This window comes from Bacteroidota bacterium, assembly GCA_016213405.1.
Taxonomy (GTDB): Bacteria; Bacteroidota; Bacteroidia; order Palsa-948; family Palsa-948; genus Palsa-948.
The window spans coordinates 1-115,343 of the sequence record JACRAM010000088.1 but is presented as its reverse complement, the minus strand read 5'-3'; the positions used below and the strand labels follow the sequence as shown (position 1 = coordinate 115,343).

Genomic DNA, 115,343 nt, shown 5'->3' with positions numbered 1-115,343 from the left:
ATAGCAATCTGTGTAATCTTGTCTTTTTTCGGAAATCTGTGTAATCTCAGTATAAACTATTTCAATTGCCCATAACAAACCCAAACAAACCAGAATACCTTAAGTGCGCGGCTGCCCTTTTGCTCGCGCTGGCAATTTTGTTCATTGATTTTCAATTGCCCCTTGGCATTGCCATTGGTATGTTCTATGCGTTACCATTGCTTGCTACTTTATGGATTCGCCACCGCCCATGCCCATTGGTTTTTTCTATCCTGTTCACCTTATTTATTCTCATTGGATTTATTAAACCGCTTGCTGAAAATGTTAATTGGAATGTCGCCATTGTAAACCGCGCGTTCTCCGTTCTTATTGTCTGGCTCTGCCTGTTTTTTATTTCTAAAACAAAAGAACACACGGCACAACTAAAGAAAAGCAGCAAAGAAGCAACCGATTATAAATTTTCGCTCGATGAAACAGCCATAGTAGCCATAACCGATGTTAAAGGAATCATCCAACAGGTAAATGATAACTTCTGTAAAATATCAAAGTATACCCGAGAAGAATTAATTGGGCAGGACCACCGCATTATTAATTCAGGGCATCATCCAAAAGAATTTTTTAAAGAGTTGTATGCCACCATTGCAAACGGAAAAATATGGAGAGGCGATGTGAAAAATAAAGCAAAAGACGGAAGCTACTACTGGATAGATACCTCCATCGTTCCTTTCCTCAGCGAACAAGGCAAACCCTATCAGTATGTGGTTATCCGCACCGATATTACCGATAGAAAAAATGCCGAAGAACAAATAAAAAAGATGAATGCCGAACTGGAACAAAAAGTGATTGAACGCACAGAAAAACTAACACAGTCAGAAAAACAGATACGGAACTTCGCAGCGCATCTTAACAAAGTGCTGGAAGATGAACGGGCGCACATTGCACGTGAAATGCATGACGATATAGGTCAGCAGTTGACGGGAATAAAAATGGGCATTTCATCATTTAAAAAACTGAGCAACGCAGATAATGGCATAGAAGCAAAAATAAACGGAATGATGAAGGATGCCGACAACACCATACAATCCCTGCGGAAAATTGCCACACAGCTCCGCCCCGGAATTTTAGATACGCTCGGACTGATTCCTTCCATTGAATGGCTTGCCGGTGAGTTTGAAAAAAAGACGGGTATTAAATGCAAGGTCACCAGTAGCAGCGACATCGGCAGTAGTTTGACTGCAATTGTTCCTGCCACTGCTACTGCCACTGCTTTTTTCCGCATCTGCCAGGAATCGCTCAACAATATTTCAAAGCACGCCAAAGCGAGTGAAGTAGTTATCAATGTAAATCATGACAAAGATTCATTGATGTTGAAAGTATCCGACAACGGGAAAGGAATCTCAAGCGAGAAATTAGAAAATCCATTTTCCATGGGATTACTCGGCATGCGCGAGCGCGCAAATATTATAGATGCTGATTTCGAAATCATGAGCAAAAAAGATTTCGGCACAACAGTGCAATTGAAAACAAAACTAAAATAACCCCAACCCGCCAAATGGCGCGTTCAAACTCTCCCTTCGGGTGTAAGGGGGCTTCTTAACAAAGGCGGTGCGGTAACTGAGGACTAAAAGCAATTTCATATCTTTGTATAAATTAGGATGAAAGTACGAGAAGCCATACGCTTGATTGAAAAGGATGGTTGGTTTTTGGTTAGACAGAAAGGAAGTCATATGCAGTTTAAACATTCTGTCAAGAAGGGATTAGTTACTATAGCATGTCATCGTATGTCGGATGATATTGCGCGTGGTACGCTTGCCAGCATAGTACGACAAGCCCAAATAGATAAATCGGATATAAAATGAAAAAATATTTAATTGTAATAGAGACAACAAAAAGCGGCTTCAGCGCATACTCTCCTGATATACTTGGTTGTGCAGCAACGGGTAAAACAAAAAAAGAAGTTGAAAAAAATATGTATGAAGCTATTCAATTTCATCTCGAAGGATTGTCAGCAGAAGGATTGCACCTGCCTGAAAACAAGACCGAAAGCGAAATGCTTGTATTTGCTGTAGCAGAACCAAAAGCACATTACGGAAAAGGTAAATAAATACCGCAACCAACTTTACAAAGGCGGTGCAGTGGCGGAGGAATAGTTTATTTTCTTCCAAATATTCCCAAAGTTTTTTCCAACCTTGCCTGTTTCAAAGCAGGACAAGCGAAAATAAAAATAGAACCTGCCAAAATAATTGCAGAAACGCGCTATGAAAAAGATTATTCTGTCAAAATAATTTCCAACCTTGCTCGTTTTAATTATGGAACAGGCAAGACCAAAATAAATTTGACGATTCCTTATGCAAAACTCACATGGTTGGAAAAAAATCTCAGCATTTGTCTTTTATTTCGAGGCAATCCCGCTTTGAAAATTCCGTACTATTAATTCAAAGTTGGGATGACTATAATGCTTCGGGCGAATTAGCAAGTAAAGATGAGTTAGTACGCTTTTGCGCAGATGTAAACACAAAAAATAATAGCGTAACCACTGCAAAAATTCCTTTAGACAACGCCCGCTCAGAGCGGAAAGCGCTTTGCTTTTTCAATAACAAGCTGAACAATGCCCAATGTTTTGAAAAATTGCTCACACAAATTGCAAATTATATCGCATCTGAAACGGGGAATAAGAGTGTATATTATAAAAGAGCGCATGACATGCTGAAAAAGCTCAAGCCTCACTTTTACAAACCCAAACAAAAAAAGAATAAACGAAAGATAAAACACAAGCACGAACGGAGTTTTAATGCTGTAACAGGTTTTGCAGATAATACGCTTGCATTAATTGAAGAATTGATCGAAAACGGTTTTTACCGGAACCCTTCCGATGCAGCTATTTCCCTTGATGGAATACAAAACCTCTCATACAACCTGCACGCGCTGAATAAGAAAATTATTTTATACGATACCCGCTATAAAATGGCAGTGGTAGAGCGAAAGGATTGTTACAAATCAATGAGAGAACGGATACGCATGATAAAAAAATATCTCGCCAGTTTTCCGGAAGGGAAAGTATCAAATCATTTTATTGAGTTTGTGAGAGCGGTGAAAGGATAGAAGAAAAAAACTCAGTTATCCGTAATTATTAATTTCTCTGTCGTAAAAGATTTATCACCCTCAGTTAAGCGAATAAAGTACAACCCGCTTGCCTGCCCCTTCGGGAGTAAATTGTCGCGGTGCAAAGTAATTGTTTGCCCATTAATATTTTTCAATTGTTTTACTTGCTGCCCGAAACAATTGTAAACGGTGAGAGTTGCGTTCTTTAAAAGATTATTTGAATGTAAAGTTGTTTGGGTGGAGAAGGGGTTGGGGTATATAGTGAAACTATCTCCTTTATTATTTTCAGAAATATTTGTTAGGGTAATAGCATAACAGGTAGAAGTATCCGTGCAATTGTTTTGGGTAACTGAGGCAGCATAATTTCCGTTTACTGTTGCTGAATAAGTCTGATTGGTTGCGCCAGAAATTACAGCAAAATTATTGTTACAGTCAAGCCACTGATAAGTTGCTCCTGTGGCGTTTGCTGTAAGCGAATTAATGGAAACAGATACGGATGTGTCCACCGTGTTTATCGTAAGGTTCAGTGTCATCACACTGTCGCAGCCCATAGCATTGAGAATGGTATCGGTAAAAGTTCCCGAAATGGTATAGGTATTACTTTGCCAAGTGTAACTGAAGCAGGCGGTTTGATTCAAGGTTGAACTTGAAGTGGGTTTTACAGTAAGCGTTGTAATAATTACACTGTCGCAGCCGTTAATTGTTTGCAGTGTATCGTAATAAGTTCCTGAGGCAGTTTGGTAATTTCCGCCTGTCCAAATGCTGTCACCGCTGCAAATTGCCAAAGCAACCGGAGTGTTGTATTTTGAATGTAAGGCAAGCGTTGTTATTAATACGCTGTCGGCACCGCACGTGGTGGAAAGCGTATCGTAATAAGTTCCTGCCGTTGTTTGATAATTTCCCTGCAGGAAAATACTATCCCCGCTGCAAATTGCTGCCGCTGACTGAACAGTGTATGATGGATTTACGGAGAGCGCGGTTTGAAGCACACTTGTGCACCCGGCCGGAGAAATAATAGTATCATAATATATTCCTGCTGCGGATTGATACGCGCCCTGCAGGAAAACACTGTCTCCGCTGCAAATTCCAATCTGTTGGTTAGTGATAATCATCTGGTCAATTCCTCCGGTCACTGTTTTAAGAATGGTTCCGTTATCGCCTGCCGTATAGCCGGTATTAGTATCTGTAAAATAAATTGAGTTTAAAATATAATTTGTGCCCGCTGCCTGCGCAGTCCAGTTGGCGCCTCCATCTATAGTTTTCAGAATTATGCCTCCTCCGCTGGCTGCATAGCCGATATTCGGAGCGGGAAAAAAAATTGAATTAATTGAACCTGATATTCCGCTCGTCTGCGGAACCCAGTTGGCGCCTCCATCAACGGTTTTAAGAATGGTTCCGTTGCTGCCTGCTGCATAACCGGTATCGGTACTTGTGAAAAAAAGAGAATACAAATATACTGTTGTGCCGCTCGTCTGCGCAGTCCAGTTGGTGCCGCCATTTACGGTTTTATAAATTGTGCCACCTGAGCCCGATGTCCAGCCGGTATCCTTTGATGTGAAAAACACCGACCTTAACAACGGTGTTCCGGGCGGCTGCTGTGCCACCCAGTTTGCTCCGCCATCAACGGTTTTTATAATTCTTTCACCGCTGCTGCTGGTGCCGCCCACTGCATAGCCGGTGTTTGCATCTGCGAAATAAATTGAATATATCGGGTTATTTCCCGGAGGCATTTGCTGCGAAACCCAGTTTAATCCGCCATCAACAGTTTTGTAAATGAATAAGCTGCTTGCCGCATATCCTGTATCGGCCGATGTAAAAAAAACATCCTCTATGGTGCCGGACATTGAAACATTTAATTTCGTCCAGACTGCACCGCTATTCACAGTTTTAAGAACTGTGTTGGATGCACCGGCAGCGTAGCCTAAACTGCTGTTTACAAAAAACACAGCGTTCAGGTTAGAAGAAGTTCCGCTCGAAATAAAAGCCCAGTTTGTGCCGGCATCGGTGGTCTTAAGAATTAAACCCACAGCAAATTCTCCTGCGGCATAGACAGTGTCAGTGCCTGTAACACAAATTGAGTTTAATGCTAAACTTCCGGTAATTGTTTGAATGTTCCAGTTTAATCCGCCATCTGTGGTTTTAAGAATTCTTCCTGCGCTTTGTCCGCCAGCCGCATAGCCGATGCTGGAATTTATGAATGCAGCCGAATATAACGATTGAGTGGTTCCGCTTGTTTGCGCAGCCCAGTTTGTTCCGCCATTAACGGTTTTAAGAATTGTTCCGCTGCCTCCTGCTGCGTAACCTGTATCGGAAACTGGGAAATTAACTGAATATAAAGTGACGGTTACTCCGCTTGTTTGCGCAATCCAGTTTGTGCCGGCATTAATTGTTTTAAGAATGGTTCCGTTTGTGCCCGTTACATAACCCGTATCAGCAGCCGTGAAAAAAACGGAGCGCAATGTCTGAGTAGTTCCGCTGGTTTGCGCAGCCCAGTTTGTTCCGCCATTTACTGTTTTACGAATGGTTCCGTTTGCGCCCGCTACATAACCCGTATTGGCATCGGTAAAAAAAACGGAACGCAGATTCTGAGTTGTTCCGCTCCCTTGAATTGTCCAGTCAATTCCTCCGTTAATGGTTTTCAAAATTTTTCCGTTATCGCCAGCGGCATAGCCGATGCTGGTGTTTATAAAATAAACTGCATATAAATCATTTGTGACTCCGCTGGTCTGCACAATCCAGTTTGCGCCTCCGTCAAATGTTTTAATTATTGTTCCCCAGTTGCCGGCTGCAAAGCCGGTATCGGATGCGGGGAAATAAACAGCATTCAAATGATTTCCCTGTGGCAGCGGATTTTGCCAATTCCAGGGAGGAGGGCACTGAGCGGAAAGGGAAGAAGAAAAAAAAAAGAGGAAAAAAGAAAACGGAAGGAGTAAAAGTTTTTTCATTGTGTTGTAGTGTTATCGTAAAGATACAAAGTAACTGTCTATCGTTGCATTGTCTTTTGTGGTTGTCAGTCGGTGATTATTAACTTCTCGGTTGCGACCTCACCCCAGCCAGCCCCCTCCTGACCTCCCCCATTAGGGGAGGAAAACGGAGTGGGGGTTGTTAAGCGAATAAAGTACAACCCGCTTGGAAGATTGTCGCGGTGCAAAGTAATTGCCTGCCCATTAATATTTTTCAGTTGTTTTACTTGCTGCCCGAAAGAATTATAAACCGTGAGGGTTGCGTTCTTTAAAGTTTTATCTAATTGCAAAGTTGTTTGGGTGGAGAAGGGGTTGGGGTAAAGAGAAACTGTCTGCTGATAATTGTTTTCATTTATTCCTACTGTCGTGCAAAGAGTAGTTTCAGTTCCTCCGCTTCCTGTTTGTGTGACAGGATTTCCTGTTATGCCCCCAAATGAAACAAGAGTTGCAGGGGTTGTTGTAATTGATGCAGGAGATGTTACTACATCGGCTGGATTACTCTCATTACATCCGCTGTTTCCATTTCCATCGGTCTTGATTAAATAAACATCATTATTGCCTGCACCGAAACTTGGAGTATATCCTGCAATAACGAATCCTCCATCTGAAGTTTGCTCAACCGAATATCCAACGTCAGCATTCGTTCCTCCATAAGTTTTCTGAAAAGTTGTCTGCCCGTGTGCAACTGTCAAGGTCAGAAAAATTGTTGAGATAAGAAAAAGTTTTTTCATTGTCTTTTGTATTTACTTCTTCGCTTCCGTTGGAGCGCTCAAATGGAGGGATTATAATTTCCCAATTGCAGTCAGCAAAGATTTATGCCCTTCAATAAGTTGTTTAATTTTTTTCAGGTGCTGGTAAAATTCTTCCTGCGAAGGCAATTGAGCGTTGCCAATTTTCTTTAGTGCTGTGCAAACTTGCTGATACAGTTCAGCGTCTTTTAAATTCTCTGATTTGTCCATTTTGAATCCAGTTTTTTATTTCTTCATCCGAATAATAATTTTCGCGGATGCCTGTCATTATTTTTGCGTACTCGGGTTCGTCTTTAATATTAAATATGGCGTTATTCAAAGTTAAGAAATGTTTTGCAGCAATAAATGCAGTTCTTCTGTTTCCGCTTGCAAATGCGTGTTGTTTGATGATTTCTTTCAATAGAAATGCAGTTTTATCATAAATGTCTCCTTTTAATTTCTTACAACCTTCAACTATTGCTTTTAATTTATAATAACTCAATAGTTCGCTCTTATCCGCTTTCTTGATTTTGATTAAACTCAGAGCGACTACATTCAATTCAATAATATCCTGCTCTGAAAGATATTTTATTTTCATCAGGTAAAGGTACGCAGTTTTTTTTCGTGCCTTGATAGTATTTTACTTCTTCGCCTCCGTTGGAGCACTCACAGCAATTTCTTCCACTGCTTTCACTAATCTGTCCAAATCTTTTGGAGTAGTGTAAACGTTAGGCGTTACGCGCACACCGTGCACGTTTTCCCAGTTAATGGTGATGCAGTGTATTTTGTATTTGTCAAGGAGCTTCTGTTCAATCTCTTCCGGCTTCCATCCTTCAATGCTGAAAAGCGCAATGGCGCAGGAATGTTTCGGGTTGGTTGAAGTATGAATCTTCACTTTCGGGTTCTTCACCACTTTTTCTGTCCAGTAGTTTTTCAAGAAGCGGATGCGCTCTTCCTTGCGTTTGCTTCCAATCACATTATGAAAATCCACCGCAGCTCCAATCGCCATCTCACTGGCAAACGAGCGCGTGCCTATCGTTTCAAACTTTCGGATGTCATCATCCGCAACGGAACTTGCCAGCAAAGGCCATACATCTTTTATTTTTTCCTTCCTTATATAATACATCCCGCTTCCGAAAGGAGCGCAAAGGAATTTATGCAAACTGGTTCCCATGTAGTCGCAATTTGTATCAGGCACTTTGAAATCAAATAAACCAAATGAATGCGCTGCATCAAGTATTACATCTATTTCCTGCCCCTTCGGGGCTTTTTTCTTCGCTTCATCAGCAATCAGTTGAGCAGGCATAAGATTTCCGTTCCAGTTTATCATGTGCGTGATGTGAACCACTTTCGTTTTATCCGTGAACGCATTGGTATACTGCTTTGTAATTGCCACGTCATCGTCATTAGGAAGTTCAAGATTGATCTGAATATATTTTATTCCTTCTCGTTTTTGCCGCTGCTTCCATGCATTGATCATGTTCGGATAATCCTGTAACGTTCCAACCACTTCATCTCCTGCTTTCAGGTTCAATCCGAAGATGGTGGTGTTCAATGCTTCTGTTGAGTTTCTGTTAATGGCGATTTCTTCAGGAGAACATCCGGCAAGGTCGGCAAGCTTCGCGCGAAGCGCTTCTCTTCCCTGATCCAGAATCCTCCACATATAATAGGAAGGACCTTCATTCGCCATCTGATAATATTTTATGTGCGCGTCCTGCACGCATTTCGGCTGCGGACTCACGCCACCGTTGTTGAGATAAAGCAGTTGAGAAGAAACGGTGAACTGTTCTTTTATCCATCCCCAGAAATCTTCGTCAGATGACATGGCATCGGGAGGTAGAAGCAGATTTTTTTCCGCGCGCTTCTGAAACTCTTTCGCGAAAAGAGGGTTGGTCATTTCCAGGAACGGAATAGCTCCCGTAAACCAAATGGCTTGTTTGAGAAAACTTCTTCGTGAATTCATCTTAGTGTGTATTTACTACGAAGATAATAATGAAAACCAAATGTCATTTTAACCCCGATTCATCGGGAGAGAAATCTCCACATGATGTGCAGATTTATAATAAGGAGATTCCTCACCCGAAGCGGGTTCGGAATGACAGCAGTAAATTTTATTTGTTTTCCCTTGGAGAATACGGCTTTTGAATTTTCTTCCTGTTTCTGAAATAGGAAACACCGAAGAAAAGTCCGAGCATAAGAAGGAAAGGAATAAAGTAAGAACGGGATAAACCTTCCTTGCTGATGAAAGCGAAGGCTCTGTCCCATCGGAATTTTTTCGCTCCTGAAACAAAGGGGTCAAGCGACATCCAGATGAAAACGCCTTTGCCTACGATGTGGTCATCCGGCACATAACCCCAGTAGCGCGAGTCAAGTGAGTTGTGGCGGTTGTCTCCCATCATCCAGTAATAATCCTGTTTGAAGGTGTAAGAAGTTGCTTCTGCTCCGTTGATGAAAATTTTTCCATCTTTCACAGCAACATCGTTGTTTTCGTAGACATCTATTGCACGCAAGTAGAGCGGGAGAGAATCTACGGTAAGTTTCACAGTCATTCCTTTTTTCGGAATCACAATCGGTCCGTAATTGTCCCGGTTCCATTGAAACTTTTGCGAGTGAGGAAAAACATCATCGGGCATTCCGGCAATCTGCGGCATATATTCGCCAGCGCCAAATTGCTGCGGAGAAATTTCTTTTATGTTGGAGAATGTTTTTAGTTTTTCCAGATTGGATTGCGTAAGCGGGTAGGCAGTCTGATAGCCTTCTTTAGAAACCTGCGTGGCTTCATACAGATCAAGTTCTTCGAGCCGCTTGGGATTAATCTGGCTTTCAAGTTTTAAATCATAATTAAATTGAGCTGTGGGAGAGAAGTAAGCAGGCTTTCCGTTGATGTAAAGCGTGCGGCCAATAATTTTGAGTGTATCACCCGCAACAGCCACGCAACGCTTAATGTAATTATCTTCTTTGTCAACAGGGCGGTAAACTATTTCGCTGTTGCGCCAGATATTTTCTCTGCCGAACATTCTGCAAAGCCCATAATAACTTGTGTTGGTATTCATCATCGCAACCGTATCTCCTTCGGGGAAATTAAAAACCACTACATCGTTGCGTTGAACGTTTCCAAATCCCGGCAAGCGGTAATAAGGAAGTTGAGCACTTTCTACATACGATTTCTTCCCCATAAAACTGCTGTGAACGAACGGAATGGAAAGAGGTGTCATTGGGATTCTGGGACCATAACTTAATTTGCTGACGAACAGATAATCTCCGTTCAGCAAAGTTCTTTCCATGGAGGAGGAAGGAATGGTGAATGCTTCGATCAAAAAAGTTCGGATGATGGTTGCGGCAATCACCGCAAAGACAATGGCATCAGCCCATTCACGAATGGTTCCTCTGGATATTTTATCTTTATCAGAATATCCAACTATTTTTTCTTTACTGAAGCCGAGATAAGGAAGATAGATGAATGGAAAAAGCCATGCGCCCAGGTGGTGCACGAAAGTTCTCTTGCCGAAATGGTTTGCTAAATCAGCGCGCATGAGCAGGAGGGCAATCATGTTTATGAACGGAATCACAAGGAAAACAATCCACCATTTTGGCTTATTGATAATTTTCAGCCAGATAGTATAATTATAAAATGGCACAATCCCCTGCCATCCTTTGTATCCGGCTTTTTCAAATATTTTGTAAAGCCCTGCGAAAGGAAGTACGACTCCAAAGATGAAAAGTATGAGAAGAAGATTCATGCTGTTTTGTATAAAGCCAAAGATGATTAAATATTTTCTTTGATAAAGTTAAAAAGTGTTAAAGTTTCATCATATCGTTCATTCCGAAAACCCCATTCTTTCCTTTCACGAATTCAGCAGCCATTACTGCGCCTAAAGCAAATCCTTTTCTATTATGAGCCGTGTGCCTGATTTCAATATCGTCAATCGTTGAAAAGTATTTTACGATGTGCGTCCCGGGCACTTCTCCTTCTCGTTTAGAAATTATTTCAAGCTCTTCAGCATTGTTTGTTTTTGTGTTTATCCATTTACTTTTTCTACTCAGATTGTCAGTGATTTGATTCGCGAGAGACAGGGCAGTGCCGCTTGGTGCATCCAGTTTATGAATGTGGTGAATTTCTTCCACGGAAACATTATAATCCGAATAGTTGTTCATCATTTTTGCCAGCTGTTCGTTTACTTTGAAAAATATATTCACACCAATGCTGAAGTTGGAAGCATAAAACAAACAACCGTTTTTTTGGTTGCAGGTTTTTTTCACTTCATCTGCCTTATCGTACCAGCCTGTCGTACCTACCACTATGGGAATTCCTGCTTCAAAACATTTATTCATGTTAGATATGGCAGTATGTGGAGTAGAGAACTCAATGGCAGCATCGCATTTTTGTAAATCTTCCTTTGTAATGGAATTAATATTATTGACATCAATCTTCAATGCGATTTCATGACCGAGATGAAGAGCAATCTGCTCGATCTCTTTTCCCATTTTTCCGTAGCCGAATAATGCAATTCTCATAGTGTGCGAATATACGAATTGACCGCCAAGAGAAATGTCAAAAAGTTAATGCGAGCGTTAATCCTGCAGCAGGTTTTTTATTTGCAGATAAATTTAAGCATGGAAGGACGGTCATAGAAAGATTATCGCTGACATCAAAGGTGGTCAGTTGTGCATCCACATACGCATCAACAATATTCACTGTGTAAAATAAGGCGGTAAGAATAATATTCAGATCGCGGTATCTGCGATAAACATTTGAAAGCGTTTGAAGGTCAGTAGTTGTATAATTAGGATACAAGTCAATAGTGCCGGAAGCGGTATCTGTTTTATTAATGTATGCCTGTTTGTACCCTTTGTACAGTTTGTTGTTGAAGTCAAACAAATAAATGGTGGTTCCCATAGTAGCATATACAATCGGGATTTTCCAGTATTTTTTATTGTATGCCTGCCCAAGCCCCGGAACACAGGTGGAAAATATCATTGCCATTCTCGGAGAATGAGGATGAATTCTGTCAGCCCCTCCTGGCCTCCCCGAAGGGGAGGAAGTTTGCGCATAGGAATTGGTAAGAGAAAAAAGGTGAAAGAAAAAATATGAAATAAAAAACCTTGGCATATTATTTCCCCTTCCCTTTGGGAAGGAAGGGATGGGCTTTATAAATCAAGAAGGCGGGAAATCTTTTTTAGTTCTGCATCAGACTTGAAATGAATGACAATTTTTCCATCTCCTGCAGGTTGTTTTTCTATGGAAACATTTGTTTTGAAAAAGTCAGAAAGATCTTCCTTCAATTTCTGTTCTTCAAAAGAAAGAATCCCAGCTGTTTTCTTTTGACTTTTGACTTTTGACTTTTGATTTGGTTTCTTTCCCGAATAATTTCTTGCGTATTCCTCAATTCTTCTCACGGATAATTCATTCTTCAGAATATCATTTAAGATTTTTGTTTGAAGCTGAGCGTCATTCACGGAAAGAAGCGCGCGTGCATGCCCCATCGTTATTTTTTTGTCACGCAGTGCTGCCTGAATCGGTTCAGGGAGTTTCAGCAAACGAAGAAAATTTGTAACGGTGGAGCGGTCTTGTCCCACTTTGTTGCTTAATTGTTCCTGAGTAAGATTACATTCTTCAATTAAACGTTTATATCCGAGGGCAACTTCAATCGCGTTTAAGTCTTCACGCTGCAGGTTTTCAACAAGCGCCATCTCAAGCATGGTATTATCATTTGCAATTCGGATAAAAGCAGGAATCTGATCAAGTCCGGCCAGCTGTAAAGCGCGGAATCTTCGTTCACCAGATATGATTTGGAATTTATTAAAATCAATTTTTCGAACTGTTATAGGCTGAATCAATCCGTACTCTTTTATTGACTGAGCGAGTTCAGCGAGTGCCTGCTTCTCAAATTCGTTTCTCGGCTGAAAAGGATTTGCTTCAATCTGCGACAAGTGAATATTTGCCACCGAACCAACCACAGCAGAATTTCCGCTTGCGATTCGCGAAGCTGAGGCAAGTTCATTGCCTGAATCTTCCAACAACGCTGCGAGACCTTTTCCGAGTGATGAACGCTTGACCATGGATACGAATATACGAATGATTGCTATTTGTCATTCCGAGCAAAGCGAGGAATCTTATCAAGGAGATTTCTCCTTTCAGTCGAAATGACACATCGTTAATTATTCTTCCGACACAGTAATAATTTTTTCCGCTTCGGTGAGGCGTGTGAGTTCATTCTTCTGCAGGATTTCTCTCGCGAGGTTGAGGTAATTCACAGCGGCACTGCTGGCGGCATCGTGCATGATGATAGTTTCTCCAAAACTGGGCGCTTCAGCAGCGCGCACGTTGCGGTGAATGATGGTATCAAACACAATATTCTGGAAATGAAGTTTTACTTCTTCTACAATTTGTTTTGAAAGATTGAGGCGCGAATCGAACATCGTGAGAAGAATTCCTTCAAGAGCGAGTTCGGGATTTAATTTATTCTGAACAATTTTTATAGTGTTCAAAAGTTTGCCAAGTCCTTCAAGCGCGAAATATTCGCACTGAACGGGAACAATTACGGAATCAGCAGCGCAGAGCGAATTTACCGTTACAAGCCCGAGTGAAGGCGAACAGTCAATGATGATGAAATCGTAATCATCTTTTATTTTTTCAAGAACTTTTTTCATCATGAACTCGCGCTTGGGCTGATTGATGAGTTCAATCTCAGCGCCAACGAGGTCAATGTGTGCGGGAAGTAAATCCAAATGTGGAGTTTGTGTTTTCAGAATAATATCATATGGACTTTCATCGTCAATCATGCATTCGTAAATGCTTGTCTTGATTTTTTTTGGGTCGAAACCAACACCGGCAGTGGAATTTGCCTGAGGATCAGCATCCACAAGCAGAGTGCGGTGTTCAAGCACGGCAAACGAAGCGGCAAGGTTTATGGCTGAAGTGGTTTTCCCGACTCCGCCTTTCTGATTAGCAATTGCGATTATTTTTCCCATAGATTTTTGTTTTCAGATTGTTATTGATTTTCCGATTTCAAGCAGGTGTAAGGTTTTTCCTGCCTTTGAAAATTTTTCTTTTGCCTCGTTATGATTTATTTTTATGTAGCCGAATGTGTCGTAATGCATGCCGATGATGTTGTTGCATTTGATAAAGTCAGAAGCAATCACTGCATCGTCAATTCCCATCGTGAAATTATCTCCGAGAGGAAGACAGGCGAATTTTAATTTGTACTGTTCGCCAATTAATTTCATGTCATAGGTGAGGGCAGTGTCGCCCGAAAAATAAAATGCTCCTTCGGTAGAATCAATCACAAATCCACCGGGGTTGCCACCGCTTGCACCGTCAGGTAGTGTGCTGGAATGAACGGCATTCACATATTTTACCATTCCGAAATCAAATTTCCATCGTCCACCGTGATTCATGGGATGATAGTTAGCTACTCCCTGCTTTGAATTAAGCCAGGTAGCGATTTCAAAATTTGAAACTACTGTTGCGTTTGTTCTTTTTGCTATGGAAGAAGCATCGGCAAGATGATCTTCGTGCCCGTGAGAAATAAAAATATAATCTGCTTTGATTTTTGTCACATCAATATTTTTCGCAAGTTCATTCAGACTGATGAAAGGGTCAAACAACAAATTTTTTCCTCCGGTTTCAACACCTATGCAGGCGTGACCGAAATACGTAACTTTCATTTCCTGTGAATCTTTTTATTTAATGCGATAAATTTACAGCTAAATGAAAAGGATGGAAAGAGAAACTATAAACAAAGGTGTGTTAATTACTAACGCGGGAAAGTTATTGACAGTTGTTAAAGTTTCATCAACTCTTCGTACAATTCCTTCACTGGCAGACCCATCACGTTAAAGTAAGATCCGATAATTTTTTTAACGCCAACATATCCAATCCATTCCTGCGCGCCATAAGCGCCTGCTTTATCGTATGGTTTGTATTTGCGGATATAAAAATCAATTTCCTTTTCTGTGAGTTTTTTGAAGAAGACTTTTGTGGAAACTACAAAAGACCTCGCCCTCTGTTCCTCTCCTTTAGGAGAGGGAAGGAAAAGATAAATTCCAGTATAAACCGTATGCATTTTTCCAGAGAGAAGTTTGAGCATTTTCACCGCTTCAGCATAATTTGCGGCTTTGTTCAGTACTTTATTATTTATCCAGACAATTGTATCGGCAGTAATGAGCAAATCATTCGGCTTGAGCTCACGCTTGAATGCTTCCGCTTTTTTTTTGCAGAGGTAAAGTGCGATTTGTTTTCCTTTGAGTTTTTTAGGGAAGGATTCATCCACTTCTTTTGTCTGAATTTCGAAATCTAAACCAAGTTCTTTCAACAGAAATTGCCTGCGAGGAGATTTGGAGGCAAGAATGATGTTATATTTTTTTAATTTTTCTTTCAGCATAAATCATCGAAAAACGAAACGGTACGAAAAATACGAAAGCATAATTATTTAAGAAGAATAAATTTTAATAAAAATAGAAAACAGATTCCGGTCAGCATAACTATTTTTACCATCACGCTTGCAAAGTGAAAATGTTTTTTCTCTTTGGCTTTGAATACACGGAGCAGAATAAACAATAATGGAAGTTGAATCAAAATAAGAAAATATAAAAACGAGATTTTATCTTTTGCTTCATACTGGTGGGGCATCACGTATCCGATTCCTGCCATGAATAAAACAATGAGCGCAGAGGTAATCATCTTTGCTTTTTTTATTCCTAAAACTATCGGGATGGTTCGGCATCCGTACTCCATATCACCTTCCACATCTTCCATATCTTTTATCATTTCGCGGATGAGCGAGAGTGCAAAGGCGGCAATCCCATAACATCCGACCCAGACAAGAATAGTATAAGTTGTCGCAGTTCCGAAATCGTACTGCTGCTGCGCAAGTGTGTTGTTATAGTGAGAAATAATTTTCGGCAGTTCAAACAATGCAACCATAAACGGAGTTATTCCGGTGAAAAGTGAAACCAACAGATTGCCTTTGAGAAACTGGTATTTGAACGAAGTGGAATAATACCATAGAGCGATTACAGAAGCGCAGAACAATGTTGAACCCGCCATAAGAATATGGCAGCGCCAGGAGAGAAAAATTCCGATTGCTACTCCAAGAAAACTCATCACAGCATGCGCGCCCATCGCTACTCTGCGTTTTACACCTTTATCAATAACAAGTTGTTTAGGTTTATTTATATTGTCAATGCGCACGTCAAAATAATCATTGATGATGTAACCTCCTGCAGAAATAAAAACGGTGGCGAGAACGAGCAAGGCAAATTCCATATCGCTCATCTGCAGATACATTCCTGAAAGTCTGAGAATGGGCTCAATCAGGCAAAGGCGGATCATGTATTGCGTGAAAGCAATGATAACCAGGTTGGGCAGGCGAATTAATTTGAGAAACGCTATCACTTTTACTGCGATTGAAGAATACTTTTGCTTATGAGTTTATATAAATCTCTGAATTTTTTATTTCCTGAAAGCAATTTCAGATGTTCGTTCATGGTTTTTTTATCGTTACGTTTTGCGGGGCCTGTTTGTGAGGCATGCGGATTCTTTATTCCATTTTCTGCTGTGGAGAGAATCATCGGTCCGAATAGCTCGAACGGAAGTTTGTGCTTTTTTAGTAGAGTTTCAGCGAGATAATACATATGATTTGGAAAATTATTTGCCCACACCGCACCCAAGTGAAGAATTTTTCGCTGGTGAGAATTGAAAACATATACTTTCCGACTTAATCCATTCGCAAGTTGTTTTATTTTTTTTTCTGAAGAAGGATTGCTCCCCTCAATCACTAAAGGAACTTTTCTGAAATCAACTTTTGTTCTTGCCTTTATGGTTTGAATCTGCCACAGTACTCCGCAGTTTTTGAATTTCTTCTTCAGTACAGCAATATCCGTAGCGCCTGAAGTGTGAATGACCAAACTATTTTTCAAAGCAGGAAGTTTTTTTACGACTTCTGTGATGGCATCGTCTTTTACTGCTATGATATAAATATCTGCTGGAAATTCTGCAAATGCATCCATCGTTTTTCCGAAGCTTGTTTTCAGTTTTTTGCCCAGTATTGCTGCGTGAGAAAAATTTGGACTGTAAATGAAAACGATTTGCTGTCCACATCTTTTAAATGCTTTTCCCAGCTGAGTTGCAACATTTCCTGAACCGATTAAAAATATCTTCATTTGTATTCTGTTTCTTTATTCGACTCCTCCGGAGTCGAACGTGAATAGATTATGATTTACTATTCATATCCGACCCCTTTGGGGTCGAACTTCATTCTTTATTTCTTTTCAGACGGTGCCGGATGGCAAGAAGTGTTCCGATGATCATGATGATGCAACCCATCCACAAAACATTGATGTAAGGAAACACAATTGCTTTCATTACGATAAAATCTTTTTTACCTGATTGTTTTTCTGAAACAGAAATATCCACTTTATTTGTTTCAGGATTTATCTGCCAGAAAGCAAATTTCAAACCGAGTTCATCTATTTTTGCTTCAATGGTATTAGGAACGCTGTCGGTGATGTAATATACGGGCATGACATCAAAAGTTTTTCCGTACACATCAAGAATTTTTAGTTGAGCTCCAACAGCAATATCCGATTTTGTAATGCCGAGTTTTTCTTTATCAATTTTTGTTGTCAATCCCTCAAACACAACAATGCTTGTAGCAGTATAGAATGTATCTCCTTTTGCAATGTTATTGTTGTGAGGTTCTTTGTATTCGTCAGATGCAGTTGTTTGCTTTCCCGCGCTTTCTAAATCAGCATAGGTGATGTGTGTGTAAATATCCCGGGTAAGAAAATGCCGCGTGTCCGGTTCAGCCACATTTCCCATTCTAGGATTGATTTGAATTCTCGGGCTGAGCGTGAAGGCGCTGGAATATTTTCCACTTTCATCTTTGTTCAGATATTCCACATCATAAAATATATTTACTCCTTCTTGCCGGTTGCCCTTGTAAGTCAAAGAGTAATTTCCCATTTTTACTGTATCGTTTTTCTGGAGAAGAATATTTTCTTTATTGGAGAAATCCTTTCCGAATATTTCCACATCTCCTTTCTGGTTCACTGAAATTTTTTCGCTCCGAGAAGTAGAAATCATAGCGCCAAGAAGAATCATGCCGAAACCAACGTGTGCAATGGAAGCGCCTGCATGGTCGAACTTTCCTTTCAATATTTTTATGAAATATGTAATGTTTGCTAAGATGGCTGACAGGCAGGCAAATAAAAGTACAGCATAAAAAATAGTTCTTCCGCTTGAAAGCCAGTCGAAATGAAAACTAACCGCCAGAGCAATCACCAATGAAATCCCAAGCGGAATGGAAATATTTTTCAGAAACACTTTTGAGTCAGTTTTTTTGTACTTAAGAAATTGCACAACCGCAATCATCACTAAAACCAAAATTGCAAATGGAATCTGCCACTGGTGATAATGCTGAAATGCTTTTCCCTCGGCAGGAGGCGCCAGGTGTGTTCCGAAAATTTTATTGATGACGGGAATGGAAGTGGTAAGTGAAATCTGAAAAGCCGAAATCAAAAGTATCAGTGCTCCGATAAGCATCCAGAATTCACGCGACCAGATACTTTCTTCCTCTTTGTGTTTGGGAAGTTTTTTGAAATTAAGAACGAGAAGAACAACTGCAACGAGAACGAAGAAGAGAAGATATAAAAGTAATTGTCCGGACATTCCCAAATCGGTGAAGGCGTGAACGGAACTGTCTCCCAGAATTCCGCTGCGTGTGAGGAAAGTGGCGTATAGAACAAGAATGAAAGCAATGAGCGAAAGAAAAAAAGTTGCAAAGAGAGATTGCCCTTTGTTTTTATGAATCATCATCACGTGTCCTGCGCCCACGAGCGTGAGCCAGGGAACCAGCGATGCGTTTTCCACAGGATCCCATGCCCAGAAACCTCCGAACGAAAGTGCTTCATATGCCCATGCGCCACCCATCAAAACTCCGGTACCGAGAATCATGATTCCAAAAAATGTCCACGGTAAAGCGGTGGGCTGCCACTCATTATATTTTTTCTTCCACAAACCTGCAATTGCAAAGGCGAAAGGAACCACAGTCAATGCGAAACCGAGAAAAAGAGTCGGAGGATGAATCACCATCCAATAATTTTGCAGAAGAGGATTCAACCCTCTGCCGTCAAGTTTTTCAAGATAATTTTCATTCTGAACAAAGGGAAGGTTTTTGAAATCGGGATGCTCGCGCAGAAGTACAGAGAACGGATTGCTTCCAACTTTATAATCCAACACAAAAACACCGAGAAGCATGGAGCAGAGAAACACCTGCACGAGAGAAACAGTTGCCATCACAGGAGATTCCCATTCTTTCGAGCGTTTCATCAAAAATGTTCCGATCACAGCATTCCAGAAAATCCATAGGAGAAAACTGCCTTCCTGTCCTTCCCAGAAACATGAAGCAATATATTGCAACGGCATTTCTTTGCTGGAGTGATGCCAGATGTATTCATACTCGAAATAATGTCCGATGAGCATGATGAACAGCACGCCCACCATTCCGAAAACAGAAAGAGAATGAAAGAGAAAAGATATGCGCGCAATTTTTTTCCAGGAAAGTTCCGATGCGGAATTTGGCTCAGCGTTTGCCGCAGAAAAATAGGAGAGCGAAGCAAGAAGCGCAGCAACAAATGAAACAATTACTAAAATGTTTCCGAGTTGCCCAGCCCAAAGATGTTCTCCGATGTAATGCATTTCCCTACGAATTACGAATTAAATCGAATTACGAATATAGCGACAATGAATGAAGTGGAAGAAATAAAAGGAAGCAAGAAATTTATATTTGCTGCTTTTTTGTATCAACATACTTGGAAGGGCATTTCATCAGCACAGAGCTCGCATGAAAATCATTGCCCACGCATTTTCCAATAGCCACAATCTGTTCGGTGTGTTCAAAATCCTGCGGCTTTGCCTGATGAAGGGTAACTTTTCTTTCGGTGCTGTCGCTGTCTTTCATATAGAAGACAAATAGGTTCGGGTCTTTTTCAGGCGTGTAAACCATTTCTTTTGATTTATCTAGTTTTCCCACCACATGAAACTCTTTGCCTTCATGATCTTGAGCAACAGAAAATGTTGCATACGTGCTGGCATCTCCCAACGAAGCGAAGATGGCTCCAATGGCGACCGCTATTAAAATGATTCCTATTATATGAGAACGTTTCATAAATATTTATTTTTGTTTTAATTTCTTTTCTATATCAGAAACTTTTCTGTCAATCATTATTAAATATAATATTAATCCTAGCAGTATAGTTACGAGAACAGAAACCACTACATAAATTTTCCCTTCAGAACGAAGCCCGTCAGCCATTTCAACTTCCTGAGAAAAGCAGAAGCAAGATACAAGAGTCAAGAGCAAAGACAAGATAATTTTTTTCATAAATCTGTTTTCAGTTTAATGTTTTGAATTCTTATTCTTAAAGTCATTATCCACACACCAAGCAATGTCCAGCCGATGACAGCGGGATAAAAAACCATGCGCATAGTATTGTCTAAATCATATTTGCTGAAACCGGGATTGCCTCCGTTTCCGGGATGAAGCGAATCGCTCATGCGCGGATAAATGAGTATGAAAACAAACATCATTACATACGCAAAGATATTATACACAGCAGAAACTTTTCCGCGCTTTTGCTCATCCGTGAACGCATTGCGCAAAACGAGATAAGCAAAATACGTAAGCATGGTAATCGCTGCTCCATTCAGTTTAACATCATTCGTCCACCACGCGCCCCAGGTGAATCGCGCCCAAATGCTTCCTGTAATCAAACCAAGAATGCCAAACATAATTCCAACGTTCGTTGCTTCAGAAGCGATGATATCATGTTCCTGTTTTCCGGAAGAGAGATGGCGAATGCTGAAAACAATTGAAACCGTAAACAAAATCATCATTGAAAACCACATACACACATGAAAGAATTGATTGCGGATTGTTTCGTGCAAAATGGGCAAACGCGGAACATCCACCAGAAAGCCGGCTATGACAGTATGCAGCAAAAATAAAACGCAAATTATTTTCCACCAGTTGTTCTTCATTCGTAGTTCGTAAGTTCGTATAGATTCGTACTTCGATGATTAATCTTTCCAAAGGTAAGGAAATAATAAGTAAGCAAGTGCGATCACAATTACATCTAAAGAGAAAAGCACGCCAAAATATTTGAGGTTGTAATAAAAATCTGTTCCATCAATCGCGTTTTGAGACAGTCGAATTATTACTATAAGAATCGGCATGATGATAGGGAAGGAGAGAATCGCCATAATAGTAAAGTTGTTGTGAGCTTTGGACGCGATGGCAGACATCATGCTGAGCAAAGATGAAATTCCGATGGAGCCAAGCACGATGATTAAAAGAAAGAGCGGAAGATTTTCCACAATGTTTCCCATGAATAAAGAATAAAATCCAAAACAGATCAGCGAGAGGATTAACATTAAAATAGAATTGTAAATAATTTTTGCAAGCACAAATGCCTGCGGACTTGTGAGGGTATAATAATAAAGCATTCGCCCGCGACTTTCCTGCAGAAAGCTTTTAGCTATAGAATTAATCGAGGCAAACAAAATGATTATCCAAAACAAAGCGTTCCAAACGCTTACTTCAATCACATTTTTGAAAGAAAGATAGCAGATGAACACAGTGGCTACCACATAAAGCAAAATTCCTCCGAGCGCATAACGCTGTCTCCACTCAATGAGAAGTTCTTTCTGGATGAGAGCTGAAATTTCTCTGAACATAAGACGAAATTACGAATAAGTTTGGTTTTCAATCTGAAACTTGAAACCTGTAACCTGAAATTTTCCTATCTTCGTTCATCAAAATCATTCCTATGAAAAAAATAATTTTACTTACTGTGGCAATCATCACCGCAACCATTTCGTTTTCTCAAAATAAAAGAATCTTTTATGACTTCAAGGTAAAAGACATTGACGGCAATGATATTGATTTACATAAGTACAAAGGCAAAAAGATTTTAGTTGTGAATGTGGCATCCGAATGCGGTTATACTCCGCAGTATAAAGAATTAGAATGGCTTTATGAAAATTACAAAGACAGCAACTTTGTAATACTTGCCTTTCCCTGCAACGATTTTAACGGACAAGAGCCAGGCACTCCAACTGAAATTAAAACCTTCTGCTCAAAAAACTATGGAGTTACTTTTCCTATTATGGCAAAAATTGCCGTGAAAGGAAAAGATATTTGTCTATTATATAGCTGGCTTCAGAAAAAAGATGAGAACGGAGTTCAGGATAATGATGTGAAATGGAACTTCAATAAATTCATGATAAGTGAAAACGGAGAATGGCAGGGATATCTTCATTCCAAGATTAAACCGAATGATAAAATTATTACTGACTGGATAATGGATAGATAGAACGTGTAACCAGTTATCGGTAATCGGTTACCGGTCACTGATTACGGATTACCGATAACCTATGAAGCTCGATATCCTCGCCTTTGGTGCTCACCCCGATGATGTGGAACTTGGTTGTGCAGGCACTATTCTCAAACATATTGAAGATGGAAAAAAGATTGGAATCATTGACCTTACTCGCGGAGAATTAGGAACACGAGGCACGGCTGCAACAAGAAAGAAAGAAGCCGAAGTATCAGCAAAAATGCTTGGAGTTTCTATGAGAGAAAACCTGGCAATGGCTGATGGCTTTTTTCTGAACGATAAAAATCACCAGCTAAAAGTCATTCAGAAGATACGCCAGTATCAGCCCGATGTAGTGATTGTCAACGCACCCATTGACCGCCACCCTGACCACGGGCGTGGGGCACAATTAGTTTCTGATGCATGTTTTCTAGCTGGGCTTCCTAAGATTAAAACTTTGTTGAAGGAAAAATCGCAGAAGGCATGGAGACCAAAGGCGATATATCATTACATTCAATTCAATCCTCACAAGCCCGATTTTATTATAGATATATCTGCGCATTTTGAAAAAAAGATGGAGACTATATCTGCTTTTGCTTCGCAGTTTTATAATCCTCATTCAAAAGAACCCGAAACACTTATCTCCAGTCCTGAGTTTTTCAACCTTTTGAAGAAAAGATGCGAAGAGCACGGAAAAAAAATTGGTGTTCGGTATGGAGAGGGTTTCCTCTTCGGAACTCTGCACTGGAAGCAAGTGATTATTTGAATTATCCTATTAAACTTATTTTCCTTTTATAGTAATTTCCTTTCCGTCAATAAGAGTGGTTATCAGGTTGTTTATTTTTTGCTATACGATATTATATGCCTTTCCTTTTTGCTGTCGTAAATGTCAGCAATGGTGACAAGAATTCCTGTTTCTTCCACGCTTCCGAAATCATGATTATCCGCAGTGCCGAACGTTTTCATGTTCGGAGAAATGTTCATGTATGAATTAATAAGCGGAGGAATGTTTTCTCCGAGTTTGCGTACGCTCTGGTTGAGAATAGAGTGCGCTTCTTTGTAAGGCATGTCTTTATTGAAAAGTCTTTTAAATGCTGAAATGTCTGTATCGAAGGGCAGCGGATGAAGAGGTTCCACCAGTTTATCGGCATCAGGGAAATAATAATCCATGAAGTAAAGAATCATATCTCTCGCCTGCCGATTGAAATCCTTATACATAGTTACTTTCCCGAATAAATATTTTATTTCCGGATTATCAACATGAACGGCACCAAGCCCATCCCATAAATTATCAAGGGAAAAAAGTCCTTTTCTATTTCCCGCGCTGGGTTGATACATCGGCTGAACAAAAGAACGCCCCAGTTCAATCGTATAGGGTGCATACTCTTTCACAAATGTATCACTGAACTTAAAATAATGCGAAGTGGAAAGCTTAGGAAAACCTTTTTCGTCTTTCTCCGCATTACGGATGAGTATGAATCGGTAGCCGCCAATAATTTCTTTGTCTTCAGGATGCCATACCACCAATTGCTTATAGCAAATTTTATCGGTGTCAAAATTATCCAGGTCACATTCCAATCCTGTGCCTCCTCCTCCCGCACGGAAAGAGAGTTCGCGCAATCTTCCGATTTCCTTCAGCACATTTGGAGAATCATTATTCGCTACCACATAAATTTCGTTTGAACCGTAATTCGTATCACGCACAAATCTTTCCTTCGTCAGTTCTTTCAACAGGAGTGTTTTTTCTACAGGAGGAATTATTGGTTTCATTAATAGAATGACAAATTATATAATTAACCTTAACCCTTAGACCGTAAACTGTAAACTCTTTTTTTGCTTTCTCATCTCATAAACATGTCGTTTCACTTTCTCCGCCCATTGCACATCTGTAAATCTCTTGTCAAATGTTTCGAAGGGAATTTCCTTTCCAAATATAATGGTAATTGTTTTATTGTGTTGTTTGTACATTTCATCCACGAGGTAAAGCATTTCAATATTCACTTTAATGCCGAGAAATTTTCTCCAGAGTGAAAGATTGTAGAAGAAGTTTGAATTTCTGCCGTCAATAAAAACCGGGATTATATTCTTTTTATACTTCTTTGAGCGTGAGATAAAACTTTTTTTCCATTCCAGATCCTCTATCACCGCTTTCCCGAATATGCCATGGGGAAATTGCTTGCGCGAAACAAGCCCTGCTGGAAAAGTAAACACGGCAATATTCATAGCGAAAACCTTTTCAATTTCTGCCAGCGCCTCTGCCGATGTTCTTCCTCCTGTGTTTACTCCCGCGAAAAGATTTTTCAAATTTTCTAAGTTGAGGAGAATGTCATTTACAAAAAACTTTATGTCCTTTCTCACTGTGCCAACTTCATTAAGCAATGCCATCGCGTCTAAGCCGCCCAGCGGATGATTGGACGCTACAATGCAGCCGCCTGTTGCAGAAATATTTTCTATTCCTATCACTTTTGTTTTTACTCCGAATTCAGCAATTACCTCTTTCACAAAATCAAATCCATAGTTATTCTCATTGCGTTCAAGAAAATGATTTGCTTCATCCTGGTGAATGATTTTTTTCAGGTAAGAAAAAATAAATCCGGGAAGTAATTTATACAGTGAAGCATTCTTGCTTCGGAATACAGCATCAACATCAATCTTCTTCGGCATAATTATTTCTTCTCTGCAAATGTAAGTGTTTGTGTTTCGATTGTTTCACAAAAAATGCAATTAACATTAAATAAACATTAATTAACACATTATTAACATAAAAATCCCATTTTTTACCACCTTTATATTATTATATTTTTCATAGAAGAATTAAAAATAATTGTTTAAATTAATCAAATAAATTTGATAAAATTATCAACATAGTGGGATTTTGTGGTAAAATTATCTTTACATTTGTCGCATCAAAAAAAATCCGGAGAACTCCTAAAATCTATGACCAGTTTAATTGGTGAATTTGAAGCAACTGTTGATGCAAAGGGAAGAGTGCTGTTTCCTTCTGCTCTTAAGCGTCAGTTGCCTGCGGGAGAATCTGACAAATATGTTCTCAACCGCGGATTTGAAAAGCAAATCAATCTCTATCCTGATAATGTATGGAAGGAAGTTTCTGCCAAACTGAGCGAGCTCAATCTTTTTGAAACAGACGCAAGAACTTTTTACAGAAGATTTCACAGCGGAGCAACTCCAGTTATGCTGGACGGGCAGGGAAGGTTACTTCTTCCTCAGCGCCTGATTGCTCACGCTGGAATCAAAAAAGAAATTGTGTTCTACGCTTTCGGTGACCGGATTGAGATATGGTCGCTTGCAGAATTTAACAAAATGATTTCAGATAAATCAGTTGACATGGCTTCTCTTGCTGAGAAGGTGATGGGTAATAAGGAAAAAAAGCAATGATGCGGATGAAGGAAGGTGCCTATCACACTCCTGTTCTTTTGAATTCTTGTATTGAAGCCCTGCACATCCGACCAAACGGAATTTATGTGGACGCAACTTTTGGCGGTGGAGGACACTCGCGGGAAATTTTCAAACACTTGACGACTGGAAAACTGTTTGTGTTTGATATAGATGAAGACGCTGTGAAGAATGCGATTGATGACAAACGCTTCACGCTCATCCGAAAAAATTTTTCCGAGTTAAAAAGTTCTCTCCTCGCGCACAATGTGACTGAGATTGACGGATTGCTTGCTGACCTTGGGGTTTCCTCGCACCAGTTTGATTCTGCGGAAAGAGGATTCTCCACACGCTTTGACTCTTCTCTCGATATGAGAATGGGAAAGCAAAGCGGAACGACAGCAAGTGAAATCATCCAAACGTACTCCGAAGAAAATTTGAAAAAGATTTTCAGAGAGTACGGTGAACTGAGAAACGCAAGTCAAGTCGTGAAAAAAATTGTGACGAACCGAAACAGCATAAGAACCGTGAATGATTTGAAAAAAGCGATTGCAAACTGTGCTGACAGAGGAAAAGAAAATCAGTTCTACGCAAAAGTTTTTCAGGCACTGAGGATAGAAGTGAACGATGAACTGAGCGCGCTGAAAGAATTACTGATTCAAAGTAAAGATGTTTTGAAGACAGGCGGAAGGATAGCAGTTATCTCTTATCACTCGCTTGAAGACAGATTGGTAAAAAACTTTTTCAGGTCTGGAAACTTCGAAGGCGAATTGGAAAAAGACATCTACGGAAATGTGAATGCACCTTTTAAAACGATAAACAAAAAACCAATCGTGCCGAGTGAAAAAGAGATAGAGCAGAACAGCAGGGCAAGAAGTGCAAAACTCAGAATAGCAGAAAAAACATGATGTACACGGATGAAAAACGGATTCAGACAGATAAATCCGTTTGAATCCAAATAAATCAGTTTGAATCTGGATTTAATGTATGAATAAGTTTAAAGAACCGCAAGAAGAACCCATCCCGACAAAAGTCGGGACAAGGGCTTCGTCAAAAAAGCCCAGCAAAATCGCCCGCTCCTTCCTCAACATTTTCAGCGGTAATTTCCTTTCAAAAGACAATGTAATTCATCAACTGCCTTTCATTATTTTTTTAACTCTTATCGGTGTTGGCTACATCGCCAACGGCTACTACGCAGAGAAATCTGTGCGTGAGATAAGCCAAATTAACGCTGAGCTAAAAGAACTAAAATCGGAATACATCACTACGAAATCTGAACTCATGTTTATGAGCAACCAGAGCGAAGTGGCGCACGCGTCTGCTCCGCTCGGGCTGAAAGAATCTACGGTTCCTCCGAAAAAAATTGTTGTGCAGGTAAAATCTAATTCAGCAAACAAAAACTGATATGGCTTTAGACGTAAGAAAAGATATACTGTGGAGAATTTATTTAGTCTACTTATTTATTTTTCTGATTGCGGGATTTATCATAGCGAGAGTTATAAAAATTCAGTTCAGCGAAGGAGAATTCTGGAAACAGCGCGCGAATGAACTCACGCTTCACTACGCGAACATTGAAGCCATGCGCGGAAATATTTTCGATGTGAACGGTCAGCTCCTCGCCACTTCTCTTCCTTATTATGATGTGGCGGTGGATATGAGCGCGGACGCTATCACCGATGAAATTTTTGACGACAATCTTGATTCGCTTTCTCTCTGCCTAGCGAATTTATTTCCTGACAAAACAAAATCTTCCTACAAGCGACTCCTTGTAAGTGCGAAAAATTCTGGCGACCGATATTACATGCTTCGCGAAAATATTTCTTACAAAGAACTTCAGCAGTTAAAAACATTTCCACTTTTCAGAAAAGGAAGATTTAAAGGAGGATTGATTACAACTCAGAAAGGCAAACGCGAACTTCCTTTCCAACTCCTTGCTTCGCGCACAATCGGTTCAAACAGAGAAACTGCAAAGCCTATAGGGCTAGAAGGTTCTTACAATACTCAACTTACCGGCATAGGAGGAAAACGCCTCGTCAGAAAAATTGCGGGCGGAATTGAAATGCCCGTGAATGATGAGAACGAAGTTGAACCGCAGGACGGTTCTGATATTGTTTCCACGCTCGACATAAATATTCAGGATGTTGCGGAGAATGCGCTTTACGAACAATTGAAAAAACACCAGGCGGGCTGGGGTTGCGTGGTGCTGATGGAAGTGAAGACGGGCGAGATACGCGCGATTGCAAACCTCTCGAAGATTGACACCGCAACTTACAGTGAAAATTACAATTACGCAATCGGGCAGAGCACAGAACCCGGTTCCACTTTCAAATTGGTTTCGCTGATGGCCGGAATGGAAGACGGATATTTTGATTTGGATGACACGGTTAATACAGGAAACGGCAGATGGAAATTTCTCACACAGGAAGTAAAAGATTCTCACGAAGGAGGGCTTGGAAAAATTTCTGTGAAGCAAGTGTTTGAGCATTCATCCAATGTAGGTACTGCAAAACTTATCTATGCTAACTACGGAAAAAATCCTCAACAGTTTATTGACCGTCTTTGCAAAATGGGAATCAATCTCAATCCGGAACTGGACATAGCTGGTTCTGGAAGTCCTGATATAAAATCCACGAAAGATAAAAGGTGGTCGAAAGTTTCTCTTCCCTGGATGGCTTTCGGATACGAGTTGCGATTAACTCCACTGCAGATTCTCACTTTCTACAATGCTGTTGCAAACGATGGCGTGATGATGAAACCACGTTTCGTTCGAGAAGTGCGCAGACAAGGCAAAGCGCTAAAAGCATTTTCTCCCGAAGTAATTCATCCGCATGTTGCGTCAGCTTCCACAATTCAAAAAGCAAAAGAGATGATGGAAGGAGTTGTTCTTGAAGGAACAGCAATGAATTTGAAAAATGCCGATTATAAAATCGCAGGCAAAACCGGAACAGCGCAGATTGCAAAAGGCGGTGGCGGTTACGGAAATAAAAAAGGAAATAATAGTCAAACATATCAGGCGTCTTTCGTTGGATATTTTCCTGCAGACAATCCAAAGTATTCCTGCATTGTGGTGGTGAACGCGCCTTCCGAAGGAGTTTACTACGGCAACGCTGTGGCGGGGCCCATCTTCAAAGAAATTGCTGACAAAGTTTATTCAACGCTTCTTGACATCCACAGCGAAGTAAAAGAAAATCAAATCGCTGAGACAAAAACTCCATCCATCAAAGGCGGTTCACGAAAAGATATTCAAACGGTTATTTCCGACTTGAATCTTTCCGCGAATGCAAATACTTCCACTGCGGAATATGTGAATGTTGTGGAGAGGGATTCATCCGCGTTTGTGATTGACAACAACATCAATCTCTCGCTCACAAAAAATGTAATGCCCAATGTAACAGGAATGGGATTGAAAGACGCGCTCTATTTATTGGAAAACGCTGGACTGAAAGTGAAAATCATCGGAAGCGGTGCGATTAAAAGGCAGTCAATAAATACAGGAACAAAATTTTACAAAGGAACAGAATTGATTCTGGAATTGTCATGAAATGCAGATGTAAACTGATTACTGCGGATTCAAACGAATTTTTTCTGTCTGAATCCGAATTTATCCGTTTGAATCTTTTTTAATAATGAAAAAACTGAAAGACATATTATACAAAGCAGGACTTGTCGAAGTCGTTGGTTCAACTGATATTGATGTTGCTTCCATTTGTTTTGATTCCAGGAAAGTGGAGAAAGGAAGTTTGTTCATCGCTGTAAAAGGAATTCAGAGTGATGGACATAAATTTATTTCACAAGCAATTTCTTCCGGAGCGATTGCCATTGTATGCGAAGAAATTCCAACTCCCCTCTCCACTGGGAGAGGGGCTGTGGGTGAGGCCACATATATAAAGGTAAGCGACAGCGAGTCTGCGCTAGGAATCATTGCTTCCAACTTTTATGATAACCCTTCCGAGAAATTAAAACTGGTTGGAATCACAGGCACGAATGGAAAAACAACTATAACTTCTCTTCTATACAAACTTTTTGTTTCACTTGGATTTGGTGCAGGATTAATATCCACAGTCGAATATAAAATTACTCCTCCTCAGAAAGTCCTCCCTAAAGGGGAGGATTTAGGAGGGGCTTCATTTCCTGCAACTCATACAACTCCAGATCCAATTCAACTCAACAGGCTGATGAACCAAATGATGGCTGAAGGTTGTACGTATTGTTTTATGGAAGTGAGTTCGCACGCGGTTGTGCAGAAAAGAATTTCAGGATTAAAATTTATAGGTGGAGTTTTCACCAACATCACGCACGATCATCTTGATTATCACAAAACTTTTGAAGAATATCTGAAAGCAAAGAAGAAATTCTTTGACGGATTAGAGAATGGTGCATTCGCTCTGGTAAACAAAGACGACCAGAACGGAATGGTGATGTTGCAAAATACAAATGCAACAAAGAAAACCTATGCGCTGAAATCTTCCGCTGATTTCAAGTGCAAAATAATGGAAAGTCAGTTCGCTGGAATGCTGTTGAACATGGATGGTTCTGAAATGTGGACCAAGCTCATCGGAAACTTCAACGCCTCAAATGTTCTGGCAGTTTACGCAACAGCAATTATACTAGGACAGGAAAAATTAAAAGTACTCACTGCTCTCAGCGCACTGAGTTCTGTTGACGGAAGATTCCAGCAAATAAAATCTCACAGCGGAATTGTTGGAATAGTAGATTATGCACACACGCCTGACGCGCTTCTGAATGTTTTAAAAACAATCCGTGAAATCCGCATGAATGAAGAAAAAATCATCACCGTGGTTGGTTGCGGTGGAGACCGTGACGCATTAAAACGACCGGTGATGGCTCAGATCGCCTGTGATGAAAGCGATAAAGTAATTCTCACTTCTGATAATCCAAGAAGCGAAGACGCAGATGAAATAATTCGCCAAATGCAGAAAGGAGTTGACCGCACGCAGCAGAAAAAAGTTTTGTCAATCACCGATAGGAGAGAAGCAATAAAAACTGCGTGTTCGCTCGCTTCAGGCGGAGATATAATTCTTGTTGCTGGAAAAGGGCACGAAAAATATCAGGAGATAAAAGGAGTGAAGCACCCGTTTGACGATGTAAAAATATTAATTGAAAACTTAGAAATGTTCGCTGGATAATGCTGTACTATTTATTTGAATATCTGCACAAACATTACGACTTCCCCGGAGCGGGAGTGTTCCAGTATATTTCTTTCCGCTCAGCGATGGCAGTGATTACTTCGCTTATCATTTCTCTTCTCTTCGGAAAAAGAATCATCAATCTTCTGCATAGAAAACAAGTAGGAGAAACCATCCGCGACCTCGGATTAGTGGGAGAAAAACAAAAGCAAGGAACTCCCACGATGGGAGGACTTATCATTCTTTCCGCGATAATAATTCCAACGCTTCTCTTCGCGAAGCTTCACAATATATATGTCATCCTCATGCTCGTGGCAACAGTGTGGCTCGGTCTCATAGGATTTCTTGACGATTACATAAAAGTTTTCAAGAAAGATAAAAAAGGTCTGGCTGGAAAATTCAAAATAATCGGGCAGGTTGGTCTCGGAATAATTGTCGGGACAGTATTTTATTTCCATCCTGATATCCAAACCAAAGTAGAAATTCAAAAAGATGTTCTGGCAAAAGTTGACCAGTCGAAGGTGGAAGAAGTCACCGACACAGAGGGAAAAATCCATTACATGCTGGAAAGAAAATTGCCAAACACAACTATTCCTTTCATAAAAAATAATGAGTTCAATTATTCTTCCATCATGTCCCTGTTCGGAGAAAAAATGCGCGACTACACATGGATAATTTACATCCTCGCTGTAATCATAATTGTCACCGCAGTTTCAAACGGAGCGAACATCACCGATGGAATTGACGGACTGGCGACAGGAACTTCCGCCATCATCGGAGTAACGCTTGCCGTTTTTGCCTATGTATCCGGCAATATCATTTTCGCAAATTATCTCGACATTATGTACATCCCCCACACGGGAGAACTAGTGGTGTTCGCGAGTGCTCTCATTGGTGCATGCGTAGGTTTCCTCTGGTACAACGCATATCCCGCGCAAGTTTTTATGGGCGACACCGGAAGTCTTGCGCTCGGTGGAATCATCGCTGTGTTTGCGATCGCAGTTAGAAAGGAATTATTGATTCCCATCCTCTGCGGAATTTTTCTAATAGAGAATTTATCGGTGGTGATTCAGGTGGCGTATTTCAAATACACCAAGAAAAAATACGGAGAAGGAAGAAGGATTTTTAAAATGTCTCCGCTTCACCATCACTATCAGAAAATAGGAATGCACGAATCAAAAATTGTTTCACGCTTCTGGATCATAGGAATCATGCTCGCGATAATGACAATTGTAACACTGAAACTGAGGTAATGCCCATCCCCAACCCTTCCCAAAGGGAAGGGAGAAAGGAAAAGTAAAATGAAGAAATGGGAAAAAGAAAAGCAGCAGAACCAGTCACCCTCCCTTCGGGAGGGACGGGTTGGGCTTCGGCTGGTGGTTTTAGGAGCAGGCGAAAGCGGAACGGGGACGGCAGTGCTGGCGAAGAAAAAAGGTTTTGAAGTTTTTGTTTCGGACAAAGGAAAGATAAAAGACGAATACAAGAAAGTTCTTTCACATCATGGCATAGCGCACGAAGAAGGAAAGCACACGGCTTCCCTGATTCTGAATGCGGACGAAGTAGTAAAAAGTCCGGGCATTCCTGAAAAAGCAGAAATGATTGTGAAGTTGAGGAAGAAAAAAATTCCAATCGTCTCTGAAATTGAGTTTGCATCACGATACACAAAAGCAACTCTGATAGGAATCACGGGAACGAATGGCAAAACCACTACGACCAATCTCATTTATCACATCCTGAAAAACGCAGGATACAAAGTAGCGATGGGTGGAAATGTCGGAAAAAGTTTTGCAATGTTCGTGGCAGAAGGCAACTACGATTATTTCGTTCTGGAGTTGAGCAGTTTCCAATTAGACGGAATGTTCAAGACGAGAATCAACATTGCTATCCTCACCAACATCACTCCTGATCATCTCGATAGTTACAACTACAAGTTTCAGAACTACATCAACTCGAAGTTCCGCATAACACAGAATCAAACAAAGGAAGACGCTTTCATCTATTGCGCTGATGACGAAATAATAAAAAAAGAATTTAAAAAGAGAAAGTTCAACGCGCGCCTGTTTCCTTTCTCGATAAAAAGAAAAATAAAAACAGGAGCGCACTTAGAAAAGAATAAAATAAAAATCAATATAAACCAAACACAAACACCACTCACTATGTTCGTAGAACAACTAGCACTACAGGGAAAACACAACCAGTACAACTCAATGGCGGCAGGAATTGCCACACGCCTTGTTGATGTGCGAAAAAACGAAATCCGCGAATCGCTTTCGGATTTTCAAAACATTGAGCACCGCCTTGAATTTGTAACCAAAGTTCATGGCGTTGATTACATCAACGATTCAAAAGCAACTAATGTGAATTCCACCTGGTATGCATTAGAAAGCATGCAACATCCCACTGTGTGGATTGTTGGAGGAATTGATAAAGGAAACGATTACAAAATGCTTCAGGAATTAGTGAAGCAGAAAGTGAAAGCAATTGTTTGCCTTGGCACAGACAACAAAAAAATAATAAAAGCATTTTCTAAAATTGTGGATGTGATTGTGCAAACAAAATCAGCAGACGAAGCAGTTCGCATGTCTGCAAAACTTTCAACTAAGGGCGACACTGTGTTGCTTTCTCCCTGCTGCTCAAGTTTTGATTTGTTTGACAACTACGAGGACAGAGGAAGAAAATTCAAGCAGGCGGTAAAGTCGTTGTAATAAATAAAATGTCATTTCGACAGAAAGGAGAAATCTCTCAATGGGATTCCTCGCTTTGCTCGGAATGACAAATAAATAATAAAGAAAGGGTATGAAAAACTTTCTAAAAAAAATACACGGAGATAAAACAATCTGGGCGGTTGTGGTGTTTCTGTCCATTTTGTCTATCCTCACTGTTTACAGTTCTATTGCAACGCTCGCATACAAATACAAGGCGGGCGACACGGCACCGTATCTTCTCAAGCACACGGGAATAATTTTGTTCGGACTGGTGCTGATGTATTTAACGCACAAACTCAGAAGTGGATTTTATTCGCGCGTTGCAGTTATTGTCATGATACTTGCAGTTCCGCTTTTAGCAATAACACTTTTTTCAGGTTCAAGTATAAACGAAGCAAGCCGATGGCTGAGAATTCCTGTGATTGATTTAACATTTCAGACATCTGACTTCGCAAAGATTGCGCTCATCATGTATGTGGCGCGAACGCTTGCCGTCAAGCAAAATGAAATCAAGGATTTTAAAAGTGCTTTTCTGCCGATAATAATTCCTGTGGTATTTGTTTGTGTTTTGATTATGCCTGCAAATTTTTCCACTTCGGCAATGCTTTTTACAACTTGCCTGATACTGATGTTTATCGGAAGAATTAATTTTAAATATATTTTATCAATTATCGGTATTGGAATTGTGGCTGTTGCTTTGCTCGGAGTATTGATATGGAATTTCCCAGACGCAATTCACCGCGGTCCGACATGGAAAGCGCGGATTGAAAATTTCATAGATGGAAAATCAGAAGTAAATTATCAGGTAGAACAATCCAAGATTGCAATTGCTACAGGTGGAATTTTTGGAAAAGGTCCTGGCAAAAGCACACAGAGGAATTTTTTGCCTCACCCCTATTCGGATTTTATTTTCGCAATCATCATTGAGGAATACGGATTGTGGATGGCGGTCTTTGTGATTTTCCTTTACCTTATATTATTGTATCGGGCTATTCGGATTGCCACTAAGTGCCAGAAAATTTTTCCCAGCATGCTTGCTGTCGGATGTGCATTCATTTTGGTTTTTCAGGCGATGATAAATATGGCGGTGGCGGTGAACTTAGTGCCTGTTACAGGACAACCGCTTCCGCTTGTGAGCATGGGTGGAACTTCCATCTGGTTTGCAAGCATTGCGATTGGAATGATTTTGAGCGCGAGCAGAGAACTTGAAAAAGAAAAGAAGACAGATGACACCCCGGCCCTAAAGGGAGAAATGCAAAGTGTGCCATTTGGGATATAAGATAAAATATGTCCTCTCCCTTTAGGGAAGGGGCAAAGCATATGAAAGTAATTATCAGCGGAGGCGGAACAGGCGGACATATTTTTCCTGCCATTGCTATTGCCAGCGCGCTGAAGAAAATTGATGAGAAGACGGAAATACTTTTTGTGGGAGCCAAAGGAAGAATGGAAATGGAAAAAGTTCCTTCTGCTGGATATAAAATAGAAGGGCTGTGGATAAGCGGATTGCAAAGGAGACTGACGATTGATAATTTGTCGTTTCCTTTTAAAGTGATATCAAGTTTGATGAAGTCAAAGAAAATAATCAAAAGTTTTAGGCCCGATGTGGCAGTCGGCACGGGAGGTTTTGCAAGCGGTCCACTGTTGAGAACTGCTTCGGGAATGAATATTCCTTGTCTGATTCAGGAGCAGAATTCATTTCCAGGAATCACAAATAAACTTCTTGGCAAAAGAGTGAATAAGATCTGTGTGGCTTACGAAGGAATGGAAAAATACTTCCCGAAAGAAAAAATTATTGTCACTGGAAATCCTGTAAGGCAAGATATTCTTTCACTGGAAGGAAAGAGAGAAAAAGCATTTAAAGATTTTTCGCTGAACCCAAATAAAAAAACTGTTCTTTTTCTTGGAGGAAGTTTAGGCGCACGCACCATTAATCAAAGCGTTGCCTCTTGCATGGATTTACTTATAAAAAATAACATTCAGATAATCTGGCAAACTGGTCAGTCATATATACAATATGCAACCGAAGTTACTTCTCAACTGCCGCGCGAAGATAACGGAGTTCGGGTCTATGGATTTCTTTCGCGAATGGATTTGGCGTATGCCTGTGCTGATATTGTCGTCTCGCGCGCAGGAGCAATTTCTCTTTCGGAACTTGCCATAGTAAAAAAGCCATGCATTCTGGTTCCTTCGCCAAATGTGGCAGAAGACCATCAGACAAAAAACGCAATGGCACTCGTAAAAAAAGATTCTGCAATTCTCGTGAAAGATTCAGAGTCGAGAGAAAAGCTTGGACAAGAAATAATTTCTTTGATGAACGACACCCAACGACAAACTAAACTGAGCCAGAATATTTTCAGACTTGCTTTTCCGAATTCGGCAGAAGTGATAGCAAAAGAAGTAATGAAACTTACAAGTAAACAATAGACAGTAGACAAGAAAGACAAAATGAAATACAAATTCGTAACATTCGTAAAGATTAGTAATTAGTAACCGATGAATTTTGACAACATAAAATATGTTTACTTCCTCGGAATCGGAGGCATTGGCATGAGTGCACTTGCTCGTTACTTCAACGCTATGGGAAAATCTGTGAGCGGTTATGATAAAACAAAAACTGCACTAACGGACGAACTTATTTCAGAAGGAATAAATATTCATTTTGAAGATAATGTTGAACTTATTCAGCCAGAAGCCAGAAGCCAGAAGCCAGAAACTCTTGTTGTATTGACACCCGCAGTTCCCAAAGAACATTCTGAATTAAAATATTTCCAGAAGAACGGCTATATAATAAAGAAGAGGGCAGAGACGTTGGGTGCGATTACTGAGCAAGCTTTCACTATCGCTGTAGCAGGTACGCACGGCAAAACAACCACTTCATCGCTCATCGCGCATATTCTGAAATCTTCCGAAGTGGATTGCACCGCATTTCTCGGTGGCATCACTCAGAACTACGGAACCAATCTTCTACTCAGCGAAAAACTGAAAAAGAAAAAATCTAAAATAAAACCTATCATAGTGGTTGAAGCGGATGAGTATGACCGTTCATTCCTCACGCTTCATCCGGATATTGCTGTCATCACTTCTGTTGACGCTGACCATCTGGATATTTACGGAGACAAAAAACAAATGGAAGAAACTTATGCGCAGTTTTCTTCCCAGGTTAAAGATGGTGGATTGCTTGTGATTAAAAAAGGTGTTGACAAAGTTCTCCTTGTGGAGAAAAATGAAAACAAAATAACGTATTCCCTTCAGCATTCATCAGATTATTACGCGAGAAAGATTGCGATAAAGAAAGGCGATTACATTTTTGATGTAGTGACTCCCGAGCAGACAATACGCGGAGTTGTTCTCGGAATTCCAGGAAAACATAATGTTGAGAATGCAGTGGCTTCTGTTGCTGTGGCTCAGAGGATGAATGTTTATTCTGGCAATATCAAGAATGCGCTGGCATCTTTCAAAGGAGTGAAGCGTAGGTTTGAATACCATATCAAAACAAGCAATCTGGTTTACATTGATGATTACGCACATCATCCCGAAGAATTGCGCGCCTGCATTTCGGCAGTGAAGGAAATGTATCCGCAGAAAAAAATCACGGGAGTATTTCAGCCTCATCTTTTTACACGCACAAGAGATTTTGCGAATGAGTTTGCAAGAAGTTTAGAATTGCTGGACGAATTAATTCTGCTTGATATTTATCCAGCCCGTGAAAAACCAATTGAAGGCGTGACTTCCGAAATGCTTTTGAGTAAAGTGAGAACAAAAAATAAGAAACTTGTTTCTAAAAAAGAATTGGTTAAAGAAATAAAAGAAAGAAAGGTTGAAGTGCTGATTACGCTTGGTGCGGGAGATATTGATACACTCGTTGAGCCGATTGCAAAAGAACTTTTGTCAAGAATAAAAAATAATTAAACAATGGAATTGTTTAAGAAGATATTGCGCATCACATTCTGGGTTCTGCTTATTGCCGGATTAGGAACTGTTTTCGCGTTTGTACAAAAGCAGGAAAACGAACTCTTGTGCAGCAAAGTCAATATCACCATTGAACGAGACCCGTTGAAAGAAAATTTTTTCGTGGATGAAGATGACATTCGTAAACTCATTGCCCAGCGATTCGGACAGGTGGAAAATACTCCGTTGAAAAATGTAGATGTGAATTATCTTGAGCGCTTATGCTACACTAATCCATGGGTTGCGCGGGCAGATGTTTATCTTACGATTAATGGAGTAGTGGACATTCAGATTGAACAGCGCCAGCCGATTTTGAGAATCATAAATCAGAAAGGTGAAAGTTATTATATGGATTCTAATGGGAGATTAATGCTCTGGTCTCCTGATTTTACTCCGAGGTTGCTGGTAGTGACTGGCAACATAAAAGAAAGTTATGATGAGTGGAGTCATACGAGCATGGACGAACTAATTAACAACGATACGCTGAAAACTCACACCCTGCTGGATGATTTTTACGCGATGGCTAAGTTTATCTTGGCGGATGAATTCTGGTCAGCGCATGTTGAACAGATTTATTTAAATAATCATGGCGAGATTGAGCTGGTACCTAAGGTGGGCGATCACAAAATTATTTTTGGAGATTCAGGAGATATGGAAGAAAAATTCTGGAAACTCAAAACTTTCTACAAGGAAGGGCTGAATTATACCGGATGGGAGGATTATGATACGCTGAATCTGAAATTCAATAATCAAGTGGTGTGTTCAAAGAAAAAATTTATACCAATAGTAAAACAAAAAACTAATAATACTTCAATACATTAATCATGGCTAAAGAAACTTTCGCTGCATCTCGTAAGGACCCCGATCTCATAGTAGGATTGGATATCGGCACCACAAAAATTGCCGTTCTGGTTGGGGTAAAAAATGAATTCGGAAAAATTGAAATCCTTGGAGTGGGAAGAGCTCCGTCTCTTGGTGTAAGGCGAGGTGTGGTGGCGAATATTGAACAAACGGTGTCTGCGATTCGATCAGCGGTGGAGGAAGCGGAAAAAAAATCAAACGTTGAAATTAAATTTGTTCATGTGGGAATTGCCGGGCAGCACATAAAAAGTCTGAAACACAGCGGTTCGCGAATCCGCGAGAATGTTGACATTCCGATTACGCAGAAAGATGTTGACTCGCTGATTGACAGCATGTACAAGCTGGTGATGTTGCCGGGAGAAGAAATCATTCATGTGCTTCCGCAGGAATACACCATTGACAGCGAAACAGGAATAAAAAATCCGATTGGTCATGAAGGAGTTCGGCTGGAGGCAAACTTCCATATCATCACGGGACAAATGGCTGCGGCAAAAAATATCAAGAAGTGCGTGGAGAAAGCCGGATTGCAGGTGGTGGATCTGGTTCTTGAGCCCATTGCTTCTGCCGCGGCTGTGCTGAGCGAAGAAGAAAAAGAAGCGGGCGTTGCGCTGGTGGACATTGGTGGCGGAACAACTGACATCGCTATTTTTTACGACAAAGTAATACGTCATACAGCAGTGATTCCTTTCGGAGGAAATGTGATAACGGAAGATATAAAGGAGGGATGTTCCATTCTCGCCAAGCATGCGGAAGAAATGAAAATAAAATTCGGTTCCGCGCTGGCGAAAGAGAATCAGGACAATGAAATAATTGTGATACCCGGATTGAAAGGAAGAACGCCAAAAGAAATTTCTACAAAAAACCTTGCGAACATCATTGAAGCAAGGATGAAAGAAATTCTTGACCTCGTTGCGTTTGAAATAAAAAATTCAGGCTACGAGAAAAAACTCATTGCTGGAATTGTAGTAACAGGCGGAGGAGCGCAACTCAAGCACATGAAGCAACTGGTGGAATACTATATCGGAATGGATACGCGCATTGGCTACCCGAACGAGCATCTTTCAAAAAGCGTGGAGGATGTAACCAGTCCGCTCTTCTCAACAGGCGTTGGGCTGGTGCTGCAGGGCTTTGATGAACTGGAAGTGGAAAAAACAAGAAATACAACTTCAAGCACCGGAGCAGAAAAACTCATCACGCACTCCAAAAAAATGCGCGGTAACTTTTTTGACGCGCTCTTCTCAAAAACAAAAAAGCTTTTTGATGAAGGTGATGAAGAATTTAAAGAGTAAGAGATACTAGAACAGCAGGCTCCCGTCAATATAGAAAGGTCTTTCCCATTGGAAAGGCTTTTTTATTTTAACCAATCTCGAAAATCAACCCTTCAGTAATTCACAATTGATAGTGAATAAGTCCAAAGAGGTTAGTTGTTTCCAAAGTCATCTCAACGTAATTTAGCCGAAACAAAAAAATTAAGGATTAAGGAATTACGATTTAGGAATTAAATTCCAAATCCTTAATCCCAAATCCTTAATCCTAAATCTATAATTATGCAGTTTGACTTACCGAAAGAAAAATCTTCCATCATAAAAGTGATTGGAGTTGGAGGCGGAGGCAGCAACGCTGTCAACCACATGTACAAACAGGGAATCAAAGACGTTGATTTCATTGTGTGCAATACCGACAGGCAGGTGCTTGACTCAAGCCCCGTGCCGCTGAAAATACAATTAGGAGCAGCGCTCACCGAAGGGCTTGGTGCGGGCTCGCTCCCCGAAATGGGAATGAAAGCAGCTTTAGAAAATGAGCAAGAACTGAGAAACGCGCTTGCAAAAACAAAAATGCTTTTCATCACTGCAGGAATGGGCGGTGGAACCGGTACAGGAGCGGCTCCTGTGATTGCAAAAATCGCGCGTGAAATGGGAATCCTTACCGTATCTATCTGCACGCTTCCTTTTTCATGGGAAGGCAAGCTGAGAAAGAAACAAGCCGAAGAAGGTTTGGCTGAACTGAAAAAATATTCTGACTCGGTGCTTGTCATATTAAATGACAAGATACGCGAGATATATCATAACCTGAAAGTGGGTGAGGCATTTGCTCATGCGGATAATGTGTTGACTTCCGCGGCAAAATGTATTGCCGAACTCATCAACGTGGCGCTCACCATCAATGTTGATTTCAACGATGTGCGCAGGGTGATGGAGAACAGCGGTGTTGCCATCATGGGTTCTGCCATGGCGAACGGAGAAGGACGCGCCCTCAAAGCGGTTACGCAGGCGCTCAACTCTCCTTTATTAAATGACAATGACATTCGCGGTGCACGGTATGTTTTGGTGAGCATCACTTGCGGTGCAGGAAAAGATGAACTCACCATGGACGAACTGGCTGAGATTACTGACTATGTTCAGGAAGCGGCAGGGCAAACTGCAGAAATGATTAAAGGATACGGCACGAATGATACACTCGGAGAAAAAGTAAGCGTGACAATTATTGCGAGCGGTTTCGAAAGAAAAAATACTGACCTTGGTTTAACTCCGCAGCAGCCCGAAGTGAAAATGATTCATCTGAACGAAGTGAAACCTGTTTTGGAAAAGAAAGAAGAAACAAAAGTGGAAGTTTCCAAAATGACAGAACCGATGCTGAAGTCAGAAGTGATAGAGGATAAAAAAGAAGAGCCTGTTTCGAAAAAAGAAGTTGCTCAAACACTAGCTGAAGTAAAGAAGGAAGAAATATTAATTGAGCTTAAGAAAGTAGAGGAGAAGCCCGTAGAGTTGAAACGCATTGAAGTGAAGTTTGAGCCGGTGGTCTCTGAAGTGAAAGAGGAAGTTCCTCAGATTATTGCTGAAACCACTCCGCCTGTGGTTGAAACGGAAGAAGTGCCGGTTGTTAGTAGTCAGTTGCCAGTGGATGAAACAACGAACAACGAACAACTAACATGTGACAAAATAATAGCAGAAGAAAAAATTGAAGAGGAACCTTTTGTTGTGCCCTTCCTTCTTGTAAAAGAGAACGAACAGAAAAGTATTGAGTTTGACTTGACGGAAGAAAAGCCAGTTGTTAGTGGTCAGTTGCCAGTGGCTGAAACAACTAACAACGAACAACTGCCAACTGACAAAAAAGAAGAACCTAAAGTGGAGGTTCCACCGGTGAATATGGATGTGAAGCGCTCGTTTATTTCTTTGCCCGGCATGTCAGACAATGATACTAACTCAGGTGAATCAAAAGTGACGAAGATAGGGGATGTGCATCTTAATTCTGTTCCACCGATTTCTGACGCAGAAGCAAAACAAAAAGCGCAGGAAAAAATTCAAAAACTCCGCGAACTGAGCTTTAAAGTAAAAACTCCCGGTGGATTAGCAGAACTGGAAAATGAACCCGCTTACAAGCGCAAGAACGTGGTGCTGAACGATACGCCACATTCTTCCGAATCAGAAATATCGCGCCTCACACTGGGAACAGAAAATCCATCAAATGGCGCAACAAACAAAACCCCCAGCCTGCGCCCTGATAATTCTTTTCTGCACGATAAGCCGGATTGAAAAAAAATCGGCAGTAAGCAGTAAACAGTAGGCAATAGCAGCCAAAATGTAATTCTGTCGGGAGGTTTCAGTCGGTGATTACTAATTTGTCCACGATGGTTTTGTGGGTATCCATCCCTTCGGGATTTTCTTCTGTTCTGAATAGTTATCCGTTAATAGACATCTTTCATAATTCAAATAAGAAAAAAATATCTGCCACTAAATCACTAAAACACGAAAGAAATACTAAAAATTCTTTTGTGAAATTTTGTGTCTTTGTGTTTTTGTGGCATAAAATGAATTATGAAAGAAATCCAATACATTTTTTACCGCAGAGAACGCGGAGATTTTTGTCCCTCTTTTATCGGGATAAACTCCGAGCCGCAGAGTTTGCGTAAGTTCTGAATTATAAAACCAACTGCGTTGACTGAATTTTTTTTCCGAAGAAGATACTGGCTGACTTGTCAAAAGCTTCTGCAGCATCGGTAGTGTAAAATTCCCGTTTCCCGTTTCGGGAAATAGCTGTTTCAATTTCAGGATGGCGAAGCAGATAATCAGATAAACTATCGGCAACAATTTCTCCCTGCGAGAGGATGGTTACACCGGATGGTACATATCTTTTTATTTTTTCAAGGAGAAGAGGATAATGCGTGCATCCGAGAATGATGGTGTCAATGGCTCCGCTTTGCATGAACAGCGCGTCAATATCTTTACGGATGAAATAATCCACGCTATCAGCATATAGTTCATTGTTCTCCACCAGCGGAACCCACATAGGGCATGCCTGCTGAAATACGTTCACGTCAGGAAAAAACTTTTCTATTTCAATTTTATAGGAGTTGGAAGCCACCGTGCCGGTTGTTCCGAAAACTCCCACGTGTTTTGTCTTTGTGTATTTGCCAACCACTTCGGTGGTGGGGCGGATGACACCCAGCACCCGTTTGCCTGCCCCGATTCCATCGGGGGCAGGAGACATCTTTGGCAGATCCAGTTGCTGAATGTTGCGCAATGCTTTTGCCGATGCGGTGTTGCAGGCGAGAAGTATCGGGTTGCAGTTCATTGTAAATAATTTCTGAACACACTCCAGAGTGTAGTGATAAACAGTTTCAAAAGAGCGCGTGCCATAAGGAGAGCGTGCGCTGTCGCCTAAATAAATGTAATCATACTGCGGAAGTTTTTTCACAATCTCTTTCATCACGGTGAGCCCGCCAAGACCTGAATCGAAAATGCCGATGGGTGAAGAAAGCCCCACCTCTTTCCTCCCCGAAGGGGAGGAGGATTTGATTAGAGATAAATTTTCTGATTTTTTTTCTTTCATACCATTCTCCCTCTCCTTCGGAGAGGGTCGGGGAGAGGCTTTTAAAACCTGATTCCGAAAATTGTAATGTCATCCACCTGTTCTTTTTCTTGCATCCAGTCAGTAATGGTGTCGTCAAGTTTTTTCTTTTGCTCTTGCAGGGGCAGCGTGTTGAGTCCAACAAGCATTTCCTTGAAAGGTCCATAGAAGAATTTCTTTTTGTTCGGTCCGCCCGGCTGGTCGGGATAACCGTCAGAGAAAAGATAAATGGAATCGCCTTGCTGTGTTTCTATTTTATGATTGGTGAAAAGCCCTTCTTCTGAGGTGTGTTCCGAATGTCCGATGGGAATACGGTCTGCTTTGTATTCTTCCAGTTTGTTATTCCTCACCAGATAGAGCGCGTTGTAAGAGCCGGCATACTCCATGGCTCTTTCTTTTTTGTCAATGCACACCATGGCAATTGCCAGTCCGTCTTTCACCGATGAGCCGTTACTGCCGCCTGAAAAAGTTTCCTGCATCATCCTGCGCAGTTCATTGAGGATGTCGGATGGTTTGAAGAGCCCCATTTCTTTTACGGTGTGGTTCAAAAGATTGTATCCGATGAGTGACATGAACGCGCCCGGAACTCCGTGCCCTGTGCAGTCGGCTGCCGCAATCCATATTTTGTTTCCGCGCTCGTAGCTCCAGTAAAAATCTCCGCTCACTATGTCTTTCGGCTTGAAGAGCAGGAACCATTCAAAAGGAAATTTGCTCATCTCCTGCTCGGAAATAAAAACGGCATCCTGAATCCGTTTGGCGTAATCAATGCTGTCAGTGATTTTCACATTTTTCTTTTCGAGTTCCACATTCTGCTTGCTGATGGTTATTGTTCTTTCCTCCACTTTCTTTTCAAGGATTATATTTTCCTTTTTGAGTTTCTTTTCTCTCCATTTTACAAACAGAATGATAATCAGCAATCCGGCAATGCCGGAACTCACCCAGAACCAGGTTGTTTTCCAGAACGGGGGAGTGATGCTGAATTGAAATGTAACGGGTTCGGTATTCCAAACTCCATCGTTGTTGCACGACCATACGTTGAATGTGTAACTGCCGGGATTAAGTGAAGGGTAGGTGACGTGATTTTCTTTTACTATAGGAGATTTTTCTTTGTCCAATCCTTCCAGCTGGTAGCGGTATTTAACGCGCTTCGGATTGGTGAGCGATGTTCCGATGAAATCAAAAGTGAAATGGTTCTGGCTCCATCCAAAAACATGGTCGGCAGGAATATCGGCTTCCTGAAAAAACAATCTTGGATTCTTAATCGTTGTTATCGGCTCTACCTCGTTGTTCTTTTCATTATTAGAATTGTATTTCACCAATCCGATAATAGAACCAAACCACAATGCGCCTTCTTTATCTTTGCAAACAGCGTTGGGATTAATTTCTACGCCCAGAAAACCGTCTTCTTTTTCATAGTGCTTGAAGGTTTCATCTTTCAGGTTGAAGCGGTCAACGCCAAGCCCTGTTCCAATCCATAAATTATTTTTATTGTCAGTGGTGAGAAGGAATGGCGTGTTGGAACTTAATCCTTCTTTTGTAGTGTATGCTTTAAAAGTATTTCCATCGTATTTATAAATCCCCAGATCAAAAGTTCCGAACCAGATATTTTTGTTTGCGTCTTCGGTGATGCAGAGCGTGAACTTGCTGGGGTATCCTTCTTTGTCAGTGAAAGTTTTAAAGACCTCACCTCCAACCCCTCCCCCGGAAGAGAGGGGAGCAGAGCCATCATACATGGTAAGAGAGCCGGCAAGTGTTCCGAACCACATTCTGTCTTTCGTGTCGCGGAAGATGGTATAGATTTGTTCGCTTCCTATTCCGTCTTTTGTTGTGAACTGCTGAAACTTTTCTGTGGCGATGTCAAATTTTAAAAGTCCGCCTTTGTTGGTTCCTATCCAGATGTTTCCGTCTTTATCTCCGCAGATGGAATAAATTTCATTCACGGGCAGTCCGCTTTTTTCTACGGTGTAGTTGTCAATCTTTTTTGAAGAAGGGTTGTAACGCGAAAGTCCTTTTCCGAAATCAGTATACCAGATATTTCCTTTCACATCTTCATAGAGCGCGCTGGTGTTCAGAATTTCTCCTTCTTTTCCTGTAAGTTTGTTGAAGTGCATTCCTGTTGCATCTTTTTCTCCCTTCCCTTCGGGAAGGGCAGGGGATGGGCTTTGAATCAATCCGCCTTCTGTTCCAATCCAGAAGTTTCCTTTTTTATCCTGAATAACTGACCATACCAAACTATTATCCAATCCTTCATTGCTTCCGTAAATTTCAAACTGCTCGTCAAAATACTGGTTGAGGTTGAGGTAAGTTCCTATCCATATATTTTTTTCTCTGTCCTGAATGATGGAGAGAACGCGGTCATTGCTCAATCCTTGTTTGGATGAAATGGTCTGGAACACCGGCCCTTTGTACCCGTTCACTTCGAGTTGAGGAAGATATTTTGAAACACCGCCTCCGTAAGTGCCGAGAAAAATAGTTCCGTTGGCATCTTCAAAAATAATTCGCACATTTTCATTTGACAATCCGTTTGAAGCATTGTAAACTTTCATTTGTTTATCTGAACCGATTCTGAAAACTCCTTTATCGGTTGAACCAATCCAGATGTTTCCTTTGCTGTCATTAAACAGTGAGTGGATGGAGTTAGAAGGAAGAGTTTCTTCGTAAGCGGAAAGTTTTCCTGATTTGCTTTGAGTGATTCCTGTGGATGTGCCAATCCAGATGGTTCCGTCTTTGTCTTCCATCAATGCGTTCACAATATCCCCGGCAAGTCCGTCTTTGGCTGTAATGTTGGTGAAATTCCCGTTTTCGGATTTAATAATGCCTTGTCCATCTGTTCCGATCCAAACCCTTCCGCTTTTATCCTGCATAATGCAGTTAATGGTTTTCTTGCTTTCAATTTTACCGGGAGTAATTTCTTCAAAATGTTTTTTCGCTGCATCGTATTTTGAAATTCCGCCCGACCAGTGTCCGAACCAGATGTTGCCGTCTTTATCAAGGCAGGAAGAAGTAACTCTGTTTTCAGCAAGACCGTCTTTCTTATTGAAGTTTTCGAAACTGAGTCCGTTGTATTTGCTCACACCGCTCATGGTTCCCACCCATATGCTACCGTTCTTGTCCTGAAGCATGGTGTAAATGCTGGACTGAGGCAATCCTTCTTCTATTCCGAATTGATTGAGGTTGAGAGTCTGAGCAAAGAGCCCATCCCCAACCCTTCCCCAAGGGAAGGGAGAAAGTAAGAGAGTTAAAAGAAAAAAAGATAATACTTTACGTTTCATTTTAACTGAACTATGAATAATACTTTTTATCATTTGACATTTATTTTCCCTCTCCCCTTGGGGGAGAGAAGGAGAGGGGCTACTGTTTCTTCATCTTTTTATCGTTCTCATCCACCATATCCAGCAAACTGGTGAGCGTATTATTTGTTTCATATTTGGCTGAAAGGTTTTTTGCTTTTTCCTTATTCGTTTTTTCCTGCTGGGCTTTCAACGTTTTTTTGGCAATGTTTATTGAGTAAGCGCCTGTTCCGTCAAAAGCGTTCTGGTCAACATCTTCAGGCGAAACGGGTTTTACAAACTTTTGGATTTCTATTTTTGTATTTGAAGCAAGGCGCGCCAAGCTGTCCAAACTGTCCTGCATGCGCTTTTTCTTCATCTCTTGTTTCATTGCTTCAAGGTTTTGCTGCAGAATCCTGTCGGCTTCCTCTCTTGATTTCTGGTCGGCAATGCGTTTGGCTTCTTCATCGCCCTTGAGCTTGGCATCAGCATCTGCTTTTATTTTTGCGTCTTCATCGGCTTTCTTTTTAGCGGCATCCTCATCTTCTTTTTTCTTTTTGGCAGCCAGTTCGCGCAGATAATTTTCATCTTTCATTTTATCTTCATCCTTCTGAACAATTTTTGCATACACCTGGTCAAAACCGAAAATATGCTGTGTGTTATCCCATTTTATTTTTCCCGAAGGGCGTTCGAGCACAATATCTTTCACTGTGGTTTCTATCATCACGATGGAAAGATCGAAATCGTAGCGTACAAATGGATTTAAATTGAATTCAAGAGGCGGAATGTAAGTGTTTATGCTAATGGTCTTGGGCACGGTGCCTATCTGCGAAATATTCAGAACGTATTCAGACTTGGGGTTGGTGGTGCTCGCCTCCATCTGTATATAATACTTTCCGTTCTTCCCCGATAAAACTTTAGTAATGATTTTTCCGTCTTTTTTCAGTTCCATATCCACTCCTTCAGCGGCTTTGCCCGACAGCAATTTTGTATTCCCCTTCAAAATAAAAAGAGAACCCTGTTCTTCTTTATTTTGAGAATAGGAGAAAAAGGAAACAGAGAAAAGAAAAAAGGATACTGCCGAAAAAAAGAAAAACTTTCTGGTTATTGCAGCATACAGCATGTATCCTTTTTCAGCATGAGATTACTTAACGCCAAGTTCTGCTTTCACTGCATTGAAAATGTCGTCTACTGGTTCGGAATAAAGAATAACTCCCAGACTTGAATCAAGAACCACTTTGTATCCCTTCAACTTAGCCACTTTTTCAATAGCCTTTTTAGCTTTTTCATTGATGGGCTTGGTAAGCTCTTCGTTCTTTTTCTGAAAATCAGTTTGCGCCTGCACCTGAAAATCCTGTATGCGCTGGTTCAGATCCTGAAGTTCTTTTTGTTTGGTGGTTTTAATTAAGTCAGTATAAACTTTTTCGTTTGCCTGATAATCTGCAAGTTTGTCATTCAGCTCTTTCTGCATGGTGGTGAGCGTGGTTTCCAATTGCTTGTAATGGTCAGCCGATACTTTTTTCGCGTCCACCATTTCGGGCATTACGGAAAGAAGCGAGTCAAGATCAATGAAAGCGGCTTTTTGTGCGAAAGACGCAACTGAGGATGTGATAAGTCCTGTGAGAATGAGTGATTTGAAAATTGATTTCATGATAAAAAGTTGTTTGATGTTAGTCGTTAGAGATTAATCGTTACTATCTTTTAAACAGAGGGCGAAAGTAATAAAAATATGTAAGAAGGTTAAGATTTTTTAGTAGGGCACCCGACTGCTCCGGATAACTATCTGGACTACTTGTCCTTCTCCTTGTCTTTATTGCTGGTTGGCTTAAAGCCCATTGATTCCAACACTTCATCGCTTTTGTCGTATTTGGGGTTGGAGTAAAGAATGTTGAGGTCGGCAGATTTGTTATACATGATCATGATCATCTGCTTTTCAGAAAGCTCTTTTATGGCGTTGTATGTTTTATCCTGAATGGGTTTCACCAGTTCCTGCCTTTTCTTAAAGAGGTCGCCATCCACGCCAAAATGCTGCTTCTGCAGTTCTTTGGCTTCTTTTTCTTTGGCGATTATTTCATCCTCGCGCTTCTTTTTCATGTCCTGTGTGAGAAGGATTTCTTCCGATTGAAACGCCTTATACAGGCGGTCAACTTCCGTAAGGCGGGTTTCAATTTCTTTTTGCCATTGCAGCGAAATCTGGTCTAGCTGCGTTTGCGCGCTTTTGTATTCAGGCACATTGTTGAGGATGTAATCCAAATCAACATAAGCGGTTTTTTGAGCGAAAATGTTTCCTGCTGATGTGACTGCGAGGATTAAAACGAAGAATAACTTTTTCATAGTGTATTGTTTTTTTGATTGTAACTCTCTTTTAAAACAGATATTGTGCCATTAATAAAAACACGAAGATAAATAATGTTTTGAAAGAGAAGTTTTGTAAAGAAACCCATTCTTGAAGCAATGCCGTATGAATCGAGAGGTTCACGTATGGTTCTGCAAACCAGCCCGACTGACGGCAATGAAAGCGGTGGGCATTTTTTTATTTCAGTCGTTGTCGTAATAACCGTTCAATCTTTTTACGATTTTCTTTATTGTCCGCTAAGATGCCCGATACTTCAAGGTCGCTGAGTTTATAACATTCTTCTTGCCACCCTCAACCTATGCGAATACTTTTTCATCTCTTCATTATAAATTCCATGGTGGTCAAGTTTGTCAATGCGCACTTTGCCAAAAGCATGAATGATTTTCCCTTTATCCAAAATAATCCCCACATGCACAATCTTTCCATCTTCATTATCAAAAAAAGCCAGATCACCTTCCTTCGCTTCCTCCAAAAAACTTAATGCTTCTCCTTGTTCTGCCTGCTGGTGCGCGTCACGTTTCAGTTTGGTGCCGTTCAGTTTGAAGACCATTTGAGTAAATCCTGAGCAGTCCAAACCAAAAGGAGAGCGCCCGCCCCAGAGGTAAGGAGTGTTTAAATACCAGCGAGAAGCCCCTCCTAAATCCTCCCCGTTAGGGAGGGCTTTCTTTTTTGCGAATGGGAATGAAACATTTCCTTCAAAAGAATATTTTTCTTTTCCGAGTGAGAAAGATTTGTCTTTGAACTTTGGAAGAGAACTGCCAAGAAGAACAGAAACCAAGTTTCCATTTTCATCTTCTGCTAATTGAACTATATCCGTGGTAACAGCATTGTTTGAATCATTAATTCCTTTAATATCATTCAGCGGAAGAAATTGTTTTTTGTCTATCCAGCATTCGTAACCATCATATTCAATACGAATCAGTGTCCAGGACTTTTTTTCCTCGAGTACTTCGAAATGTTCTCCGAATAAAAGCTGAGTAACCATTTCTGATTTATCAGAAGGTTCTTTCCGGCAGGGAACGATACTTAAATTGCAGATTCCAAACATGTCTATTAATTCTCAAGACTCAAATTCCAAGTTTCAAGTCCCAAGGAATACAAGGAATTTTTCTTGGTTCTTGGGACTTGAGACTTGGCACTTGGGTCTTTTTAAACATTTTCAATTACCATAGCACTCGCTCCACCGCCACCATTACAAATTCCTGCAGCGCCATACTTCGCTTTGTTCTGCTTCAGCACGTTGATAAGCGTTACAATAATTCTGGCACCTGAGCAGCCCAGCGGATGTCCGAGAGAAACCGCGCCTCCATTCACATTCACTTTGCTCGGATCAAGTTTCATCTTTTGCATGTTGGCGATTCCGACAACTGCGAATGCTTCGTTCAATTCAAAATAATTTATGTCGCTCATTTTCAGATTTGCTTTCGCTACTGCTTTCGGAACAGCAAGCGATGGAGTAGTGGTGAACCATTCGGGTGCTTGCTCCGCGTCTGCATAAGAAACAATTTTTGCAAGTGGTTTGAGTCCGAGCGCATTCATTTTTTCTTTACTCATCAGCACCACAGCAGCAGCGCCATCGTTCATCGTAGAGGAATTTGCAGCTGTCGCGCTTCCGTCTTTTGTGAATACCGCGCGCAGTTCGGGAACTTTCGCGAAGTTCACATTCTTATATTCTTCATCTTCCTTAAATAAAACCGGATCGCCTTTGCGCTGAGGAATTTCTACCGGAACAATTTCATCATTGAACTTGCCTGCTTTCCATGCATTGCCGGAGCGAGTATAGGATTCAATTGCAAAATCATCCTGCTCTTTGCGCGAGATGTTGCATTCCTTTGAGCAGAGATCAGCGGCAACGCCCATGGCATAGTTGTGATACACATCGGTCAGACCATCTTTCGCCAACCCGTCAGTGAGAGTAACATTTCCGTATTTATTTCCCCATCGCATATTTTCAGAATAGAAAGGAACAGAACTCATATTTTCCATTCCTCCTGCCACCACCACATCGGCATCGCCCAGCATAATGGATTGAGCGCCCTGCATGATGGCTTTCATTCCCGATGCGCAAACTTTATTTACGGTTGTGCATTGAACATTGTCCGGCAATCCGGCAAACTTTGCTGCCTGCCGTGCAGGTGCTTGCCCGAGATTTGCCTGAAGAACAGAACCCATCAATACTTCCTGAACTTCTTTCGGGTCAAGATTAATTTTTGCGAGTGCACCTTTGATGGCGGTTGCGCCAAGTTTGGTTGCGGAAATATCTTTAAGCGTGCCTCCGAAACTTCCCAAAGGAGTTCGTACAGCTGAAACGATGAAAACTTCTTTCATAAAGTTGTAATTTTTGTTGATGGATATGGTAAATTCACAGATGAAATTTTGATGCGAAAGATAATATTATTTTTGTTCACCGATTATGAAAACGCACACCCTCAGAAAAAATAAAGTGAATGTGATTACTCTCGGATGTTCCAAGAATGTGGTAGACTCCGAAGTGCTGATGGGACAGCTTCGCGCAAATAAAATTGCAGTTGAATACTCAGATGAAATTGACCACGCAAATATTGTGATTGTAAATACCTGCGGATTCATTGATAACGCCAAACAGCAATCCATTGATACGATCCTGCGATGTGTGGAAGCAAAAGAAAAAGGGTTCGTGGAAAAAGTGTATGTGACCGGTTGCCTGAGCGAACGCTACAAGGACGATTTGCAAAAAGAAATTGTTGATGTCGATGCCTGGTTCGGCACGAAAGATTTACCGCGACTTCTCAAAACTTTAAAAGCAGATTACAAGCACGAACTGATTGGCGAACGATTGTTCACAACGCCTTCTCATTATGCGTACTTAAAAATTTCTGAAGGATGCGACAGACCTTGCTCTTTCTGTGCGATTCCGATAATGCGGGGCAAACATGTTTCGATTCCGATGGAACGGATTATTGAGGAGACAAAAAATCTGGTTAAGAACGGGACGAAAGAAATTATTCTCATCGCACAGGATTTGACTTACTACGGTTTGGATATTTACAAGAAAAGAAATCTTGCTGAACTGCTCGAAAAACTTTCCGTTGTGAACGGGCTGGATTGGATTCGTTTGCACTATGCATACCCGAGCGGGTTTCCGTTAGAAGTTTTGGATGTGATGCGAGAGAAGAAAAATATTTGCAACTATCTCGACATTCCGCTGCAGCACATTTCAGATAATATGTTGAAGTCAATGCGCAGAGGAATTACGAAGGAGAAAACAATTGAGCTGGTGGAAACTATTCGCAAGCGCGTTCCCGGAATAGCGATACGCACTACGCTGATTGCTGGTTATCCAGGAGAAACAAAACAAGACCACGAGGAAATGCTGGAGTGGATAAAGGAATCGAAGTTTGAACGCTTGGGAATTTTCACTTACTCGCACGAGGATGACACGTATGCTTTCTCGCTGAAGGATGATGTACCGCAAAAAGAAAAGCAAAGGCGTGCCGATGCGGTGATGAAAGTTCAGCAGAAGATATCTGCCGAGCTAAACAAGAAGATGATCGGCAAAACTTTCAAAGTGTTGTTTGATAAAAAGGAAGGAAACTATTTCATCGGCAGAACAGAGTTTGATTCACCTGATGTGGATAACACCATTCTTGTGGATGCAAAAAAGAATTATGTGCGCATTGGAGATTTTGCGAATGTGAAAATCACCAGCGCGAAGGAATATGATTTGTATGGAGAACTTGTATAGTGCGCGAACGATTGAAGTGGAAATCCTTTGGCGAGTAGATTCTTCACTTCGTTCAGAATGACAAACGCCAAAGATTGAAACGGAAAGCGTGACCTGAGTGAAGCGAAGGGCGCGCCCAAACAAAAAATAAAACCTATGAAAAAAATATTTTCCATTGCATTTTTAATTTTTAATTTCTCATTTTTAATTCGTGCCGAAGAAGGCATGTGGATTCCGTCTCTGCTCAAGGCGCTGAACGAAGCGGATATGCAGAAGATGGGCTGCAAACTTTCTGCGGATGAGATTTACAATATCAATAAATCGAGTTTGAAGGATGGCGTTCTGCAATTTGGCGGAGGGTGCACGGGCGAAATGATTTCGGGCGAGGGGTTGCTCATTACGAACCACCACTGCGGTTACAGCCAGATTCAGTCGCACAGTTCGGTGGAGCACGATTACCTGACGAACGGTTTCTGGGCGATGAATAAAAAAGATGAACTGACTTGTCCAGGACTGACGGTGACTTTTATTATCCGCATTGAAGATGTGACTGCGAAAATTCTGGATGGCATTTCGGGCGATATCAGCGAAACAAAACGCGACTCCATCATCACAGCGCGCAGCAAAAAGATAGAAACAGAATCCACACAAGAAACTCATTACAATGCGAAAGTGAAACAGTTCTACTACGGAAATGAATTTTATTTATTCGTGATGGAAACTTTCAAAGATGTTCGCATGGTGGGCGCTCCGCCTGAATCCATCGGAAAGTTTGGCGGTGACACTGACAATTGGATTTGGCCACGCCACACGGGAGATTTTTCTTTGTTCCGCGTATATGCAGACAAAGACAACAACCCTGCGGAATATTCTGCGGACAATGTGCCGTACAAGCCGAAATATTTTTTTCCGATCTCGCTGAAGGGAGAAGAGATAAATGATTTCGCGATGGTGTTTGGTTTTCCCGGACGCACAACGGAATATCTTCCTTCACCTGCTGTTGAACTGATTCAAAAAGTTTCCGACCCGATACGCGTGAAAGTACGCACAGAGCGTTTGGCGGTGTGGGATGTGGACATGAAGAAAAGCACAGCAGTGAGAATTAAATATGCTTCCAAGTACGCAGGCGTGAGCAACTATCATAAGAAGTGGTCAGGAGAAATTCACGGGCTGGAACTTGCGGATGGAATTAAAGTGAAGCAGGAAATCGAAAAAACTTTTCAGGACAGAGTTTCGAAAAATACAGACTGGAATAATAAGTATGGAAATCTTCTCGCTGATTTCAAAAGTGCTTACGCTCAACTTACTCCTTATCAAAAGGTGGTGGATTATTTTTCAGAGACCGTGAATGCAGTGGAGATTATAAAGTATGCGAATGGGTTTGTTTCTGCAAGAAATACATCTTCTGTCGAGGAAAGAAATAAAAAAATAGAAAACCTTAAGAAAGGGGTTGCAGGTTTTTATAAGGATTATAATGTAGAGACAGACAAAAAATTATTTGTAGCAATGCTGAAAATGTACTACGAGAACATTGATAAATCTATGCAACCCGACTTTTTCCGATTAATTGAAAAAAAATATAAAGGCAATTTTGAAAAATATGCCAATTATGTTTTCAAAAAATCAAATTTTGTTTCTCAAGAAAAAGTCAATTCATATTTAAGCATTCCGCCTTATGTAATAGACCCTGTTTGGGATATTGCCCAAAGTGCATACGCAGATTTTTTTGAAAAGAAAATTCAGCCAGAGTATACTAAGTTACAGGACAAAGTAAATCGCCTGCAGAGAGATTACATGTATGCGCTCAAAGTGGTAATGCCCGAGAAAAAATATTATCCGGACGCCAACAGCACGTTGAGAGTTTCCTATGGAAAGATAGGCGGTTACGAAGGAAAGGATGGAGTCACGCTTAAATATTTTACCACGCTGGATGGAATCATGGAAAAAGAAGATTCAACGAATGAAGAATTTATTGTGCCGAAGAAACTGAAAGAGTTGTACGAGAAAAAGAACTTTGGGCAATACGCGGATAAGGATGGCAAGTTGCATGTTGGGTTTCTTTCGGCACAGCATACTACTGGAGGAAATTCCGGCAGTCCGCTGATTGACGCTAACGGAAATCTCATCGGAATAAATTTTGACCGCAACTGGGAAGGCACCGCCAATGACATCATTTACGATGACACACAGGGCAGAAGTATTGTTCTGGATGTGCGTTATGCGCTGTTTGTGATAGATAAATTTGCTGGCGCCACAAATCTTATTAATGAAATGAAGATTGTGAAATGATAATCGTTGGGACATGATATATCATGTCCGTACATTTTGGGCGCGTCACCGCGAGGCGCGCTGTCGGGCTATCCGCTTCAATCTCCGCACATAAATTATGTGCGGAGGATTTCCGCTTCTATCCCTCGCGCAAATCATGAATTGAAATCATCCTTTTCCCAATTTTCCGGATTGTTCGCAATGTAATTTGAAATCCGTTCAAATGATTTTTGGTTTCGGATAATGTGTTCATGAAATCGCGATTGCCATTCAAAATGTTTTACATCGTTTTTATTGCACCACCGCGTCACCGATGATTTATATTGTTGCACCATTACCGAAATAGAACCCGCAATGGGTTTTGAAAATTGCCGTTGCGTTGGTTCTGGTAGGGACACGACATGTCGTGTCCCTACAACAACGGGGACAAACGATATTTCAATAATCCCGTGAATATGATTTGGCATTATTATATGTTCGTGTAAAACAACATTCGGAAAATGTTTCGGAATTGCCAACCAATATTCATCAGCAATTTTTCCTATTTCGGATAAAACCATTTTTTTATTGGACATCGCATGCGATGTCCCTACAATTCGACCAAACAAACATTCGCGGTCTTTAATGCAAATCGTAATGAAATACAATCCTTCCTGCGAATAATCATATCCTTTCAGACGGAACGATTTGCGATTATGTATAGCAGGATTATATTTCATATAGGCGAACCTATGAATTTTTTGGCTATTTGATGTTCCTTCTATGTCTATCTTCGTGGCATTAACGGTTGTTTTCTAAAATGCATTCCCATCACATATCATTAGAAAAGACAGGTCAATTCTCAAAACTGTTTCTTGATTATGTTAACCAAGACAAGAAACTAAATTCATTTTATAATTATTCTCCTTCAGTAGATTCTTTTTCTCAAGCAATAAAAGATATTTCTTCTAAAAAGTTCAAGCGCAAGTTGTTGGTGGAGGTTTTGCAAGAACAGTATGCTTCCATTAACCATCAACCATCAACCATCAACCAGCTTTTAGATGAAAATTCTTTCACTGTTTGCACCGGACATCAATTATGCCTCTTCACCGGTCCGCTATATTTCATTTATAAAATTATTTCTACACTCAATCTTGCTGAGGAGTTAAAGAAAAAATATCCTGCAAATAATTTTATTCCTCTGTTCTGGATGAATGGAGAAGACCACGATTTTGCGGAAGTAAATCACATAAATCTTTTTGGTAAAAAGATTGAATGGAAAAGAAAATCGGGCGGAGCTGTCGGAAAATTTTCCACAGCAGGAATTGCTGAAACAATTTCCGAGCTGAAATTAGTTTTGGGTGATTCGGAACATGCAACTGAGCTGATTAGCTTATTTGAAAATGCGTATGTGAATCATTCGGATTACGCCTCTGCAACAAGATATTTGGTGCACGAACTTTTTGGAAAATACGGTTTGGTTATTCTGGATGCGGACTATAAGCGTTTGAAAAATGAGTTCAAGGAAATTATTAGTGATGATATATTCAACCACACCAACTTTAATTTCGTTAATGAAACAATTGCGCAACTTAAAAACAATGGATATGAAGCTCAGGTAATTCCGAAGGAAATAAATTTTTTCCTTCTTTCAAAAAAATTTCGGGGGTGGATTGATGCCGCAAGAGTTCAGTCTGAACCAGAGGAGTGGAAAAAGAAGCTTGTGGAAGAAGCTGAGCGGTTCAGTCCTAATGTAGTTACACGCTCTTTGTATCAGCAAAAAATTCTCCCCAACCTTGCTTATGTTGGCGGTCCCGCTGAGATTTCTTACTGGCTGGAGTACAAAGCAATGTTTGATCATCATAAAATATTTTTTCCCGTTTTAATGCCACGCAATTTTGTTCACATAGATAATGAGCAGAAATCCGAAACAGAAATTTTTAAAGAAGAATTGCAAGAGCGCCATGATAATTTTATTCCTTTCTATTTGAAATATGGAAAGAATTTCTTTGATGAACTGAAACACAATCTGAATCCTTTCGATTTTCGTTTTATTATTCTTTCCGAAAAGGAATAATTGTAATTGCTACATTTGAGCAATGGAAAAAGCTATCTATAAAACATATTACGAATCACCTGTTGGACTTCTTGAGATTATAGCGAATGATAAAGGAGTTATTGCAGTCCCGTTTATAAAGAAGCGTTCAGGCAGGGCAAAGAATAATGAACATACTTCTGCATGCGCTCGCCAGATTCACGAATATTTTATTAAAGAAAGAAAAACCTTTTCTGTTTCACTTGATATGCACGGAACCGATTTTCAGAAAAGAGTCTGGAAAGAACTGCTGAACATTCCTTTCGGAAAAACAATTTCGTATTTGCAACTCGCGATAAGATTAGGCGATAAAAAATGCATACGCGCAGCAGGAACAGCAAACGGGAGAAATCCTTTTTCAATTATTGTTCCCTGCCATCGTGTAATCGGCTCTAATGGCGATTTAATTGGTTATGAAGGTGGACTGGATAAAAAGAAATGGTTGTTGGAATTTGAAGGTGTATTAATTCAAAAGGAATTATTTGTATGAGTAAAGAGTTAGCAAAAAAAATTGTCGATAATATGTACGACATCGACTGGTTCAGTCAGTGGCTCGGCATTGAACGCGTGCTGATCGAGCAGGGGCATTGTATTCTGCGAATGAAAATCAGAAAAGAAATGCTTAATGGTATGGGAAGCGCACATGGAGGGATTTGTTTTTCTTTTGCAGATAGCGCACTGGCTTTTGCTTCCAATGCACAAGGAAGACTATGTGTTGCGCTGGATTGTTCCATTTCATTTCCTGTGGCTGTAAAAGAAGACGATATTATAACATGCGAAGCGAAAGAACTTTCACTCACAAATAAAACAGGAACGTATCTTATTGAAATAAAAAATCAAAAAAAAGAAAACGTTGCCTTCTTCAAAGGAACAGTTTACCGCACAAGCAAAGAATGGTTCCCAGAGGGTTCAGATAACAGATCGACACAGATTTACAGAGAAGAAGAAATGCAGCAGGATGTAATTGTAACAAGATCAGATTCTGGATCTAAAGAGTTTTTATATTCCGACTTAACATATAAAATTATAGGATTGGCTTATGAGGTCTTTAATCAAATTGGTGGTGGACAAAAGGAAATTGTTTATCATCGGGCATTAAAGTCATTGATAGAAAAGAATCAGATGAAGTTTTCTGAAAATGTTTATTACCCTGTTAAAATGTATGATGAAACAATAGGAAAGAACTATTTGGATTTTTTATTAGATGAAAAAATAATTCTTGAACTTAAAGCATTGGGTCAATTTTCAAAAGCCCATTTCGATCAGGTATTGAATTATTTAAAAGTTTCAAAGCTAAAATTGGCATTACTTATTAATTTTTCAAATAACCAAGTGAAAATAAAACGAGTAGTGAATTTTGAATTGGTATAATCTGTAAATCTGCAATAAATCTGTTATCTGTACCTATGAAATCAGCATATATAATAGACGGAATCAGAACTCCAATCGGAAATTTCGGAGGAACATTATCAGTTGTTCGTACCGATGACATGGCTGCAATCGTTCTGAAAGAACTGATGAAAAGAAATTCTTCTGTTGATCCGACAGAAATCGGAGATGTTATTCTCGGCTGTGCGAATCAGGCAGGAGAAGACAATCGCAATGTTGCGAGAATGAGTTTGCTTCTTGCCGGACTTCCATATTCTGTTCCGGGCGAAACCGTAAATCGTTTATGCGCTTCGGGTTTGTCTGCAAGTATTTCCGCAGCAAGAGCGATTATGGTTGGTGACGCTGACTTAATGATTGCCGGTGGAGTAGAGAACATGACACGTGGTCCCTGGGTGATTTCAAAAACTTCTACAGCTTTTGGAAGAGACGCACAGATGTTTGATTCAAGTTTCGGATGGAGATTTATTAATCCGAAGATGAAAGAAATGTACGGCATAGATGGAATGGGGGAGACCGCTGAAAATTTGATGGACCGTGATAAAATTGCAAGAGAAGATCAGGATAAGTTTGCCTTGTGGAGCCAGCAGAAAGCAACAGCCGCTCAAAAGAATGGGAGATTAAAAAAGGAAATTGTTGGAGTTGAAATTCCCCAAAGGAAAGGTGATCCGAAAATTTTTGACACGGATGAATTCATAAAGCCGGATACTTCTATGGAAATTCTCTCCAAACTGAAACCTTCTTTCAGAAAAGACGGTTCGGTGACTGCCGGAAATTCTTCAGGGCTTAATGATGGTGCCTGTGCAATTCTTCTTGCTTCAGAAGAGGCAATAAAAAAATATAATCTGAAACCTAGGGCAAGAATTGTTTCATCCGGAGTTATTGGTGTGGAGCCACGCATTATGGGAATCGGTCCTGTGGAAGCGAGCAATCGTGCGCTGAAAAAAGCAGGATTGAAAATAAGCGATATGGACATTATTGAACTTAATGAAGCATTTGCCGCACAGTCGCTTGCTTGCACACGTTCGTTTGGATTGGCTGATAATGATCCAAGAATAAATCCGAATGGTGGCGCGCTTGCACTTGGTCATCCTCTCGGAATGAGCGGAGCAAGAATTCTGAATTCAGCAGCGGTTGAATTGCAGGAGCAGAATAAAAAATACGCGCTCGTCACTTTATGTATTGGCGTTGGACAAGGATTTGCCGTTGTGATTGAGAAAGCATGATCTACGAATTCAAAGGATACAAACCCGTCATTCACGAAACATCTTTCATTCACCGGCTTGCTTCCGTGACTGGAAATGTGATTATCGGTAAAAATGTTTTTATCGGTTCAGGTGCTGCCATTCGCGGAGATTTCGGAAAAATTATTATCGAAGATGGTTGCAATGTTCAGGAAAACTGTATCATTCATATGTTTCCGGGAATCACTGTCAGGTTAAAAAAAGGCGCTCACATCGGGCATGGAGCAATTATTCACAGCGCAACAATTGGAAAAAATGTTTTAGTGGGTATGAACGCAGTAATTATGGACAATGCGGTAGTTGGAAATAATTCAGTAATTGGTGCGCTTACGTTGGTTCCGGAAGGAATGATAATACCAGAGCGTAAAGTGGTGGTTGGAAATCCCGCAAAGATTATTAAAGATGTTACAGACAAAATGCTCGAATGGAAAACAAAAGGAACCTCTATCTACCAGAATCTTCCTGCTGTGTATTTCAATACTATGAAAGAATGTAAACCACTAAGAGAAATCTCTAAGAAATCAAAAATTCAAAAAAATAATTTTTCAACCTGGAAAAAAACAAAATCATGAAAAAATATTTTCTATTCATCAGTCTGCTTTTCTCGCTGAAATCTTTCACGCAGACTTATAGTTTTACTTATCAGAGTATTGTACGTGATTACATCGTTCATCTTCCTGCCGGCTACAACGCAAGTAATAAATATCCACTCGTGATAAATATGCACGGCTACACGAGTACTGCTTCTCAACAGCAAACGTATTCTCAAATGAATGTCGTAGCCGACACAGGAAAATTTATTGTTGTGTATCCTGATGGAGTAAACAATGCTTGGAACGCTGGTTTTGGAACTAATCCAACTATTGATGATGTGGGATTTCTTTCAACGATGATTGATACGATGGAGAAAAATTTCAGTATTGATTCAACAAAAATTTATTCTTGCGGACTTTCCAATGGGGGATTTATGAGTTTCCGACTCGCTTGCGAACTGCAAAATAGAATTGCTGCCATTGCACCTGTCTCTGGATTAATGTCAGACAGCACGAGATTATTTTGCCAAAACAATTGCCCTGTCCCGCTAATATATTTTCACGGAACCGCTGATGCTGTGGTGAATTACAATGGTGCGCTCGGATATGCTTCAGTGGATTCAACAATTAAAATATGGGTAGGAAAAGACGGTTGTCCGCAAACTCCTGTGATTACAAATATTCCGGACATAAATTCAACCGATGGATGTACCGTGACAAAATATGTTTACAGTCCAGGACAAAATTCTTCCGAAGTGATTTTCTTCAAAATAATTAATGGCGGACACACCTGGCCTGGCGCTTTTCCTGTTCCTAGTTTAGGAAATACAAATCAGGATATTAAAGCAAGCGGGGAGATATGGAATTTTTTCCGCAACCACAGTTTGCAATGCGGGGTAAATGCCGTAAATGAGTCAGTGGTTCTCAATAATCAGGTAGCGGTTTACCCAAATCCAACAAGCAGAGTATTCAATTTATCAATGAGTCAATTTGAAGATTTGAAAATGAAAGACATTGAAATCTATAATGTTTATGGAGAAAAAATTTATTCGGCTGTTAATTTTCAAATTAACCAATCTTCAAATTTTCAAATTGATTTGAACGAAAAGCCCAGCGGAATTTACTTTCTGAAAGCAGAAACCGAAAAAGGATTTTCTGTTCAGAAGATCATTAAGCAATAATTTTTATGCATGACAAGATTTCCTTTATCAAAAATTTTTCCAATACACTTCGCGTTCTTGAGTCTATTGCAAAATAGTTTTTTATAGAAATTTCTACTTTCCTTACTTCTTATTTACTGATTCTATGATTTGCGACATATTTATTATGCATTATTCTGCATTTTTTTGTGTGACAGGAAACATACTCTGAGATTTTTCTGAGAGGAAACCTGAAAAAATTAAAACTAACTCTTATGGCAGCGTTCCCTTCTGATCTTGAAATTGCACAAAGCGCAAAAATCAGGCACATCAACGAAATCGCAGGAAAACTTGGAATCAATATAGATGAACTTGAACATTATGGAAAATACAAAGCCAAACTTCCTCTTCATTTAATTAGCGAGACAAAAGTTAAGCAACACAAGTTGATATTGGTTACTGCAATTACACCAACTCCTGCAGGTGAAGGAAAAACAACTACTTCTATCGGATTAACAGAAGGATTAAATAAGATCGGAATAAAGGCAACAGTCGTTTTACGAGAACCTTCTTTAGGACCCGTATTTGGAATTAAAGGTGGCGCTGCCGGAGGTGGTTACTCTCAGGTAATTCCGATGGAAGACATCAATTTACATTTTACAGGTGATTTCTCTGCAGTAGAAAAGGCGAATAATCTTCTTGCAGCTTTGATTGATAATAATATTCAGAATAAGACACGCAGTTTAAATATTGATCCGCGCACGATTGTCTGGAAACGTGTAATGGATATGAATGACCGTTCACTCCGAAAAATTATCATCGGGCTTGGTGGAACCGGAAACGGAGTGCCGCGCGAAGATGGATTCAATATCACCCCGGCTTCTGAAGTGATGGCAATACTTATTATGAGCCAGAACCTGGAAGAACTGAAAACTAACCTGGGAAATATTTTTGTAGGATATACATATGATAAAAAACCAGTTTACGCAAGAGATCTTAATGCTCAGGGTGCAATGGCGCTGCTGATGAAAGATGCGATAAAACCCAACTTGGTGCAAACTCTTGAAGGAAATCCTGCCATCATTCATGGCGGACCTTTTGCGAACATTGCTCAAGGGGCAAACACCATTGTTGCAACTAAAATGGGATTGTCGCTTTCTGATTATGTAATTACCGAAGCTGGATTCGGTGCTGACCTTGGTGCTGAAAAATTCTTTGATATAAAATGCCGTCATGCCGGATTGAAACCCGATGCGGTGGTGCTGGTGGCAACCATACGGGCATTGCGTCACCACGGAGGAGCTAAAAAAGATGAATACAATAAAGCATCACTGGAAAAAGTTCAGAAAGGTTTTGAAAATCTTGAGAAGCATATAGAGAACCTGAAAAAATTCGGATTCAATCCAATTGTGGCATTGAATCATTTTCCAACTGATTCTTTTGAGGAATTGAAATTCATTCAGGAAAAATGTTCTGCACTTGGAATAAAAGCAATTGTTGCAAAGGGATTTGAAATGGGTGGCGATGGAATGAAAGATCTGGCAAAAGCTGTCGTGGAGGAAGCCGAATCCGGAAAAACAAATTATAAACCCCTCTACGAGCTGAATCTTCCGATGGAAAAGAAAATTGAAATCATTGCAAAAGAGATTTACGGAGCAAGTGCTGTTGAATATTCCGGTTTGGCAAAAAGTGGTTTGAAAAAAATAAAAGAACTTGGACTTGACGGGCTTCCGGTGTGTATAGCAAAAACACAGAAATCACTTTCAGACGATGAAAGTAAATTCGGAAGACCAAGAGGATTCATTATTACAGTTCGTGAATTTGAATTTGCGGCCGGTGCGGGATTTGTGGTTCCAATCCTTGGCGACATGATGCGCATGCCCGGTTTGCCTGGAACACCTGCTTCTGAAGGAATGGACATTGACAAGAATGGAAAAATAACAGGACTATCCTAGAATGAGCACCGCACTCTATAAAGGCAGAAAATTTTGTAAAGGGAAATTTCTTCCTGTAGAAGACGCACTTGCGGTAGAAGAATTGCTGAAAATTACAATTAATGGTTCACCCTATACCATTACCATGCGGACTCCCGGAAGCGAGGAAGAATTAGTGCGCGGACTTTTATTTTCTGAAAATGTATATACAGATTTACAATTCAATCCTGTTATTTCTATAAAAGAAAAAAATAATTCGGGTTTTATTAAATGGATAGATGTTGTAATTCCTCTAGATAAGATTGGAAAAGGATTTGAATCGGTGCGAAATATCATGTCGGTTTCTTCCTGCGGAATTTGCGGTAAAACCGATTTGGATGAGATTGCCGGGCAGGAACAAAAAATTATTCAAACTGAAAAACTCAAACCTGAAACAGTAGATAAAATGTTTGAGCAAATGAATTCAAATCAAAATACATTCAAAGCATCGGGTGGTTCGCATGGATGCGCAGTATTTACACTTGAAGGAGAATTGCTCGCCATTCAGGAAGATATTGGCAGACACAATGCAGTGGATAAAGCAATCGGTTGTTTGATACTTGAGAAAAAATTACGAAAAGCACGCTGCATGACCGTCAGCGGAAGAATATCGTATGAAATAGTGACAAAATGTTTTTCCGCGGATATTCCGTTTCTGTCTGCTGTTTCTGCACCATCATCACTGGCTGTTGATTTGGCTGAGCAACTGGGAATTACGCTGATGGCTTTTTGCAGGGATAATAAATTTACTGCATATAGTCGGATAGATAATATAGAATTCCAATCTGACCATGAAAAGGAATTTAATCAACACAGATTAATTTCAGATGGCAAAAGTTGAAAAATGCTCCTGCGGTGATGATGAAGCTGTTTTGCTTGAAAGATTAGTAGAGATTATATCATCCTTCAAAACAAAACCTGGTGCATTGATTCCTGTACTTCAGGCAACTCAAAGCTTGTTTGGATATATTCCTCAGGAAGCCATTCTTAAGATTTCAGAAATTCTGAACGAACCGTTGCATAAAGTATACGGTGTTATTACTTTTTATTCTTTCTTCTCTCTTAAACCCCGCGGCAAATATTTAATCCGTGTTTGTCTCGGAACGGCCTGTTATGTACAAGGCGCAAATGAAATAGTTACAGCACTCAAACAGCAATTAAACATTGAGATTGGCGAAACTACTCCCGATAAACTTTTCACGCTGGATGTAGGCCGCTGCTTTGGTGCCTGCGGATTAGCTCCCATCATCATGGTGAATGATGACGTGCATCAATTTGTAAAGCCTTCGGGTGTAAAGAAAATATTAGGTGCTTACAAAAAGAACAAAGAAGTAAATCAGGAGGAGGAAACATAATGGATGTAAATAAACATATGCGTTTTGTGATGAGTCATGCCGAATTACAGGCATTGCGCAATGTCCTTGTTAAAAGCAAGGAATATAATTCTGCGAAGGTTTTTGTTTGTGCTGGTGGTGGTTGCATTGCTTCGGGGTCAAAGAAAGTGAAAGACGCTTTTGTTTCTCAGTTGGCAAAAAAGGGATTAAATGAAAAACTGAATATTATTGAAACCGGTTGTCTCGGACCTTGTGCTGTTGGTCCAGTAGTTGTAATCGAAAAGGATGATACATTTTACCAGAAAGTTCGTGTTCAGGATGTGAAAGATATAGTTGAAAAACATTTGATTGGCGGAAACGTAGTTGAGAGTCTTTTACATACGGTAGAAGAAAAGAAAGTTTCCAAAAGATCTGAATTACCATTTTTTAAAAATCAGGATAAACAGGTTCTGAGGAATTGCGGAAAGATTGATCCGACAAAAATTGCTGATTACATTGCTGTTGGCGGTTACCGGGCATTGAGCAAGGTATTAACAGCAATGACGGGTGAACAAGTTGTACAGGAAGTTACAATTTCAGGTCTTCGCGGTCGTGGTGGAGCGGGATTTCCTACAGGAACAAAATGGGGCTTTGCAAGAAAAAGCAAAGACGATACAAAATATATTCTCTGCAATGCCGATGAAGGAGATCCGGGTGCGTTTATGGATCGCAGTATCCTCGAAGGTGACCCTCACAGCATCATCGAAGGAATGATCATAGGAGCTTATGCAATTGGAAGCTCTCAAGGTTATGTTTATGTGCGGGCAGAATACCCGCTTGCTGTGGAGCGATTACAAATTGCAATAGATCAGGCAAGAACTTTTGGACTTCTCGGAAAAAATATTTTAGGTACAGGATTTAATTTTGATCTCGAGATCCGGAAGGGTTCCGGCGCTTTTGTTTGCGGAGAGGAAACGGCCATTATCACTTCCATTGAAGGAAATCGCGGAGAACCACGCCATCGCCCTCCTTTTCCTGCTGAGAAAGGATTGTGGAACAAGCCTACAGTATTAAATAATGTAGAGACGTTTTCCAATATTCCGCTTCTGATCAACGAAGGCGGAGCGCATTATGCAGAAAAAGGTACCGAAAAAAGTAAAGGCACAAAAATATTTGCGCTTGCCGGACCGGTAAAAATTTCCGGACTTGTAGAAGTTCCTGTCGGTACTCCTTTGCGAAAAGTTGTGTATGACATTGGGGGTGGAATATCTACCGGAAAAAAATATAAAGCAGCTCAAATTGGCGGACCATCGGGAGGATGTATTCCTGTCGAGCACCTGGATGTTCCCTTGGATTACGAAGCGTTGAATAAGTTGGGAGCTATCATGGGCAGCGGTGGGTTGATCGTGATGGACGAAAGCAGTTGCATGGTGGATGTTGCGCGTTTCTTTCTTGAATTTGTACAGGATGAATCCTGCGGTAAATGTGTTCCCTGCCGAGAAGGAACAGCGCGCATGAAGCAAATTGTTGACAGGATTTGTGAAGGCAAAGGTGAAATGAAAGATATTGATGAGCTGGAGGTTCTAGCTAAAACCGTTACGAACGCATCCTTATGCGGACTCGGACAAACAGCTCCTAATCCCGTCTTAAGTACTCTTCGACATTTCAGAGAAGAATATATAGAACACATCCGTGATAAAAAATGCAGAACTGCTGTATGCAAAGAACTTATCGTTTTTGAAATCCTGGATGTTTGCAACGGTTGTCAGGCGTGTAAAAAGGTATGCCCTGTGAATGCCATCCATGGTGAAAAGAAGCTGCATCATACCATTGACGAAGCAGAATGTATTCGTTGCGGATTGTGTTTGAGTACTTGCAAATTTGATGCGATCGTTAAATATTAATGCCCATGCAGATAATCATAAATAATAAATCCTATGGCGCGCAAGAAAACGAAACGGTTCTTGATGTCGCTAAAAGAAACGGCATCTATATTCCTACTTTGTGCTATCATGTAAAAACAGGACAAGCCGCAAAATGCAGGGCGTGTGTTGTTTCTGTTGAAGGAATGCGGGGCTTTCAAACTTCCTGTAATCTCAAGGTTCGGGAGGGTATGAATATTTCAAGCGAAAGCAAAGAGGTAAAGGAATCTCAGCGCATGGTGGTTGATCTGATGCTTGCTTCCGGTTATCACAATTGTCTTGCCTGCGAAAGAAGCGGCACCTGCGAATTGCAGGATGCCTGTTATCATTTAGGAATTGAAAAAACTTCTTTTACGGATCATCCGACAGGAAGAAAAGACGAGAGCTCTGAATTTATTGTGATTGATTATGATAAATGTATTTTGTGTGGAAGATGTGTTGCCGCCTGCAATCATTCTGTGGTAAATGAAGTGCTCGGTTTCGGGTTTCGTGGTTTGGAAACTACGATCATGTGTGATGATGATATCCCGATGGGCGAATCTACCTGCGTACAATGCGGTGAGTGCGTGCAGCTTTGTCCTACAGGCGCATTGACTGATAAAAAATCCCGTGGCAAAGGTCGCTCTTCAGAATTTGAAATGGTGGATACCACTTGCCCGTACTGCGGTGTCGGTTGCCAACTGACTCTGCATGTGGATCGTGCAAAAAATAGAGTGGTGCGTGTTACAGGGCGTGAGGTATGGCCCAACAACGGAATGTTATGCGTGAAAGGTCGTTATGGTTTTGAATTTCCTGCAAGTAAAAACAGATTGCAATATCCCATGATCAAAAGGAATGGCAAGCACGAACGCGCAACATGGGATGAAGCACTTGATCTTATTGCAAAAAGAATAAAAACCACTGTTGACAAACATGGGCCTTCCGTTTTCTCTGCGCTTGGTTCAGGAAGAATCACCAATGAAAATAATTATGCTGTTCAGAAATTTACAAGAGCAGTAATTAAAACCAATAATGTCGATCATTGCGCCAGAACCTGTCATGCTCCAACCGTAGCCGGACTTGCCCATGCTTTCGGCAGCGGTGCTGCTACCAATTCTATAGATGAAATCCTGGAAACAGATTTGATTTTTGTGATCGGTTCAAATATGACCGAAGCTCACCCTGTGGTTTCTTACTATGTAAAACGTGCAGCACAAAATGGTTCGAAACTAATTGTATGTGATCCCCGCAGAGTTGATATTGCCCATTGGTCCGATTTGTATGTTCAGATAAAAGTAGGTACGGATGTCCCGTTTATGAATGGTCTCATGAATGAAATTCTGAAAAATGGCTGGCAGGATGAGGAGTTCATGAAAAATAATACCGAGAATCCTGAAGACATAAAAAAATGGATCCGGGATTATCCTGTTGAAAAAGCATCGGAGCTTTCAGGAGTGCCGGTAGAACAAATGAAGCAGGTCGCGAAAATGCTGGGCGAGGCAAAAAAAGTAAGTATTATTTATTGTTTGGGTATCACTGAACATACAACCGGAACCGACAACGTAAAGACAATTGCTAATTTGCAAATGATACTAGGCCATTTAGGCAAACGGGGCTGCGGGGTCAATCCATTACGAGGACAGAACAATGTGCAAGGCGCCTGCGACATGGGAGCTTTACCAAATGTGTATCACAATTATCAGCCGGTTACCAATGAAAAGATAATTGAGAAAATGGAAAAAGACTGGGGAGTAACCGGTCTCTCCCGCACAGAAGGATACAAACTCCCGACCATGTTGCACAAAGCAACTACGGGAGAAACAAAAATTTTGTTTTGCGTGGGCGATAATACGGTTCAGACAGAACCCAATATGGCGAAAACCATTAAAGAAATTAAAGCATTGGAATTCCTGGTGGTGGTTGATATTTTTCCCAACATGACCACCGAGTATGCGGATGTGATTCTGCCGGATGTTTGTTTCAGTGAAGATGAAGGTACTTATTCAAATCTCGACAGGCGAGTTCAGTTTCTGCGCAAAGCTGTAGAAGTTCCGGGTGAAGCAAGACCAACCTGGTGGATAATGCAGGAATTGGGAAAACGTTTTGGATTTGATTTGAAATTTACTTCTTCAGAAGCAACGTGGGAAGACATGAGAAGAAGCGGAACAATAATGGGAGGAATTACTTACGAACGCATACAACACATCGGGCTTCAATGGCCATGCCCGACCGTACAGCATCCCGGCACTCCGATATTACATTTGAATGGGAAATTCACCCGTGGAAAAGGTTTGTTCTCACATACAGATTATCGTGCGCAGGCCGAATTGCCTGATAAAGAATATCCATTCATTCTTACAACAGGAAGAAGATTGTGGCATTATCATACCGGAACACAAACACGAAATTCAATCGGCCTGGAAAATATTTTTCCGGAAGAATTGCTTGAGATCAGCCCGGTTGATGCAAAAAGAATGAATGTAAAAACGGGCGATATGGTCAAAGCAACCAGCAGACGTGGCACGATAACGCTGAAAGCCTGGGTGACAGATCGTTCACCGGAAGGAGTTACCTGGTGTGCATTTCATTTTCACGAAGCCCATGCGAACGTTTTAACAATTGATGCTTATGATGACGTTACAGAAACTCCTGAATACAAAGCTTGCGCAATTAAAATTGAAAAGGTAAGTGAAGTGGAGAAGGTTATAGAACGCGGATTCAGACAGGCGCGACCTTAAAACGAAAAGGCAAATAATTATACAATAAACTTAAAATTTTAAAAATGGGAGAAAATAATATCGACAAACTGATTGATTTTGCCATTGCGCAAGAACATGAAGCATATGCTTTTTATAAAGCCGCTGCAGAAAAAGTTACAAATCCCGGAGTGAAACAACTCTTTCAGGAATTAGCGGAAGACGAAAACGGGCACGCCAATTTATTGGAGATGTACAGAGAAAATAAAGTGTTGGGTGAAATATTTAAAACACTGCACATTGATTATAAAATAACGGAAACGCAGGATTTGCCTTCGCTCTCCCTTAGTATGAAGCCAGCCGAAGCCATTACTATTGCTATGAAAAAAGAATTGCAGGCTGCTGAATTATATAGAGCATTTGCAGCCAACGCAGTTAACAATGTTGAAAGAGAAGCGTTAGAAAATCTTGCGAACATGGAAATGGGGCACAAACATAAACTCGAAAACGCTTTTATTAATATTGGATATCCGGAAGTGTTCTGAAATATATTACCGCTTTTTATAAGGACAGTTTTTGCTTTAAAGATAAGCAGAGTAAACTTCCTGCAACCGCACCAACAGAATTTGCCAACGCGTCAAAAATATCAAAGTGTCTGTCAGCAGTAAATAGTTCCTGCATTATTTCTACCGCAAATCCATAGATGGTGGTTATGAGAAGAATTTTAATCAGAGTGTTTTTATGAAGCGATAAGAATGAGTTTTGTTTCCTCCATCCGTAATACATCATGATTGCCAGAAGAAGATAAATCAGGAAGTGAACTATTTTATCATATTCAAAAATTGTAAGACTCGGAAGGTCTTTGCCCGGCATCAGGCATAAGACCAATATCAAAATCGCCCAAAGGAGTGATAGTAAATTATATTTTAAAAAGGAATTCATGTATGCAGAGCTAACATTTTTTTTGCTAAGTAAATAAATATTATTCGATTCTTATCCTTGTATTTTTGTTATTTTTATTCATATAAATTCTCCCATGACCACAGCCACAAAGATTTCCTTACGTAAATTAGAAAACTTCGCTCTTGGCAAATGGATATCCGGAGAAGGCGAAGGGCAAACGCTGTACAATGCGATCACAGGTGATGCTTTTGCATCAGCATCCAGCAAAGGATTGGATTTTGCCAAGATGTGTGAGTATGCGCGAACGGTCGGAGGATCGAAGCTTCGCAAGATGACCTTTCATGAGAGGGGACGAATGCTGAAAGAGCTAGCGATTCATTTGCAAAGCAAGAAAGATCAGTTCTATAAAATTTCCTGGGCGACTGGCGCGACCAAAGCGGATTCCTGGGTGGATATTGAAGGCGGAATCGGTAATTTATTTTCATACGCTTCTCTCCGCAGGCAATTTCCCAATGAATCTTTTTGTGTGGAAGGTGATGTGGCAAGACTTTCAAAGCAGAATACGTTCATCGGTCATCACATCTGTGTGCCGAAAGAAGGCGTTGCCATTCATATCAATGCATTTAATTTCCCGGTGTGGGGAATGCTGGAGAAAGTGGCGGTGAATTGGTTCGCGGGAGTTCCTGCCATTGTAAAACCTGCAACGATCACTTCATTTCTTACGGAAGCAGTTGTGAAAGAGATCATTGCATCCGGAATTTTACCGGAAGGCGCATTGCAGCTTATCTGCGGAAGCGCGAATGGAATTTTAGATCATGTGATCAACCAGGATATTGTAACATTCACGGGTTCTGCATCCACCGGGAAAATGCTGAAGGCACATCCGCGTTTACTGGAAGAAGCAGTTCCGTTCAATATGGAGGCGGATTCTTTGAATTGCTGCGTTCTTGGAACAGATGTTTCGCCTGATAAACCCGAGTTTGATATTTTCATCAAAGAAGTTGTAAGAGAGATCACCACCAAAGCCGGGCAAAAATGTACAGCCGTGCGCAGAATTATTGTGCCTGAAAACAGGATTGAAGAAGTTCGTACTGCTCTCGGAAAAAGATTGGCATCCAATATCATTGGCGATCCGAATGTGGAAGGGGTGCGCATGGGCTCTCTTGCAGGGCAATCACAACTGAAAGAAGTAAAAGAGAAAGTGGAGTTGCTTTCTAAATCACAAAAAATTATCATTGGAGATTTTGAAAAATTTGAAGTGAAAGGCGCTGATAAAAGCAAAGGAGCTTTTATGCCTCCGATTATTTTTCTGAATGAAAATCCGTTTAAGAATACCGATTGTCACAACATTGAGGCGTTTGGACCCGTTTCTACCATCATGCCGTATAAAAATATTGAAGATGCAATTGAACTGGCTAAAATGGGGAAAGGATCACTCGTGAGTTCAATTATTACTGCCGATGATAAAATTGCGAAACAATATGTTTTAGGAGCAGCAAGCATGCATGGAAGAATTTTAATTCTCAACAACGACTGCGCCAAAGAAAGCACAGGTCATGGATCACCGATGCCGATGCTAGTGCATGGAGGCCCCGGCAGAGCGGGTGGAGGAGAAGAGATGGGAGGTAAGCGCGGAGTGTTCCATTATTTGCAGCGCACGGCCATTCAAGGTTCGCCAACAACGATTACAAATATTACAAACCAATATCAGATTGGCGGAAAATATATTCTCACGGATACTCACCCCTTCAGAAAATATTTTGAGGAACTGCAGATTGGTGAAACGCATATTACAAAAACACACACTGTATCTGAAGATGACATTATCAACTTTGCTGAACTGAGTGGAGACAAATTTTACGCGCACATGGAACCCGACTCACTGGAAGGAACAATTTTCAAGCGCACCGTTGCTCACGGATATTTTATTTTATCACGGGCTGCCGGCTTATTTGTTGACCCGCCAAAAGGACCTGTGCTTTTGAATTACGGAATTGATGAGTGCAGATTCACCAAACCGATTTATCCCGGAATGACCATTGGTGTTCGTTTTACTTGCAAGGAGAAAATTGCAAACGATAAACCTTTGAAAGCTGCAGACGGAGAAGAAGTGAAAACAGGAATAGTGAAATGGGTGGTAGATATTTATGACGCAAGTGCCGAGGAAATAAGAAAAAAATATGAAGTGGATGTTTCCATGGGAGATACTGTCGGCATCGCAACGATTCTTACCATGGTGAAAAAGAAAATTCAGGATTAATTAGGGCTTACGCAAACTCAGCGCCTCTCTGCGAAAAACCTCAGCGTTCTCTGCGGTAAAAATTTTAACCGCTGAGTTCACAGAGAAAGATGACGCTGAGAGTCGCAGAGAAATACAAGAATTATATTTTTTGAGTTTTGTAATACGCACAAACTTTATTCATCACGCACTCATTGCACTTCGGATTTGTTGGTCTGCAAATCTCTCTTCCTAAAAAAGAAATATCCATTCCAACTCCCCAGTCTTTTTGAGGAATGGCTTCCATGATTTGCTTTTCAATTTTCTTCGGGTCAGTTCCTGTAGCAATCCCCAAACGCGGTGCAACGCGAACTACATGCAAATCCACAATCACACCTTCAGCTTTCTTTCCTGATTCGCGCATGATTACATTGGCGGATTTTCTTCCAATTCCAGTTAGCGCAGTCAATTCATCCATTGTAAGCGGAATATTTTTGTCTTCTTTCAGAGTTTTCGCCAGTGTCATTAACCATTTTGTTTTGTTGCCGAAGTTACGAACCTTGCTGATGTATTTGAAAAGCATTTGCTCATCGGCTTTAGCGAGTGAGGGCATGTCAGGGAATGCTTCAAAGAAAGGAATAGCTACCTGATTGATGTGCTTGTCAGAATCCTGCGCAGAAAGAATCACCATCACAACAAGCTGATAAAGATTTTTATAATCAAGCGGATGTTTTTTCCCTTTGTATTTTTTTATTAGGGGCTGTACTGCTTCTTCCCAATTGACTTTCTTACTCATGATTTGAAATTTGCACTAAGGTATTAATTATTATTTTTAATCCTTAGCAAAAACAACATTTAAACGCAGAGAACACAGAGAAAACTACACGCAGAGAATCGCTGAGAAATACAATGACTGAAAACGAAATAACGGAAATAATTATTGGATGTGCAATTAAAGTTCACAAGGCACTTGGTTCTGGTTTGTTAGAGTCAGCATATGAAGAGTGTTTGTATTATGAGTTATGCAAAACTCCCTTGGAGATTGAAAGACAAAGACCTCTACCGCTAATTTATGAAGAAGTGAAATTGGAATGTGGTTATCGTGCAGATTTATCTGCAAACAAAAAAGTAATTGTTGAAGTAAAATCCATAGAGGCGCTGAATGATATTCACCTTGCACAAATTTTAACCTATCTCAAATTAGCGAACTGTAAAGTCGGGCTATTGATTAATTTTAACGTTCTGAAATTAACTGATGGAATCAGAAGAGTAGTAAATAAATATTAACTCTGTGGTTCTCTGCGTAAACCTCCGCGTTCTCTGCGGTAAAATGTATTAACATGAAAAATGGAAAAGTAGAGTCATCAATCAAGAACGGAATTGCCACTGTCACATTTTTTCATCCTCAAAGCAATTCTTTACCGGGAACAATTCTTAGAAAATTAGCAGACGAAATTACTTCTGCCGGAAATAATTCGGAAGCGAAAGTTATTATTCTGAAAAGCGAAGGTGAAAAAGCATTTTGCGGAGGTGCTTCGTTTGACGAGTTAATTGAAATTAAAAATTTTGAAGAAGGAAAAAAATTCTTCTCAGGATTTTCTTTAGTCATTAACGCACTTCGTAAAGCTCCGAAGTTTGTGATAGTACGCGTGCATGGAAAAACTGTTGGCGGTGGTGTTGGACTTGCTTCCGCTGGCGATTATACGCTGGCAATAAAAGACGCTTCTGTCCGCCTGAGCGAACTTGCTTTGGGGATTGGTCCGTTTGTAGTGGGTCCTGCTGTGGAAAGAAAAGTAGGAACTGCTGCATTCGCTGCGTTGACAATAAACCCCACTGAATGGAAAACCGCTGAATGGGCTCGTGAAAAAGGTTTGTACGCTGATATTTTTCCTTCCATTGAAGAATTAGATAAAGCAGTTCAATCGCTTGCTGAGAAACTTTCGCAAAGCAGTTCAGAGGCAATGACGCAATTGAAAAAAGTTATGTGGGAAGGAACGGAAAACTGGGATACACTTCTCATGGAACGCGCTGAAATGAGCGGAAGACTTGTTCTTTCCGATTTCACAAAGAAGTATATTGAAAAATTCAGAGCCCACCCCTGACCCCTCCCGAAGGGAGGGGAAACTATTTCCATAAAATAAATTATAAAGTCCTTCCCTTCGGGAAGGATTTAGGATGAGCTTCGGTTATTAATTCACTGTCGGCAGAAGCGCATATTTCTTTCCAAACTCCAGCATCTGTTCCACAAAGTCAGAAGGATATTCAACTTTCACATCCACAATTTTATCTCCCTCCATCACAGGGACTAATTTCGGCTGAATGAATCCTGCGTATGGAGCGATTCCGACTTTATTGTATCTATCTAAAACTTCTTTATGCAACTCTTCGTCAACTTTCACTCCGTAATTTTCAATAAGATTTTTTCCTGCTTCATAATCACCTTCTGATTTCACGCGCTGAACTTCTTTTAAAAGTTCTCCAAAGAGCGTGCGAAGCTTATCATAATCATTAATTACAAAATAAGTTCTGCCGTCATCAGTTTTCTTGCGTTCGATCACGTTATCTTTTTTCCCTTTTTCATATGCCCATCCGGCAATCATCTGGCGATTGCGCATATGAGCTTCTTCAATCTGCTCTCCCGGTTTCAGGCGGGCGAGTTGCACCATCAAGCCGTTGGTGATGTAATTATCGTATTCAGCTTTTCCGCATTCCAGCGAAGGCATCACGCCAATGTCAATTAGCTTATTATCTAAAATATAATAGAGGGCAACTAAGTCGGCTCTTCCTTCTTCCAGTGCATTCGCATAGTTTTTCAATGTTTCACTTGGATCGCCAACTCCGGGATTAATTTGTCCTGATGCGTGACCGATCACTTCGTGCATATCCGTGTGAAGTGCCCCGGCAAGAGCGCCAAACTCTTTCACACGCTTGTTCATGTCTTCTTTAATATAAAACTCGTTGATGAGTCCTGGAGATTTTGCTTTTTCATAAGCGTAAACAATATTTCCCAGGCTGACAGATTTTGATCCGTGCTCCTGGCGAATCCAGTTGGCATTCGGAAGATTAATTCCGATGGGAGTAGTGGGAGCGGCATCACCCGTTTCCTGAACAACTGTAATCACCTTTGCTGAAATTCCTTTCACGTTCTTCTTTTTATGATCCGGCATGAGAGTAGAATTATCTTCAAACCATTGCGCCTGACCGCCAATGGCAGCAATGCGCTTGCTCGCTTCCATGTCTTTCACTGAAACGGTTGACTCGTAACTTCCTTTTCTTCCCAGAGGATCGCCATACACTTCAATGTATCCGTTCACCACATCAATGGCAGATTCAGTATCAGCTACCCATGCAATACTGTATTCATCAAACTTTTTCAGGTCTCCGGTTTTGTAATATTCAATCAGAAGGTCGAGCGCTTTTTTCTGCGCGCCATTTTCAGCAACGACACTTGCTTTTTCCAGCCAGTAAACAATTTTTTCCAGCGCAGCCGAATACATTCCGCCAACCTTCCAGACTTTTTCCACCAGCTTTCCGTTTTCTTTCACCACTTTTGAATTCAGCCCGTAAGAAACAGGAGTTTTATCATCGGGCTTGTTCATTGCTTTGTAGAAAGCAGTCACCTCTTTCTCATTCACACCTTCATAGAAATTAGTAGCGGAAGACGAAACCAAATCCATTTTCGAATCGAGGTTTACTCTTTTAGGGGCAACTTTCGGGTCGAAGATGATAGGAGTGATGCGCTTAATGAATGCATCTACATTCTCCCCTTGATTCACGGGAAGAGCCGAGGCATCTGAATTCTTAACTAAATCTGAAAAATAGTCTGCAGAAATTTCCGGAAGAATTTTGTTGCTGGCATAGTGATGATGAATTCCGTTGGAGAACCACACGCGCTTGGCATACACCATAAATTTTTTCCAGTCGTCAGTATTTTTATCGCCTTTGTAAGAAGAAACAATGGTCTCCAAAGTTTTTCTCACCGTGAGGTTGTATTTATAATTCTGATCCCAGATAATATCTTTCCCTGCAAGAGCAGCTTCTGTCAGATAATAAAGAAGTTCTTTTTGTTTGGGTGATAACTCTTCAAAGCCCGGAATTTTATATCTCAAAACACGTATATCAGCAAACTGGTCGGTTTGATATTTAAAAGTGTCAGGAACAACAGCAACAGAATCTTTATTTGTTCCTTCGGAAGATTTTTTCTCCCCGTTATTTCCGCAGGAAGATAATGAAACGATGGCTGTAATGAGAGCAAAGAGTTGAATGAGTTTCATAAAGTGTAATTAGAGATTTTAGTGGTCGGCAAAAATAGAAATTTATTTCTCTTTTAGATAGATAGATTTATGCGGGAAAGATTATTTTTACGCTCTGTTCATCATGCCGGAATCTCAAACAAATAATAAAAGAAAAATTTCTTCTGACCCGCCTGCGGAACGGGCAGGTATTCCTGAGGAAATACTTCTTCGTGCGTTTGAATTGATGTGCACGGCAAAGAGTATGACTGAGATTTACGAGAAGAATTCCCAATTTACTTCCAAATATGTTCACGCCACTTCACGCGGGCACGAAGCGGTTCAGCTTGCATTAGGATTACAGCTCAAACCGCAGGATTGGCTTTCGGCTTACTACCGCGATGATTCCATTCTTCTTGCAATTGGAATGACTCCTTACGAATTGATGTTACAGTTAATGGCAAAACGCGATGATCCGTTTTCCGGAGGAAGAACTTATTATTCTCATCCGAGTTTGAAGCGAGATGACATGCCAAAAATTCCACATCAGTCTTCCGCAACGGGAATGCAGGCAATTCCCACGACCGGTGTAGCTATGGGGATTCAATATATAGAAAAAGTAATGCAAGATGATGCTTCTGGCGACTTGCAACTTGCAGCTAGCCAGCAGCCAGAAACCAGCAGCCAGAAACCAGTAGTGGTTTGTTCGTTGGGCGATGGCTCCATCACCGAAGGAGAAGTATCAGAAGCATTTCAGATGGCGGTGTTGAAAAAATTGCCGATACTTTATTTTGTGCAGGATAATGATTGGGATATTTCCGCGCACTCAAAAGAAATCCGTGCGCAGGATGCCCGTGAGTTTGCGCTGGGGTTTCACGGTTTGGAAACACGAAGCATTGACGGGACAGATTTTTTCAGATGTTATGAAACAATAAAAGAAGTCATTGAAATCATCCGCAAAGAGCGCAGACCGTTTTTGATTCACGCGAAAGTTCCTTTGCTCAACCATCACACATCAGGCGTTCGCAAGGAATGGTACAGGGAAGATTTGGAAGAACAACAAAAGCGTGATCCGTTCCCGAGATTCAGAAATAAATTGATTGTGATTGGATTTGATAAAGATGAGTTAAATGAGATTGAAGAACGCGCAAAGAAGAGAGTAGAAGAAGATTATGAGCAAGCAAAGACTGCAGAAGACCCCCGACCTGAAGATTTATTCACGCATGATTTTGCGCCCACTCCCATCACCGAAGAAAAAGGAGAACGTGAACCGAAAAAAGAATTAAGGAATAAGGATTTAGGATTAGGGATTTCAAATCCTAATTCCTTAATCCCAAATCCTGAATCAAAAGTCGTGATGGTTGACTGCGCGCTCTTCGCCATTCGCGAGTTGATGGAGAAGCACAAAGAGTGTTTGCTCTACGGGCAAGATGTAGGAAAAAGATTGGGCGGAGTTTTCCGCGAAGCGGCAACACTGGCACAAAAATTTGGTGATGAACGGGTTTTCAATACTCCGATACAAGAAGCGTTTATTGTCGGAAGCACTGTTGGAATGAGTGCAGTTGGTTTAAAACCAATCGTTGAAGTTCAGTTCGCAGATTATATCTGGCCCGGATTAAATCAATTGTTCACAGAAGTTGCTCGCTCGTGCTATCTCACCAACGGAAAATATCCTGTGAGCATGATTCTCCGTGTTCCGGTTGGCGCGTATGGAAGCGGTGGTCCGTATCATTCTTCATCGGTGGAAAGTATTGTTACAAACATCCGCGGAATAAAAGTTGCGTATCCATCCACGGGCGCTGATTTGAAAGGGCTTATCAAATCTGCTTACTACGACCCCAACCCCTGCGTGATTCTCGAACACAAAGGACTTTACTGGAGCAAAATAAAAGGAACGGAAGATGCGAAGACGGTAGAACCTTCCGAAGACTATATTATTCCGTTTGGTAAAGCACGTGTTGTTCAAGAAGCGACTGGCAACTGGCAACTGGCAACTGGCAAACCGCCAGCAGCCAGCAGCCAGAAGCAAGTGACTCTTACTGTGATTACCTACGGCATGGGAGTTTATTGGGCGAAGAACGCTTCTAAAAAATTTCCAAACAGAGTTGAGATTATAGATTTGCGCACGCTTGTTCCGCTGGATGAAAAAACTGTTTTTGAATCGGTGAAAAAACATTCGCGCTGTTTGGTGGTGACGGAAGAACCCGTTCCTAATTCTTTCGCACAGGCGCTGGCGGGATTGATTTCAGAAAAATGTTTTGAATACATGGATGCTCCCGTGCGTGTTATCGGTTCAGAAAATCTTCCCGCCATTCCGCTGAACTCAACTCTTGAAGCCACGATGCTTCCCAATGCAGATAAAGTGGCGAAGGTGATGGAGGAGTTGTTGAATTACTAATGAATAATATAATGCCAATATACAAATGAATACTAATGAAACTAATCATACTAATATACGAATGATTATTAGTATTCATTTGTATTATTCGTTTCATTAGTACGCATTAGTATAGTAGCATTACGCTTTATTACCATGTCAGAAGAAAACAAACCCGAACCCAGCGAAGAAGAAAGCCGTATAGAAAAGAGATATAAGGAAGAATTGGAAAAAGAGAAGCAGAAAGAGAAGGAGGAAGCGAAAATGAAATTAGAAATTGAAGCCGACCTTCGCACCAATCCGCGTTACAAACCCTTCTTCGAAAAATTTAATTCCCGCAGTGTGGAAGATTTTATCGGGGATTATCCCGCAGACAAAATAAGATGGCTTGAGCATGGCTCGTGGATGTTTGAGCGGGACGAGAAACACAAACTCCATTATTATACCAAGGCGGAACATTGCTTCTTTGAAATTCAGCAGAAAAAACTTTTCGACCTTCAGTGCAAATGGCGGGCAGAGCAAATTAAACTTGATGGAGTAGAAATCTGTTATGACTTTGATTATTGGGAGCATCATATTCATAACTGCCCCTTTCTGCCTGCGGTAACTATGGAGGAAGTGGAAATCTACATACAGTATCTGCACAGCAATAATGTGGAGATGGATGAATGGTTTGGTGGATTTTTAGATACGCAATGGCAGGATTACGAAAACATCAAAGAAGAATATCAGCAGGACGAAGATACTTTTTACATGCCCGAGTGGTATGACTTTCATAATTCAAGAACAGGAATGGGCATCCTTCTTACCCTGCCCAACATCCGCGGAGAGAAAGAGGACTTTTATCTTAACCTTCATCACAAACCCGGTATGGAAAAATCGAAAGAGCGCGAAGCGGCAAAAAGCGAGGATGAAAAAAAACCCTCTCTCCGCTCTCATGGCGAAACGTTAGAAGAATTTATTTCGCAGTTTGAAGCGCGGCACGTTCGCAACTGCTACAACGCCTATCATCATAAAGGAAGAAAATATATTGATGACGATGACGAGTTGAAAGAGGCAATAGAAACCCTGCTCAATGCCGAAAAAGAAATAACCATTTCCTTCGGGATGGATTGGCGCGAGGCGATTTTAGAAACCGCCAAACGCTACGATGCCGATGTGATAGCCGAACTGCTGCCCCGCGCGCATGAAGAATATCTGCAAAAGACGGAACTCGGCTTCATCACCGAAGATATGGAAGCGGAGCCGCATCCGTCAAAAGACAGCACCCGCGGGATATGGATGGAGAATATCCTTCACGGCAGAGAACTTAACGCAGAGCCAAGAAACTTAAACTTTTAAATCAATCACAAACCCATGTCCAATTTTAATCCATCCGTTGAAAAAAGAATTAATAAAGTAGGATACGCCTATGAAAAAATGCATAACGATACGCAAGATATGGAAACAGAAATTCATGAGTATTGCGAGCGCAGCGAACCCTATTTTCCTAAGTTCATTGCCATGAACAACCAATACCTTGAACTGAAAAAAGAAAACCTTGTGCCTAAAGCAGAACTGGAAAAAAGATGGAACGTATTGGATGCTATGGCTGAGAAAACAAAAGAACATCTGCCCCTGTTCAAAGAACTCATCTATGAGAGCAAACCCATGATGGAGGATATTTATAATTTCGGGCGCACACTTGAAAAGGACTTATTAAATCTTTCCCGCCAGAAGAATAATAAAGAAGCGTCAGAAAAACTCACCTGCCAACTGGAAGATAAATTAAAACCCCTGCAAGAGAAATTCAGCACCGTGCGCCAGCGCATTGATAACTGCAAAAACCGTTTTGATGAAATACTCGCGCTATACGAGAGTTTGATTAACTGATGCTAAAAGACAAATGCCCCAGCCCTTCCCATAGGGACGGAAACCCAAAAGGGTGAAAGGCAAACAGCAAATGAAAAATAAAACAAACATAAACCAAACTCCTGACCTTTGGTCGCAACCTACGGTTGTCTTTAGGGACGGAGCAACCAACTTCACTTCACCATGCCAAACGAATTAGACAACTTCTTTAACTCCCAGAAGGAGCAGCAAGAAAAAAAAGACGAAGCGCAGCGCAAAGTGTGGCGCGTGCAAAACACGTTTATTGCTTCTTTCAAAAAATCGCTCGATGAAATTATTCATCCCGCCATGATGAAGATTCTCAGCAAACTGAGAGATAAGCACTGTTATGCCTTGTGGCTCAGAGGGCGCAGAGAGAAAAGCAATCCACTCGAGCATGTAGCGGAATTTACACAGCCGCCAAAAATAGATGTGAAAGGTAACTTCCTCTATAAGCATTATGAGAACTATTACATTGCCGCTCCCGAAATTGCAGAAGGAGTTGCCTTTATTCTTACCATACTAGGCAACTACTGCACACAAGAAGTGTGCGTGATTACTGAATACGTGAAACACAATCATGGCAATCCATCCACCTCAGTAAAGAAAACAATGGAGCAATATCAACTCGCGCAAATCACCACTGAACTCTGGGAGAGCATAACAGCAGACAGAATGAAGGAAATGCTCGCCATAAAGCAGCAAACAGATGAAAAGATGCCGCCAACCAATGACTAATGACTAATGACTGATGACTAATTCAATGTTTTATGAAACGGGAAGGCAGCATCCTGTAACGGGATGAGAGCAACCTGTACCTAAATGGAAGCAATCTGTACCGTAACGCAGGCAACGAGATACAGAACGCAGGCAACGAGGTATAGAACGCATGCAAGAAGGTACAGAACGCAGGCAACGAGATACAGAACGCAGGCAACGAGGTATAGAACGCATGCAAGAAGGTACAGAACGCAGGCAACGAGATACAGAACGCAGGCAACGAGGTACAGAACGCAGGCAACAAGGTACAGGAAGTTAGCAATATAATGCAGAAAGTGAGGAATATGCTTTGGAACGGCAGCAATACCGGCTCGGATGGAAGAAATACCGGTCTGGATGGAAGCAATATAGTTTTTAACGGAAACAATAGAATTCGTAACGGCAATAATAAAGACCATTAGCCGATGTATTCAACCTTAGTAGAAAAGAACGCCACGCCTGCCTGCAACCTTCTTACCTTATTAAAGAAGGTAATAAGGTTTGATAAAATGAATAGTTTCGGTTTTCTACTAAGGTTGAAAGGCAGCAGACAATTTTGGCTGTTGATTGTTTACTGTTTATCTGTCTACTGTTTACTGCTCCGCTCAGCAAAGCAAGATTGATTCCCTTTTACTCTTAGTAAAAAAAGATAACGCTTCCCCCCTTCGGGGGAACAGAGGGGGGCTTGACACCAACAAAGTAAACCACCTCAACGCCCTTGGATGGGAACTGAAAAGCAGCAACCCCGATACTTCCATTATCTTATTATCACAAGCGCTTACACTTGCAGAAAAAATAAAATGGGAAAAAGGAAAAGCAAATGCATTACGAAACATAGGTGGATATAATTCAGACAAAGGTAATTACCCCGAAGCATTGAAGTATTATTTAGATGCTTTGAAAATAAATGAAGAACTGAATGATAAAAACGGTATTGCAAAAACCCTCGGCAACATCGGAATTGTCTATGGGGATAAAGGAGATTATCCCAAAGCCCTCGATTATTATTTCAGGGCATTGAAAATGGCGGAAGAACTTGGAAATAAAAACTTAATTGCAATTTGGCTCGGCAACATCGGAAATGTCTATGCTGCACAATCCGATTATCCCAAAGCATTAGACCATTATTTCAGGTCGCTGAAAATACGTGAAGAGTTAGGAAATAAAAACGGAATTACAATTCAACTCGGCAACATCGGGCTCGTCTATGCTGGACAAGCAGAACACACCCCTGACCACTCTCATAGATTGGAGTTAAGCAACAAAGCCCTTGACTATTATTTCAGGGCTCTGAAAATGTCGGAAGAACTGGGGAATAAAAGAGGAATGGCAATACGCCTCGGCAACATCGGACTTGTCTATGATGAACAAGGCGATTATCCAAAAGCGTTGGATTATTATTTCAGGGCTCTGAAAATGTCGGAAGAACTCGGATACAAAGAATTGAAGGCAAATACTCTCGGCAACATCGGTGTGCTTTATACCCAAATAGGAATATTCGTAGAAGCGGAGAAATACCTTAACCATTCGCTTGCGCTCTGCGACAGCATAGGAGCGTTGGATAATATAAAAGATTTTGAATTATATCTCTCCCAACTCTACGATACCACAGGCAGGCATAAACTTGCGCTGGAGCATTACAAAAAATACATAGCCGCGCGCGACAGCATTGCCAATGATGAAAACACCAAAAAACAAACCCGCACCGAAATGAACTACGAGTTTGAGAAGAAAGAAGCAGCGGCAAAAGCAGAGAGTGATAAACAAGCAGCCGTAGCAGAAGCAGAAAGTAAAAAGCAAAAGATAATCCTTTGGTTTACGGTTTGCGGTTTACTGTTTACGGTTGTGTTCGCAGGTTTTATTTATCGCGCCTTGCGCATCACGCAAAAGCAGAAACAACTAATCGAACAGCAAAAGCAAATGGTGGAAGAAAAACAAAATGAAATACTTGCCAGCATCCGCTATGCCAAGCGCATTCAGGATGCAATATTGCCGAAGGAAAAATATATTGATAAAACCTTTAAGCGGTTAATGAAAAAATAATACATTCATACTAAATTTAATATCATGGAAACCCAAAACTTTTTCATCCTTTACAAACCAAAGGACATTGTGAGCGGAGATTTTTATTATGCTCTCGCGCATAAAAACATCACCAGTAAAAATGAATTATTCTATCTCTGCGCGGCAGATTGCACTGGGCATGGTGTTCCCGGAGCGTTCATGAGCATGCTGGGTGTTTCATCGCTCAATGAAGCCATTCTTGAAAAAAATATTTCTCTGCCGCATGAAATTCTGAATGACATGCGAAACTCTATCATAGCTTCTCTTAATCCGGAGGGCAGCGATGAAGAAGCGAAAGATGGAATGGACTGTGTGCTTTGCGCTTATGATTTTGAAAATATGCAATTGCATATGGCGGCTGCAAACAACCCGCTGTGGATTGTCCGCAATGGCGAATTAGAGGAATATAAGTCTGATAAGATGCCTGTTGGAAAATATGGAGATACTCATACATCGTTTTCTCTTCAGACAATTAATTTACAGAAAGGCGATGTGGTTTACTCTTTCACTGATGGCTTTGCCGATCAGTTTGGCGGTCCGAAAGGAAAAAAGTTCAAGTATAAACAACTGGAGGAAAAACTACTTGAACATCATAATCTCCCTATGGAAGAGCAGAAGAAAATCCTCGTTGAAATATTTAATAACTGGAAAGGAAATATGGAGCAGGTTGACGATGTGTTAGTAATTGGCGTTCGAGTTTGATTGCCCTCTGTTTACTGTTCGCTGCCTTTCTCTCAGTGGCACTTGAAATAATCAAACGACTCTTTGCAATCCAAACATTTATAAAGAGCTTTGCAAGCCGTTGAACCGAACTGTGAAACCATTTCAGTATTCTCAGAGCCGCACTGAGGACAGGCAATACTCCTATTAAGGATTAAGGATTTGGGATTTGGGATTGAAAAATCCTTATTCCTTAATCCTAAATCCTTAATGCATTTTTCTGGAGGAGCAATGCCATATTTTTTAAGTTTCTCTTTTGCTTCATCAGTAATCCAATCGGTAGTCCAAGCCGGATGATAAACCATTTTTACTTTCGTGTTTTCAATTCCGTTCTTTTTCATAGCAGAAATAATGTCATCTTGAATCTGCTTCATCGCAGGACAACCTGAGTACGTTGGAGTGATGATAATCTCTACTTCATTTCCATTCACAATCACATCACGAAGAACTCCTAGTTCTTTAATATTGATTACGGGAATTTCCGGATCAGGAATTTCGGAGAGAATTACAAGTATTTCTTTTTGTGTTTTCATATAATTCCTCCCCCAATGGGGGAGGTTAGGAGGGGGCTATTACCATTTTGCATCAGGAAGTGACCGAGGCAACGATTGCATCTCAGCAAGAATGAAACCTAAATGCTCCGTATGTTTTGCATCACGACTTCCTCTCTGCATAAAAGCATTCGCAGGTATTTTCAACGTAGCACGCTCCAGAATTTCTTTCACTTTGCTTTCCCATTTTGGCTGAACGGATTTCAAATCAACTGCGATTCCTTCTTTAATCAAAACAGAATCCACTTCATTCATCTCAAACATTTCCCCGGTGAATCTCCAGAGTTCATCAAGCGCGTTTTGCATTCGTGTGTGGCTTTCTTCCGTGCCATCACCTAATCGTTCAACCCATGAAGAGGTGTGGCGTAAGTGATAGGTGATTTCTTTTATTGACTTAGCAGCAATTGCAGAAAGTGTTTCATCCTTGCTTTTTACCAGTTCAGAATAAAAATAAAAATCAAATGCATCACACAAAAACTGACGGAGAATTGTTTTTGCATAATCTCCGTTCGACTGTTCAGTCAAGAGCGTATTGTAATATTCTCTTTCTGTGCGATGAAACGCCAGATCATCTTCGCTTCTTCCTTTGCATTCCACTGTTCCTGCGTAAAGCAGAATTGAATTTGCCTGCCCGAGCAAGTCAAGGGAAATATTTGTAAGCGCTAAATCTTCTTCAAGAAACGGACCGTGCCCGCACCATTCAGCATTGCGTTGGGCGAGAATCAAACTTGTGTCTCCAAGTCTTAGTAAATAATTGAAAAGTGCTTCTTGTGTTGTCATGTTCTTTTCTTTTGTCATTCTGAACGAAGTGAAGAATCTATAGATGTTTCGCTTCGCTCAACATGACAAACACATTACATATGTTTAATTTCTTCCGGCAGTTTATAAAAAGTAGGATGGCGAAACACTTTATCATTTGCAGGTTCAAAGAAAGGACCGATATCTTCTGGAGAACTTGCAACAATTGCTGAAGAGGGAACAACCCATATAGCAGTGCCTTCGCTTCTGCGCGTATATACATCGCGTGCATTTTGCAAAGCCATTTCCTTGTCGAATGCGTGAAGGTTTCCGCAGTGAACATAGGGGAGTCCTGGTTTTTTTTGCACGAAAACCTCCCAAAGTTGTCCTTGGCTGTCTTTTGTATTTGCCATTTTTCTTTTGACTTTTGAATTTTCTTACGCTGCTACTTTTTGTTTTTTCTTTTCTGCAAACGCCATAGCTGCTTCACGAACCCATCTTCCGTTTTCGTGGGCTTGTACGCGTGCGCCTAATCTTTCTTTATTGCAGGGACCGTTTCCGTGAATCACATTCTGAAATTCTTTCCAGTCGGGTTCAGAGAAATCATACCCTTGTTTTGTATCATTCCATTTTAAATTTTTGTCAGGAATTTTCAATCCGATAATATCCGCCTGTGGAACAGTTTGATTCACGAAACGCTGCCGTAACTGATCGTTGCTCTCGCGTTTTATTTTCCACTTGATTGCATTTTCAGAATTAGATGACTCAGCATCGGGCGGGCCAAACATCATCAGCGTAGGCCACCAGAAACGGTTAACTGCATCCTGCGCCATTTCTTTTTGCTCTTTTGTTCCTGCAGAAAGCTTGCACATAATTTCATATCCCTGTCGCTGATGAAAACTTTCTTCCTTGCAAATGCGAACCATAGCCCGCGCATACGGGCCGTAAGAAGTTCTTTGTAACATCACCTGATTCATAATCGCAGCGCCATCCACCAACCATCCGATTGCGCCAATATCTGCCCACGATAAAGTAGGATAATTAAAGATGGAAGAATATTTTGCTTTGCCCGTGTGAAGTTGATTAAGAAGTTCTTCGCGGGAAATATTTAGCGACTCAGCAGCTGTGTACAGATACAATCCGTGTCCTCCTTCATCCTGAACTTTTGCAGTGAGAACCATTTTTGCACGCAAACTCGGAGCACGCGTAATCCAGTTTCCTTCGGGTAACATGCCCACAATTTCAGAATGAGCATGCTGGGAAACCTGACGGATGAGGTGCTTGCGGTAAATCTCAGGCATCCAATCCTTGGGCTCAATGTTTTCATTGCGCGAAAGTTTGCTTTCGAAATTATTTTCAAATTGTGAAGCGTCCATTTTTAATAATTTTAATGCGAACATAAAGATAGGAAGAAAATTGTAAAATGATTTGGTTAGATAATGAAAAGGAATGGCTAATATTTGTTGAAATTTCCTGATAAACCCTTTTACTTTTTGTTACTTTTGAAATTGTTTTGAGAATTGCGGTCAGTATAAAAAAATAATTTGACAAGAGCGTATGAATGAGAGGATTCTTCTTGCAACGATTTTAATTTCTATTGTAGGAATAATCATCGTTCCTTTTTCTCTTCCCAAACTAAAATCCATTGTCAACTTTTTAATTGTTTTACTGATTGCTATTTTATCTTCATATGAAGCTGTGGTTGTTTTGAGTAGCTATTCGATAGAAGCTGACTTTCAGAGTAGTTATTTTTTCGGAAACATTCATATCAGCATTGACGCGCTCTCCGCATGGTTTATTCTCCTTATCAATTTCACTGCTATCACTGGCGCTCTCTACGGAATTTTCTATATGAAACCGTATGAAGAACAAAAGGCAAATACTTCTCTGCATTGGATTTCATACATACTGATGCACGTTTCGCTTTTGTCTGTTTGCTGTGTTCAAAATAGTTTAATGTTTCTCCTCATATGGGAAATCATGACACTTGCTTCTTTTGTGTTGATAATTTTTGAACATACAAAAAAACAAACGCTCAAAGCTGGAATTAATTTTCTCATTCAGTCACACATCGGAGTTTTTTTTCTCACCATCGCATTTATCTGGGTGGCTTCACAAACTAACTCGTATGATTTTTCTTCCATCACAAGTTTTTCATTGGAGAAACCTACGTTGGTTGGAATAATTTTATTTTTATGTTTCTTCATCGGGTTTGCATTCAAGGCAGGATTTGTTCCGTTTCACACCTGGCTTCCGTATGCGCATCCCGCTGCTCCTTCGCATATTTCGGGCGTGATGTCAGGCATCATTATCAAAATCGGCATCTACGGGATTTTGAGAATGCTTTTTCTCATTCACACTGATTATACTGTAGTGGGATATTTCATTCTTTTCATCTCGGTGATTTCAGGAATTTACGGAGTGATACTTGCCATCATTCAGCACAATTTGAAAAAATTGCTGGCTTATCACAGCATTGAGAATATTGGTATCATCGGAATAGGAATCGGGCTTGGATGTATTGGTGTTGGAACGGGAAATCATTTGCTCGCCTCTCTCGGATTTGCAGGAGGATTGCTTCACGTGCTGAATCATTCTCTCTTCAAATCACTTTTATTTTACAGTGCTGGAAATGTTTATCAAGCCACACACACAATGAATGTGGAACAATTGGGTGGACTTATCAAACGAATGCCTCATACATCGATTTTATTTTTAGTAGCTGCGCTTTCTATCTGCGGGCTTCCGCCCTTCAACGGTTTCATTTCTGAATTTTTAATATACTCGGGATTGTTCAAAGGGCTCGCTGGAAATTATTCCGTTTCAATTTTATCAATGATTTTTTCCATTCTTGGATTAGTTCTTATTGGTGGGTTGGCAGTTTTATGTTTCACAAAAGCATTTGGAATAGTTTTTCTCGGAACTCCCCGCCACCCACTTAATCACGAACCACAGGAAGCTTCAACCGGAAAACTTATTCCTATGTATATGGTGTTGGCATTGATTTTAGCAATAGGAATTTATCCAAAATTTTTTGTGCGATTGCTTTCTGCGCCTGTAATGATGTTCACTGCGAAAATAAATTCACCGATTGAATCTGATATTTTTCCCGGCACTCTAAACATAATGACCATTGTAGGAATCTGTTCAGCAGGATTTATACTACTCTGCGGCTTAATTTTCTTTTTAAGAAGCAGAATCACTCTGAACAAACGGCAAACTATTTCACCTACCTGGGGTTGCGGCTATGTGGGAGATGCTGGTAAAATGCAATACACGGCAAATTCGTTTATCCGTTCTTACAGAAAATTAGTTAAGCCGATTATATCGCTTCATAAAAAGGAAACGGAAGTGGTAGGAATTTTTCCGCATACTGCTTCTTACGAAACGCATCCTCAGGATAAACTGGAAGAAAAATTTATTGACAGAATTATCTTTTTGCTGAAAAAATTTCTTGAAAGATTTTCTTTTCTTCAGAGCGGAAATGCACAACATTATATTTTGTACGGAGTAATTTTTATTTTGCTTGTGATTTTTTTCCCTTTCATTTCAGATGCATTTAATTCATTATTGTCATTCTTAAAAAACTAGTGATATGATTTGTTTTGTAATGATACTTTTTGTCAGTTTGATTTTTTCAGGAATCATCATCCGAACCAAAAGCATTGTTTCGGGCAGAAAAGGTCCGGGAATTTTCCAGCCGATGAAAGATATTTTCAGGTTATGGAAAAAAGGAGCTGTGTATAGCAAAACTTCCAGCATTATTTTTCAAATCGCTCCCAGCATTTATTTTGCTTCAGTTCTCTCTGCAATTCTTGTGATTCCTTTCGGCAGTCACAAAGGCATTATTTCTTTTGATGGCGACTTTTTATTTTTCGCTTATGTTCTCGCCTTAGGAAAATTTTTCATGATAATTTCTTCTCTCGACACCGGTAGCAGTTTTTCAGGAATGGGAGCTAGCCGCGAGGCATTGTATTCCATGCTCGCGGAGCCGGCATTTTTCATTCTCATCGGTTGTTTTGCGCTGATGACGGGACATACTTCTTTCAGCGATTTCTTTGCTTCACTTCATTTCGGTTCATACATCTCTTATGCAATCGGTGCGCTGGCGGCTTACCTGCTGGTAATGTTCGCGATGATTGAAAACAGCCGAATGCCCGTGGATGACCCGAAAACACATCTTGAACTCACCATGATTCACGAAGTGATGATTCTCGACAACAGCGGATTTGATCTTGGATTGATTTTTTATACGGGCAATTTAAAATTTGCAATGTACGGGGCGCTCATCGCAAACTTTTTCTTCGGAGGTCTTTCGGTTTATGTTGACATAATAATATTTATTGCTGTGCAACTATTTTTCGCTGTTATTATCGGCCTGATAGAATCATTCATGGCTCGTTTCAGAATGAATCATAATCCGCAGTTCATTTTTACGTTGTCGTCTGTAGCACTTCTGATTTTTATTGGGATTCTGTTAATAAAAAATAATCTCATATGAAATGACAAATGTTTTACTTATAACTTTCATCATTACGCTTCCCTATATAGGTATTTTAAAACGATTATCTACTTATGTGAAAATACTCGCCTTTCAGGGAATTCTACTTTTCGGAATAGCGTTTATCAACCTAATTGAAATCAACATTGTTAATTTAATTTTCATCCTGCTTGAGACAATCATTTTTAAAGCTATTGCCGTTCCCTGGTTTTTGAATTATATCATGAAGCGAAATAGAATCACTCGTGAAGCAGAACCATATCTTCATAATTTTTTCTCCCTGATAATCATTACAGGCATTATTGTGCTTTCGTACATTCTTTCTTCTGCTATTGAGGGAAATAGTATCAATAAAATATTTTTTGTTGTAGCGCTCTCAACATTGTTTACGGGACTTTACATTATTGTTACGCGCAGAAAAATTATAACGCACGTGATGGGATATCTTGTTTTAGAAAACGGTGTGTTCATTCTATCACTCGCTGTGGGAAGCGAAATGCCTATGCTGGTGAATACTGGAATTCTGCTCGATATTTTTGTGAGCATTCTCCTTCTTGGGATTTTTGTGAATAAAATCGGAGATGTAATAAAAGATGTGGATGTTGAACAATTAAAAGCGCTGCGAGATTAATATGATAACGGCATATTTAATTACATCGGGTGTTCTAAGTGGAATAATTTTTTTCAACCGGCATCGTGGAGTAAATTATTTTTTGCTTGCGCTGTTTCTTATTCTTCAATGCGCACTTACGGTTTTTGCCTACACCCATCTCAATCATGAGGAGTTAGGATTATTCAGGACGGATGCCTTGTCCATCATTCTTCTCGTCACACTGAACATCATCAGCATTCCAGCGATTTATCATAGCTATATTTATTTCACAAAGCACATAGAAATCCCGAGACAGCGTGCAATTTATTTTTCCGCGATGATAATTTTAATCATGGCTATGAGCGCTGCGTATCTTTCTTCTCACATAGCGGTTACGTGGGTGTTCATCGAACTTACTACACTGTCTGCGTCTGCGTTGGTATATCACCGCAGAAACATTCGCTCGCTCGAGGGAACATGGAAATATATTTTTGTTTGTTCAATTAGTATCACGCTGGTTTTTATCGGCATACTTTTTCTAAGTATTGCACTGCGGCAAAGCGGCACTACCGATTTATCCTTTGCATCACTGATGGCACACGCTGCATCACTCAATGAATTTTGGATGCGGCTCGCATTTATTTTTGCTTTCACGGGATTCACTGTCAAGGCGGGGCTTGTACCGATGTATAACGCAGGCATTGACGCGAAAGACAAAGTTCCTTCCCCCGCAGGTGCACTTTTTTCCAGCGCACTGATGAATGTTGGTTTCATAGGTATATTCCGTTTTTACGAAGTGATTGTGCACACATCTCTTCACGCATGGGCAAGTAATATTCTTATCATTTCAGGTACACTTTCAGTTTTTGTCGCAGCAGTTTACATGCTCAAGGTAAAAAATATAAAACGAATGCTCGCGTACTCCAGCGTTGAACATTTGGGAATCGTGATGCTCGGACTCGCAGCGGGAGGAATCGGTTATTATGCGGCAATTCTTCACACTGTATTACATTCGTTTGCTAAGTCGGGAATGTTTTTCCAGATCGGACAGGTTTACAGAATTTACAAAAGCAAAAATATTTATGATACTGGAAATTATTTCAAGCACAATTTTTCCGGTGCGATGGTTCTGCTGCTTGGATTTATTTGCTCCACTGCCATGCCGCCATCTGGACTTTTTGTGAGTGAGTTTTTGATTTTTCGTTCCTTGTTTGAAGGACATTATGTGTTTGTTTTGATATTGATTTTAATTTTACTGGTAGTCATTATCTGGGCATTCGGAAAAAATATTTTCAAACTCCTGTTCACTCCTGCAAAAGATTTTATGGAAGAAGGCATAGAAAAAATAAATGGATATGAATCATTTTCTCAATTCATTTTGATGGGACTGGTAATCTATCTGGGATTTAATCCGCCTGTTCAGATGATGGAATTAATCAATGAAGCAATAATAAATCTGCCGTAATGAATTATATTGATATCAAAAATAATCAGTGCATTCCGCTGGCATCCATACCGGTTCTGGAGTATGAAATATTTTTAGAGCACAATACTTCCCTCTTGAAAGAATCTCAAAATCATTGTGTGAACTACTATGGATTTCATTCCGATGGGAAAATAAAGTTGATTTGTTGTATTGCGAATGATAACGATGGAAGTATTTATGTTTCTTCATCTCATATAAATATGAATGAGACACTGCTTTCATTCACTCATCATCACTTTGCTTTTGAAAAATTTGAAAGAGAAATGCATGAAAACTTTGGAATAAAATATTTAAATCATACATGGCTTAAACCAGTTCGTTTTTCTTTTGACAGAACCAATAAAGAAAACACTATTTCAAATTATCCATTTTATAAAATTGACAGCGAAGAATTGCATGAAGTAGGAGTTGGTCCCATCCATGCAGGGGTGATTGAACCGGGACATTTCCGTTTCATCTGTAATGGGGAGCAAATTCTTCATCTGGAAATTCAATTAGGATTTCAGCATAGAGGAATTGAGAATCTTTTCCTTGAGAATAAGAAACTTTTGCAGCGTGTAACTCTTGCAGAAAACATCTCTGGCGATACAGTTGCTGGGCATACAACTGCCTTCGTAAATCTATGGGAATCTCTCTGCAATTTCAGTGCAGATAAAGATTTGCAGTTCACTCGTACGCTTGCACTTGAGTTGGAAAGAATTGCTATTCACACTGGGGATTTGAGTGCGCTTTGCACCGATATCGCTTACCAACTCGGCAGTGTTGTCTTTGGAAGATTACGTACTCCTGTGATAAATTATTTCCAGATTTGGTGTGGAAACCGCCTTGCTAAAGGATTGATTCGTCCGGGTAGAAATAATTTTCCGTTCAGCAAAAAATTAAATGATAAGCTTTACAAACTTTTTGATGAGTTTGAAAGAGATTTTATAGAGATGTGCGAAGAGTCCTTTTCACTTTCAACTGTTTTAGCCCGCTTTGAACGAACAGGTGCTGTTACACATCAACAGGCATCTTCCATTGGAACAGTTGGAATGTCAGCGAAGATGAGTGCCATTGTGAGAGATATTCGTTCTACCCATCCTCACGATTTTTATTCTTCATTGAATCACCAGCCGGTTATAAAAAATCACGGAGATGTTTATTCACGCGTACAAATTCGCGAGGAAGAAATTAAGCAGTCCATCGGGTATATCAAAAAATTACTAAAAAATATTCCCGAAGAAAATAAGGAGAGAAAGAATTTGTCTTCGCCTTCACTAAATTCATTTGCAATTTCATTAGTGGAAGGATGGAGAGGAGAAATCTGCCATTGTGCAGTTACGGATGAAAAAGGAGAACTGGTGCATTACAAAATTAAAGATCCGTCATTTCACAATTGGCTGGCGCTCGCATTAGCAGTACGCAATAACGAAATTTCAGATTTTCCTGTTGTTAATAAAAGTTTTAATTTGAGTTACTGCGGGCACGATTTGTAATAATGAAAAACTATGCTTGATAATTTTAAAATACTCATTCATCAAGGAAAACAATTCATTCCCGATATAACTACAGCAGAAGTTCCGGGAATTTTTCGTGGCAGACCTGTAATCAGCAATGAAAAGGTTGATGATGATAAATTAGTTGATTTATGCCCTACAAATTCTATCGCAAAAAATCCTGTGAGCATTGATTTGGGAAAATGCACTTTCTGTGGGGAATGTGCTTTTGCTTTTCCTGACAAAATAAAATTTACAAAAGATTACAAACTTTCAACGAACTTTCGCGATGGATTAATTGTAAAAGAAGGAGAAGAAAAAAATATCATTCTGAATCCTGATTTAATACGAAAAGAAATCTCAAAATATTTCAGTGGTTCGCTCAAGTTACGGCAAGTGTCAGCCGGTGGAGATAATAGTTGTGAATTAGAACTCAACGCCTGCAGTAATGTGAACTTTGATATGGGAAGATTCGGAATCGAGTTTGTCGCTTCGCCCCGCCATGCAGATGGAATTGTAATTACTGGTCCTATCTCAGAAAATATGGCGGAACCATTGCAGATTTGTTATGACGCTACTCCTGAACCTAAAATAATTATTCTAGCAGGAACTGACGCTATCAGCGGAGGAGTTTTTGCAGACAGCCCTGCATTGAACAGAATTTTTTTAACCCAATACAAAATTGATTTGTACATTCCGGGAAATCCAATACACCCTCTCACCTTTATTAACGGAGTATTAGAATTGATTAGAAAAAGGAAGTGAATTAAAGTTTTATTTTTGTCCTTTATAAAAATCAATGACAAAATTTCACAAACTTAAAGTATCAGATATCCGAAAGGAAACCGCAGACTGTGTTTCTGTTGCGTTTGACGTTCCGGCTTCTTTGAAAGAAGAATATAAATTCATACAGGGACAATATCTCACGCTGAAACTTTTTCTTGCCGGAGAAGAAATCCGCAGAAGTTATTCTGTTTGCAGCTCTCCTCTTGAAAATGAAATGCGCGTGGCTGTGAAGAAAGTGCAAGGTGGAAAGGGTTCAATCTTCGTTAACGATAACCTGAAAGTTGGAAATGAAATAGAAGTGATGACTCCGATGGGCGGTTTTTATTCTCCGATGAATGCTTTACACAAAAAAAAATATTCTCTGTTTGCTGGCGGAAGCGGAATCACTCCAATGTTGTCTATTATAAAAACGGTTCTTCAAGCCGAACCAAATTCTTCTCTCATTTTATTTTACGGAAACCTGAATGAAGAATCAACTATTTTTAAAAAGCAATTAGACGAACTCGCGCAGAAAAATTCTTCTAGATTCAAGTTGCATTATATTTTTGACAAACCCACTACACAGGTTGAAGAACTTTATAAAGGAATCATCTCCAAAGAAAAAGCAAAAGCTCTTTTTGATAAACATATTATTCCGTCAACTGACAATGAATTTTTTATCTGCGGTCCAAAACCAATGATGGATAATGTGCGCGAAACGCTGGAAGAAAGGAAAATTGACAAAGCAAGAATTCATATTGAGTATTTTACTTCCTCCGTTGACGCGCCTGATAAAGTTATTTCTCCTTCGGAAAAAATAATATCTCAGGTTACTGTTTCTCAATACGGAATAGAAACCACTTTTAAGCTTTCATCTGACGGAAAATCAATTCTTGACGCAGCGATTGAAAATGGTGTGGACGCTCCTTTCGCCTGCAAAGGAGCTGTGTGCGCTACGTGCCGAGGAAAAATCCTGGAAGGGAAAGTTCACATGAACAAGAATTTCGCGCTCACTGATTCTGAAGTTGCCGAAGGATTCGTTCTCACCTGTCAAAGTCATCCGCTCACGCCCGTGGTGAAGGTGGATTACGATATTTAAGTCGTACACAGACTATTCATATCGAAACTTTCCCATGTCATTAAGGTTAGAATGCAGAATACGAATTGAGTTGGATTTATTATGTGAGCGAGCCATGCGTAAAAATACTTCAAGTGTTTTCCAGTAGTTGTGATCGCGCTGCGTATCTGCCAGCAAAAGATAACCCATAATAATATTTCCTGCCATTTCAACTAATCTGCGTGCGTGAAAATCTATGAACTCATTGCTGTCAGTAAGAACAACTTTATTTTCTGATTCTTCGTATTCTTCGGTCATCTCAATTAAAATTTTTCTATACGATTCAGTTTCCGGCTTGATGGGTTCTTTTTCGTATGCCTGAATCTGCGCAAGGTATCCTCCTGCGGTAACTCCGCGAATTGCCGCCACCACCTGCAGTTGTGTGGTTCCTTCATATATGGAAGTAATCCGCGCATCGCGGTAAATCCGTTCAATCGGATAATCTTTCATGAAACCTGAACCTCCATGAATCTGCAAAGCGTCATACGCAATCTGGTTACAATACTCTGAAGTCAATCCTTTTGCAAGGGGTGTAAAAATGTCGGCAAGCTTCTGATATTTTCTCAGTTCATCTTTTTCTTCTTTGGTTAATTCCCTCACTTGTGAAATATGAATGAGAGTTTTGTAAATATCTACAAAGCGTCCGGTTTCGTAAAGCAAAGAGCGTGAAGCAGTGAGTTTTGCTTTCATCAGGGAAAGAAGTTCATACACTGCAGGAAATTGTATAATCGGTTTGCCAAACTGAATTCTTTTCTTTGCATAGGAGAGCGCTTCGCGGTAAGCGGCTTCGCTCAGACCCACCGATTGTGCAGTAATTCCAAGTCGAGCGCCATTCATCAGCGACATCACATATTTTATCAATCCGAATTTTCTGTTTCCGCAGATTTCAGCAGGCGCATCTTTGAAAACCAATTCGCAGGTAGGAGAACCTTTGATACCCAATTTATTTTCTATTCGCCTTACAGCAACACCCCCGCTGTTCTTGTCATAAATAAACATGGATAACCCGCGAGCATCCTGTGTTCTGTCTTCCGAACGGGCAAGCACAAGAGAAATATCTCCATCGCCATTGGTGATGAAACGTTTCACACCATTCAAGAGCCATGATTTTTTTTGTTCATCGTAATGCGCTTTGAGCATCACTGCCTGCAAATCAGAACCGGCATCGGGTTCTGTGAGCGCCATTGCCATTGTTTCTCCTTTGCAAACACGTGTGAGGAAACGCTGCTTCTGTTCCTCAGAGCCAAATTCATTTATTGTTTCCGCGCAATCCTGCAAGCCCCAGATGTTCACAAAACCTGCATCGGCTCGTGAAACAATATCGGCAGCCATGATATAAGGAATCATAGGAAAATTTAATCCACCGAATCTGCGGGGAAGAGCAATGCCCATCAAACCTGCTTTGGTGATGGCTTCAATATTTTCTGTTGTGCCTCTTGCATATTCAACTCTTCCGTTTTTCAAAACAGGTCCATCGTGGTCAACCGATTCTGCATTGGGACCGATAATATCTCCGCAAATCTCTCCAATAATTTCAAGAATCTGGCTGTAACTGTCCATCGCGTCTTCAAAATCCTTAGGCGCAAATTCATAATCATCTTTCTCTTTGAAATTATTTTCTTTCAGTGCGACAATTCGCTGCATGAGCGGATGTGCAAGGTGAAATTTGATGTCAGCGTTATCGGTGTAGAAGTTTGGCATTTTTCTATTCGTTAGTTTTATTTTGTATTTTCTTTATAGTATCTGATCATTTTTGGAATTACAGTTTCGACTTTCCCGGCAATCACATAGTTTGCAATTTTATTTATAGGAGCATTCGGATCGTTGTTAATGGAAATGATAATGCTGGATTCCTGCATGCCGGCAAGATGTTGTATTTGTCCCGAGATTCCGCAGGCGACATAAAGTTTCGGGCGAACGGTTATTCCTGTTTGTCCGATTTGCCGTTCATGTCCGGCAAACCCTGCGTCCACTGCCGCACGTGAAGCTCCCACTTCTCCGCCAAGCATGGAAGCGAGGTTATGAAGCAACTTAAAGTTTTCTGCGGAGCCAACGCCAAAACCACCGGCAACAATCACGGATGAATTTTTAATATTGACTTTTGATTTTTCAATGTGCCGCTCAAGAATTTTTACGATAAAACATTCATCGTCCACATATTTTTTTACATCCAGTTTAACGATCTTTCCTGTGTGGCGGAGATTGTAAATTTCTTTTTTCATCACACCTTCGCGAACGGTTGCCATTTGCGGACGGCAATCTGGATTTATGATGGTCGCAATGATGTTTCCTCCGAAAGCTGGACGGATCTGATAGAGGAGATTTTTGTAAACTTTTTTTTCTTTTTTTTCTTCGTGGTCACCAATCTCCAATTCAGTGCAATCAGCAGTGAGACCGCTTCCGAGTGCGGAGGAAACACGCGGACCTAAATCTCGCCCGATAGACGTTGCTCCCATCAACACAATCTGTGGCTTTTGTTCTCTGAAAAGTCTGACAGTTATTTCTGTGTGAGGCAGAGTAGAATACGGCTCAAGACGGGAATCATCAGCAAGGTAAAGTGTATCCACACCGTAAGGAAAAATTTCTTTTTCAAAACCATCCAAATTATGACCAATCAGAAGCGCTTCCAGTTGACACTTCAATTGATCGGCAAGATTGCGTCCTTTAGTGAGAAGTTCAAAACTTACTTCAGAAATTTTTCCTTCTTCCAGTTCGCAGTAAACACAAACGTTATTCATATTTTATAATATTAGCAGCTACTTATTAATTCTTACAATGATGTGGTCTTTATTATCCAACAATATGTGCTGTGATTAGTTCTTTCATCAATCCATTAATATCTTCATCCATATCTTCAATGCGTTTTGATTCTTTTGATTGAAAAACAATGTTGTCAACTTTTTTCACTTTTGTCGGTGAGCCGCCAATTCCAAGTTGCTCGCGGTCACATTCAATATCGTTCACGCTCCATTCTTTTATTGTGAGGTATGAATCATTTCCTCCGCTCATATAATCTTCAACGCTTTCCTGGCGTTTGCTCATTGTGTTTGCGTGTTTGTATTTCATCAGAAGTTTTGCATTTCTCGGTCTGCATACGGGGGCTGAGCTATTCACAGTAATCAGTACGGGCAAAGAACATTCAACAATTTCAATACCGCGCTCCAATCTTCGCTTCACAACAATTTTTTCTGATGAAGCAGACATTATTTCTTCTGAATACGTGATTTGAGGAATGCCTAATTTTTCTGCAACCTGAGGTCCCACTTGCGCTGTGTCACCGTCAATGGCTTGTCGCCCGCAGAGAATAATATCAAACTCTTTTATTTTTTTTATGGTGCAGGCAAGCGCGTAGGAAGTAGCGAGCGTATCAGAGCCGGCAAAAGCGCGGTCTGTAAGAAGAATTCCGTCATCGGCTCCGCGGTAAAAGCCTTCGCGAATAATTTCCACCGCGCGGATAGGACCCATCGTGAGCAAAGTAATTGTGCTGCCTGGAAATTTATCCTTGATGGAGAGCGCCTGTTCAAGTGCGTGCAAATCTTCCGGATTAAAGATGGCAGGCAATGCGGCTCTGTTTACAGTTCCATCCGCTTTCATAGCGTCTTTGCCCACGTTTCTTGTATCGGGAACTTGCTTCGCCAGAACAATGATTTTAAATTTTTTCATCCAAGGAAATTATTTTGATGTTGCGAAAGTCAGTTGAGTAAATAACCTAAACTATGATTTAGCGCATAATTTGTAAGATTCAATTTCTGTACTCACGCTAAAGGGAGCGATTGTCCTTGCCTTCTCTGTTAGAGGAATGGACTTTTATTTCGTTCTGTGGATGAGAAGCAGACTAGTGGCAAAAAGAAAAAAAGCTCCTGTCTGGTGAAGCACGGCAATAATGATTGGAACTCCGTAAAGTAATGTTATTACTCCCAAAATAAATTGTGCAAGAACAATTATTACAAGGGCATTAATGATTTTTCTTTGTTGTTGTGTGAGATTTAATTTTCTTGAGCGATAGAAAAGTATTCTCACAATTATTACTATAACGTAAGCGATGTATCGGTGAATAAATTGTACGCCTGCAACTCCCTCAAAAAAGTTTTTCCATAGCGGTTCAAGTGAGGTGATGTCAGAAGGGAACCATTCATCTCCCATTTTTGGCCAAGTTGGATAGCCGTAGCCCGCTTTCAGTCCTGCTACAAATGCTCCGTAAATAATCTGGAGAATTATCGTTGAGAAAAGAATAAGAGAAAGTTTTTTAAGTCCTCCCCCTGCTTCGCTTCCCCCTCCAGAGGGGGACATAAAATCCAATGCATACCAAAATGTAAATCCGAAAACTGTGAAGGCAGAGATTAAGTGAATTGCCAGACGATAATGACTTACATGAACATTTTGAGAAAGTCCGCTTTTCACCATAAACCATCCGAGAAACCCCTGTAATCCGCCCAATGCGAAAAGCACTAATGCTTTTTTCATAAATCCTTCAGGGAGTTTTTTCTTTATCCAGAACCAGATGAAAGGAATGAGAAAAACCACTCCAATTATTCTTCCGATTAAACGATGAAGATATTCCCAGAAAAAGATTTGTTTGAAATCAGATAACTGAAAATCAGAATTGATGAGTTTGTACTGCGGAATTTGCTTGTAAGCATCAAACTCTTTTTGCCATGCTTCTTGGGAAAGAGGAGGAAATGTTCCGGTTACAATTTTCCATTCTGTTATGGATAATCCTGAACCGGTGAGGCGTGTGATTCCGCCAATGACAACCATTGCATAAATAAGGAAACATCCGGTGAGCAACCAGATGATTACCGGGCGGTAAGAAGTTGAAGAATTCGTAGCAAAAGATTTTTTTGTGACTCCGGAGGGATTTGAACCCCCAACCATCTGATCCGTAGTCAGACGTTCTATCCAATTGAACTACGGAGCCATATCAACTACAATTCAGGATTTAGGAATTACGATTTAGGATTTTAATTCCCTAATCCACAATCCTTAATCTTTATTCCTTCGGCTTGTCTTTCTGAGATGGTTTGCTGATGGACTCGCGCATCTGAGTATCTGCCTGGATGTTCTGCATTTTGTAATAATCCATAATGCCGAGGTTTCCACTGCGGAAAGATTCTGCCATAGCAAGAGGAATCTGTGCTTCGGCTTCGATAACTTTTGCGCGCGCTTCCTGTGCTTTTGCTTTCATCTCCTGCTCGCTGGCGACAGCCATCGCTCTGCGCTCTTCGGCTTTTGCCTGCGCTACTTTCAAATCGGCACTTGCTTGTTCGGTTTGAAGTTTCGCGCCAATATTTTCTCCCACATCAATGTCGGCAATGTCAATGGAAAGAATTTCAAACGCTGTTCCGGCATCCAAACCTTTTTTCAAAACTGTCTTTGAAATGGTATCTGGATTTTCAAGAACTGATTTATGATCGTGAGCCGAGCCAATGGTGGTAACAATTCCTTCTCCAACGCGCGCAAGAATAGTTTCTTCACCAGCTCCGCCTACCAATTGGTTAATGTTGGTTCTTATCGTCACTCTTGCTTTCACCACTAATTGAATTCCGTTTTTCGCCACTGCAGAAACCGGAGGCGTGTCAATCACGCGCGGGTTTACAGAAAGCTGCACTGCATCAAATACATCACGTCCTGCCAAATCAATTGCCGTGGCAAGTTTGAAGTTGAGCGGAATGTTTGCTTTCTCTGCTGAGATAAGCGCATTGACCACTGATTGCACGTGACCGCCTGCCATGAAGTGCGCTTCGAGTTGGTCGCGCGAAAGCACGAGACCTGCTTTGTGCCCGTTGATGAGCGCGTTTGTAATAACTCCGGGAGGAACTTTTCTGAAACGCATCAGCGCGAGTTGTATCAATGACATCCGTACTCCTGAAAGCTGTGCAGTTACCCACAAGCCGATAGGTAGTATTCTGAAAAATATCCAGAGGAAGATTAACGCTCCTAATCCGAGGAGAGCGTAAACGAGAATTTGTTCGGGTGCCATGGGAATTATAAATTAAAAATTATGAATTATAAATTTAGGAGAGCAATATTAAGATTTTATTTTGACCCATATCTTATTTCCATGAATCTTAATAACCTCTATTTCCTCATCTTGGTCAATAAGGCTATCCTGAGCATGAACTTCCACTTGCAAATTATTAATCAGCACTTTTCCCATCGGATTGAGGCGTGAAATTGTTTTTCCGTTATCGCCAATTTTTACAGCGCCTTCTTCCAGTACGTTTGCTTTTCCTTCCATCGTGGATTGCACCTGTAGTTTTTTCCAAAGGGGAGAACGAAATGCCCAGTAAACAGAAGCGATTGAGGCGATAGTTGTTCCTGCGAGAACAATTATTCCTGTTGTGGTTCCGTAATCTTTGAAAGAAAAAATAATTCCGACAAGCATCAGTATAACAGAAATGAATCCGAGCACCATGCCGGGCACGAATAAGATTTCAAGTATCAGAAGAATAAGTCCGATAAGAATGAGAAGGATGATGGAAAGCAAACTCATTGTGGTGTAGTAGGGTGATAGTATTTCATGGCTTTGGGCAGAAACTTTTTTATGTCTTCAATTCTTTTCTCATCGCTTGGATGCGTGCTGAGAATTGCCATACTTCCGCCCTTGGATGCTTTTGCCATTCGTTCCCAAAAAGCAACTGCCTCATGGGGGTCATAACCAGCCATTGCCATGAAAACCAATCCGAGTTTGTCGGCTTCTGATTCATGTTTGCGGGAATATGCCAGCGCACCTAGTCCTGAAGCAACTCCATAGGATTTATTAAATATGTCTTGTGATGCGGCAGACTGGCTGGATACAGCCACCGATACCGCAGCTGCACCAACCTGCAGAGCCAACTGCTGGCTCATGCGTTCATTTCCGTGACGTGCAATGGCGTGGGCGATTTCATGCCCCATCACAACTGCAAGGGCAGTTTCATTTTGTGTAACGGGAAGAAGCCCTGAGTAAACGACCACTTTTCCACCGGGCATGCACCACGCGTTTACGGTTTTTTCTTCCACCAGATTAAATTGCCAGTTGTATCCGGCAATTCTTTTTTTATATTTCTTATTCGCGTTCATGAATTTTTCCACTGCCGCCTGAATATTCTTTCCAACTTTTTTTACAAGTTGTGCGTTAGCATCAGTTTCGGGAGTTGGAGGATGTGTGCCAAGAAATTTATTGTATTCGGTCAGACTCATTTTCATCAGGTCGCCTTCTGCCAGCAAATTCATCTGTCTGCGCCCAGTAATCGGAACTTTTGTGCAGGAAAGAATAAATACAAAAAGAAAAAGAGCCCATCCCGACCTTCCCAAAGGGAAGGAGAAATACTGTTTCATTGTGCTATTTGCTATTTTCATTTTGCTGTTTGCTAATTATTTCCTCCCCTTCGGGGAGGCAAGGTGGGGCTTCTACTTTATTCAATGGTTGCCGACAATCCTTTTTCAATGAGCGCTTCGCATTTGGGCATGAGCTTTTCAAACGAACCGCGTTTCACTCCGCACTTGCCGGTATTATGAATAATATGCGCGCACTGAACCGCCTGAAGGTGTTCGTGATTGCAGACATCAATGAGCGTTTCAATCACAAAATCAAATGTGTTCACATCGTCATTATAGATAACCAAGTCGCACTGCTCAATGAGCAGTTCTTTATTTTCTGATTTGGGTTGAAATTTTGTTTTCATTCAGTGATGATTTTTCTTTAGACGAAGATAATGAATTTCTGAAAACATCATTTGTTCTTTATCAGGTCAAGCGCATCGGCAGCACTCATCTTTTTTCCATCTTTAAACGCAATGATAAACGCGCCTGACAATCCTTCATTAATAATCTGCATTTTAAGATTATTTGCCGATTCATATTCTAAAAATTCTCCCGCTGTGTAAATCATCAAGCCGTTTTCATCATTGAAAGTTTTAATTCCTTTGTTCGAGATATTCAGGAGTTTGTTTGCATCTTCAATCGGAACTTTCTCCCTGTATGCTCCTACCTGCACTTTGAAAACAATTCCTTTGTTTGACGAAGTGGTCAGGGCGGTTGCTGATTTTTCTGAAGTGGTTGTATCGGAGGGAACGAAAGAATATTCCTGTTTGTCTTTGGAAATCACATCTTGTCCCTGTGAATCAATCATTGATTTTGCCGAAGCCAGGCTGATTCTTTTTCCATTGTAATAAGCAACTACAAATGCATCTGTTATTCCTTTTCCGGCAATACTGTTTTTTGCTTTCACTGCTTTAATTTCATCCGTAAACCTGCCGGTTGTGTAACGAATTAATCCATTATCCGTTCTTTCAGAATTCAGGGGAGAAATGTTGTAAAGCTGGGTGGAGGTTGTGGGCTTCGAGAAAACTCCAATCTGTACTGCGTAAAATAATCCGCTAACTGATTTTACATCTGTGGCGTTAGCCATATTGGTTGAAGATTCAGAGGAAGAAGCAGATGTTGCACTGCTGTTTAGCACGGCTAAGTCAATTGTTTCTCCGTTTTCTTTTGCTTTCGCCAGCGCATCGTTCATGGAAATTCTTTTTCCGTTGAAGAAAGCAACCACAAAGGCATCGCGATACCCCAACTCATTTACTTGCTTCTTCGCGTCAGCAGCGGTAGAAAATTTTTGGAATAAGCCGGCTGTGTACCGTTTCAACCCCAGCGGAGTTGTTTCTGCTGTGATGGGTTTTATTCCTTTGAAAAGATTTTGCGGAATAGGATTTCTGAACGCTCCAATCTGAACTTTGAAAACCAATCCTTCGGGCATTGGAGGATTTACGGGAATTGGTTTTGAAGAAGAGTAAGTAGCCCCGGTGAGTTCTATTTTATCAAACAGAGCGTCATAATATTTCAACATTTCAGAAGAAGTGGCGGGTGAAGTATTGATGGGCGGATTAGTGAATTCGGTTTTAGCTGTTGAGGACGATGCAGTAGTAGTTTCGGTATTAGTTGGTTGAATTATTTCTGTTTTTCCGGAAGTGTTGGTTGTGTTATCGGTTTGAGTAGCTGATTCAGTTTTAGTAACGGAAGAAGTTGTTTCTGCAGTTGTTGGAGAAACCGTTTCTGTCTTTACAGGGTAGGAGGCAACTACCATGGTTGATTCGCGCGGAGTTACGGAAGAAGTTGATGAAGTATTGGTTGGCTGATTAGCAGATTCGGTTTTAGTTTCTGTAGTTGCGGTTAACGCGGTAGTTTCTGTGCTTGGTTTATATCCGGTTACCGAAGCGATTTCTTCATAGGCGGATTTGTCAAGCGATTGCAGATATAATTCAGATTCTGTGCGCTTAGAATTAGCTTCGGCTTCAGAATTTTTTGCAAGCACTTTGATTGAATCTGCTTTTGCCTGATTTTTCAGTGAGCGTTTTTCTAAACTTCCTGATTGTGATTTGAGTATTTGTTTTTCATTCGGGTCGGTTGTGCTGGCGCTCTGCTGTGAAACTCGTTGAGATTCTTTGTACTGTTCGTCTGCCACCTTCTGCAGTTCATTTCCCTGCTGGTTTTGCCTGTCAGCATTTTTCTTTGCCCAGTCCGATTCATTTTTTAAAGAAGCATAATGCGTGTATTCATCTTTATTTTTGACCGACTCAGGAGGAGTAGTTGAAAGAGTTGAATTGTTGACGGGTGGATTGGCAGATTCAGTTGTCGTAGAAGATGCAGTAGCTTCTGTAGTAGAAATTGAAACGGTTTCTGTTGAAACAGGATTTGTTGCAGTAAATGTATTTGTAGAAACCGTGCTTGTCTCAGGAACCACAGATGTTGTTGTTTCACTAACCGTTGTTGTTTGAGTGCTTGCTGTGGCTGCCTCCTGCTGCTTTGTCTTCGCTTCTTCCACCCAATCCGGATGCTCTGCTATTATTTCTGTTACCTTGTCAGCAGTTTGCATAGCAATTGCCTGCTTTTCTTTTGACTCTATATCGGCTTTATATGCTTTCTCGCCTTTTCCGTCTTTCTTCAACCGCAGCGATTCATCATAAAGAGAAGAAGACCAATCTGTGTAAAGTTCCTGCTCTTTTGATTTCTTAGTATACTCATTTGTTTCTTTTTCATTTTCCTTCAGCTTGCTATCGTAATAATTGTTTATGTTGTTAGTGCCTTGTAAATTTTCCGGTGAAACAGAAGTGGTGGAAGAGGTTTCTGTTGAGGTTGCCGCAACGGTATTTGTTGAAACGGTGGTTGTTTCAGGAGTGACGGTTGATGCAGCGGCAAGGGCTTCCTGCAATTTCAGGTTGTCCACTTTGTTTCGGCTGTCGGCTGCTTTTTGGCGCTTGTCCTCAACGGAGGAGGTGAGTTCAGAAATTTTATACTGAATCTGTTTTTTATGCTCTTCAGTTGCAGCGGATGTAAGTTGTTTGTTGAGCGTTGCAATCTGGTTGTCAAGCGAATCAGTCCACTGCTGGTAAATCACGGCAAGCGCTTCTTCTTTGTCAAGTTCTTTCTGTTTCTTTTCAGCTTGGTGCATTTCATTTACAAAAACATCCACATAAGGAGATTGTATTGCCGGAGGTTCAGCAGTTGAAGAAGTTGATTCTGTTTTCGTTTCGCTAATCGAGGTGGAAGTAACGGTTGTATTTGAAGTAGTATTGTTTGATGCAGTTTCTGTTGCGGAAGACGATCTTTCGATTTGTTCCATTACGGAAGAAGCGAAGGTGGCATTGCTCTTGAGCGAATCCGCCTGCGACTGCAATTGCTTTGCGTTTGCGTTATATGTATCTGCCTCTTTCTTTTTTGTTTCTGCTTCTTTCTCCATTTCTTCTGCCTGTGAAATCATATTTTGCTTTACTCCGTCATTTTTTGCTTTTTCCGCTTCGGTTCGCAGGCGCTTTGCTTCGCTCTGCAAATCTTCCACATCCTGCTGAATGTCTATGTATTTCGCCATGGACTTGCTGGCTTCTGTTTGCTTGTCATCCGCTTGTTTGTTCAGGTCGGCAGAAACAGAGGTTGCAGTTTTCAAACTATCGCTTCTCTTATCCAATTTTTCTTTCTGAACAAGAAGGTCGTTCATTTTCTTTTCACTTGCACCGGATTTAATAGAGTTATCCAGATCCTTGGCATATTTTAATTCTGCATCGGCTTGCTGCTGCTTGGCTCTTGCCTGTTCATCCATTTGATTGGATAGCGTGAGTGACAGCGCAGCTTCTTTAGAAAGCGCATCAGCCTCTTTTCTCAGCTGAGTTGCTTTGTCAATCTGCGCCATTTTTTCTTCCTGGTTGGTCATCGTCTCAGCAGTGTTCACCAGTTCAGTGGCTTCTTTATTTTTCTGAAGCGATGTTTGGTTTTTCTGATTGGCAAGCTGCTGTGCCGCATCAGAATTTTTTCTTGCTTCGTTGGCATCCTTCTGAGTTACCTTCGCATCATCGTATGCAATTCCGATAATATCATTGTTGGAAACAGGCGTTACTGAAGAAGTTGTTGAGTTATTGATAGGTTGAGAGGTTGAGGTGGTTTCCTCCACAGCCACTGAAGTGATTAATTCCTCGGCAGGACTTACTTCCAGCGATGCTTTCGATTTTATATACTGAACCGCAAGGGCGAGATCAGCGCTGTCAACCTGCGCGTCAAATTCATTTTTGATGACGACTTTGTCCTGACCACCTTCATTCATAAGAGCGATTTCCTGTTTCAGCGGTTTTATTTCCTGCTGGGTAGGAACAACTACCAGCTCAGATGATTTTTTGAAGCCGGCAGATTCCACAGTGAACATAAATTTTCCTCCGTTGGGAAGGTTGAGCGTGTAAGAACCGTCTGCCGTGTTTGTATTGAACACGCCCACCACCTCGTCTTTCAGAATTTTTGTAACCGTGATGGTTGCCTTCGGCATTTTATCTCCAGTATTTTTTGTAAGCGTGCCGGTGATGATGGCAAGGTCAAGCGGTTTGCGGTCCAGTTTGATTTTATAAACCATCATCATTCCCATCGCGCTTTCTCTGCGCGAAGAAAAATACGCGCTCTTGTCCTCTTCATCCGAAACAAAAAGTATATCGTCATCAGGCGTGTTGATGGCAAAATCCATGTTCACGGGCTTGCCCCATGATTGCGTGCTGTTATTCCACTCGCTTCTGAAAATATCATAACCACCCATGGAGTTGTGCCCCTTCGAGCAGAAGTAAAGCGTTCTTCCGTTGGGATGAAGAAAGGCGTAGTCTTCATCGTATTTTGTGTTGATGACATCGGGTAGGCGAACGGGTTTGCTCAAGTCTCCAGCGGGCGAACGTTTCACCATGTATATATCTCTTCCCGTTTTTCCATCTTCTCCATAACCCGAAAAATAAATTTCATTCCGATCGGGAGCGAGATACATTACATTGTCTTCTTTTTTCTTTTTATCCAATGCGGTCTTTAAATCATCGGGGCGAAGAATAAGTTTTGCGTTGAACTCTGTAAGATTGTAGGAGCGGAAAAAATCTGATTCAGGAACTTCTTTTTTCTCCAGCACGGATAGGTCGGTAACGTTTTTCAAAAGCCGCTTTCCGTTTTCGCACATTTCAATCTGCCTGTTCACATCGTACTTGTCCAGCGATTTAGCGGAAGCAATTCCCTTGTAAGCGGTGTATGCCCTGATAGCATCTTCGAAACGATAATTTAAATGATACGCTTTGCCCAGATAGAAAAAAACTTCTTTGTCCGCTCCCTGCTTCTGCCGTTTTGCAGCGTACTCAATGTAGGGAATCGCTTTCTCTTTATCGTTGCTGGAAAAAAGCAAACAGGCTCCGAACTTGTAATTATACTGCGGGTCCTTCGGATACAAACTCAGCAGCTGCGAGAAGAGGGGATAGGCTTTTGTAAAATCTTCTTCTTCAAAAAGTTTGTTCGCCTGCTTTTTTAAATCATCTTCGGAAGAGAAAACATTCTGGGAAAAAGCCGTAGCGCTATGAATCAAGAAACAAGAGGAAAGAAACAGCCAATACGCAATATGGAATAGCCTGCGATTCATTACTATATGGATGCTAAAAATAGGTTAATTACATAACAACAAACAAACCACAAAGTTAGGTTTTTAATAGGAATTTGTTGATAACGGTAAGCGGACAAGAATCGAAGGGCAAAGAGGGCAGGGGAGGAAATTATTTTTCCGCCATTTCAGATTCTTTCTTTTTCCTGAAGAGATATATTTTTGCTTCTTCTTTTTTCAGAAGCCGCTCAATGTTTTTCTGGTGAGTGACAAGAAGGATTGCCGGAGTGAGCAGCGAGAACAACACAAGAGTGGGCGAGGAGGCAGGAAATAAAATCATGAGCGAAACGGGAAAGCTCAAACCCGCAAGAATAGAACCCAGCGAAACATAATGAGAAACGAGAAGGATGAATACAAACACAAAAATTCCGACCACCGCGGAAAGAGGATGAATGGCAAGGGTAACTCCCAGCAGCGTAGCCACTCCTTTTCCCCCCTTGAAACTTGCAAGCACCGGAAAAATATGCCCGATGATGGCTGCCGCGCCAAGCGTTAGCTGCAAGGAGATGAACTCTTCTTTCCCCACCATGTCTGCCACAAAGAAACTGAGTTTGACGGCAATCCATCCTTTGAGAATATCGCAGATGAGAACCGGAACAGCCGCGCGTTTTCCTATCACCCGAAACACGTTGGTGGCGCCCGCGTTACCGCTTCCGTGCTCGCGCACATCAATGCCGTAAAAGATTTTTCCTATCCACACTGCCGAGGGCAGCGAGCCGAATAAATAAGCGGTAAGTAAAATGAAAATATGTAGGGGAACCTGCATAAGTTAGCGCGAAGGTATACTATTATCGGGAAAAGCAAATTCAGGTAGACTGCAAAACTATTCAATCATCACCTTTTCCGTATGGCACTCTGTTCCCCTCTCCTTTGGGGAGGGGTTAGGGGTGGGGCTACACACCTCCACCAAAAACAATCCCTTGCCGAAACCAGAAACATCCACCTCGATTCTTTTCTCAAACTTTTTCTCCGCCACTTTTTGCCCGAGCGGGTTTGTAATACGCGCAATAAAGTTTTTGTTTTCTAATGTTTCAATAGTGAATTTTCCGTTTGATGGATTAGGATAAACAGAAATTAAATTTTCTAAATCGGTTTCTTTTACACCCGCACCAGAACATGTATCACAATATTCCCAGAAGTCCATATCGTCATTTCCGTTGCCATTCCCTCCTGTTCCTATATATCCTTTTGTAGCCATAGCAAAACCAATAGCACCTCCTCTTGTTATCCCTCCAAAGTTTGTTTTCTGCAACCAGATATTTGTTGTTTGGTTCCATTCCCAAAAATCATTCGACAAATTATAAGAAGCCCAAGTAGTATCATATCCCGTTCCAAGATATCCTTTTGTGCCGATTGAAAAACCAACTGCATAATCTCTTGTTGACCCTCCAAAGTTTGTTTTCTGCAACCAAATATTTGTTGCCTGATCCCATTCCCAAAAATCATTTGTCATTCCATTAGCATCCACTCCCGTTCCAATATATCCTTTTGTGCCGATTGAAAAGCCAACAGCACCTGCTCTTGCTGTTCCGCCAAAACTTATTTTTTGTGTCCATGTGTTTGTGATTTGATCCCACTCCCAAAAATCTTTGGTCAAACCACTAGCATTTGTTCCTGTTCCAATGTAGCCTTTAGTTCCGATTGAAAAGCCAACTGCACCTGATCTTGCCGTTCCTCCAAAGTTTGCTTTCTGAGTCCAAACGCCCTGGGATAACAAGTAAGAAGTAATAATGCAGAAGGCAAATGGGATGAGTAAAAGTTTTTTCATCGTACACTAAAGGTAATGAGTAAATGTTATCTGCGCAACCACAAATTAGTAAGTGGTATGATTTTTTTAGTAAGTGGTTGTTAAATGCCATTATCAATCCAAAACAATCTTCTCAGTATAACAAATCTTCCCATCCTTATCACATACCTGAACCTGATAAATACCCTTTGAAAAATCAGAAGTGGAGATTTTTGTTTGTTTTACAAATTTTTGCTCTACAATTTTTACTCCAACTGAATTATATATTCTTGTAATGTAATTTTTAGTTTCTTTTCCTTCTGCCTCAATATTTATTTCTCCTTTTGCAGGGTTTGGATAAACCTTAAACTTCAAACTTTTTGTTTGCAAATTATTTACTCCAATCGTTACAGTAATAGGCGTACCCGGGCAACTATCCCCATAGCAGGCAATGCAGTTTACAACCGTGGTATCTATCTTATCAAAAGATCCTCCAACATATAAGTTGCCATTATACACCTCCATTGCAGTTATAGTTTCTCTTGGTCCATATATTATTTGCCAATTAATTCCATCAAAACATAATAACGCTGTGTCCGATGGAAAAGCAGTTACTGACGCATATAGTTTTCCCTTGAACATTTTTAAAGCATGAACATTTGCAAGAGACCATGCGGGTAAAGGCGGAAGCGCTGACCACTGAATACCATCCCATTTTGCAACCTGTTTTGCAGGAATTCCTCCAGCCATAGTGAAAATTCCACCTGCATATAGTACATCATTCACTGTATCTATGGTTAATGAACTTATCTGATTATTCACACCGTTGCTTCCTAAGGAATCCCATTTAACGCCATCCCAGCGGGCAATATAATTAGCAGACATCCAATTGCCGCCTCCCAGCCCTGCCTGCGTGAATGAACCTGCAACAATCAAATCGCCTTTATATACAGTCATCGCCAAGACCCCAAATCCTCCTATTCCACCAAGCATATTATCCCATGTGCTTCCATTGTACCTTGCCATATTCATATAGCTGCCGCTGAAAAGTGATCCACCCATGTATAAATCATTTTTGAAATTTATTGCATATATAATGCCCATATCAGGCGATGATCCCCACATAGCAGTATCTACAGGACCCCAATAAGACCCATTCCATTTTGCGAGGCCTGCAGAACTGGAATCGGGTGGCCAATTGTTGCAGGTTGGCGGCTGAAGATAATATGCAAAACTTCCTCCTGCATAAATTTCTCCGTTGTAAGATTCTATGCTTAGTACTTCTCCCAGTCCGCACCCCACAGAATCCCAAACCTCTGTGGATGAATTATATTTTGCAATGCCATTGCCTTTTGCGCCATACTGGGTTGCAAATCCTCCGCCAACATATAAATCCCCGTTGATTTCTTTCAAACACTCAACACTCACCCCTGCATACGCCACACCGGTGCCAAGTTTGTGCCATTGCTGGGCAAAGAGCCCATCCCCGCCCTTCCCCAAGGGAAGGGAGAAGATAACAACTACAGCAATGAATATTTTTTTCATTCGACTATTTATTTTATGATTATCATTTTCCTGCTTCCGAATGTTTGTCCGTTGCTTTCTAATTTGTAAAGATACACTCCATTTTCCATATCTCCCGAAGAAATCGTCAACTTGTTGTTTATGCTGCTCACTTCGTAAGCGCTGATGAGTTTGCCTGTTATATCATATATATTGATGAATGCTTTTTCAATTCCATCTGGCAATGTATAAGGAATGGTGGTTGTGTTGTTGAAAGGGTTGGGGATGTTGTCGCCAAGAAAACCAAGCCCATCCCCAGCCCTTCCCGAAGGGAAGGGGGTTGGAGTATCTTGCTGCATACGCGCTGAAACAGTGGTCAGAGGGTCGGGGCAATGTTCGTTGAAAACCAAATACAGCAGGTTGCAGGCATTCGCCTGTGCAAGGGAAGAGGGCATGGCGGCAATACTGCGGACTAATTGCTCTTGAGAGGAATCCATTTCAAACACGCTGTTGCCTTGCAATCCGAGATTTAAAATCATTCCCTGCAAATCAAGAAATGCCTGATCTTCCGCATTGCTTGCAATTATGCCTGATAATTTTGTTTGCGCTGCATTTAAGTTTTCAAAAGCAATGTAAGTTCCAAGCAATGCCTGGTCTGCAGCCACAGTATTTTCCTGTTCCAATAAATTTATTGCCTGCGCTGAATCATTGTCAACCAAAACAGAAAGCACGCTGTTTATTACGCTCTGCCTTTCCACCTTCAAGGTGCTTATTTCACGGCTTATGTTCGTAAGCGTTCTGTAAGCATTGCTTGACTGCGCGGCTTTTATTTGCGCTGCAATGCCGGGAGGCAGCAAGTTAATTTTTATCTGCAAGGCAGGCAAAACATTATCCGACACAGGCGAGTTAGGAATCATTACATCCTTAAAAATTCCCGGTGGCGTGGAAATGGTTCGGTTAATAAAAGCAAGCAGCGTTTCATCCGACAGGAAGGAATTATCCAAGAGCATGTTTTTCAACTGCCCCGCATCCATGCTGCTGTTTATTGCAGAAATCAATTGCGCAGTTTGACCTTTATCAAGATTGGCAAACACGCTGTCAAACTCAGTTTGCAAAGAGGCAATCTGCTGGTCAATATCCCCAATGCGCTGAGGTGGTGGCGGACAATTAGGAGGAGGTGTCTCACTAAGGCATTGGTCGGTGGGGCAGCATTGCAGGATATGAATACCAGCATTGCAGGTTACGGGTCCTGTTGAAGTGGTCTGCTGGCTTACCACCACATTTCCACTGTTGAACGGTACATATTCAGGATCGCTCTGATGAGAATAATAAGTATAAGCAACAGAATAATTGTTTTTGATTTCTTTGTTGATGTTTACATTAAATGGATAATCAAACCTGTTTCCAGCCGGCAGTTTTCGTGCAGCAGTGGATGTGGCAATATAACTTAAAGGTACAGGCAATCCCTGATTTGCCAAAGGGCTGGTAAAGAAGCCGGAACCGTTATTCCAGTTAATAGAACCCAAAGGATAGTCCACAGGATCAGGATTATTTGTGGTGTTGCACTTTATCTTCAGTGCGCTGTTGTCAAATAAAGTAAAGATGCTGGTTTTATTCCGTTGAAACCAATTGCCGTTTCCAGCTACGTCATTAAAACGCTGTATCACTCCACCGCCCGCAGAAGAATTTAACACCCCAATTCCTAATTGATTTCTGTTGAAATTATTATCTAATATTTTGAAATAAGAAGAGTTATACATAACAATTCCAATAGGATTGTTGGTTTGTGACAGGGCATCAAATAAATTTCCAAAAGTATTTCTGTCTGATATCCTGTCACCCTGCGCAGCGCTCAGATAAATGCCGCAAACAGGATTGGGAGTTACGGCACTGGCAGATTGAGCAACATAATTAACAAAAATATTGCTTTTTATTTTGTTTGCCAAAAACGGAGAAGGGGAAGTGTATACTCCGCTGATGCCGCGGTTCATGTTTCGGAAAGTGTTTCCATCTATGACGCATTTGCCGTTGATGATTTCAATACCTATTTCTGCGCCAATGTCGGCAGGGAAGTTAAAAGTATTGTTTGAAAAAGTCGTTTGTGTCGTCCATCGCGCCTTAAGTATGTAACCGAAGCGATAGGTTCTTCCCTGAGGATTTGCGTAAGCATAATTTGGGTTTGCAAGGTTGGGATACTGATAAGCAATGCCTGTTTTATATCCGGGGTCTTTTAATAATGTACCGGAAAAATCACAACGATTAACCCTGCTCACATTAGAATAGGAGTAAGGCGCAACTCGTATAGTATGAGCGTTATCTATGAATAATATATGATTCCCTGAACTAACTGCATCAAGTATTCCTCCGCTTTTACAAACATCATACTCTCCTCTAATACAAATACTATTAGGTGTGCTCTGGTTGCATTGTGTCGGTAAAAATCTATCGGGGTATTTTCCTACTGTAACTGCATTATGGGCTCGTTCAATTATTGTCGGAGTGTTAGTAACAGTATATGTACGGATAATTAGTTTCCCCTGAAATACTTGATCGGCAGGAGAGTGCGTTTTGTTGGGATTACCCCATACTTCAATCCCCTGCCACATGGTGCCGCAGGTTTGCAAGCCGGTAAATTTTGTTCCGTTAAGTATTAGGGTGCTTCCCGGCTCAACAATCACTTTGCCCCAAGGACCAAACTGGATAATAGAATTATTAAAAGTAACCGTAGAATTATTGGAAATGGTCATTGCATCTTTTACTGAAAAACTTGCCCCAGTATAAGTAATAGTAGAACCTATAGGCGCATTTACATAAGTATAAGGATATGTGAAAGAACAGCAGGTTGAATTATATGCCGGAGAAGTTATAGAAGGTGTAACGGAAATTAAAACGGAATAAGCGCTACAGCACCCGAAAGAATTATACGCATAAAGCAAAACCTGAAATTGCCCTGGAGCAGAATAAACGTGAGTGGGGGAAGTGGCAGCAGAAGATGCTCCATCGCCAAAATCCCAGAGGTAACTGGTTGCATTTATAGATGTGTTAGTAAAAATAAATGGGCTGCCCATGCAATCCTCGTTGGCGGTGAAGGTGAAGGAGGCAACAGGCTGAGGAGCAACAAATACCGTTACCGCGTCAGTTGCAGTGCATCCATTCGCGCCCGTTACAGTTACTGTATAGTTAGTAATTGCCGTAGGGCAAACAGTTATTGAAGGAGTAATTTGTCCGGTTGGAGACCACGAATATGTTCCACCGCCCGTTGCAGTTAATGTAGCGCATGAACTGCTGCAAATAGTTTGGTCAACTCCGGCATTGGCAACGGGGTTTGGATTTACGGTTACCGTTACCGAAGCGATTGCAGTGCATCCGCTTGAATTTGCAACTTGAACAGAATACGAAGTTGTTGAAGAAGGGGAAACAATGATTATAGAAGTTGTTGCTCCGGTATTCCAATAATATACTACTCCCCCGCTTGCCGTAAGCGTTGCGCTTTGTCCTGAACAAATAGTTTGATTGGGTCCGGCATTGGCAATTAACAGAGGTGGCACCGTAACCGTTACCATATCAGTTGCCGAGCAACTTCCGGTTGGGTCAGTAAATGTTAAAGTATAGGTTGTAGTAACAGTTGGACAAGCAACTGGGTTTGTAATATTCGGATTGCTTAACCCTGAAGAAGGCGCCCAAGAATAGTTCCCGCTAAAAACAGAAGCGCAAAAAGGTCCGCCTAACGTAGTGCAATTCCCATTACATGCAAGCGTTACATCTGCACCTGCATTAACAAAGTCATTCATATTATATAAAGCAAAATCATCAAATGCCATTCTCCGTGAAGGAGTTGTTGGAAAAGTAAAAACAATTTTATCCATACTGGATAAATTTGATTGAAAAAGATTGAAACAAATGTAATTCGGTACCCAGGTTCCT

99 protein-coding genes and 1 tRNA gene are annotated in these 115,343 nt (G+C 40.8%); 49 read left to right on the top strand and 51 right to left on the bottom strand.

What is annotated here, in order from left to right; all coding sequences use genetic code 11:
- The first annotated feature begins 65 nt into the window (after positions 1-65).
- The 4 genes from HY841_11070 to HY841_11055 all read left to right on the top strand — a co-directional run bounded on the left by HY841_11070 (position 66) and on the right by HY841_11055 (position 3,081).
- Positions 66-1,517: a PAS domain S-box protein gene (locus HY841_11070; GenBank protein MBI4931295.1), complete on the top strand. Its 1,452-nt coding sequence runs from the start codon at positions 66-68 to the stop codon at positions 1,515-1,517.
- Positions 1,518-1,634: 117 nt separating this feature from the next.
- Positions 1,635-1,838 carry a type II toxin-antitoxin system HicA family toxin gene (locus HY841_11065; GenBank protein MBI4931294.1) on the top strand — a complete coding sequence of 68 codons (204 nt, stop codon included), beginning with the start codon at positions 1,635-1,637 and terminating at the stop codon, positions 1,836-1,838.
- Positions 1,835-2,083, top strand: a complete 249-nt coding sequence (locus HY841_11060) for a type II toxin-antitoxin system HicB family antitoxin (GenBank protein ID MBI4931293.1) — start codon at positions 1,835-1,837, stop codon at positions 2,081-2,083. The genes HY841_11065 and HY841_11060 overlap by 4 nt, the downstream gene beginning before the upstream one ends.
- 257 nt (positions 2,084-2,340) lie before the next feature.
- On the top strand, positions 2,341-3,081 hold the full coding sequence (locus HY841_11055) for a hypothetical protein (GenBank protein ID MBI4931292.1): 741 nt from the start codon (positions 2,341-2,343) through the stop codon (positions 3,079-3,081).
- 11 nt (positions 3,082-3,092) lie between these two features.
- Here the strand turns inward: HY841_11055 and HY841_11050 are convergent, their stop codons facing one another.
- From HY841_11050 to HY841_10960, 19 genes are all read right to left on the bottom strand, one after another.
- Positions 3,093-6,026 carry a T9SS type A sorting domain-containing protein gene (locus tag HY841_11050; GenBank protein ID MBI4931291.1) on the bottom strand — a complete coding sequence of 978 codons (2,934 nt, stop codon included), beginning with the start codon at positions 6,024-6,026 and terminating at the stop codon, positions 3,093-3,095.
- A 65-nt stretch (positions 6,027-6,091) separates the two neighbouring features.
- On the bottom strand, positions 6,092-6,775 hold the full coding sequence (locus tag HY841_11045; GenBank protein MBI4931290.1) for a T9SS type A sorting domain-containing protein: 684 nt from the start codon (positions 6,773-6,775) through the stop codon (positions 6,092-6,094).
- Positions 6,776-6,826: 51 nt separating this feature from the next.
- Positions 6,827-7,003: a hypothetical protein gene (locus tag HY841_11040; protein ID MBI4931289.1), complete on the bottom strand. Its 177-nt coding sequence runs from the start codon at positions 7,001-7,003 to the stop codon at positions 6,827-6,829.
- Complete coding sequence (locus HY841_11035; GenBank protein MBI4931288.1) at positions 6,972-7,370, bottom strand: type II toxin-antitoxin system death-on-curing family toxin; 399 nt, start codon at positions 7,368-7,370, stop codon at positions 6,972-6,974. The genes HY841_11040 and HY841_11035 overlap by 32 nt, the downstream gene beginning before the upstream one ends.
- Before the next feature lie 42 nt (positions 7,371-7,412).
- The gene (locus HY841_11030; GenBank protein ID MBI4931287.1) at positions 7,413-8,735 is read right to left on the bottom strand and encodes an aminotransferase class V-fold PLP-dependent enzyme; all 1,323 of its coding nucleotides are present in this window, start codon (positions 8,733-8,735) and stop codon (positions 7,413-7,415) included.
- Positions 8,736-8,883: 148 nt separating this feature from the next.
- On the bottom strand, positions 8,884-10,512 hold the full coding sequence (gene lepB / locus HY841_11025; protein MBI4931286.1) for a signal peptidase I: 1,629 nt from the start codon (positions 10,510-10,512) through the stop codon (positions 8,884-8,886).
- A 58-nt stretch (positions 10,513-10,570) separates the two neighbouring features.
- Complete coding sequence (dapB, locus tag HY841_11020; protein MBI4931285.1) at positions 10,571-11,287, bottom strand: 4-hydroxy-tetrahydrodipicolinate reductase; 717 nt, start codon at positions 11,285-11,287, stop codon at positions 10,571-10,573.
- 37 nt (positions 11,288-11,324) lie between these two features.
- Positions 11,325-11,882, bottom strand: a complete 558-nt coding sequence (locus HY841_11015) for a hypothetical protein (GenBank protein ID MBI4931284.1) — start codon at positions 11,880-11,882, stop codon at positions 11,325-11,327.
- Between the two features lie 38 nt (positions 11,883-11,920).
- Positions 11,921-12,832, bottom strand: a complete 912-nt coding sequence (locus tag HY841_11010) for a ParB/RepB/Spo0J family partition protein (protein MBI4931283.1) — start codon at positions 12,830-12,832, stop codon at positions 11,921-11,923.
- 99 nt (positions 12,833-12,931) lie between these two features.
- Complete coding sequence (locus tag HY841_11005) at positions 12,932-13,744, bottom strand: ParA family protein (protein ID MBI4931282.1); 813 nt, start codon at positions 13,742-13,744, stop codon at positions 12,932-12,934.
- Between the two features lie 12 nt (positions 13,745-13,756).
- Entirely contained in the window at positions 13,757-14,440 is a 684-nt protein-coding gene (locus tag HY841_11000) for a metal-dependent hydrolase (GenBank protein MBI4931281.1), read from the bottom strand.
- 116 nt (positions 14,441-14,556) lie between these two features.
- Complete coding sequence (maf, locus tag HY841_10995; GenBank protein MBI4931280.1) at positions 14,557-15,156, bottom strand: septum formation protein Maf; 600 nt, start codon at positions 15,154-15,156, stop codon at positions 14,557-14,559.
- A 44-nt stretch (positions 15,157-15,200) separates the two neighbouring features.
- Positions 15,201-16,169 (bottom strand): geranylgeranylglycerol-phosphate geranylgeranyltransferase, encoded by a 969-nt coding sequence (locus HY841_10990; protein MBI4931279.1) that lies wholly within the window; start codon positions 16,167-16,169, stop codon positions 15,201-15,203.
- A 2-nt stretch (positions 16,170-16,171) separates the two neighbouring features.
- Positions 16,172-16,936: a DUF2520 domain-containing protein gene (locus HY841_10985; protein ID MBI4931278.1), complete on the bottom strand. Its 765-nt coding sequence runs from the start codon at positions 16,934-16,936 to the stop codon at positions 16,172-16,174.
- Between the two features lie 91 nt (positions 16,937-17,027).
- Complete coding sequence (ccsA, locus tag HY841_10980; GenBank protein ID MBI4931277.1) at positions 17,028-19,472, bottom strand: cytochrome c biogenesis protein CcsA; 2,445 nt, start codon at positions 19,470-19,472, stop codon at positions 17,028-17,030.
- An 82-nt stretch (positions 19,473-19,554) separates the two neighbouring features.
- A complete protein-coding gene (locus HY841_10975) occupies positions 19,555-19,941 on the bottom strand; it encodes a cytochrome c maturation protein CcmE (GenBank protein ID MBI4931276.1) in 387 nt (128 codons plus the stop codon).
- 6 nt (positions 19,942-19,947) lie between these two features.
- The gene (locus HY841_10970) at positions 19,948-20,157 is read right to left on the bottom strand and encodes a CcmD family protein (GenBank protein ID MBI4931275.1); all 210 of its coding nucleotides are present in this window, start codon (positions 20,155-20,157) and stop codon (positions 19,948-19,950) included.
- The gene (ccsA, locus tag HY841_10965) at positions 20,154-20,813 is read right to left on the bottom strand and encodes a cytochrome c biogenesis protein CcsA (GenBank protein ID MBI4931274.1); all 660 of its coding nucleotides are present in this window, start codon (positions 20,811-20,813) and stop codon (positions 20,154-20,156) included. The genes HY841_10970 and ccsA (HY841_10965) overlap by 4 nt, the downstream gene beginning before the upstream one ends.
- A 39-nt stretch (positions 20,814-20,852) precedes the next feature.
- Positions 20,853-21,509, bottom strand: coding sequence for a heme exporter protein CcmB (locus tag HY841_10960; GenBank protein ID MBI4931273.1), 657 nt, complete (start codon positions 21,507-21,509; stop codon positions 20,853-20,855).
- A gap of 92 nt (positions 21,510-21,601) precedes the next feature.
- On the opposite strand from HY841_10960, the gene HY841_10955 reads away from it, so the two are divergent.
- Together HY841_10955 and bshB1 are read left to right on the top strand one after the other, a co-directional pair.
- Complete coding sequence (locus HY841_10955; protein ID MBI4931272.1) at positions 21,602-22,147, top strand: glutathione peroxidase; 546 nt, start codon at positions 21,602-21,604, stop codon at positions 22,145-22,147.
- 61 nt (positions 22,148-22,208) lie between these two features.
- A complete protein-coding gene (bshB1, locus tag HY841_10950; GenBank protein ID MBI4931271.1) occupies positions 22,209-22,916 on the top strand; it encodes a bacillithiol biosynthesis deacetylase BshB1 in 708 nt (235 codons plus the stop codon).
- A gap of 71 nt (positions 22,917-22,987) precedes the next feature.
- Here the strand turns inward: bshB1 and HY841_10945 are convergent, their stop codons facing one another.
- Positions 22,988-23,920, bottom strand: coding sequence for a GNAT family N-acetyltransferase (locus tag HY841_10945; protein MBI4931270.1), 933 nt, complete (start codon positions 23,918-23,920; stop codon positions 22,988-22,990).
- Positions 23,921-23,956: 36 nt separating this feature from the next.
- Complete coding sequence (locus tag HY841_10940; GenBank protein ID MBI4931269.1) at positions 23,957-24,814, bottom strand: glycerol acyltransferase; 858 nt, start codon at positions 24,812-24,814, stop codon at positions 23,957-23,959.
- Positions 24,815-25,087: 273 nt separating this feature from the next.
- Here HY841_10940 and mraZ point away from each other — a divergent pair, with 273 nt between their 5' ends.
- The 13 genes from mraZ to ftsZ all read left to right on the top strand — a co-directional run bounded on the left by mraZ (position 25,088) and on the right by ftsZ (position 41,737).
- Entirely contained in the window at positions 25,088-25,546 is a 459-nt protein-coding gene (mraZ, locus tag HY841_10935; GenBank protein ID MBI4931268.1) for a division/cell wall cluster transcriptional repressor MraZ, read from the top strand.
- Positions 25,547-25,551: 5 nt separating this feature from the next.
- The gene (gene rsmH / locus HY841_10930; GenBank protein MBI4931267.1) at positions 25,552-26,451 is read left to right on the top strand and encodes a 16S rRNA (cytosine(1402)-N(4))-methyltransferase RsmH; all 900 of its coding nucleotides are present in this window, start codon (positions 25,552-25,554) and stop codon (positions 26,449-26,451) included.
- A gap of 79 nt (positions 26,452-26,530) precedes the next feature.
- Positions 26,531-26,947, top strand: coding sequence for a hypothetical protein (locus tag HY841_10925; GenBank protein MBI4931266.1), 417 nt, complete (start codon positions 26,531-26,533; stop codon positions 26,945-26,947).
- 1 nt (position 26,948) lies between these two features.
- Positions 26,949-29,084 (top strand): transpeptidase family protein, encoded by a 2,136-nt coding sequence (locus tag HY841_10920; GenBank protein ID MBI4931265.1) that lies wholly within the window; start codon positions 26,949-26,951, stop codon positions 29,082-29,084.
- 85 nt (positions 29,085-29,169) lie between these two features.
- A complete protein-coding gene (locus HY841_10915; protein MBI4931264.1) occupies positions 29,170-30,690 on the top strand; it encodes a UDP-N-acetylmuramoyl-L-alanyl-D-glutamate--2,6-diaminopimelate ligase in 1,521 nt (506 codons plus the stop codon).
- Entirely contained in the window at positions 30,690-31,943 is a 1,254-nt protein-coding gene (locus tag HY841_10910) for a phospho-N-acetylmuramoyl-pentapeptide-transferase (GenBank protein ID MBI4931263.1), read from the top strand. Before HY841_10915 ends, HY841_10910 begins: the two co-directional genes overlap by 1 nt.
- Positions 31,944-31,991: 48 nt before the next feature.
- Positions 31,992-33,395: a UDP-N-acetylmuramoyl-L-alanine--D-glutamate ligase gene (gene murD, locus HY841_10905; protein MBI4931262.1), complete on the top strand. Its 1,404-nt coding sequence runs from the start codon at positions 31,992-31,994 to the stop codon at positions 33,393-33,395.
- 91 nt (positions 33,396-33,486) lie between these two features.
- Positions 33,487-34,674 carry an FtsW/RodA/SpoVE family cell cycle protein gene (locus HY841_10900; protein MBI4931261.1) on the top strand — a complete coding sequence of 396 codons (1,188 nt, stop codon included), beginning with the start codon at positions 33,487-33,489 and terminating at the stop codon, positions 34,672-34,674.
- Positions 34,675-34,682: 8 nt separating this feature from the next.
- Positions 34,683-35,819 carry an undecaprenyldiphospho-muramoylpentapeptide beta-N-acetylglucosaminyltransferase gene (gene murG, locus HY841_10895; GenBank protein MBI4931260.1) on the top strand — a complete coding sequence of 379 codons (1,137 nt, stop codon included), beginning with the start codon at positions 34,683-34,685 and terminating at the stop codon, positions 35,817-35,819.
- 69 nt (positions 35,820-35,888) lie between these two features.
- Complete coding sequence (locus HY841_10890) at positions 35,889-37,304, top strand: UDP-N-acetylmuramate--L-alanine ligase (GenBank protein MBI4931259.1); 1,416 nt, start codon at positions 35,889-35,891, stop codon at positions 37,302-37,304.
- A 3-nt stretch (positions 37,305-37,307) separates the two neighbouring features.
- The gene (locus HY841_10885; GenBank protein MBI4931258.1) at positions 37,308-38,165 is read left to right on the top strand and encodes a hypothetical protein; all 858 of its coding nucleotides are present in this window, start codon (positions 37,308-37,310) and stop codon (positions 38,163-38,165) included.
- A gap of 2 nt (positions 38,166-38,167) precedes the next feature.
- Entirely contained in the window at positions 38,168-39,493 is a 1,326-nt protein-coding gene (ftsA, locus tag HY841_10880; GenBank protein ID MBI4931257.1) for a cell division protein FtsA, read from the top strand.
- Positions 39,494-39,751: 258 nt separating this feature from the next.
- Positions 39,752-41,737, top strand: coding sequence for a cell division protein FtsZ (gene ftsZ / locus HY841_10875; protein MBI4931256.1), 1,986 nt, complete (start codon positions 39,752-39,754; stop codon positions 41,735-41,737).
- A 385-nt stretch (positions 41,738-42,122) separates the two neighbouring features.
- Here ftsZ and murI read toward each other — a convergent pair whose 3' ends face one another.
- The 7 genes from murI to HY841_10840 all read right to left on the bottom strand — a co-directional run bounded on the left by murI (position 42,123) and on the right by HY841_10840 (position 51,005).
- Entirely contained in the window at positions 42,123-43,034 is a 912-nt protein-coding gene (murI, locus tag HY841_10870; GenBank protein MBI4931255.1) for a glutamate racemase, read from the bottom strand.
- 41 nt (positions 43,035-43,075) lie between these two features.
- Positions 43,076-46,324 (bottom strand): SpoIIE family protein phosphatase, encoded by a 3,249-nt coding sequence (locus HY841_10865; protein MBI4931254.1) that lies wholly within the window; start codon positions 46,322-46,324, stop codon positions 43,076-43,078.
- A 79-nt stretch (positions 46,325-46,403) separates the two neighbouring features.
- Positions 46,404-47,444 carry a hypothetical protein gene (locus HY841_10860; protein ID MBI4931253.1) on the bottom strand — a complete coding sequence of 347 codons (1,041 nt, stop codon included), beginning with the start codon at positions 47,442-47,444 and terminating at the stop codon, positions 46,404-46,406.
- 21 nt (positions 47,445-47,465) lie between these two features.
- Positions 47,466-47,972, bottom strand: a complete 507-nt coding sequence (locus tag HY841_10855) for an OmpH family outer membrane protein (protein MBI4931252.1) — start codon at positions 47,970-47,972, stop codon at positions 47,466-47,468.
- A 137-nt stretch (positions 47,973-48,109) separates the two neighbouring features.
- Complete coding sequence (locus tag HY841_10850) at positions 48,110-48,655, bottom strand: OmpH family outer membrane protein (GenBank protein ID MBI4931251.1); 546 nt, start codon at positions 48,653-48,655, stop codon at positions 48,110-48,112.
- Positions 48,656-48,945: 290 nt separating this feature from the next.
- Positions 48,946-49,725, bottom strand: a complete 780-nt coding sequence (locus tag HY841_10845; protein MBI4931250.1) for a C40 family peptidase — start codon at positions 49,723-49,725, stop codon at positions 48,946-48,948.
- 101 nt (positions 49,726-49,826) lie between these two features.
- Complete coding sequence (locus HY841_10840) at positions 49,827-51,005, bottom strand: acetyl-CoA C-acyltransferase (GenBank protein MBI4931249.1); 1,179 nt, start codon at positions 51,003-51,005, stop codon at positions 49,827-49,829.
- A gap of 85 nt (positions 51,006-51,090) precedes the next feature.
- Between HY841_10840 and rimO the strand changes: the two genes are divergently transcribed.
- Together rimO and HY841_10830 are read left to right on the top strand one after the other, a co-directional pair.
- The gene (rimO, locus tag HY841_10835; GenBank protein MBI4931248.1) at positions 51,091-52,401 is read left to right on the top strand and encodes a 30S ribosomal protein S12 methylthiotransferase RimO; all 1,311 of its coding nucleotides are present in this window, start codon (positions 51,091-51,093) and stop codon (positions 52,399-52,401) included.
- A gap of 135 nt (positions 52,402-52,536) precedes the next feature.
- Positions 52,537-54,669 (top strand): S46 family peptidase, encoded by a 2,133-nt coding sequence (locus HY841_10830; GenBank protein MBI4931247.1) that lies wholly within the window; start codon positions 52,537-52,539, stop codon positions 54,667-54,669.
- A gap of 134 nt (positions 54,670-54,803) precedes the next feature.
- Here the strand turns inward: HY841_10830 and HY841_10825 are convergent, their stop codons facing one another.
- Positions 54,804-55,367 (bottom strand): transposase, encoded by a 564-nt coding sequence (locus tag HY841_10825; GenBank protein ID MBI4931246.1) that lies wholly within the window; start codon positions 55,365-55,367, stop codon positions 54,804-54,806.
- 80 nt (positions 55,368-55,447) lie between these two features.
- Between HY841_10825 and bshC the strand changes: the two genes are divergently transcribed.
- From bshC to HY841_10765, 12 genes are all read left to right on the top strand, one after another.
- The gene (gene bshC, locus HY841_10820) at positions 55,448-56,704 is read left to right on the top strand and encodes a bacillithiol biosynthesis cysteine-adding enzyme BshC (GenBank protein MBI4931245.1); all 1,257 of its coding nucleotides are present in this window, start codon (positions 55,448-55,450) and stop codon (positions 56,702-56,704) included.
- Between the two features lie 34 nt (positions 56,705-56,738).
- Positions 56,739-57,212 (top strand): methylated-DNA--[protein]-cysteine S-methyltransferase, encoded by a 474-nt coding sequence (locus HY841_10815; GenBank protein ID MBI4931244.1) that lies wholly within the window; start codon positions 56,739-56,741, stop codon positions 57,210-57,212.
- Positions 57,209-58,093 (top strand): GxxExxY protein, encoded by an 885-nt coding sequence (locus HY841_10810; GenBank protein MBI4931243.1) that lies wholly within the window; start codon positions 57,209-57,211, stop codon positions 58,091-58,093. The genes HY841_10815 and HY841_10810 overlap by 4 nt, the downstream gene beginning before the upstream one ends.
- Before the next feature lie 35 nt (positions 58,094-58,128).
- Positions 58,129-59,334 (top strand): 3-oxoadipyl-CoA thiolase, encoded by a 1,206-nt coding sequence (gene pcaF, locus HY841_10805; GenBank protein ID MBI4931242.1) that lies wholly within the window; start codon positions 58,129-58,131, stop codon positions 59,332-59,334.
- Positions 59,331-59,924 (top strand): transferase hexapeptide repeat family protein, encoded by a 594-nt coding sequence (locus HY841_10800; protein MBI4931241.1) that lies wholly within the window; start codon positions 59,331-59,333, stop codon positions 59,922-59,924. The genes pcaF and HY841_10800 overlap by 4 nt, the downstream gene beginning before the upstream one ends.
- A complete protein-coding gene (locus tag HY841_10795; GenBank protein ID MBI4931240.1) occupies positions 59,921-61,066 on the top strand; it encodes a T9SS type A sorting domain-containing protein in 1,146 nt (381 codons plus the stop codon). The genes HY841_10800 and HY841_10795 overlap by 4 nt, the downstream gene beginning before the upstream one ends.
- Positions 61,067-61,299: 233 nt before the next feature.
- Complete coding sequence (locus HY841_10790) at positions 61,300-62,979, top strand: formate--tetrahydrofolate ligase (GenBank protein MBI4931239.1); 1,680 nt, start codon at positions 61,300-61,302, stop codon at positions 62,977-62,979.
- 1 nt (position 62,980) lies between these two features.
- The gene (gene fdhD, locus HY841_10785) at positions 62,981-63,838 is read left to right on the top strand and encodes a formate dehydrogenase accessory sulfurtransferase FdhD (GenBank protein ID MBI4931238.1); all 858 of its coding nucleotides are present in this window, start codon (positions 62,981-62,983) and stop codon (positions 63,836-63,838) included.
- Positions 63,825-64,352, top strand: coding sequence for an NAD(P)H-dependent oxidoreductase subunit E (locus HY841_10780; GenBank protein MBI4931237.1), 528 nt, complete (start codon positions 63,825-63,827; stop codon positions 64,350-64,352). The genes fdhD and HY841_10780 overlap by 14 nt, the downstream gene beginning before the upstream one ends.
- A 29-nt stretch (positions 64,353-64,381) precedes the next feature.
- Positions 64,382-66,214, top strand: a complete 1,833-nt coding sequence (locus HY841_10775; GenBank protein MBI4931236.1) for an NADH-quinone oxidoreductase subunit NuoF — start codon at positions 64,382-64,384, stop codon at positions 66,212-66,214.
- A 5-nt stretch (positions 66,215-66,219) separates the two neighbouring features.
- Positions 66,220-68,949 (top strand): formate dehydrogenase subunit alpha, encoded by a 2,730-nt coding sequence (gene fdhF, locus HY841_10770; protein ID MBI4931235.1) that lies wholly within the window; start codon positions 66,220-66,222, stop codon positions 68,947-68,949.
- Positions 68,950-68,993: 44 nt separating this feature from the next.
- A complete protein-coding gene (locus HY841_10765) occupies positions 68,994-69,452 on the top strand; it encodes a ferritin family protein (protein MBI4931234.1) in 459 nt (152 codons plus the stop codon).
- A 16-nt stretch (positions 69,453-69,468) separates the two neighbouring features.
- Here the strand turns inward: HY841_10765 and HY841_10760 are convergent, their stop codons facing one another.
- The gene (locus tag HY841_10760) at positions 69,469-69,849 is read right to left on the bottom strand and encodes a VanZ family protein (GenBank protein MBI4931233.1); all 381 of its coding nucleotides are present in this window, start codon (positions 69,847-69,849) and stop codon (positions 69,469-69,471) included.
- A 94-nt stretch (positions 69,850-69,943) separates the two neighbouring features.
- On the opposite strand from HY841_10760, the gene paaZ reads away from it, so the two are divergent.
- Positions 69,944-72,070 (top strand): phenylacetic acid degradation bifunctional protein PaaZ, encoded by a 2,127-nt coding sequence (paaZ, locus tag HY841_10755; GenBank protein MBI4931232.1) that lies wholly within the window; start codon positions 69,944-69,946, stop codon positions 72,068-72,070.
- A gap of 121 nt (positions 72,071-72,191) precedes the next feature.
- On the opposite strand, the gene HY841_10750 is transcribed toward paaZ, so the two are convergent.
- Complete coding sequence (locus HY841_10750) at positions 72,192-72,824, bottom strand: endonuclease III (protein ID MBI4931231.1); 633 nt, start codon at positions 72,822-72,824, stop codon at positions 72,192-72,194.
- A 113-nt stretch (positions 72,825-72,937) separates the two neighbouring features.
- On the opposite strand from HY841_10750, the gene HY841_10745 reads away from it, so the two are divergent.
- Positions 72,938-73,315 carry a GxxExxY protein gene (locus HY841_10745; GenBank protein ID MBI4931230.1) on the top strand — a complete coding sequence of 126 codons (378 nt, stop codon included), beginning with the start codon at positions 72,938-72,940 and terminating at the stop codon, positions 73,313-73,315.
- A 53-nt stretch (positions 73,316-73,368) separates the two neighbouring features.
- On the top strand, positions 73,369-74,130 hold the full coding sequence (locus HY841_10740; protein ID MBI4931229.1) for an enoyl-CoA hydratase/isomerase family protein: 762 nt from the start codon (positions 73,369-73,371) through the stop codon (positions 74,128-74,130).
- Positions 74,131-74,217: 87 nt separating this feature from the next.
- Here the strand turns inward: HY841_10740 and HY841_10735 are convergent, their stop codons facing one another.
- Positions 74,218-76,302 (bottom strand): dihydrofolate reductase, encoded by a 2,085-nt coding sequence (locus HY841_10735; GenBank protein ID MBI4931228.1) that lies wholly within the window; start codon positions 76,300-76,302, stop codon positions 74,218-74,220.
- 103 nt (positions 76,303-76,405) lie between these two features.
- On the opposite strand from HY841_10735, the gene HY841_10730 reads away from it, so the two are divergent.
- From HY841_10730 to HY841_10715, 4 genes are all read left to right on the top strand, one after another.
- Positions 76,406-78,658, top strand: a complete 2,253-nt coding sequence (locus tag HY841_10730; protein ID MBI4931227.1) for a tungsten formylmethanofuran dehydrogenase — start codon at positions 76,406-76,408, stop codon at positions 78,656-78,658.
- Between the two features lie 135 nt (positions 78,659-78,793).
- Positions 78,794-79,978, top strand: coding sequence for a hypothetical protein (locus tag HY841_10725; protein MBI4931226.1), 1,185 nt, complete (start codon positions 78,794-78,796; stop codon positions 79,976-79,978).
- Between the two features lie 15 nt (positions 79,979-79,993).
- Complete coding sequence (locus tag HY841_10720; protein MBI4931225.1) at positions 79,994-80,509, top strand: hypothetical protein; 516 nt, start codon at positions 79,994-79,996, stop codon at positions 80,507-80,509.
- Positions 80,510-80,671: 162 nt separating this feature from the next.
- Positions 80,672-81,244, top strand: coding sequence for a hypothetical protein (locus tag HY841_10715; GenBank protein MBI4931224.1), 573 nt, complete (start codon positions 80,672-80,674; stop codon positions 81,242-81,244).
- An 80-nt stretch (positions 81,245-81,324) separates the two neighbouring features.
- On the opposite strand, the gene HY841_10710 is transcribed toward HY841_10715, so the two are convergent.
- Positions 81,325-81,684, bottom strand: coding sequence for a hypothetical protein (locus HY841_10710; GenBank protein MBI4931223.1), 360 nt, complete (start codon positions 81,682-81,684; stop codon positions 81,325-81,327).
- A 148-nt stretch (positions 81,685-81,832) separates the two neighbouring features.
- Between HY841_10710 and HY841_10705 the strand changes: the two genes are divergently transcribed.
- Together HY841_10705 and HY841_10700 are read left to right on the top strand one after the other, a co-directional pair.
- A complete protein-coding gene (locus tag HY841_10705) occupies positions 81,833-83,308 on the top strand; it encodes a tetratricopeptide repeat protein (GenBank protein MBI4931222.1) in 1,476 nt (491 codons plus the stop codon).
- Positions 83,309-83,332: 24 nt separating this feature from the next.
- On the top strand, positions 83,333-84,031 hold the full coding sequence (locus tag HY841_10700) for a serine/threonine-protein phosphatase (GenBank protein ID MBI4931221.1): 699 nt from the start codon (positions 83,333-83,335) through the stop codon (positions 84,029-84,031).
- Positions 84,032-84,063: 32 nt separating this feature from the next.
- Here HY841_10700 and paaJ read toward each other — a convergent pair whose 3' ends face one another.
- The 4 genes from paaJ to paaA all read right to left on the bottom strand — a co-directional run bounded on the left by paaJ (position 84,064) and on the right by paaA (position 86,714).
- Positions 84,064-84,582, bottom strand: coding sequence for a phenylacetate-CoA oxygenase subunit PaaJ (gene paaJ / locus HY841_10695; protein MBI4931220.1), 519 nt, complete (start codon positions 84,580-84,582; stop codon positions 84,064-84,066).
- A 39-nt stretch (positions 84,583-84,621) separates the two neighbouring features.
- Positions 84,622-85,380 (bottom strand): phenylacetate-CoA oxygenase subunit PaaC, encoded by a 759-nt coding sequence (gene paaC / locus HY841_10690; protein ID MBI4931219.1) that lies wholly within the window; start codon positions 85,378-85,380, stop codon positions 84,622-84,624.
- A gap of 74 nt (positions 85,381-85,454) precedes the next feature.
- On the bottom strand, positions 85,455-85,751 hold the full coding sequence (gene paaB / locus HY841_10685) for a 1,2-phenylacetyl-CoA epoxidase subunit B (GenBank protein ID MBI4931218.1): 297 nt from the start codon (positions 85,749-85,751) through the stop codon (positions 85,455-85,457).
- A gap of 24 nt (positions 85,752-85,775) precedes the next feature.
- Positions 85,776-86,714: a 1,2-phenylacetyl-CoA epoxidase subunit A gene (gene paaA / locus HY841_10680; GenBank protein MBI4931217.1), complete on the bottom strand. Its 939-nt coding sequence runs from the start codon at positions 86,712-86,714 to the stop codon at positions 85,776-85,778.
- A gap of 181 nt (positions 86,715-86,895) precedes the next feature.
- On the opposite strand from paaA, the gene HY841_10675 reads away from it, so the two are divergent.
- The 7 genes from HY841_10675 to HY841_10645 are packed head-to-tail and all read left to right on the top strand — an operon-like array spanning position 86,896 to position 95,256.
- Positions 86,896-88,929, top strand: coding sequence for a hypothetical protein (locus tag HY841_10675; protein ID MBI4931216.1), 2,034 nt, complete (start codon positions 86,896-86,898; stop codon positions 88,927-88,929).
- Positions 88,930-88,933: 4 nt separating this feature from the next.
- Positions 88,934-89,839: an NADH-quinone oxidoreductase subunit H gene (locus HY841_10670; GenBank protein ID MBI4931215.1), complete on the top strand. Its 906-nt coding sequence runs from the start codon at positions 88,934-88,936 to the stop codon at positions 89,837-89,839.
- Between the two features lies 1 nt (position 89,840).
- On the top strand, positions 89,841-90,470 hold the full coding sequence (locus HY841_10665) for a hypothetical protein (protein ID MBI4931214.1): 630 nt from the start codon (positions 89,841-89,843) through the stop codon (positions 90,468-90,470).
- A 1-nt stretch (position 90,471) separates the two neighbouring features.
- The gene (locus HY841_10660; GenBank protein MBI4931213.1) at positions 90,472-91,896 is read left to right on the top strand and encodes a hypothetical protein; all 1,425 of its coding nucleotides are present in this window, start codon (positions 90,472-90,474) and stop codon (positions 91,894-91,896) included.
- Complete coding sequence (locus tag HY841_10655; GenBank protein ID MBI4931212.1) at positions 91,896-93,392, top strand: NADH dehydrogenase subunit; 1,497 nt, start codon at positions 91,896-91,898, stop codon at positions 93,390-93,392. The genes HY841_10660 and HY841_10655 overlap by 1 nt, the downstream gene beginning before the upstream one ends.
- A 12-nt stretch (positions 93,393-93,404) precedes the next feature.
- Positions 93,405-94,157 (top strand): NADH:ubiquinone oxidoreductase, encoded by a 753-nt coding sequence (locus HY841_10650; GenBank protein MBI4931211.1) that lies wholly within the window; start codon positions 93,405-93,407, stop codon positions 94,155-94,157.
- Positions 94,158-94,191: 34 nt separating this feature from the next.
- Positions 94,192-95,256, top strand: coding sequence for a 2Fe-2S iron-sulfur cluster binding domain-containing protein (locus HY841_10645; protein MBI4931210.1), 1,065 nt, complete (start codon positions 94,192-94,194; stop codon positions 95,254-95,256).
- A 12-nt stretch (positions 95,257-95,268) separates the two neighbouring features.
- Here the strand turns inward: HY841_10645 and HY841_10640 are convergent, their stop codons facing one another.
- From HY841_10640 to HY841_10575, 14 genes are all read right to left on the bottom strand, one after another.
- A complete protein-coding gene (locus HY841_10640) occupies positions 95,269-96,975 on the bottom strand; it encodes an acyl-CoA dehydrogenase family protein (protein MBI4931209.1) in 1,707 nt (568 codons plus the stop codon).
- 17 nt (positions 96,976-96,992) lie between these two features.
- On the bottom strand, positions 96,993-98,012 hold the full coding sequence (locus HY841_10635; protein ID MBI4931208.1) for an electron transfer flavoprotein subunit alpha/FixB family protein: 1,020 nt from the start codon (positions 98,010-98,012) through the stop codon (positions 96,993-96,995).
- 52 nt (positions 98,013-98,064) lie between these two features.
- The gene (locus HY841_10630) at positions 98,065-98,937 is read right to left on the bottom strand and encodes an electron transfer flavoprotein subunit beta/FixA family protein (protein ID MBI4931207.1); all 873 of its coding nucleotides are present in this window, start codon (positions 98,935-98,937) and stop codon (positions 98,065-98,067) included.
- A 144-nt stretch (positions 98,938-99,081) separates the two neighbouring features.
- Positions 99,082-100,149, bottom strand: a complete 1,068-nt coding sequence (locus HY841_10625) for a COX15/CtaA family protein (GenBank protein ID MBI4931206.1) — start codon at positions 100,147-100,149, stop codon at positions 99,082-99,084.
- Positions 100,119-100,192: transfer RNA gene (locus tag HY841_10620), tRNA-Arg, on the bottom strand. Before HY841_10620 ends, HY841_10625 begins: the two co-directional genes overlap by 31 nt.
- A gap of 72 nt (positions 100,193-100,264) precedes the next feature.
- Positions 100,265-101,254: a flotillin-like protein FloA gene (gene floA / locus HY841_10615; protein ID MBI4931205.1), complete on the bottom strand. Its 990-nt coding sequence runs from the start codon at positions 101,252-101,254 to the stop codon at positions 100,265-100,267.
- Between the two features lie 48 nt (positions 101,255-101,302).
- The gene (locus HY841_10610; protein MBI4931204.1) at positions 101,303-101,767 is read right to left on the bottom strand and encodes a hypothetical protein; all 465 of its coding nucleotides are present in this window, start codon (positions 101,765-101,767) and stop codon (positions 101,303-101,305) included.
- Positions 101,764-102,594 carry a M48 family metallopeptidase gene (locus HY841_10605; GenBank protein ID MBI4931203.1) on the bottom strand — a complete coding sequence of 277 codons (831 nt, stop codon included), beginning with the start codon at positions 102,592-102,594 and terminating at the stop codon, positions 101,764-101,766. Before HY841_10605 ends, HY841_10610 begins: the two co-directional genes overlap by 4 nt.
- A 77-nt stretch (positions 102,595-102,671) precedes the next feature.
- Positions 102,672-102,941, bottom strand: a complete 270-nt coding sequence (locus tag HY841_10600) for an ATP-dependent Clp protease adaptor ClpS (protein MBI4931202.1) — start codon at positions 102,939-102,941, stop codon at positions 102,672-102,674.
- A 47-nt stretch (positions 102,942-102,988) separates the two neighbouring features.
- The gene (locus HY841_10595; protein MBI4931201.1) at positions 102,989-108,172 is read right to left on the bottom strand and encodes a PD40 domain-containing protein; all 5,184 of its coding nucleotides are present in this window, start codon (positions 108,170-108,172) and stop codon (positions 102,989-102,991) included.
- Between the two features lie 130 nt (positions 108,173-108,302).
- Positions 108,303-108,956 (bottom strand): glycerol-3-phosphate 1-O-acyltransferase PlsY, encoded by a 654-nt coding sequence (gene plsY / locus HY841_10590; protein ID MBI4931200.1) that lies wholly within the window; start codon positions 108,954-108,956, stop codon positions 108,303-108,305.
- 57 nt (positions 108,957-109,013) lie between these two features.
- Positions 109,014-109,958: a T9SS type A sorting domain-containing protein gene (locus HY841_10585; GenBank protein ID MBI4931199.1), complete on the bottom strand. Its 945-nt coding sequence runs from the start codon at positions 109,956-109,958 to the stop codon at positions 109,014-109,016.
- Positions 109,959-110,051: 93 nt separating this feature from the next.
- On the bottom strand, positions 110,052-111,461 hold the full coding sequence (locus tag HY841_10580) for a T9SS type A sorting domain-containing protein (GenBank protein ID MBI4931198.1): 1,410 nt from the start codon (positions 111,459-111,461) through the stop codon (positions 110,052-110,054).
- An 8-nt stretch (positions 111,462-111,469) separates the two neighbouring features.
- Positions 111,470-115,285: a T9SS type A sorting domain-containing protein gene (locus HY841_10575; protein ID MBI4931197.1), complete on the bottom strand. Its 3,816-nt coding sequence runs from the start codon at positions 115,283-115,285 to the stop codon at positions 111,470-111,472.
- Positions 115,286-115,343: the final 58 nt, after the last annotated feature.

What these genes read in the sequence shown, in the direction of transcription:
- HY841_11065 (MBI4931294.1), top strand. Translation starts at nt 1,635, where the DNA reads ATGAAAGTACGAGAAGCCATACGCTTGATTGAAAAGGATGGTTGGTTT.
- HY841_11060 (MBI4931293.1), top strand. Translation starts at nt 1,835, where the DNA reads ATGAAAAAATATTTAATTGTAATAGAGACAACAAAAAGCGGCTTCAGC.
- HY841_11055 (MBI4931292.1), top strand. Translation starts at nt 2,341, where the DNA reads ATGGTTGGAAAAAAATCTCAGCATTTGTCTTTTATTTCGAGGCAATCC.
- HY841_11050 (MBI4931291.1), bottom strand. Translation starts at nt 6,026, where the DNA reads ATGAAAAAACTTTTACTCCTTCCGTTTTCTTTTTTCCTCTTTTTTTTT.
- HY841_11045 (MBI4931290.1), bottom strand. Translation starts at nt 6,775, where the DNA reads ATGAAAAAACTTTTTCTTATCTCAACAATTTTTCTGACCTTGACAGTT.
- HY841_11040 (MBI4931289.1), bottom strand. Translation starts at nt 7,003, where the DNA reads ATGGACAAATCAGAGAATTTAAAAGACGCTGAACTGTATCAGCAAGTT.
- HY841_11035 (MBI4931288.1), bottom strand. Translation starts at nt 7,370, where the DNA reads ATGAAAATAAAATATCTTTCAGAGCAGGATATTATTGAATTGAATGTA.
- HY841_11030 (MBI4931287.1), bottom strand. Translation starts at nt 8,735, where the DNA reads ATGAATTCACGAAGAAGTTTTCTCAAACAAGCCATTTGGTTTACGGGA.
- lepB (MBI4931286.1), bottom strand. Translation starts at nt 10,512, where the DNA reads ATGAATCTTCTTCTCATACTTTTCATCTTTGGAGTCGTACTTCCTTTC.
- dapB (MBI4931285.1), bottom strand. Translation starts at nt 11,287, where the DNA reads ATGAGAATTGCATTATTCGGCTACGGAAAAATGGGAAAAGAGATCGAG.
- HY841_11015 (MBI4931284.1), bottom strand. Translation starts at nt 11,882, where the DNA reads ATGCCAAGGTTTTTTATTTCATATTTTTTCTTTCACCTTTTTTCTCTT.
- HY841_11010 (MBI4931283.1), bottom strand. Translation starts at nt 12,832, where the DNA reads ATGGTCAAGCGTTCATCACTCGGAAAAGGTCTCGCAGCGTTGTTGGAA.
- HY841_11005 (MBI4931282.1), bottom strand. Translation starts at nt 13,744, where the DNA reads ATGGGAAAAATAATCGCAATTGCTAATCAGAAAGGCGGAGTCGGGAAA.
- HY841_11000 (MBI4931281.1), bottom strand. Translation starts at nt 14,440, where the DNA reads ATGAAAGTTACGTATTTCGGTCACGCCTGCATAGGTGTTGAAACCGGA.
- maf (MBI4931280.1), bottom strand. Translation starts at nt 15,156, where the DNA reads ATGCTGAAAGAAAAATTAAAAAAATATAACATCATTCTTGCCTCCAAA.
- HY841_10985 (MBI4931278.1), bottom strand. Translation starts at nt 16,936, where the DNA reads ATGAAGATATTTTTAATCGGTTCAGGAAATGTTGCAACTCAGCTGGGA.
- ccsA (MBI4931277.1), bottom strand. Translation starts at nt 19,472, where the DNA reads ATGCATTACATCGGAGAACATCTTTGGGCTGGGCAACTCGGAAACATT.
- HY841_10975 (MBI4931276.1), bottom strand. Translation starts at nt 19,941, where the DNA reads ATGAAACGTTCTCATATAATAGGAATCATTTTAATAGCGGTCGCCATT.
- HY841_10970 (MBI4931275.1), bottom strand. Translation starts at nt 20,157, where the DNA reads ATGAAAAAAATTATCTTGTCTTTGCTCTTGACTCTTGTATCTTGCTTC.
- ccsA (MBI4931274.1), bottom strand. Translation starts at nt 20,813, where the DNA reads ATGAAGAACAACTGGTGGAAAATAATTTGCGTTTTATTTTTGCTGCAT.
- HY841_10960 (MBI4931273.1), bottom strand. Translation starts at nt 21,509, where the DNA reads ATGTTCAGAGAAATTTCAGCTCTCATCCAGAAAGAACTTCTCATTGAG.
- HY841_10955 (MBI4931272.1), top strand. Translation starts at nt 21,602, where the DNA reads ATGAAAAAAATAATTTTACTTACTGTGGCAATCATCACCGCAACCATT.
- bshB1 (MBI4931271.1), top strand. Translation starts at nt 22,209, where the DNA reads ATGAAGCTCGATATCCTCGCCTTTGGTGCTCACCCCGATGATGTGGAA.
- HY841_10945 (MBI4931270.1), bottom strand. Translation starts at nt 23,920, where the DNA reads ATGAAACCAATAATTCCTCCTGTAGAAAAAACACTCCTGTTGAAAGAA.
- HY841_10940 (MBI4931269.1), bottom strand. Translation starts at nt 24,814, where the DNA reads ATGCCGAAGAAGATTGATGTTGATGCTGTATTCCGAAGCAAGAATGCT.
- mraZ (MBI4931268.1), top strand. Translation starts at nt 25,088, where the DNA reads ATGACCAGTTTAATTGGTGAATTTGAAGCAACTGTTGATGCAAAGGGA.
- rsmH (MBI4931267.1), top strand. Translation starts at nt 25,552, where the DNA reads ATGAAGGAAGGTGCCTATCACACTCCTGTTCTTTTGAATTCTTGTATT.
- HY841_10925 (MBI4931266.1), top strand. Translation starts at nt 26,531, where the DNA reads ATGAATAAGTTTAAAGAACCGCAAGAAGAACCCATCCCGACAAAAGTC.
- HY841_10920 (MBI4931265.1), top strand. Translation starts at nt 26,949, where the DNA reads ATGGCTTTAGACGTAAGAAAAGATATACTGTGGAGAATTTATTTAGTC.
- HY841_10915 (MBI4931264.1), top strand. Translation starts at nt 29,170, where the DNA reads ATGAAAAAACTGAAAGACATATTATACAAAGCAGGACTTGTCGAAGTC.
- HY841_10910 (MBI4931263.1), top strand. Translation starts at nt 30,690, where the DNA reads ATGCTGTACTATTTATTTGAATATCTGCACAAACATTACGACTTCCCC.
- murD (MBI4931262.1), top strand. Translation starts at nt 31,992, where the DNA reads ATGAAGAAATGGGAAAAAGAAAAGCAGCAGAACCAGTCACCCTCCCTT.
- HY841_10900 (MBI4931261.1), top strand. Translation starts at nt 33,487, where the DNA reads ATGAAAAACTTTCTAAAAAAAATACACGGAGATAAAACAATCTGGGCG.
- murG (MBI4931260.1), top strand. Translation starts at nt 34,683, where the DNA reads ATGTCCTCTCCCTTTAGGGAAGGGGCAAAGCATATGAAAGTAATTATC.
- HY841_10890 (MBI4931259.1), top strand. Translation starts at nt 35,889, where the DNA reads ATGAATTTTGACAACATAAAATATGTTTACTTCCTCGGAATCGGAGGC.
- HY841_10885 (MBI4931258.1), top strand. Translation starts at nt 37,308, where the DNA reads ATGGAATTGTTTAAGAAGATATTGCGCATCACATTCTGGGTTCTGCTT.
- ftsA (MBI4931257.1), top strand. Translation starts at nt 38,168, where the DNA reads ATGGCTAAAGAAACTTTCGCTGCATCTCGTAAGGACCCCGATCTCATA.
- ftsZ (MBI4931256.1), top strand. Translation starts at nt 39,752, where the DNA reads ATGCAGTTTGACTTACCGAAAGAAAAATCTTCCATCATAAAAGTGATT.
- murI (MBI4931255.1), bottom strand. Translation starts at nt 43,034, where the DNA reads ATGAAAGAAAAAAAATCAGAAAATTTATCTCTAATCAAATCCTCCTCC.
- HY841_10865 (MBI4931254.1), bottom strand. Translation starts at nt 46,324, where the DNA reads ATGAAACGTAAAGTATTATCTTTTTTTCTTTTAACTCTCTTACTTTCT.
- HY841_10860 (MBI4931253.1), bottom strand. Translation starts at nt 47,444, where the DNA reads ATGCTGTATGCTGCAATAACCAGAAAGTTTTTCTTTTTTTCGGCAGTA.
- HY841_10855 (MBI4931252.1), bottom strand. Translation starts at nt 47,972, where the DNA reads ATGAAATCAATTTTCAAATCACTCATTCTCACAGGACTTATCACATCC.
- HY841_10850 (MBI4931251.1), bottom strand. Translation starts at nt 48,655, where the DNA reads ATGAAAAAGTTATTCTTCGTTTTAATCCTCGCAGTCACATCAGCAGGA.
- HY841_10845 (MBI4931250.1), bottom strand. Translation starts at nt 49,725, where the DNA reads ATGTTTGGAATCTGCAATTTAAGTATCGTTCCCTGCCGGAAAGAACCT.
- HY841_10840 (MBI4931249.1), bottom strand. Translation starts at nt 51,005, where the DNA reads ATGAAAGAAGTTTTCATCGTTTCAGCTGTACGAACTCCTTTGGGAAGT.
- rimO (MBI4931248.1), top strand. Translation starts at nt 51,091, where the DNA reads ATGAAAACGCACACCCTCAGAAAAAATAAAGTGAATGTGATTACTCTC.
- HY841_10830 (MBI4931247.1), top strand. Translation starts at nt 52,537, where the DNA reads ATGAAAAAAATATTTTCCATTGCATTTTTAATTTTTAATTTCTCATTT.
- HY841_10825 (MBI4931246.1), bottom strand. Translation starts at nt 55,367, where the DNA reads ATGAAATATAATCCTGCTATACATAATCGCAAATCGTTCCGTCTGAAA.
- bshC (MBI4931245.1), top strand. Translation starts at nt 55,448, where the DNA reads ATGCATTCCCATCACATATCATTAGAAAAGACAGGTCAATTCTCAAAA.
- HY841_10810 (MBI4931243.1), top strand. Translation starts at nt 57,209, where the DNA reads ATGAGTAAAGAGTTAGCAAAAAAAATTGTCGATAATATGTACGACATC.
- pcaF (MBI4931242.1), top strand. Translation starts at nt 58,129, where the DNA reads ATGAAATCAGCATATATAATAGACGGAATCAGAACTCCAATCGGAAAT.
- HY841_10800 (MBI4931241.1), top strand. Translation starts at nt 59,331, where the DNA reads ATGATCTACGAATTCAAAGGATACAAACCCGTCATTCACGAAACATCT.
- HY841_10795 (MBI4931240.1), top strand. Translation starts at nt 59,921, where the DNA reads ATGAAAAAATATTTTCTATTCATCAGTCTGCTTTTCTCGCTGAAATCT.
- HY841_10790 (MBI4931239.1), top strand. Translation starts at nt 61,300, where the DNA reads ATGGCAGCGTTCCCTTCTGATCTTGAAATTGCACAAAGCGCAAAAATC.
- fdhD (MBI4931238.1), top strand. Translation starts at nt 62,981, where the DNA reads ATGAGCACCGCACTCTATAAAGGCAGAAAATTTTGTAAAGGGAAATTT.
- HY841_10780 (MBI4931237.1), top strand. Translation starts at nt 63,825, where the DNA reads ATGGCAAAAGTTGAAAAATGCTCCTGCGGTGATGATGAAGCTGTTTTG.
- HY841_10775 (MBI4931236.1), top strand. Translation starts at nt 64,382, where the DNA reads ATGAGTCATGCCGAATTACAGGCATTGCGCAATGTCCTTGTTAAAAGC.
- fdhF (MBI4931235.1), top strand. Translation starts at nt 66,220, where the DNA reads ATGCAGATAATCATAAATAATAAATCCTATGGCGCGCAAGAAAACGAA.
- HY841_10765 (MBI4931234.1), top strand. Translation starts at nt 68,994, where the DNA reads ATGGGAGAAAATAATATCGACAAACTGATTGATTTTGCCATTGCGCAA.
- HY841_10760 (MBI4931233.1), bottom strand. Translation starts at nt 69,849, where the DNA reads ATGAATTCCTTTTTAAAATATAATTTACTATCACTCCTTTGGGCGATT.
- paaZ (MBI4931232.1), top strand. Translation starts at nt 69,944, where the DNA reads ATGACCACAGCCACAAAGATTTCCTTACGTAAATTAGAAAACTTCGCT.
- HY841_10750 (MBI4931231.1), bottom strand. Translation starts at nt 72,824, where the DNA reads ATGAGTAAGAAAGTCAATTGGGAAGAAGCAGTACAGCCCCTAATAAAA.
- HY841_10745 (MBI4931230.1), top strand. Translation starts at nt 72,938, where the DNA reads ATGACTGAAAACGAAATAACGGAAATAATTATTGGATGTGCAATTAAA.
- HY841_10740 (MBI4931229.1), top strand. Translation starts at nt 73,369, where the DNA reads ATGAAAAATGGAAAAGTAGAGTCATCAATCAAGAACGGAATTGCCACT.
- HY841_10735 (MBI4931228.1), bottom strand. Translation starts at nt 76,302, where the DNA reads ATGAAACTCATTCAACTCTTTGCTCTCATTACAGCCATCGTTTCATTA.
- HY841_10730 (MBI4931227.1), top strand. Translation starts at nt 76,406, where the DNA reads ATGCCGGAATCTCAAACAAATAATAAAAGAAAAATTTCTTCTGACCCG.
- HY841_10725 (MBI4931226.1), top strand. Translation starts at nt 78,794, where the DNA reads ATGTCAGAAGAAAACAAACCCGAACCCAGCGAAGAAGAAAGCCGTATA.
- HY841_10720 (MBI4931225.1), top strand. Translation starts at nt 79,994, where the DNA reads ATGTCCAATTTTAATCCATCCGTTGAAAAAAGAATTAATAAAGTAGGA.
- HY841_10715 (MBI4931224.1), top strand. Translation starts at nt 80,672, where the DNA reads ATGCCAAACGAATTAGACAACTTCTTTAACTCCCAGAAGGAGCAGCAA.
- HY841_10710 (MBI4931223.1), bottom strand. Translation starts at nt 81,684, where the DNA reads ATGGTCTTTATTATTGCCGTTACGAATTCTATTGTTTCCGTTAAAAAC.
- HY841_10700 (MBI4931221.1), top strand. Translation starts at nt 83,333, where the DNA reads ATGGAAACCCAAAACTTTTTCATCCTTTACAAACCAAAGGACATTGTG.
- paaJ (MBI4931220.1), bottom strand. Translation starts at nt 84,582, where the DNA reads ATGAAAACACAAAAAGAAATACTTGTAATTCTCTCCGAAATTCCTGAT.
- paaC (MBI4931219.1), bottom strand. Translation starts at nt 85,380, where the DNA reads ATGACAACACAAGAAGCACTTTTCAATTATTTACTAAGACTTGGAGAC.
- paaB (MBI4931218.1), bottom strand. Translation starts at nt 85,751, where the DNA reads ATGGCAAATACAAAAGACAGCCAAGGACAACTTTGGGAGGTTTTCGTG.
- paaA (MBI4931217.1), bottom strand. Translation starts at nt 86,714, where the DNA reads ATGGACGCTTCACAATTTGAAAATAATTTCGAAAGCAAACTTTCGCGC.
- HY841_10675 (MBI4931216.1), top strand. Translation starts at nt 86,896, where the DNA reads ATGAATGAGAGGATTCTTCTTGCAACGATTTTAATTTCTATTGTAGGA.
- HY841_10670 (MBI4931215.1), top strand. Translation starts at nt 88,934, where the DNA reads ATGATTTGTTTTGTAATGATACTTTTTGTCAGTTTGATTTTTTCAGGA.
- HY841_10665 (MBI4931214.1), top strand. Translation starts at nt 89,841, where the DNA reads ATGACAAATGTTTTACTTATAACTTTCATCATTACGCTTCCCTATATA.
- HY841_10660 (MBI4931213.1), top strand. Translation starts at nt 90,472, where the DNA reads ATGATAACGGCATATTTAATTACATCGGGTGTTCTAAGTGGAATAATT.
- HY841_10655 (MBI4931212.1), top strand. Translation starts at nt 91,896, where the DNA reads ATGAATTATATTGATATCAAAAATAATCAGTGCATTCCGCTGGCATCC.
- HY841_10650 (MBI4931211.1), top strand. Translation starts at nt 93,405, where the DNA reads ATGCTTGATAATTTTAAAATACTCATTCATCAAGGAAAACAATTCATT.
- HY841_10645 (MBI4931210.1), top strand. Translation starts at nt 94,192, where the DNA reads ATGACAAAATTTCACAAACTTAAAGTATCAGATATCCGAAAGGAAACC.
- HY841_10640 (MBI4931209.1), bottom strand. Translation starts at nt 96,975, where the DNA reads ATGCCAAACTTCTACACCGATAACGCTGACATCAAATTTCACCTTGCA.
- HY841_10635 (MBI4931208.1), bottom strand. Translation starts at nt 98,012, where the DNA reads ATGAATAACGTTTGTGTTTACTGCGAACTGGAAGAAGGAAAAATTTCT.
- HY841_10630 (MBI4931207.1), bottom strand. Translation starts at nt 98,937, where the DNA reads ATGAAAAAATTTAAAATCATTGTTCTGGCGAAGCAAGTTCCCGATACA.
- HY841_10625 (MBI4931206.1), bottom strand. Translation starts at nt 100,149, where the DNA reads ATGGTTGGGGGTTCAAATCCCTCCGGAGTCACAAAAAAATCTTTTGCT.
- floA (MBI4931205.1), bottom strand. Translation starts at nt 101,254, where the DNA reads ATGGCACCCGAACAAATTCTCGTTTACGCTCTCCTCGGATTAGGAGCG.
- HY841_10610 (MBI4931204.1), bottom strand. Translation starts at nt 101,767, where the DNA reads ATGAGTTTGCTTTCCATCATCCTTCTCATTCTTATCGGACTTATTCTT.
- HY841_10605 (MBI4931203.1), bottom strand. Translation starts at nt 102,594, where the DNA reads ATGAAACAGTATTTCTCCTTCCCTTTGGGAAGGTCGGGATGGGCTCTT.
- HY841_10600 (MBI4931202.1), bottom strand. Translation starts at nt 102,941, where the DNA reads ATGAAAACAAAATTTCAACCCAAATCAGAAAATAAAGAACTGCTCATT.
- HY841_10595 (MBI4931201.1), bottom strand. Translation starts at nt 108,172, where the DNA reads ATGAATCGCAGGCTATTCCATATTGCGTATTGGCTGTTTCTTTCCTCT.
- plsY (MBI4931200.1), bottom strand. Translation starts at nt 108,956, where the DNA reads ATGCAGGTTCCCCTACATATTTTCATTTTACTTACCGCTTATTTATTC.
- HY841_10585 (MBI4931199.1), bottom strand. Translation starts at nt 109,958, where the DNA reads ATGAAAAAACTTTTACTCATCCCATTTGCCTTCTGCATTATTACTTCT.
- HY841_10580 (MBI4931198.1), bottom strand. Translation starts at nt 111,461, where the DNA reads ATGAAAAAAATATTCATTGCTGTAGTTGTTATCTTCTCCCTTCCCTTG.
- HY841_10575 (MBI4931197.1), bottom strand. Translation starts at nt 115,285, where the DNA reads ATGGATAAAATTGTTTTTACTTTTCCAACAACTCCTTCACGGAGAATG.